This window comes from Pseudomonas sp. F007 (assembly GCF_057814275.1).
Map to the genome: position 1 here is coordinate 1 of NZ_JBVATA010000010.1, position 113,613 is coordinate 113,613.

A 113,613-nucleotide genomic window follows, 5' to 3' on the forward strand; every position below is an offset into this window, starting at 1 on the left:
AGATGATGTCCACCGATTTTTTCGCCTCGGCGACGGCCAGGTGCACGGCGCGAAAGGCTTCCTCGCCATTGATCAAGGGTTCATAGGTGGCCTCAAGCGGATGGTATTCGGTGTGTTTCACGTACCAGGGCAAGGTGCAGGTCGCGGTCTGGGTGTGCTGCAAGGCGATGGGCACGATGATGTCGGCTTGGTTCATGGGGGGGTTACCTTCCTGGCCGCTGAGTGGGTTCAGCACCACCTGACTTGGCAAGCGGTGATCCGTAGGTGATGAGGGTGAGGATTTTTCCCACCCTCGATAAAGCGCTGGAAAGCTTTCACGAAGTGGATAACGGATGGAATCAGAGGTTTCCGCACGTCACGTAGGAGGAATCTGTATATGGTTGTGGCAGCACTCAACCCCGCCCATGAGCTATACCCACTATTCCCCCGACAACCCTTCCTCCCCGGAGGTCGTCCATGAAAACCACCCACGCCATTGCAGCCCTGCTGATCGGCGCCAGCCTGCTTGGTTGCACCCGCTCCAGCGAACCCGGCACGTCGATCACGCTGCAGGCCACCCGGCATAACACCGGGCAGATCGGTAGCACCACCCTGTCCAGCTGGGATCACCAGACCGGCTTCAATTTCTTCATCAGCGGCGTGCCCACCGGCACCGTATTGCCCCTGCGCGTCTCTACCTTCATCTACAAGGGCAGTTGCGCGCAGCCAGGGGAGGTGGCGTTTGCCATGAACGATAGGGTCAACACCGAACGCGCGGCGATTGCCGGCTGGACTTTCTCGCGCAGCGCACCGATTGCCATGGCCGATCTGCTGGCGGGCGACTACTCGATCGTGGTGCGTTCGGCGGCCACCGACGGCAATCTCGATTTATTCTGCGGCGACATCAAGCCGGCCAAGGCGCAATAACCATGACTGATGACGATCCCGAAGCCGCCCTGCTCCACAGCTGGCAGCGCAACGCCCAGGCCTGGACCGAAGCCGTGCGCAGTGGCGCCATCGAGAGTCGGCGCCAGGTGACGGATCAGGCGATCCTGCTGGCGATCATCGCCCGTCAGCCCGAGCGCGTGCTGGATCTCGGTTGCGGCGAAGGCTGGCTGTTGCGCGCCCTCACCGAGCGCGGCATCGAGGCCATTGGCGTCGACGGCGACGGTTCTCTGGTGGAGGCCGCGCGTGCGGCGGGATCAACGTCGGTCTATCAGGCGAGCTATGCCGAACTGGCAGACGCCAAGGTCGAGGTTGGCCACGACTACCCGCTGATCTGCGCCAACTTCGCCCTGCTGCACCAGGACATCATTCCCCTGCTCGCGGCCATGCAGGCCCTGCTCGCCCCCGGTGGCGCGCTGTTGATCCAGACTCTGCACCCCTGGAGCGTGGCCGCCGGCGAGTATCAGGATGGCTGGCGCAGCGAGTCCTTTGCCGGTTTCGCGGGCCACTGGCAGCCCATGCCCTGGTACTACCGCACCCTGTCCAGCTGGCTGCGGGCGCTGGACATGGCCGGCTTGCGCCTGGTCGAACTGCAGGAACCGCAGCACCCACAAAGCCCGCAACCGCAGTCACTGCTGATGGTGGCCGAGCGGCAAAACCCGGCCTGATCCATCAGCTACACTCCCTCGCTGCGCCATTCCCGTCTGCCGACCCGGAGTTGACCCCATGACCGATAGTACCGAATTGACCACCTTCACCGGCTGGGCCGCCACCGCCGCCGGCGCGCCGCTGGAACGCTACAGCTACGACCCTGGGCCGCTGGGCGAGGAAGAAGTGGAAGTGGCCGTGGAATACTGCGGCGTCTGCCATTCCGACCAGTCGCTGATCGACAACGATTGGGGGATCAGCAACTACCCGTTCATCCCTGGCCATGAAGTGGTCGGCAAGATCGTGCGCGCTGGCAGCCGGGTGCGTGGCCTGCAGGTCGGGCAACGGGTGGGGATCGGCTGGTACAAAGGCAGTTGCATGCATTGCGCCTCGTGCATCGGCGGCGCGCACAACCTGTGCGGCACCGCCCAGCCGACCATCATCGGCAGCCACGGCGGGTTCGCCGATCGCCTGCGTTCGCACTGGGCATGGGCCCTGCCGATTCCCGGCGGCATCGACCCGGCCCTCGCCGGACCGCTGTTCTGCGCTGGCTCGACGGTGTTCAACCCGCTGCTGGAGTTTGGCGTCAAGCCCACCGACCGGGTCGGCGTGGTGGGCATCGGCGGCCTCGGCCACCTGGCGCTGCGCTTTCTCAATGCCTGGGGTTGCGAAGTCACCGCCTTTACCTCATCACTGAGCAAGGAGGACGAAGCCCGGCGTCTCGGCGCACACAACGTCGTCGCCTCCACCGACAGCGAGGCGCTCAAAGCGATCGCCGGAACCCTGGACTTCCTGCTGGTCACCGCCAACGCCAACCTCGACTGGTCGGCGATCCTCGCCACCCTGCGCAGCAAGGGTCGCCTGCACTTTGTCGGGATCGTCCCCGACGCGATTCCGGTGCACGTATTCGACCTGATCCCGCAGCAGAAAAGCCTCTCCGCCTCGCCCGTCGGCTCGCCAACCACCACCGCGCGCATGCTCGAATTCTGCGCTCGGCATCAAATTGTGCCGCAGGTCGAGCACTTCCCCATGAGCCGGGTCAACGAGGCCATCGAGCACCTGCGCAGCGGCAAGGCGCGTTATCGGGTGGTCCTCGACGCCAGCCAGTGAGTACGGGGGCGCCTCTAGTCTTCGAGGCGCCCTTCACCCTCGCGGTCGTGGACGTAGCGGTGGCCCACGGCAAACGCCGGCAACCAGGCTTCACGGCGCACCGTCCAACTTTCATAGGTGGGGATCAACTGATCGGGGGCGTCGAGGGAACCGAGGTTGATTTCGATCTCATCGGCGCTGCGGGCGAACACCGACGAACCGCACTGCCGACAGAAATGCCGTCCGCGATATTCGCCGGTTTCGCCACTGACCGTCACTGCCGTCTCGGCAAACACCGCGCAGGCATTGAACAGCGCGCCGTGAAACTTGCGACAGTCCTGGCAATGGCAGAGCCCGACCCGATACGGCTGCCCCAGCGCCTCGAAACGCACCTGGCCGCACAGGCAACCGCCGTTGAATCGTTGCATGGCGCACCTCCTTCAAGCGCTTGACGACCCACTGAAACTAGCAGCCCCGCAGCGATACCAACGCGGTGACTGACGACAGGTCGTCACCCGTGATTAGCTCTCAACGGTGGCATAATCGCCGCGGGTTCATATCAGGGGCGTATCAATGAGCGTTGACAGCTACGACCAACTGGCGATTTTTGCTGCCGTCGCCCAGGCGCGCAGCTTTACCCGGGCCGCCGCCAAGCTGGGCATGTCGCAACCCGCCCTGAGTCGGGCGATGCGTCAGCTGGAAGAACGCCTGGGCGTGCGCCTGCTTTCGCGCACCACCCGCAGCGTCAAGCCGACCGAGGCCGGCGAGCATCTGTTGCGGGTGATCGCCCCGCGCTTCGAGGAAATCGACAGCGAGCTGGCCTTGCTCAGCCAGTACCGCGACAAGCCCGCCGGCAAGCTGCGCATCACCGCTGGCGAGCACTCGGCGATCACCCTGCTGCAACCGGTGCTCGGCAAACTGTTGCCGGACAACCCCGACCTGCATATCGAAATCATTGTCGACTACGGCCTCACCGACATCGTCGCCGAAGGCTTCGACGCCGGCGTGCGCCTCGGCGAGCAGGTGGCCAAGGACATGATCGCCATGCGCATCGGCCCGGACATGTGCATGGCAGTGGTCGGCTCGCCGGCCTATTTCGCCCGCCACCCGCAGCCCAGCGAACCCTCCGAGCTGATGCAGCACAACTGCATCACCCTGCGCATGCCGACCTATGGCGGGCTGTTGCCCTGGGAGTTCGAAAAGAACGGCCAGACCTTGAATGTGCGCATCGAAGGGCAAATGGTCTTCAACAACATTTCAATGCGCCTCGAAGCGGTGCTCCAGGGCCTGGGCCTGGCGTGCATGCCCGAGGACCTGGTGCGCGAACATGTCGCCGCCGGCCGCTTGATCCGCGTGCTCGCCGACTGGTGCGAGCCGTTCTCCGGCTACCACCTCTATTACCCGAGCCGGCGCCAGAGCTCGCCGGCCTTTACCTTGCTGCGCGAAGCCCTGCGTTATCCGGGCTGAGAAATGCTCAGGAGCGCGCTGCCGCCAACTGCTGCTCCAGCGCATCGCCGGCACGCTGGGCGGCATCGCCTGCACCGTGCTCGGCCAGCAACTGCGCCAACTCGCGCAACTGTGCGGCGCTCAAGCCGACTCGCAGACTGGCAGCAATGTGCGAGCGCAATTGCGACTCGACGCCGGGTGTCGCCGCCAGTGCAGCGACCGTGGCCAGTTCGCGACTCTGCCAGTCGAGGTTGTCGCGCTCGAAGATGTCGCCGAACAAATGCGTCTGCAGGTACTGATTGATCACCGGCACAAAGTCGAACAGCGGGCCCTGCACCGGTCCACCGGCAATCTTCGATTGATTGGCTTTGCCCGCGGCCAGCAGTTCGTTGCCGATAGGGATGACACGACCGGGTTCAACGCCCGGAGTGTCCTGTATGCCCCGCTGCTGACGCTCCTGAGTGACTTTCATCAGTTCGCCCAGCGCGTTGAGGCTGCGTGGGAAACCGCTGTAGGCGTAAAGCTGCACGAGAATTTCCTTGGCCTCGCTGACGCTCAGCCCCGCGTCCAACCCCTGATTCAGCGCGGCATTCAACCTCGGCATATCACTCACCGCCATGGCTGCAGCAATCAACGGAATCGCCTGCTGTTTCGCCGATAACGTCTCGGAGGCGACAGCGGGCGCCGGCGCGGCAGGACGGTCGGCGTTGTATTGGGCATCCGTGACTTTCTCCAGCCACTCGACGTTTTTGCCGTCCACGCTGCCGGTCACCGCCAGATGGGTCATGGCGCTCGCCGGGGCCGCACCGTGCCAATGCTTGATCCCCGGCGGGCAGACGATCACATCGCCCGGGCGGATCTGCTGCACCGGCTTGCCCCACTCCTGGACCAGACCGATGCCCGAGGTCACCACCAGCCGCTGGCCTGCCGGGTGGGTGTGCCAGGCCGAGCGCGCACCGGCTTCGAAGCTGACGTAGGCAGCGGACGCGTTGAGTTCGTCGCTGGCGACAAACAACGGATCGACCCGTACCTGCCCGGTAAAATAATCCGCCGGCCCGGCCATCGAGGCCTGGCTGCCCGCGCGGTTGATCTGTTGTTCGCTGCGGGTCTCACCGGCAGCCTCGACAAAAGGTGCGGCGGCGCAGACGGCGAGGCCGATCAGGGTATTTTTCATGAGGAAGTGTCCGTTGAGTCCAGTGTCCTGACACGTTACCCCTGCGCAATTGATCGATAAACCGCACGAATTGGATTGCACTGATACCAAATTCACATAGATCCACCAGCATCTGACAACCGTTCATCGCTGGACTACGCTGCGATACGTAGCCTTTATCTAAAGCCGTTGGTGGAAGGAATCCCAGCATGCGCAGGACGTTGTCCGCTGTATTGATGGTGGTGCTGGGCATGTGGCTGGCGATGCCAACCTGGGCAGACGAGAGTGCAAAAGCCGAGGCACCGGCCAGCGCCGAATTGAAGATTGCCAATCGCAGCGTGGTGGTGTTTCGCAGCACCCTGCTGGGTGAAGCACCTGAGTCGCGGGTCAAGCGTGCACGTGCGGTGATTGCCGATGCGCTGGATGAAAACGACGAGCCACGGGTGTCAATCGACGCCGTGCAGGACAACTACCTGGTGCTGATCGGCGCCAAGCGCGCGTTTATCGTCGCGCCCGCGGATGTCGACAGCGTCGAGTTCGAATCGGTGCGCCAGGCCGCCGAAGCCGCCGCCGACAAGCTGCGCCAGGTGGTCGCGGAAACCCGCGAGGCGCGCAGCCTGCAACTGATGGGCCGAGCGCTGCTGGCGGTGGCTGTGGCGACCGCCATCTACCTCGCCCTGCTGTGGTGCATGGGTTACCTGCGCCGGCGCTTGTTGGGGAAATTGCCGGGGTTGATGCACCGGCACACCCAGGCGCTGAAGGTCGGGCGGGTCCAGCTGATCGATGCCAACTACCTGTACCCGCTGGTCAGCCGCTTGCTGGAAGGCTTGCGCTGGGTGGTGGTGTTACTGCTCACCTACGAATGGCTGGGCTTTGTCCTGTCGCGCTTCCCTTACACCCGGCCCTGGGGTGAAAGCCTCAATAATTACCTGATCGAACTCGCAAGCTATTTGCTGCAGGCCATTGTCGAGGCGATCCCCGGCATGGGCGTGGCCTTGGCAATTTTCTTCATTGCCCGTGGCGCCACGGCTTTCACCCGGCGCATCCTGCGGCGCATGGCAATTCCCGGAACCCTGAGTTGGCTCAATCAGGAAACCCTGCAACCGACCCAGCGCCTGACCTCGCTGGCGATCTGGCTGTTCGCCCTGGCCATGGCCTACCCCTATCTGCCGGGGGCCGGCACCGATGCATTCAAGGGCTTGTCGGTATTGATCGGCCTGATGATTTCCCTGGGGGCCAGCAGCGTGGTCGGCCAGGCCGCTGCCGGGTTGATCCTGACCTACACCCGCACCCTGCGCCCCGGCGAGTTCGTGCGCATCGGCGAATACGAAGGCACGGTCACCGAGCTGGGGATGTTCACCACCCGCATCCGCACCGGCCTGGGTGAGGTGCTGACCCTGCCCAATTCGCTGATCACCGGCACCGTCACCAAGAACTATTCGCGCACCGTCAAGGGCCCCGGTTATGTGGTGGATACGGTGGTGACCATCGGCTACGACACGCCGTGGCGCCAGGTCGAGGCGATGTTGCTGGAGGCGGCGCGGCGTACGCCGGGAATTCTCGAAGACCCGCCGGCGCAAGTGTTCCAGACTGCGCTGTCGGACTTCTATCCGGAATATCGCCTGGTGGCCCAGGCCATCCCCAGCCAGCCGCGTCCGCGAGCAGTGCTGTTGAGCATGCTGCACGCCAACATCCAGGACGTGTTCAACGAGTACGACGTGCAGATCATGTCGCCGCACTACCTGGGCGATCCCGAGCAGGAAAAACGCGTACCCAAAGACCAGTGGTACAGCGCGCCGGCGCAGGCACCCAGGGAAATCGACCCCCGGTAATGGGCCGCGTCCCTGCCCTGCTATGCTGCCCTGATGTCCCTGCGGGCCGACGCCTGCGAACGATTGCACGGGAGCGCACCGATGAGCCGACTCACCGCCAAAGACTTTGCCCCGCAACTGCTGGAGCTCTACGACTACTACGCCCATGGCCGGATCAACCGCCGTGAGTTTCTCGACCGCGCCGCACTGTTTACCTTCGGCGGCCTGACTGCCAACGCCCTGCTCGCCGCCCTGAGCCCCAACTACGCGCTGGCCGAACAGGTGTCCTTTACCGATCCGGATATTCTCGCCGAGTACGTCACTTACCCTTCGCCCGAGGGCCATGGCGAGGTGCGCGGTTACCTGGTGCGGCCGGCCAAGTCCAGCGGCAAGGTTCCGGCAGTGGTGGTGGTGCATGAGAATCGCGGGCTCAATCCCTATATCGAAGACGTCGCCCGGCGCCTGGGCAAGGCCGGCTTTATCGCCCTGGCGCCCGATGGGTTATCGTCGGTGGGCGGTTACCCGGGCAACGATGAACTGGGCAAGGAACTGCAGGCCAAAGTCGATCCGGGCAAGCTGATGAACGACTTCTTCGCCGCCATCGAATGGATGAAAAAACACTCGGATGCCACCGGCAAAGTCGGGATCACCGGTTTCTGTTATGGCGGCGGCGTGTCGAATGCCGCCGCCGTCGCCTACCCGGAACTGGCCGCCGCCGTGCCTTTCTATGGCCGCCAGCCGGACGCCAAGGACGTGCCTCGGATCAAGGCGCCGTTACTGCTGCACTACGGCGAACTGGACAAAGCCATCAACGAAGGCTGGCCGGCCTATGAGCAAGCGTTGAAAGCCAATGGCAAGACCTACGAGGCCTACATCTACCCCGGGGTCAATCACGGCTTCCACAACGATTCCACACCGCGTTATGACAAGGCGGCGGCAGAGCTGGCGTGGAGCCGGACGCTGGAGTGGTTCAGGCGGTATTTGGCGTGACACAAACGCCCTCTGTAGGAGCTGGCTTGCCAGCGAAAGCGGTGTATCAGGCACTGCGGACGTTGTATATGCCGGCCTTTTCGCTGGCAAGCCAGCTCCTACAGGTTTCGCGGTGATCGCAAGTCGGGTCATCAACACACCCCCCTGTAGGAGCTGGCTTGCCAGCGAAAGCGGTGTATCAGGCACTGCAGATGTTGTATGTGCCGGCCTTTTCGCTGGCAAGCCAGCTCCTACAGGTTTTTGTGTCGTAGGCGGATCTTGTGACCATGCCAACCAAGGATTTTCAGCACAAAAAAAACCCAGCACTTGGCTGGGTTTTTTTATGGGGCTTTGCTTACAACGCCATATCCGCAGCAGGATTGCTCGGAATCGGCTTGGCCGGGGCCGCCGGGGTTGCTGCTGGAGCCAGGGCCGGGTTAATGGCCGGTGGTGGGTCCAGTTGCAGCACCTTGCTGGTGTACGCCCATTCCTCGGCCACGCGGGCCGGGTCGTCGTTCAGCTTGGTGCCGTAGCTCGGCACGATCTGGTGCAGTTTTTCCTGCCAGGCCGGGCTGGCGACTTTGTCCTTGAAGACTTTTTCCAGCACGCTGAGCATGATCGGCGCCGCAGTCGATGCACCTGGCGATGCGCCCAGCAGGCCGGCAATGCTGCCGTCTTGCGAAGCGACGATCTCGGTACCCAGTTTCAGCACGCCGCCCTTCTCTTCGTCACGCTTGATGATCTGCACGCGCTGACCGGCTTGCCACAGGCGCCAGTCTTCATCCTTGGCGTTCGGGAAGTACTCTTTCAGGGCGTTCATGCGGTCCTTGTCCGACAGCATCAACTGGCCGGCCAGGTATTCCACCAGCGGGTACTGCTCGATGCCGACTTTGGTCATCGGCCACACGTTGTGAGTGGTGGTGCTGGTCAGCAGGTCGAAGTACGAGCCTTCTTTCAGGAACTTGGTCGAGAAGGTCGCGAACGGGCCAAACAGGATCACGCGCTTGCCATCCAGCACGCGGGTGTCCAGGTGCGGTACCGACATCGGCGGTGCGCCCACCGAAGCCTTGCCGTAGGCCTTGGCCAGGTGTTGCTGGGCCACGGTCGGGTTCTCGGTCACCAGGAACGAGCCACCCACCGGGAAACCGGCGTATTCGCGGGCTTCCGGGATCCCCGACTTCTGCAGCAAGTGCAGGGCACCGCCACCCGCGCCGATGAACACGAACTTGGCGTCGGTCTGGGTTTCGCTACCGTCTTTCAAGTTCTTGTAGGAAACACGCCAGGTGCCGTCTTCGTTGCGCGCGATGTCTTCGACTTCGCTCGACAGTTTCAGCGAGAAGTTCGGCTTGGTTTGCAGGTAACCGGCGAACTGGCGGGTGATCTCGCCGAAGTTCACGTCGGTGCCCAGCGGCGACCAGGTGGCAGCGATCTTCTGCTTCGGATCGCGGCCTTCCATCATCAATGGCACCCATTGCTTGATCTGCGCCGGGTCTTCGGAGTACTGCATGCCGGCGAACAGCGGGCTGGCCTGCAGGGCTTCGTAGCGTTTCTTCAGGAACTTGATGTTGTCATCGCCCCACACGAAGCTCATGTGCGGGGTGGAGTTGATGAACGAACGTGGGTCTTTCAGGACGCCGTTCTTGACCTGCCAGGCCCAGAACTGACGGGAGATCTGGAAGGCTTCATTGATTTCAATGGCCTTGGGAATCTCGACCTTGCCGTTCTTGTCTTCCGGGGTGTAGTTCAGCTCGGCCAGGGCGGAGTGGCCGGTACCGGCGTTGTTCCAGCCGTTGGAGCTTTCCAGGGCGACGCCGTCGAGACGTTCAACCATCTCCATCGACATGCCCGGTTCGAGTTCGTTGAGCCACACGCCCAGGGTCGAACTCATGATGCCGCCGCCGATCAACACGACGTCGACTTTCTTTGTCTCAGCTGCATGCACAGGCATAAAGACCATCGACATGGCCAGGCCGAGTAGCCCCTTGTTCATTTTTTTTAACATTCGGTATTACCTAGGATAGAACGCCATTCACCCGCACTGGTGATCCGAGGCGCCCTGGCTGACGGCACGCCGGCCGTCGAACCCCGCACTCAAGAAGACCGATGGGTGAACATATAAAGCCGACACACACTGTCGACCTCACGTTTAGGCCCCTCCCGCGCTGACTTTTTATTAGTCATTGGCTTCAGCTACTTGGGTGACGCTAATTCTCGTATACAACTTCGAACGCACAATTAGACAGATTAGACCCGCTAGTTGGAACACGCCCGTAAAACCGCTTCGCGGCGCTGTGCCGCGAGCTTCCGTGCTGCGGCATTCTACCTCAGGTGCCGCGCTCAACGAACTGCAACCTTATTGCGCAGTGCCATTACGCGGTTTATAGAACATGAACTTGCCGGTCTCGGCGGTCTTGATGTACTGCTTCGCCCAGGCCGGCCTGACGTTGCGGTCATGGAAATACAGGGCACCGTGGGTACGGTCCTTGAGTTGCTGGTTCAACGCCTTGCGCGCGATTTCCTTGGCCTCGGTGTACTCGCCCTCCTCCTGGACTTGATCGGAACGACCATCGCACCACCAGGAGAACTGACAGGCGCGGGTTTCGACCCCCTGCTTGACCACGCCGCACACGGTATCGGGAAAGCCGTCATGGCCCAGGCGATTCATCACCACACTGGCCACAGCCTCCATGTCGGCAGCGGTAATACCCTTGGCCTCCCAGTAAATGCTGCGCGACAGACAGGTAATGGGGTCGTCCAGCGGCGCCTTGCCTGCCGGATCGACTTTCTGCACTTCGCTCGGGGTGATGGTCTCGACCTTGGGCACGGGCGCAGCGCCCGCCTTGTCCGCGACCTTCTGCTCCAGCACCTCGGCCTTGTTCTCCACCGCCGCCGCTTTCGGCTCGGGGTCGGCGGCGCACGCCGGACCACCGAGCAACACCATCAAGACACCACCGACCACCAACAAAAGGCGCATGGTTGTACCCTGCTGCAACTGCCCTCGCGACGCTGCGACGGGCCCTGAGCAGTGGACACTGGTCGACGGAAAAAATTTCCGCGGTTCGGGCAGACTGCACGATAGCCTTTTGCATGCTTGGATAAACGTATAAAGCCTTGCACGACACCGGGGGATATCGCGCATCATGCGCACAGTCATTCCTGGGGAGAAATCCATGCGCGTCCTGTCATCCATCCTGCGTCTCGCCACCCTGACCGTGGCCATCGGCTGCGCCAACAACGCCCTGGCCAGTGAAGAAAGCCAACTGGTGGACGCCATCAATGCCTACCGCGGCCAGATCCAGCGGTGCGCCGACCAGGCTTCCGGCGAACTGCCACCGCTGGCGGCGGATCCACGCCTGGTGCTGGCGCCGGACCGCAATGTCGGCGACCTGCAGCAGGCGATGGCCCAAGCCAAATACCCGATGGTCAATGTGCAGGCGATCACCCTCAAGGGGCCGCTGAATGCCCAGGCGGCGATGAAAGCGGTGCAGGAAAGTTTCTGCCACGTGGTGCTCGACCCGCAGTTCGTCGATATCGGCGTCAGCCATGCCGGCCCGGCCTGGCGCATCGTCCTCGCGCGCCCACTGCTGACAGGCGGCTTGGGGGATTGGCAGGCTGAAGGCCAGAAACTCCTTGAGATGATCAATAGCGCCCGCAGCCAGGCACGCCAATGCGGCACCCAGGCGTTCAGCGCGACCGCACCGCTGACCTGGAACGCAACGCTGGCCAGCGCCGCCGAAGCCCACACCCGAAACATGGCCAACAACAACTTCTTCGATCACAAGGACCGCGACGGTCGCACCCCCGGCGACCGCGCGGAACTGGCCGGCTACAGCGGCCAAGGTGTCGGCGAGAACATCGCCGCCGGCCAGGACACCCCGCGTAAAGTACTCGACGGCTGGCTGGCCAGCCCCGGGCATTGCGCCAACCTGATGAACCCCTCGTTCACCGAACTGGGCAGCGCCTACGCGACCGATCCGAAAAGCGACGCCGGAATCTACTGGACAGCAATGTTCGGCACGCCTTGAGCCGACTGGCGGCGGTCGTCGGACAACGGGCTTGGCTCGTTGGCCGGCGGCACCTGCGGGTTGGCGCCGGGGGCATCCGGGTCCGTTGGACGCTCGACATCGCTGTGGTCACGACGACCGGGGTCACGCACATTCGGGTCAGTGACCGGGTCGTGCTGGCGAATGGAATCGGGCGGATCGCTGGGGCTCGGTTCATTCGGGCTATGCATGATGCACCTCAATCAGGTTTGGATTGATCGGAGAACCCCGCCCAATGCGGGGTCCGCACACCGGCATTCAATCATTGGGCAGCGGCATGTCCTTGTCGCCGGGAATACCATCACCCTCGCTGGGCTCATTCCACTTTTCCTCGTGTTTGCGCGGGATCACATCCGGGCGCGCCAGCGGGTCGTCACGCAGGGGGTTGTCCAGATCCACATCGGGATCGGGATCCGCCGCGCGGGGATCATCCTTGAGCGGTTCATCGGCAAAGCTTGAGTCAGTGGACATAGGCACCTCGCAGGTCGAGGTCCGGAAGATCCGGGCCGTACTCATTGGAAGGTGGCCATCGACGGCGGTGCGGGCGAGATGACCAACGGTGCTGTCTTTACACCAGGAAACTTCTGCCGGGTTTTTATACTCAATCGACTGATACCCAACACGCCTGTGCAGCTCAACCAGGGAGGTCATCCATGACCGAGCACATCGTGCATTTCCATTGCCAGATCGACCAGGGCACCACCGAGCGCTTCCGCGACTGCTGCCTGGAAGCCATCGACCAGGGCGCCAGTTCGCTGCTGCTGAACCTGTCGACCATCGGCGGCAGCACCAACTTCGGGTTCACCCTCTACACCTTTCTCAAGTCCCTGCCGGTACCGTTGTGCGCGATCAACGCGGGCAACATCGAGTCGATGGGCATCATCATGTTCCTCGCCGCCAACCACCGCATTACCGCCCCGCATTCAAGGTTCCTGATCCACCCGATGAACTGGTACTTCAGCCAGAATTCGGTGGACCACCAGCGCCTGCGCGAATACCTGTCGAGCCTGGACAACGACCTGGCGCGCTACGTGAAAATCTACGAGATCGAAACCGCCGAAGCCGATACTCAACTGGATATTTTCAAGTGCCTGTCGGCCGAGGAAAAAGTCATCGCCGCCCACGAATCGCTGGCCTACGGGATCGCCCACGAGGTGAAGCAGGTGGTGTTCGCCGAAGACATCAAGCACTGGAAGGTCAGCGGCGGTTAATGCCATTCGTCGCATCAAGCGCGAACTTTTTTCAACTTCCGCGACGCCGGGTTCTCTCAAGTAATGCTTGCAGCAGTTCGCAAGCACACCCACTGATCGAGAGGTAGAGAATCATGGCTAACACCGGAAATTCCAACCCAGGCAACATGTCCAAGGATCAAGGAAAAGCCACCGACGCCGGGAAAAAAGGCGGACACGCCTCCGGCGGCAATGATCGGCAGAAAACCAACGATGCCAACAAGGACAGCAGCAAGAAAGGTGGACAGCAACCCAGCGGCGGCGGTCGTCGCAGCTAGGCGTAACCCGACCGGCAAGGGCTTCGGCCCTTGCCCTCGGCAGCTCGACCCACACGCTGGCAAATCCCGACTAGGCTGTTTCAGGCGCGCTTATTCCTGAAACCCTCCAAGGAGATTGCCATGGCACTGCGTATCAACGACCTCGTCCCCGATTTCAGCGCCGAGACCGACCAGGGTCCGCTGCGCTTCCACGAATGGATCGGCTCGGGCTGGGCCATTCTCTTCTCCCACCCCAAGGATTTCACCCCAGTGTGCACCACCGAATTCGGCGCCGTGGCACAACTGGCGGATGAATGGGCCAGGCGCGGCACCAAAGTGATTGGCGTGTCAGTCGACAACGCCGACTCCCACACCCGCTGGAAGACCGACATTGAAAAAGTCTGCAGCGCCAAGGCCAACTTCCCGATCATTGCCGACGAAAGCCTGGCGGTGTCCAAGGCCTTCGACATGCTGCCCGCCGAGGCTTACCTGCCCGATGGCCGCACGGCTGCCGACACGGCCACGGTGCGCTCGGTGTTCATCATCGGCCCGGACAAGAAGCTCAAGCTGTCGATGACCTACCCGATGTCGGTGGGGCGCAATTTCGCCGAAGTGCTGCGCGCCCTCGATGCCCTGCAACTGACCTACAACGTGCCACTGGCGACCCCGGCCAACTGGACGGTGGGCCAGGATGTGATCGTCGCCCTCGCCCTCAACGACGACCAGGCCCGGGAGAAATACGGCAACCTGGACATCAAGCTGCCGTACCTGCGTACCACGCCGTCACCCAAGTAGATCGATGAGCGGAAAACGCCCGGTCTGGAGTTCCAGCCCGGGCGTTTTTCGTTAAACCAGACGCTCGATTTTCTGGTGCCGCCAGACAAACCTGTAGTACGCCGATTGCAGCGCCAGCATGCTCAGGTAGGCCACCGGAAAAGCCATCCACACCCCCGGCAGACCAAAGTGCGCGTCCAGCAGATAGGCCATCGGCAACTCGACACCGAGGATGCAGAACACCGAAATCGCCACCGGCATCAGCACCGTGCCGCTGGCGCGCATGATCCCGCCGATCACCGACTGGAAGCCGAACACCAGCATGCTCCAGAGCATGATGTGCAGCAGGTGTTCGGCCTGGGCCTGGGTCGCCGCCTCGGTGATGAACAGGCCCAGCAGCCAGTGCGACAGCAGATACCCCGTTAGCACCAGGCTGCCGGTCAGGCAGACGTTGATCAGCAAGCCGGTGCGCAGGATCGGCCCGATGCGTTCGATGCGTCCGGCACCAATCGCCTGGGCGCCAAGGATCGAGGCGGTGATGGCGATCGACAGCGCCGGGAACTGCACGTAATTGACAATCTGCGTGACCGCACCGTAGGCCGCCGTGGCCTGGGAGCCATGCTGGTTGACCAGCGCGAGGATCACCAGTTCGGACAGCGAGATCACCACCATCTGCAGCCCGGTCGGCAGGCCAATGCGCAGCACCTTGCCGAGGATCACCCGGTCCAGGCGCATGGCCGCCAGCAGCGCGCGATCCGGCGCCAGCACGTGGCCCTTGCGGATCAAGCGCCAGGCCAGCATCAACATCGCCAACAGGTTACCCAGCAGGCCGGCGAAGGCCGCACTCTGGATGCCCATCGGCGGCAAACCGAACCAGCCGCGGATCAACGCCGGGGTCAGCAGCAGGCCGATGCAGGTCGAGACGATCAACGCCAGCAGCGGTGACAGGGTGTCGCTGACGCCGCGCAGCAGTTGAGTGAACAGCACGAACACCAGCAGCAGCGGCATGGTCCACATCATCACCCGGGCGTAGGCCACCGCGTCTTCCAGCACATCCGCCGGCGTTCCCAGGCCTTGCAGGGCCTGATGGGCGAATACGCTGCCGAGCACCGCCGCCAGCAGGCCGATCAGTGCCCCCAGCAGCAAGGTGGTGCCGGCGATCGCCTTGACCGTCGCCGGCTCCCGCGCGCCCCACGCCTGGCCGATCAACACCCCGGCCCCGGCGCCCAGGCCGATCACCAGGGCAATGAAGAAGAACACGATGGGAAACATCCCCGACACCGCCGCCAACGCCTGGGTCCCGAGCATCTGGCCGATGTAGATGCTGTTGACGGTGCCGGACATTGACTGGAGAAAGTTCGACAGCACCATCGGCGCCAGGAACAGCAGGTAGGTTTTCCAGAGCGGACGCGGGGTGGCGGGGGTTTGCATGGAGGGTCCATTTTTCCGGGGGTATCGAGGGTATGCAGGATACCCTGTAGGAGCTGGCTTGCCAGCGAATGAAGCGCTGCGGTGTACCTGTTGGGCCGCTTTCGCTGGCAAGCCAGCTCCTACAGGTCACAGGCCGACCTACCCGGTTATCAACGCAAATCCAGGCAATAGGTGTAGTACCCGCTATCCCGTTTGTACCCCAACGACTCATACAACCGCTGAGCCGTCAGATTATCGATCGCGGTCTCAAGCACCATGCCCTTCGCTCCCGTCGACAAGGCAAAGTCGCGGGCGGCGTTCATCAGGAGTGTGCCAACACCTTGCCCACGGGCGGCGGAGTCGGTGAACAGGTCGCTGAGCAGCCAGGTGCGGTGGGCGTCGATCGAAGAGAAGGTCGGGTACAGCTGGACGAAGCCGAGGGCCTGGCCTTCGGCGTTCTGCACATAGAAGATCACCGATTCGTTGGCAGACAGGCGCTCGGCGAGGAACGCCCAGGATTGCGGCAGGTTCGAGGGTTGCTGGTAGAAGACGCGATAGGCATCGAACAGGTCGGCGATTTTATCGAGGCTGCCGAGGTCGGCGCGCAGGACGTGGTGGGTCATGGGATGTACTCGGGGATTAAGGAACCGATGTAGGAGCGAGCTTGCTCGCGAAAAACCTGAGAGCACCGCGTACATGCTGGATGCACGCGTTTTCGTTGACGTTTTTCGTCGGAACGCCGCCCGGAGCAGGCTCGCTCCTACAATGGATTGTTGTGAACCAAACAGTATTTGATTCAATCCAGCAGCCTAGCAATACATCAAGGTTTCAGCCTGCGCTCAAACCGGTAAATACCCCGCCACCCCATCCGGCCACGGACTCAGCACTTCAAACCCGTCCTCGGTCACCGCCACCATGTGTTCCCACTGCGCCGACAGCGAATGGTCGCGGGTCACCACGGTCCAGCGGTCGCTCAGGGTGCGGGTTTGCGGTTTGCCGGCGTTGAGCATCGGTTCAATGGTGAAGATCATCCCGGCCTTGAGCTTCATGCCCTGCCCCGGCTGACCGTAATGCAACACCTGCGGCTCATCGTGATAAACCTTGCCGATGCCATGTCCGCAGTACTCGCGCACCACGCTGAAGCCTTCGCGCTGGGCCACGCTCTGGATCGCGTGGCCGATATCGCCGAGGGTCGCGCCGGGGCGCACGCTGCGGATCCCGGCGCACATCGCTTCATAAGTGGTGTCGACCAGGCGCCGGGCTTCGGCGCTCGGCTCACCAACGAAGTACATGCGGCTGGTGTCGCCGTACCAACCATCCTTGACCACCGCGATGTCGATGTTGACGATATCGCCATCACGCAGCGTCTTGCCCGAGGGAATGCCGTGGCAGACCACCTCGTTGACTGAAGCGCAGATGGTTTTCGGGAAGCCGTGATAACCGACGTTACCGGGAATGGCTTGCTGCACATTGACGATGTAGTCGTGGCAGAGCTTATCCAGCTGATCGGTGGTGACCCCGGCCTTGACGTGCGGGACGATCATCGCCAGCACCTCGGCGGCGAGCATGCCGGCAGTGCGCGACTGGGCGATCTGCGCCAGGCTGTTCAACGGAACCTTCGCACTCATGCCCGCGCTCCCGTCGCCAGATCCGCGGCACACAGCCGGCTCAAGTCCAGCCCGCCCTCCTGCTCGGCACGGATCAGCAAGCGGCAGATGTCGCTGTGGTCGAGGTTGGGATGCAACTCGGTGAGCATGCCAATACGCATCCAGTGCTCGGCCTGGGCGTTGATGGAACGATTGAGGGCCGTGCTCGCGAGTCGCAGACTCTCATGCATGCCCTCGGAAATTTTCACGATACCCACTGCAATCACCCGCTATGAAATGTATATGTTTCGTATATTAGTCGATAAGCGGGTGATGCAGCAAACCGGGCGGTCAGACGCGCCGCCATCGCCGGCAGGCCGGCGCCCACAGGACCAGCGTCGTACATCAATCCAGCGGGCGCTGCAGATACTGTGGGAGCTGCCCGGGGAGCTGGCTTGTGTAGGAGCTGGCTTGTGTAGGAGCTGGCTTGCCAGCGAAGCTCTTAGCGTCTTCACGGACGCCTTCGCCGGCAAGCCGGCTCCTACAATCCGAACCTGCGCCACACCCCACTGCTTCTTTTGCCGTGCGCATGGTGTTAAATACAGCCCCCAGGGTGCGAGCCCGAACCCTGTCGGGTAATACAGTGCAACGAGAACCGATATGAAAAAGCATTTTGAGGTCACCGAGGTTTCCATCGCGCAACTGCGTGCGGCGCTCGAATCCGGGGCGACCACGGCGGTCGAGCTGGTGGAGGCGTATCTTGCGCGGATCAAGGCCTACGATGGCGCCGATACCCCTACCGCCTTGAATGCGCTGGTGGTGGCCAACCCCGAGGCGCTGGCCGAAGCGCAGGCCAGTGATGCCCGTCGCGCCAAGGGCCAGACCCTCGGACCGCTGGACGGGATTCCCTACACCGCCAAGGACAGCTACCTGGTCAAGGGCCTCACCGCCGCGTCCGGTAGCCCGGCCTTCGCCAAGCTGGTCGCCCAGCGCGATGCCTTCACTGTCGAGCGCCTGCGGGCCGGCGGGGCGATCTGCCTGGGCAAGACCAACATGCCGCCAATGGCCAACGGCGGCATGCAGCGTGGGGTCTACGGTCGCGCCGAGAGCCCGTATAACGCCGCCTACCTCACCGCGCCGTTCGCCTCCGGCTCTTCCAACGGTGCTGGCACCGCTACTGCCGCCAGCTTCGCCGCCTTCGGCCTGGCCGAGGAAACCTGGTCGAGTGGCCGTGGACCGGCTTCGAACAACGGCCTGTGCGCCTACACGCCCTCGCGCGGGATCATTTCGGTGCGCGGCAACTGGCCGCTGACCCCGACCATGGACGTGGTCGTGCCCTTCGCGCGGACCATGGCCGACCTGCTGGAAGTACTGGACGTCGTCGTCGCCCCGGACCCCGACAAACGCGGCGACCTGTGGCGCCTGCAACCCTGGGTGCCGATTCCGGATGTCGACGCGGTACGCCCGCCCTCCTACGCCGCGCTGGCGAATGGCACCGCCGCACTGGCGGGCAAGCGCTTCGGCGTGCCGCGCATGTACATCAATGCCGACCCTGACGCCGGCACCAGCGACGCCCCAGGCATCGGCGGCCCAACCGGGCAGCGCATCATCACCCGCGACTCGGTGATCGACTTGTGGAACGACGCGCGCCAGGCCCTCGAAGCCGCGGGCGCCGAAGTCATCGAAGTGGATTTCCCGCTGGTGTCCAACTGCGAAGGCGATCGCCCCGGCGCGCCGACCGTGTTCACCCGTGGCCTGGTGACCAAAGAGTTTCTGCATCATGAACTGTGGGACCTGACCGCCTGGGCCTTCGACGATTTCCTCCAGGCCAACAACGACCCGGCGTTGAACCGCCTGGTGGACGTCGACGGCGCACTGATCTTCCCCCACGACCCGGGCACCCTGCCCAACCGCGAAGGCGACCTGGTGGCCGGCATGGACGAATACGTGCGCATGGCCGAGCGCGGCATCACCCCGTGGGACCAGATCAGCAGCGTGCCGGACGGCTTGCGTGGCCTGGAACAGACACGACGTATCGACCTTGAGGACTGGATGGATCGGCTCGGTCTCGACGCCGTGCTGTTTCCCACCGTCGCCGACGTCGCACCGGCCAACGCCGATGTCGACCCGGCGGCGGCGGACATCGCCTGGAGCAATGGGGTCTGGGTGGCCAACGGCAACCTGGCGATCCGTCACCTCGGCGTGCCCACCGTCAGCGTGCCGATGGGCGTGATGGCTGACATCGGCATGCCGGTGGGCCTGACCTTCGCCGGTCGCGCCTATGACGACTCGGCACTGTTGCAGTTTGCCGCAGCCTTCGAGTCCACGGGCAGCAAACGGATGATCCCGCCGCGCACGCCGGCGTTGTCCGACGTCCAGTAAGCCGCACTGCAAGGGCGCTCAGCGGGCGCCCTTGCAACGCGAGCAGCCACCTACCAAAGCGCAATGTCGTACGTGAAATAGATCCGGTTGCTGTCACGCCCCCGGGCAAAGTCCGAGCGATACACGTAGTTGCGCACTTTCACCCCCAGGCCCTTGAAGGTGCCGTCCTGCACCACGTAGGCGATCTCGGCATCGCGCTCCCATTCCTTGACCGTGCTGTCGGACTTGCCATCGTTGCCGCTCAGGTAACGGGTGTTGAAGGTCAAGCCGGGCACGCCCAGGCGGGCAAAGTCGTAGCCATAGCCGAGCATCCAGGTCTTTTCGTCTTCCTCGATGAACTTGCCAATGCCGACGTTGCTGAAGGAATACACGGTCGCGCCACTGATGTACGGCAGGCCGGCATCGCCGCTGAGGGTCTGGTAGCCGCCACTGAGTGTGTGGCCCTGCACGGCATAGCTGAGCAGGCCGCTGAGCATCTGGTTATCGATCTTGCCGCCGTGGGCAGCGCCCGAATCAGCACTGTTGAAGTAGCGCAGGTCGCTGGTCAGGACGCCCGGCCCCAAGGGCAAGTCATGCTGGATACCGGCGAAGTTCTGTCGGTAGAAATTCTCCAGTTCGCCGTAGAAGTAGCTCAGCCGAATGTTCTTGCCCAGCTTGTAATCGGCGCCGGCGTAGCTGAAATCCCCTGACTGATCACCGCTGTAGCCATCGGGCACGATCGGCATGCTGTTGCTCGAATCGCGCAGCTTGAAGCGATCCAGGTAACCGCCGGTGAGCGTCAGGTTGGCGATGTCATTGCTGGTGAACTGCCCGCCCTCGTAGGTCTGCGGCAGCAATCGGGCATCGTTGTAGATCAGCACCGGGGTCTTGGGCAGCAAGGTACCGTACTTGACCGTGGTCTTGGCCAGGCGTGCCTTGGCGGTGGCGCCAGCGCTGGAGAACTCACTGGCGGCGCGACCATCGCTGTCGACCGGCAGCAGGCCGGTACCACTGCGCCCGCGCCCGGAGTCGAGACGCACGCCCAGCAGGCCCAGGGCATCCACGCCAAAACCGACAGTGCCCTGGGTGAAGCCGGACTGGTAGTCCAGCAGGAAGCCCTGGGCCCACTCGGTGCGTTCGCTCTTCGCGGTGCGCGCCGCGCGGGCGCTCATGCCGTGCTCGTCGCGAAAGTTTTCGTTGAAGTAGACATTGCGCAATTGCAGCTTGAGTTTGCTGTCGTCGATGAACCCTTCGGCACTGGCGCTGGCCAGGGGCAGCAAGCCCAGCAGGGAAAACACAGCGCCACGGGAAAGCAAATTGCTCATATCAAACCACTCATTGTTGTTATTGAGAGTGCAGGTCGGCGCACGCCCCGGTAACGAGGCGCGTGCGATGTCAGCAGCAGGTATCGGGCGAATCAGGAGAACAGGCTGATGGCCCCGGTCAGCAGGGCCAGCGCGGTCACCACCAGGGAGGTGAGCACCGCCCATTTGACGGTGGCTTTCTGGAAGTCACCGATGTCGCGGTCGACCATCCCCACCAACAGCAGGGTCGAGGCCACCAGCGGGCTCATCAGGTGCACCGGTTGGCCGAGGATCGAGGCGCGGGCGATTTCCACCGGGTCGATGCCGTAGGCGGCTGCGGCGTTGGCCAGGATCGGCACCACGCCAAAGTAGTAGGCATCGTTGGACAGCACGAAGGTCAACGGCATGCTGGTAATCGCCACCACCAGCGGGAACAGATGGCCCCAGGACGGCGGGATCCAGTCCACCAGAGTCTGGGCCAGCGCGTCGACCATTTTGGTGCCAGAGAAGATCCCGGCAAAGATACCGGCGGCGAACACCAGCAGCACCACGGTCATCGCATTGCCGGAGTGAGCGAGAATGCGCTCCTTCTGAATGTCGAGTTGCGGGTAGTTGATCATCAGCGCGATGACGAAACCGATCAGGAACAGGATCGCCGAGTGCGCCAGGCCCATCACCAGCGCCACCATCACGGCAATCACCAGCAGCAGGTTGATATAGGCCAGTTTTGGTCGTTTGTGCGGGGTGTCTTCGAGAATTGCCTTGATGTAGCAGTCACCGCCGCCGCTTTGCAGCTGGATATTGCCGATGCGCTTGCGCTCGGCCCGCCCCAGCAGGAACGCCGTGAACACCACCCAGGCCGCACCGCCGATCATGGTCGGCAGCAGGGGCACGAAGTAGTCCCCGGCATCCAGACCGAGTGCCGCGATCGCCCGGGTTGCCGGCCCGCCCCATGGGGTCATGCCGCTCATGATGCTCAGGGACAACATGGCAATGGTCGCGAGGATCATCGGGTTCATGCCGATGCGCTTGTACAGGGGCAACATCGCCGCACAGGTGATCATGTACGTCGTGGTGCCGTCGCCATCGAGGGCGACCACCAGCGACAGCAATGCGGTGCCGATGGCGATTTTCATCGGGTCGCCATTGACGCGCTTGAGGATCTTGCGGATCAACGGGTCAAACAACCCGGCATCGATCATCAGGCCGAAGAACAGAATCGCAAACAGCAGCAGTGCGGCAGATGGCGCGACCATTTTCAGGCCATCGAGCATCATTTTGCCGGTGGTTCCACCAAAACCGCCGATGACGGCAAAGACGATCGGCACCACCGTCAGGGCGACAATCGGTGACAGGCGCTTGGACATTATCAGGTAGGTGAAAACCACCACCATGGCCAGTCCGAGGAAAGCGAGCATAGATTTTCTCTCTTGTTGTTATCAGTAGAATGGCTGCCGTTCAGGCACACGCTCCCCGCTCCGCCAGGCGGCACCTTGCAGGGCGCCGGGCGGTGGGAGTAAGCGAGAACGGGGTGTTATGGGGTCAGCGGTTGTCGGCGAGAGGCGCCTGGTCGCGGGGCAGTTGATCCCAAGTCGAGCTGACGGGTGTTTCCAGCGGCGCATGCCCCTCCAGGGTGCGCAGCAGGACTTCACGGTCGCAGGCTTTTTCCGAGATGGAGATCACCACTGTCGCCACCGCGTTGCTCGCCAGGCTGGTCAGCGCGCGGGCTTCGGACATGAAGCGATCGATGCCGATCAACAGCGCCAGGCCGGCCAGGGGAATGTCGTGTATCACCGTCAGGGTCGAGGCCAGGGCCACGAAACCACTGCCGGTGACACCCGCCGCGCCCTTGGACGACAACAACATGATCGCCAGCATGGTCACGGTTTGCCCCAGCGTCAGGTCGATGTTGCAGGCCTGGGCAATGAAGATGGCCGCCAGCGACAGGTAGATCGCCGTGCCGTCGAGGTTGAACGAGTAGCCCGTCGGCAGCACCAGCCCGACCACGCCCTTCTTGCAGCCCAGCGCCTGGAGTTTTTCCAGCATGCGCGGCATCACCGGCTCGGTGGAGGAAGTCCCCAGCACCACCAGGAACTCTTCGCGCAGGTAGCGCAACAGCTTCCACAGGCTGAAGCCGTGGGCCCGGCAAATACTGCCCAGCACCACGAAGACGAAGAACGCGCAAGCGATGTACAGGGTCATGATCAGCTTGGCCAACGAGCCCAGCGAGGTGATCCCGTACTGCCCCACAGTGAATGCCAGCGCACCGAAGGCCCCGATCGGGGCGAAGCGCATCAGGTACGAGAAGATCTTGAAGACCATGTGCGAGGCCGCTTCCAGCACGTCCAGCACCGGCTTGCCGCGTTCGCCCAGGGACGACAGGGCGAAACCGCAGAGCACCGCGATAAACAGCACCGGCAACACTTCACCTTTATTGAAGGCGCCGATGAAGGTGTCAGGGATGATGTGCATGAAGAACTCGACCACCCCCAGCTTCGCCGCCGAGTCGGTGTATTGCGCCAGGCCCTGGGTGCTCAACTGCGAGGGGTCGATATTCATCCCGGCCCCCGGCTTGAACACGTACACCGCCACCAGGCCGATGATCAGGCTGATCACGGTCAGGCCGAGGAACAGCAACATGGTCTTGCTCAACAGGCGTCCCAGAGAGCGCTTGTCACTCATGCCGGCGATCCCGGTGACGATGGTGCAGAACACCACCGGGGCGATCATCATCTTGATCAGTTTGATGAAGGCATCACCCAGCGGCTTCAAGGCGATCGCCTGTTGCCCCCAGAAGTGGCCGACGACCACGCCCAGCACCACGGCGCAGATGATCTGGAAGTAGAGCGACTTTACAACTTTCATGGCATCACCCATTTTTGGAATTGTTCTGATGCAGCAACCAAGGCGACGGCTGGCTAGCCAGCACGTCGACGTGTGGACCGGGCGTAGACGAAACCGGAAAACAAGCGGCGGGCAGTGCGTACGACCGAGGCACGGATAGTGTCGCCGTTGTCGCCGGTGTAGGACAGGACTACATCAATCCCACCGCCAGGATGTTCAATTCGTACATGTTCCAGACGGGGTTCGCTGACACCGCCCAGCAACTGCGCCACCACACTGCCCTCGGTGACGCAGGCAGTCGCCAGGCCGATCGAACCGGTGATGGCCAGGGCGCGGTGGCAGTTGTGGGGCATGAAGTAACGCACCTCGATGGTCCCGCCATTGCGCGCCGGAGACACCAGCACCGGCTTGGGGATCACCTTGTCACGCACATCGCCCAGGCCCATGGCCAGGCCGGCCTTGAGGCGCAACGACTCCAGGCGACGGAGGAATTCGGTATCGGCATCCAGTTCGGCCGGGCTTTCGTCGCCGCGTTTACCCAACTGGCCCGCCTCGACAATCATCATCGGCATGGCCATGTCGATGCAGGTCACGGCAATGCCGTCGATCAGATTCTGTGGCTGGCCCGTCGGGAACAGCTTGCCGGTCTTGCTGCCCACCGCGTCGAGGAAGGTCAGTTGCACCGGTGCGGCAGTGCCAGGCACGCCATCGATGGCGGTGTCGCCGTCATAGCTGACCTTGCCCCGCGGGGTCTGCACTTCGGAGTGAATCAGGGTGCCGGTATTGAGGTTGCGAATGCGCACCTGGGTAGTGCCGACCTTGGCCTTGACCAGGCCTTGCTCGATGGCGAACGGGCCGACCGCGCAGAGCATGTTGCCGCAGTTCGGGGCGGTGTCGACCCGGCGCTGGGAAACCATGACCTGGACGAACAGGTAGTCGACGTCGGCGTCAGGGTGCAGCGACGGGCTGACAATCGCCACTTTGCTGGTCTGCGGGCTGCCACCGCCGATGCCGTCGATCTCCAGCTCGTGGCCGGAGCCCATCAGGTTGAGCAGCAACTCGTCACGTTCGGCAATGGCCACCGGCAGATCCCAAGCGAGAAACACCGGCCCCTTGGAGGTACCACCGCGCATCAACACACAAGGAATTTGTTGCATGAACTCTGACTCTTGTTGATCAATCGGGATAATTGATGTTCTGGACACAAGAGTGACAAAGTTTGAAAAGTGTTTCCAATGCAAAGATCAGAGCTATTATTGCGTTTGACGAATGAATAAAATCGACCCGCTTATCTGCGTCCTACAGGTATGACTGAACATGGATTACGAACTTCAAGATATCCGCTCCTTCGTAAAAATCGCCGAGCTGGGCAGTTTTCACGAGGCGGCTGACGCACTGCACCTGTCCCAGCCGGCCTTGAGCCGGCGCATGAAAAAGCTCGAAGAGGGCCTGGGCACCGCCCTGCTCGACCGCACCACACGCAAGGTCAGCCTGACCAGCGTGGGCCGGGATTTCCTGCCCAAGGCACGGCGCCTGCTGGATGATTTCGACGACTCGATCCTCAATATCCGCGAACTCGCCGAGCGTCAGATTGGCCGGGTGACGCTGGCCTGCATCCCCACGGCGGCGTTCTACTTTTTGCCGTCGGTGATTCGCCTGTACAACGAACGCTACCCGAAAATCCGCATCCGCCTGCTCGACCTCAGCGCCAACGAAGGCCTGGAAGCGGTGCTGCGGGGCGAAGCCGATTTCGGCATCAACATGATGAGCGGCCAGCACCCGGACATCGAGTTCGTGCCGCTGGTCAACGAGCCTTTCGTCCTCGCCTGCCGGCGCGATCACGAGTTGGCCGGGCGCAGTGCGGTGACCTGGTCGGAACTCAGCGATTACCGGTTGATCGGGGTCGGGCGCCTGAGCGGCAACCGCATGTTGCTCGACCACGCCCTGTCCGGCTTGAGCTGGCGTCCGCAGTGGTTCTACGAGGTGCAGCACTTGTCGACGTCGCTGGGTCTGGTGGAGGCTGGTCTCGGCGTTTCGGCGATGCCGAGCCTGGCGATGCCCACCGTGGATCACCCGACCCTGGTCAGCGTTCCGTTGATCGAACCGGTGGTCAATCGCTCACTGGGGCTGGTCTACCGCCGTGGTGCATCGCTGTCGCCGGCTGCCGAAAAATTCGTATCGATCCTGCTGGAACAATGGCCGCAGTAACGCCGTCACGTGCTGCCCAGCCCTCACTTGATCCGATAGTGAAAGGTGTTGCGCACCGCCGGCACCGCCACCGCCTGGCCGTCGATGATCCGCGGCTGGTAGCGGAAGGTGTTGGCCGCCGCCAGTGACGGGCGGATGAACAGCGGATGGCAGCCGTCCAGCACCTTGGGGTTTTCCACCTTGCCCTGGGGGTTGACGGTGTACTCCACCGAGCAGTCGCCCTCGAGGTTTTTGTCCAGGGCGCGCTGCGGATAGTCCGGCGCCTGCTTGCTCAATGGCAGGTATTGGCGACTGTCCGCCAACGCTTGCTGGCGTGAGCGCTCGGCTGCGGCACGGGCCTGCTCGGCGCGCTGGGCCTGCTGCAGGGCCAGTTGCTGTTGCTCGGCTTCGCGTTGGCGCTGGTCCTGAGCCTCACGCTGGCGTTGTTGCTCCAGCTGTTGCTCGCGTTTCTTCTCTTCGACCCGCTTGCGCGCCAGGGCCGCCTGTTCGAGTTTCTGCGCCTGGACCTGAGGATCGACGCGCGGTTTCACCGGTTCCGGCAGCGGCGCAACAACCGCAGGCACTGGCGCCGGCACCGGCTCGGCCAGTAGCGGCTCGGCCACCGGCGGTGCAGGTGCAGGTGTCGGCGCCCGCATCACCAGTTGGGTGTGCAACACCGCCGGTGCAGCAGGCGCTGGCGGGCTGACCGACCAGGTATGCATCAGCACCGCCAGCACCCCGCCGTGCAGCGCCAGCGCCGCGCCGGCCGCCAGGCTGTTACGGCGCAACTGCGCGGGCACGCGGGGCAGTAGATTCAGGCTCGGGGACGACAGAGTCATACTGGTCATTGTGGGGCCTCGGTCACCAGTCCGAGATTGCTCACCCCGCCCTGTTGCAATGCCGCCATGGCCGCCACCACGCTGCCGTAGCCGGCGTCCTGATCGGCGCGGATGTACACCTGGGTGTCGCTACGGGCGCTGACCACCTCGGCGATCTTGCCGCGCATTTCCTCCAGGGTCACCGCGCTGTCGGTCTGGTGTTGGGTGTCGAGTTCACCGCCGAGGTTCCAGTAGTAGCCGCCCTCGGCCTTGACCGACAAGGTGAGGATCTGTTGCCGGCTGTCCGTGGCCAGGGCTTCACTGGCGACCTTGGGCAACTCGATCTTCACGCCCTGGGTGAGCATCGGCGCGGTGACCATGAAGATCACCAGCAGCACCAGCATCACGTCGATGTAAGGCACCACGTTCATTTCGGCCTTCGGCCCGTGCTTGCGTTGCGGCCTGACTAACATCTGCATTCTCCTGCTCAGGCGGCCGTGGCCAGGTTCAAGGCGCTGCCGTGCAACTTGCGGTGCAGGCGCACCTGCAGCTCATTGGCAAAGGCGTAGTAACGGGTGAGCAAGGTCTGGCTGCGCGCCGAGAAGCGGTTGTAGGCAATCACCGCCGGAATCGCCGCGAACAGGCCGATGGCCGTGGCGATCAACGCTTCGGCGATCCCCGGGGCGACGGTGGACAGGGTTGCCTGTTGCACCTGGGACAGGCCGAGGAACGAATTCATGATCCCCCAGACGGTGCCGAACAGGCCGATATAAGGACTCACCGAACCCACCGTGGCGAGAAATTGCAGGCCTTTTTCCAGCTGGATTTCCTGCTCGCTGATGGCCACGTAAAGCGCCCGCTCCACCCCTTGCTGCACCGCCTCGGCATTGCCACCGGCGGCCTGGCGCAGGTGATTGAATTCCTGCAATCCGGCCTGGAAGATCGGCTCGATCCCGGCATCAGGATCGGTGTTTTGCGCGCTTTCGCGGTACAGCGGTGCGAGGTCGGCAGCGCCGCGAAAGTGCTGGAGGAAGCCATCGAGGCGACGTTCGCGGCGCTTCAATACGCTGCTGCGCACCAGGATCAGGTACCAACTGAGCAGCGACGCCAGCAGCAAGCTGAGCATGACGGCTTTGACCAGCAGACTGGCGTCGCTGATCAAGCCCCAGACGGTCATGTGTTCGAGTGTGGCCTGCATGATGAAACTCCTTGTTGGGCGTCCCTCGCACCGCTGCTGCGCAACGGCCGAGGGGCTATTCGATGAAATACAAATGACAGGATGATGACGCTCGCGATCAGGGCAGCTTCAGCGCCCGGGTGACCTCGGCCCAGGGCACGAACTTGAAGTTCTGGGTCTGCTCGGGCATGCGCTTGCGCCCGTCCTGAACCACCAGCATGCCTTGGCTCCAGGCCCCGCCGAGGTGGACCGAGGTGACTTCCAGGCCATCGGTTTCCGAGGCACCGTCGATCCCGGCGGCGGCATTCAGGCCGACCCGGAAGGCGCCGCGAGCAGCGAACGGCGGTTCGGCATCCAGCACCAGGTAGCTGTCGTTGCCCTGGCTGGAAATCACCAGGTAGTCCTGGCCGCTGCTCTGGTACAACGCCAGGCCCTCGACATCGGCATGCAACTGCGGCCCGACCTTGATCACGCTGCGCAACTGCGCCGGCTGATCGGCGCGGGCGTCCACCGCCCACACGCCGACATCCTCCTCGCCGATGAACAGGCGCTGGCGCTGATCGTCGGCGACGCAACCTTCCGGCTGGCTGTCGACCTTGAACTGGCGCACCAGCTCGCCCTGCACCGCACCGTTTGGTGCGCTCAAGCGGTACTGCAGGAAGCTGCCGTCCTTGCCGTTGGCGATCGCAAAGATCTCGCCGCTGGCCGGCTGAAACAGGCAGATGCCGTAGATTTCCTTGAGCGGCGTCGGAATCTCCCCGGCCTCGCGCAACTCGCCGCTGCTGCGGTCGATGCTGAACAGGCTGAGGCTGTTGTGGTCGCGATTGCTCGCCACCGCGAGGTCGACTGTCTGCGCGCCGAGCTTGAAGTTGGGCCGCACATCGACGTTATTCAGCCGACCTACCGGCAGTTCCTGAAGCAGCTTGCCTTGCAGGTCATAGGCCAGCAGCCCCTGTTTCTTGTTGGTGCCGAGCACCCGGCTCAAGGCCGGTTGCTGCGGATGAATCCAGATCGCCGGATCGTCCGCGGCATCGCCCTGGCGCCCCACCGGTTCGCTCTGCACCAGCGCCGCGACATTCGGCAGCACCGGCGCCAGGGGCGCCGGCTTGGGCTGCCAGTTGAGTTCGCCCTGATACAGGCGTCCGTCCTCATCGTCACGCACCAGCACCTGCAAGCCGCTGCCGGTGGCACGCACGGCGAGGTTTTCCGGCTCCTGCAAACCGCTGAGGGCGATGGCAGGCTGTGCTTTCCAGGCGTCGTCCTGTTGTTGATACAAGTGCAGTTGCCCGGCCTTGGGGTCGAGGCCCAGCACTCCACCGGGCAGCAGCGCCATGGCACCGGCTTGCTCGGCCAGGTCACCAAAAGGTTGGCGCAGCGCCACGGGCAGGCGCAGCACATCGGCTTCGGCCTGGGCCGGATAAGCCCACCAGCCCAGGTTTTCTTCATTGACCAGCAGTTGCCCGGCGCCGTCATCGACCTGGCAGAACTGCGCCGACGGCGGCAACGGCAGGCCACGCACCCGTTGTGCCTGCGGGTTCAGTTGCGCGCCATTGCCCAGCAGCCACTGCTCGCCCTTGCCCTCCTCGCCCACCAGGAACAGGAACAGATTGCTCGCCTCGTCGCGGTACAGGCACAGACCGTTGACCGGAAAATCCCGCTGCGGCAAGTACAGCGGCTGACCCCAACGGTGCGCTTGCGGATCGAGGCTGACCAGCATCGCTTGCTGGCGCTGGTTATCGAGGCTGGCCACCCACACCTGTTGGCCGGCGGCGCGACTGTCCAGGGCACTGAAGCTGCCGGGCAATGTCGCCAGCGCCTGGCCCTGGCCGTCGAGCAACAGCAAACCGTCGCGGGCACTGATCGCCAGGCGCTCCGCGCCGGCCAGGCCCGGCACAAAGCTCGCGGCCTCGAGCTTGAGGTTCGGCGCCCAGGGTTTCAGGCTCAGGCTCGGGGCGGCGGCCAGCGCCTGGCCGACACTGAGGCCGATCACTGCGGCGAGCAGGCCGCGCTTGGATAACAACGAAAGAGTCTTCAACGGGGCAAATCCTTTGTCGTGCAGGCATCGGGGCAGCGCGCGGCGGCCCATGGCTTAGAAGTGGGTAAAGGTCAGGCCGAGCTTGAAGGTCGGGCCGTATTCTTCGTACTGGGCGTTGTAGGGGCGGTGGCCGGTGTAGACGAAGTACGACTCGTCGGTAAGGTTCTGCGCCTCGAAATTCAGTTGCAGGTTCTTGCTCAGGGCGTAGTTGGCGCTGAAGTCGACGAAGGTCTGCGAGTCGACGTGCAGGTCGTGGGCGGCGTCGTTGATCGCCGCCAGCTCGTACAGGTAGTCGGACTTGTAGTTGGCGGACAGGCGCAGGCTGAGCTTGTCGTTCTCCCAGCCGAGCATCAGGTTGCCGACGGTGTCGGACTGGCTGGGCAAGTCGATGCTGCGCTTGAGATTTCGACCACTGGCCGCGTCGAAGCCTTCGATCTCGGCGTCGGAGCGGCTGAAGGTGGCGTTGGCTCCCAGCAGCAGGCCGTTCCAGGGTGCCGGCAGCCAGTCGAATTTCTGCGAGTAGGCCAGTTCCAGGCCGTACAACTTGGCGCTGTCGCCATTGGTGAAGGTGTGGGCCTCGGAGAAATCGACCCAGGCCCCGGTGCCGGCGAGGTCGGTGTTGTAGACGAAGTTCTGGATGTCCTTGTAGAACACGAACGCCGACACCGTGCCAGCACGGCCCATGTAGTGCTCGATTCCGAGGTCGAGGTTGCTCGACTCCAGCGGCTTCAGATTGGGGTTGCCGAAGGTCGCCTCGTCGTCCTCGATGACAAAGCCCGGCGCCAGCTGGCCGAAGGTCGGGCGCACCACCGACTTGGTCCACGCCGCACGCACCTGGGTGTTCTTGTCCAGCTGATAGCGCGCATGCAGCCCCGGCAACCAGTGGTGATAGTCACGTTGGGTGTCGGTGGCGCTGAACGCACCATCGTCGACCCCAGTGCCCTTGGCCTCGAACTCGGTGCCCTCGTAGCGCATGCCGACGATAAAGCGCCAGTCATCCAGATCGAGGGTGTTCATCAGGTAGCCGGCGTTGATGTCCTCGCTCATGGTGAAGTCGTTGACCCGCGATTCGGTCTCGTCGTAGAAGTCCGCGCGGTCGAGGCTGCCAATCAACTGCTTGATGCCACTGCCGCTGATGCCCGGGCCGAAATTGCCGAGGCGGTAGTCGACCTTGCCCTTCTGGAACTGGGTGAGGTTGAGCTGTTCATCGCTGAACCCCAGGTCGGCGAAATCTTCGTAGACCCAGGCGTCGAGGTCGTTGTCCTTGTCGCGGCGGCTGAGCTTGCCGCCGAACTTGAACTGCGAGGCATAGCCGTTGAAGTCGTATTCACGAGCCAGGTCCAGGCGCAGGTTTTTCTCGGTGTCGGTGGTCTTCTGTTTTTCCCAGTCGACCTTGTCCAGGCTGAAGTTGCTTGGGTCGTAGAAGCCCTGGCCAATGATCGGCCGGGGCTTGTCGCGGTCGTAGAAACCGCTGTCGGCGAAGTCGTCAGCAGCGTCGAAGGCGGCATTGGCGATGTGCCCCGGACTGTCTTCGCTGGAGCGGCTGTAGCCGGTCTGGCCGCTGAGGGTCCAGAGGCCGAGGGTGCGCTCGCCGCCAAACACGTAGGACTGGATCTCCTGGGTTTCCTCGCGCTGCTTGAGCTTGCGCTTGGTTTCGGCATCGCCCAGTTCACCGGCCGCCAGCGGGTCGGCGAACTCGATGCTGGTGGAGTTGCGCGTCTCGCTGTCTTTGTAGCGACTGTACAGGGTGCGCAGGTAGTAACTGCTCAGGTCGTCGGGCTTGTAGTCGAAGTTCAGGCCGCCACCGCTGCGTTCGCGGCGGATGTCGTAGTCGCGTTGCTCGAACTCTTGCAACCGTGGCCCCTCTTCGAAGTCCCAGGCGCCACCGGTCTCGACGTTATCCGAACCGAAGTCGCGCTTCTGCCAGCTCAATGCCGCAGCCACGCCAAAGTTGTCGATGCCGTCGCCCAAGCTGAAACGATCGCTGACCGCCCCGGAGAATTTCGGGCTGGTCTGGCGGGTGTTCTTGTCGTAGCTGGCCTCGCTGCTGCCGGTGTAGAACAGACCCTGATGGTCGAAGGCCGACAGGCTTTTCACATCGACGGTGCCGCCCAGAGAGTTGGCGTCCATGTCCGGGGTCAGGGTCTTGATCACCGACAGCGACTGCACCAGCTCCGAGGGCAACACATCGAGGGCCACCGCGCGGCGTTCGCTTTCCGGCGAGGGCACCAGGGTGCCGTTGATGGTCACGCTGTTGAGGTCCGGCCCCAGGCCACGCACGCTGACAAAACGGCCTTCGCCCTGATCGCGCTCGATGCTGATCCCCGGCAACCGCTGCGCCGCTTCGGCGACGTTCTCATCGGGCAACTGCGCCATGCCGTCGGCGTGCACCACGCTCTCGATGCTGTCGGAGGCGCGTTGTTCCTTGAGTGCCTGGCTGATGCTCGCGGCCTGCCCCACCACCTCGACGTGTTCGGTCTGGCCGGCGGCCTGCAGGCGCTCGCTGGCAATCGCCAGGGCCAGGGCGGTCAGGGTAAAGCTGACGAGCCCGGCGGTGCCGCGATGGCGGTGGCTGCTGCGCTGGTACATGGTGGTCCCCCCAAAGATCCGTTTACGCCAGGCAAGAGGCCCGGCAACTGGGAGGGCAAGCTAGGGGTGGCGAATGACGGTTCTGTGACAGGCTTGGCGGGAGAGTGCTGTAAACCGGGGTTTTGCCGGGGTTCGAGGGGCTGATTGAGCTGATTTGACCTGTGTTGAGGAACACCCGTGACCGGCGACGCTACGTCTGCATGTCCCAGGCGTGCCGATGAGCCACGTCTGCGGCGAAAAATGCCATTGCACGGTGAGCCGATTTGACCTCCCCGCCCTGTCATCCCACCGTCACATCGATCTGCTGTGCTGGCGCGCATCGTTTGTTCGCCCAAGGATCACGGCCATGTTTTCAGTGCTCAAACCCCACCGTTGGAAACTCACGCTGTTGCTGCTGGCGGCCAACCTGGGCCTGCTCCTGCACCTGGCCTGCGGCGAATTGAAAAGTGTCGAGGAATGGGTCTGGCTGGACATCGTCGGCGAAGGCGGCTCGGCGCTGCTGGCCCTGGTCTGGCTGGGGCTGGTGCTGAAAAGCCGGCCTGCGGGACGGGTCACCAATTACCTGGCGCTGGGCCTCGGTTGCATCTTCTTCTCCTGGTGGATCGACAGCCTCGACGAGTTCATTCGCCTGCCCGACAGCATTACCTGGGACCACTGGCTGGAGTCCGGGCCGATGCCGGTGGGCATGGTCCTGCTGACCCTGGGCATCTATCACTGGCACCGCGAACAACTGGCGATCAGCGCGCAGATGGAGAAACGCGAGCGGCTGTTTCGCGAGCACCGGCTGTTCGACAAGCTGACCCCGCTGGGCGGCGCCGACTACCTCAAGCGCCAGTTGAGCAGCAGCCTGGAAGAAAGCCTCGCGCAGCAGCAACCGCTGTCGCTGATGGTGCTGGACCTGGATCACTTCGCCGCGATCAACCAGGCCTACGGGCATGCCGAAGGCGATGCGGTGTTGCAGGCCCTGAGTCACTTGCTGCTGCTCAACCTGCGCCGCCAGGACCTGCTCTGCCGCCTCGCCGGTGACCGTTTCGTGGTGCTGCTGCCCAACACCGGCGAGAGCCAGGCACGCCTGCTGGCGCTGGAGTTGCAGCAAGCGGTCCAGGGCCTGGCGCACAAGACCCGACAACACGGCGAGCGCCTGCACCTGGCGGCGAGCACGGCGGTGGTGATGGCCATGGACGAGTCCCCGGAACAACTGCTCAAGCGCCTCAACCTGGCCCTGGCCCGGGCCAAGCAACCGCTGGCCAAGACTGCCTGAGGCCGCGCCATGACCGTGAAAACCCGTTGGTACGAAACCGACAGTCGCTTCATCCCCGGGCACTATCAACCGGCGACCCTGATCGACCTCGCGCTGTCGCGGGACATCGACAGCCATCGCCTGCTGCGCGGCACCGGGCTGTTCCACGAAGACATCCTCGCCGGGCAGACACGCCTGAGTCCCCAGCAATTTCTCGCGCTGATCGGCAACAGCCGGCGCCTGCTCGATGCCGACGACAGCAGCTTCCTGTTTGGCCAGCGCCTGCTGCCCGGGCATTACGGCCCTGCCAGTCATGCCTTGCGCCATGCGCAAAACCTGCATCAGGCACTCGACACGCTGGTCCAGCAACAGGCCCTGCTCAGTCCGCTGGCCGCCCCGCAGCTGTTGCTCGATGAACATCATGCCTACCTCTACTGGCAGGATACCTGCGGCGCCGCCGAGCAATGGCGCTTCCTGTTGGAGGCGAGCATGACCTCGCTGGTCGCCATGAGTCAGTGGCTGAGCGGCCAGCGCCTGCCCTGGGAATGCAGCCTGAGCTTTGCCGAGCCGCGCTATGTCGAGCAGTACTGGGTGCATCTGGGCGAGCACACGCAATTCCAGCGCCCGCTGGACATGATGCGCATCCCCCGCGAATACCTGGCGCAACCCTGGCCCGGCGCCTCGGCCACCGCCGGCCAGGTGGCGCGCCAGCAAGCCCAGGAGCAGATCGAACAACTGGGCTTTGCCTCAAGCTTTCTCGGCTGCCTCTACCGCTACCTGCAAACCCACGTCCGCCAGGCCCCCAGCCTCGAACAAGCGGCCCAGGCCTTTGCCATGAGCCCGGCAACCCTCAAGCGCAAATTGCACAAACACGACACGGGTTTCCAGCAGCAGGTGGACCTGGTGCGCAAGCATGTGGCGCTCTATCTGTACCAGGTCAAGGGCCTGAACAACGAGGAGGTGGCGGCCTACCTGAGCTTCAACGATGCGGCGAACTTTCGGCGTTCGTTCAAGCGCTGGACCGGCAGCACCCCGAATTTGATCCGCCAGTTGTTCAGTGGCGGTTGATACCTCTGCCTTCGTGGTGCCCTGGGTGCTGCTGGCATGTCCCTTGGCCGGACGGCTGCTGAGTGTCATGCTCTGCGCCGCATGTTCATCAGGAAACCTCGCACATGGACGAGTCACACCACGGCAGCTGCCTTTGCGGCGCCGTTCGCTATCGCATCAACGGCCCGCTGAAAGCCTTCACCCATTGCCACTGCCGCAAATGCCGGAAAGCCCACGGCGCGGCGTTTGCCACCTACGCCAGTGCGCCGGCCTCGAGCATGGAAATCGATGCAGAACCGGGCGTGTTGAAAGGCTTCGAGTCGTCTCCTGGCGTCACCCGGAAATTCTGCGGGCACTGTGGATCTTCGCTGTTCTGGTCGGATGCGCGTGGCACATTTGCCGACTGGATTTCGATTGCGGTGGGTACGCTGGATAGCCGGGTGCAGCCAGGTAAGCAACGGCATGGTTGTGTTGATGAGAAGGTTGGATGGTATTCGGTGTAGGGCGTCCACCAGGCGCTCCTGTTTGACCAAGCCATGACGTTCACACCGTCATGACTTTCGGCAACTGCCAGCCAAAATGCACCGAAAGCAGGCGCAACATCAAACACGCGCCCCCTGCCAACAGCGCCGCCGTCACCGGGGATAGGCCCAAGCGCCGACTGATGATCAACGTTGCGGCACCGACGAACGCCGAACTCGCATACAGGTCGGTCGCCAGCACCACGGGCACCCGTGCCAGCACAATGTCGCGCAGCACGCCGCCGCCTACGCCGGTGATGGTGCCCATCAGCATCGCCACAAACGGCGTGATGCCAAAGTTCAGGGCCTTCTGCGCCCCTGCCACGGCAAACAATGCCAGCCCCGCTGCATCGAGTACGATCAGCGTCGAACCGGACCAACCCAGTACGTGCTGATGAAAAATGAACGCCAAGGCCCCCATGGAAAACGCCAAAGCTGGGTAACGCCAATCCTTTATGGCGTTGGGTGGAGTAGCGCCAATCAATAAATCGCGGGTGACGCCACCGCCCAAGGCGACGAGAAAGGCGATCACCATCACTCCAAGCAGGTCGAGGCCGCTGCGCATCGCGGTGATCGCGCCCTCGATGGCAAACACCGCCGTACCGGCCAGGTCTGCGACCAGCACGATTTTTTCGACACGGGGCTTCAATTCACCGAGGCTCACTGCCCAATGCACACGGTTTTGCTTTTGGTGCGCGTGGTGCTTTTTCCGTCCACCGAGGGATCGCCCTGAACATCGACGCTTTCAGTGGTATGGCACTCCTGCGTGGCGGGCTTGGCGATTTGTTCTTGCCATTCCTTGTTTTCCTCCGCTTGCCAGTCAGCTTCGGCTTTCTTGCGACGTTGATCCGAGACCATCATGCAATTGGCGAACTCCGTAGAACCCTCGGTGAACCCATAACCGGCGCACGTCTGACGATCTTCGGCGGTTTGTTCGGCAGCGCTCATGCAGCCGCTGAGCGCAGCGGTGGCACAGAGCATCAACAGACATTTGCCCACACCTGTGGTGTAAGTCACATTCATTCCGAGTTGTCCTGGAGGTGAACGGGGAAAGTCCCAGCGCTGCACATCCAATTGCGCGGGCTCGGGGTGCCTGTGCAGGCACGATGTGGCAGGACAGGTCACGAAGATCTTTATAGTACAGGCGACATCAACGAACCCGCCGGCCTGGGGCTTTTACTGCTCCGCTTGACCCAAGCCGACCAACGGCATTTTTCACTGTCACCACCGGGGGGAGCGCGTAGCGCGCTGCGGCGGTCCGACGAGCCAACTCCTACAGTGGGATTTCTGCAGAAATGGATATGTACACTGTCAGGCAGCCCGACAAGCCAGCTTCCTGCAGGGGTTGGATCACGCGCAAAATCCGGGTGTACCTCAAACCTGTGGGAGCGAGCCCGCTCGCGAATAACGATGACGCGGACAGGCTGAATGGCGGCGTCCTCCGGCTTTTTCGCTGGCAAGCCAGCTCCTACAGAGGGTTGTGTACATCAGACGCGGCCCGCAAGCCTACCTATCCGCCAAATACCCAAACACCCCCCGCAACGCCTCCTCCGGCGCCCTCGGCGCAAAACCCAACTCATTCCGGGCCTTGTCAATCCGATACTCCTGCGCCACTCCATGAAACATCCGCACCTGACTGCGCACCATCTGCGCCGGCCGCCCACTCAAACGCGCCCACACCTCCTGCCCCCAGGCCACCGCCCACAACAACCAGCGGGGTGCCGGCGGCGGCAGGCGATAACCAGGGACCACCGAATTCGCCGCCTCGATAATCTGCGCCAGCGACGAACTGCGCTCATTGGCCAGAATATAACGCTGCCCGGATCGGCCTTTCTGCGCCGCGAGAATCATGCCCTGCGCCACATCGCGCACATCGACAAAATTGAAATGAAAGCCCGGATCCAGCGGCACCTGGCGCCGCCGGATCGACTCGATAAAACCCATGCTGTCGGTCAGGCGCGCGGCGTTCGGTCCAATCATCGCCGATGGCAACACCACCACCATCGACAAATCCAGGGCCCGAGCCATGTCCCAGGCGGCGCGTTCGGCGAGAATCTTCGAGCGGTAGTAGGCATTCTCCCGCTCGTCGTTCCAGTGCTGCTCATCGAGCGGCTGACCGTTGTGTCCCACCGCCGCCACGGAGCTGACATACACCACCCGCTTCACCCCGGCCCGCGCCGCCGCCCGCAGCACCCGCCGGGTGCCCTGGACATTCTGCTGGATGATCTCGGCCTGCGGATTTTTCGCCCAATGCCGGAACACCGCCGCCACCTGATACAACACCTCGACCCCACGCAGCGCCTCGAACATCACCGCTTCATCCAGCAGCTCGGCGTACACCCGCTCACAGTCCAGCCCATCCAGCGCCGGTGCATGGGCCACATCGCGAACGCCCGCCCGCACTCGATAGCCCTGGGCCAACAGCGCCCTGACCAGGGTACTCCCCAAGTGCCCATTGGCTCCCGTCACCAGACATAACCGACTCATGACACCTCGCAGCAACCGCTATCCATGTGAGTGCGCCGAGGTTAAACCCAGCCCCTTGGGGGAGAGTCAAGGTCGAGCGATGGAAAGTACGCTTTACATCGACACCAACATCGACGAACATGGAAAGGATCTTTTACACAAGGACGAAAGGAATGAAACGTTACTACCTGGAAATGGGCGCTTCGCTGGCCCTGTACATGCTGGTGTTGATCACCTCGGTGATCCTGTTGCGCGAGCCCGGGGACATGGGTCTGCTGCTGCGCACACTGATCTCAGTGGCGCCGGTGGTGCCAGCCGGGCTGATGTGCTGGGCCATTGTCCGGCAAATGCGCCGGCTCGATGAAATGCACCTGCGCATCCAGTTCGAAGCGCTGGGTTTTGCCTTCGCCGCGTCCGCCCTGCTGACTTTCAGCTACGGCTTCCTGGAAAATGTCGGCTTCCCCCACATTACCTGGCACTGGGTGTGGCCGGTCATGGGCCTGATGTGGATCCTCGGCCTGGCCATCGCCCGCCGGCGCTACCAATGAACAACCGGCTCAAGGAATTGCGGGCCGAACGCAAATGGTCACAGGCCGACCTCGCCGCGCTGTTGAATGTCTCGCGCCAGACCATCAATGCGATCGAGAACGGCCGCTACGACCCCAGCCTGCCCCTGGCCTTCCAGATCGCACGGACGTTCGAGATGCCCATCGAAAGCATTTTTGACGACCGCTCATAGCGCGGTGGGCGGCGCCGGTGAGATCAGCGCCCCCCCGCCACCCCGGCCTCGATCTTCGCCACCACCTGACGCATTGCCCCCAGGTAACGCCGTGCCGCCTCCTCGACCGGCATGGCCTTGGCGATGTACACCAGGTTCAGGCAGCCCATGACCCGCTCCTGATGAATCACCGGGACGGCAATTGCCGCAATCTTGCGTTCCAGCCCCCAGTGCGAATTGTTTTCGCCATAGCCCCTGCTGCGGGTGTGCTCCACCAGCCGCTCGATAAAACGACGATCGGCGGCCAGCGCCGATTGTTCGTCGTCGCGACTGATCATCAGTTCAATCAGCTCTTCGCGCTCGGCCTGCGGACAAAACGCAAAGTAGGCCCGTCCCGTGGCGGTCATCAACAGCGGCAAGCGCCTGCCGACCATGGAGCGGTGGAAAGACAGTCGGCTGAAGCGGTGCGTGGTCTCGCGAATGACCATGCAATCACCGTCCAGGGTGCACAGGTCGGTCGGCCAGACCACCTCCTGCAACAGCTCACCGAGCAAGGGCGCGGCGATTGATGAAATCCACTGCTCGTCACGAAACCCTTCGCTGAGTTCACGAACCTTCAGGGTCAGGCGATAGCTGTCGTCCGACGCGCTACGCCGCACATAACCCTCGGCCTGCAGGGTCTCGAGCAAGCGCCTGACAGTGGTCCGATGCAGCCCGCTGTGTTCGGCCAGTTGCGCAGTACTGGCGCCGCCATCGAAGCGGTTCAAGACATTGATCAACGCCAGGCCACGCATCAGTCCGCGCACCGCCTTGTACTCGGTTTCGCTCATCACCGGCTCCATTATTGTTGTAAATCAACGATGTGCACCTAGTGCACACTAGCAAGAGTTGTCGTTGTCCACCAGCATCGCGATTTCCATACTGCGCCCGACAAAAAATCCAAAAGCGCTGTACGGAGAGACCCATGAGTTCTGCATCCACGCCTTCACCATTGGACTTGACCACCGACGTCGCCATAGTCGGCGCCGGCCCGGTCGGTTTGATGATTGCCAATTACCTGGGCCAGTGTGGCGTGCGTGTCACCCTGGTGGAAAAACTCGACAGCCTGATCGACTACCCCCGCGCCATCGGCCTGGACGACGAAAGCCTGAGGACATTCCAGGCGGTTGGCCTGGCCGAAGACGTCCTGCCGCACACCACGCCCTGGCACGCCATGCGTTTCCTGACCCCCAAGGGCCGCTGCTTTGCCGACATCCAGCCAAAGACCGACGAGTTCGGCTGGCCGCGGCGCAATGCCTTTATCCAGCCATTGGCCGACCGGGTGCTGTTCGACGGCTTGCAGCGTTTTGACAACGTCAAGGTGTTGTTTGGCCGTGAGCTCGAAAATTTCGAGCAGAACGAGCAAGGCGTTCTGCTCAACCTCAAAGACCAGCAGGGCCGCAGCGAACGCCTCAAGGCGCGTTACCTGATCGGTTGCGATGGCGGCAACAGCCTGGTGCGCCGCAGCCTGGACATCAGTTTCGAAGGCAAGACTGCACCCAACCAATGGATAGTCGTCGATATCGCCAACGACCCGCTGAGCACACCCCATGTCTATCTGTGCTGCGACCCGGTGCGTCCGTACGTGTCCGCGGCGCTGCCCCATGCCGTGCGGCGTTTCGAGTTCATGGTGATGCCCGGCGAGACCGAAGCCGAGTTGAGCAGGCCGGAGAACCTGCGCAAGCTGCTCGCCAAAGTCTTGCCCAACCCCGACCGCATCGAGTTGATCCGCAGCCGGGTCTACACCCACAACGCGCGCCTGGCCGGTCAGTTCCGTCAGGGCCGGGTCCTGCTGGCAGGCGACGCCGCCCACATCATGCCCGTCTGGCAAGGCCAGGGTTACAACAGCGGCATGCGTGATGCCTCCAACCTGGCCTGGAAACTGGCGCTGGTGATCAATGGCCTGGCAGCCGACGGCCTGCTCGACAGCTATGAACAGGAACGCCGCGACCATGCCAAGGCCATGATCGACCTCTCGGTGCTGGCCGGTCACGTCCTTGCGCCACCCAAGCGCTGGCAAGGCGCCCTGCGCGATGGCGTGTCCTGGTTGCTGAACTATCTGCCCCCGGTCAAGCGCTATTTCCTCGAAATGCGCTTCAAGCCGATGCCCCAATACACCCGTGGCGCACTGATTGCACCACAGGAAAAAAACTCGCCGGTGGGCAAGCTGTTCATTCAGCCCCGCGTGCTGACCGAGGCAGGCGCCAGCGTGCTACTCGACGACGTGATCGGTGCACGCTTCGCAATCATCGCCTGGGGTTGCGACCCGACCTGGGGCTTGAGCGCCGAGCAAATCGCCCAATGGCAAGCCCTCGGAACATGCTTTATCCAGGTCCTGCCCGATGTCCAATTGAAAGCGCCCAGCGACGTCAGCGCGCCAGTGATTCGGGTGGGTGACAGCAGCGGCCGTCTGCGGGAGTGGTTTGCCCAGGGTTCGGCGTCCATTGCCCTGGTACGCCCGGACCGGTTCGTCGCCGCCCTGGCGATTCCGCAAACCGTCGGCCAGGCCTGCGATGAGCTGACCGTGGCCCTCAAGGCGCTGCCACGACCGGCCGTTGCGCCGGTCGCCAGCAAGGTGGCGTGAGATGAACGCCTACCTGCATTGCATGTCCCACACGCCACTGGTGGGCCATGTCGACCCTACGCCCCAGGTGTTGGCCGAAGTCGATTCGATGATCGCCCAGGCCCGCGAACGTATCACCCGCTTCGACCCGGAGCTGATCGTGCTGTTCGGCCCGGACCACTACAACGGCTTCTTCTACGACGTGATGCCGCCGTTCTGCATCGGCATGGCGGCCCAGGCCATCGGCGATTTCGGCACTGCCGCCGGCCCGCTGGATGTGCCCAAGGTCCTCGCCGAAGCCTGTGCCCAGGCGGTGATGGACGCCGGTGTCGATTGCGCCGTGTCCTATTGCATGCAAGTCGACCACGCCTTCGCTCAACCCCTGGAGTTGCTGCTCGACGGCCTGCAGGGCTGCCCGGTGATCCCGGTGTTCATCAACTCGGTGGCAGTCCCCCTGCCCGGCTTCCAGCGCGCCCGCCTGCTCGGCGAGGCCATCGGCCATTGGGCTCGCTCGCTGAACAAGCGGGTGCTGTTTCTCGCCTCCGGCGGCTTGTCCCATCAGCCGCCAGTGCCGGAATTGGCCAAGGTCGATGCGCGCATGGCCGACCGCCTGATGGGCAGCGGCCGCCAGCTTCCCGCTGACGAACGCGAAGCCCGGCAACAGCGGGTCATCCAGGCCGCTCGCACCTTCGTCGAGGACCAGAACAGCCTGCACCCGCTCAATCCGACGTGGGACCAGGGGTTTCTCGACACCCTTGAACAGGCTCGGCTGGCCGACCTCGATGCCCTGGGCAATGACGCCTTGTCGGCGTTGGCCGGCAAGTCCACCCACGAGGTGAAAACCTGGGTCGCCGCGTTCGCCGCGCTGACTGCCTTCGGCCCCTATCAGAGCGAAGGCCGCTACTACCGCCCGATTCCCGAATGGATCGCCGGCTTTGGCGCCCTCAGCGCCAAGCCGCGCAACAACAACCACTGAATCCAAGGATCATCGCCATGACTGCCTCTGTGCCTGCATTCACCGAAACATCCACCAGCCGCTTCGCCGACATTCATGAAGGCGAACTCAAACTGCGCCTGCATTACAACGATGTCGGCGAAGGCCGCGAAACCGTGGTCATGCTTCACGGTTCCGGCCCCGGCGCCAGCGGCTGGGCCAACTTCCACCGCAACATCGAACCGCTGGTCAATGCCGGCTACCGAGTGATCCTGATGGACTGCCCGGGCTGGAGCAAAAGCGACCCGATCGTCTGTGACGGCTCGCGCTCGAACCTCAACGCCAATGCGCTCAAGGGCTTGCTCGACAGCCTGGACCTGGACCGCGTGCACATCGTTGGCAACTCGATGGGCGCCCACAGCACCGTGGCCTTTGCCCTGGAGAACCCCGAGCGGGTGGCCAGGCTGATCCTGATGGGCGGCGGCACCGGTGGCCCGAGCGCCTTTGTCCCGCAACCCACCGAGGGCATCAAGTTGATCGGCGCGCTGTACCGCGAGCCGACCATTGAAAACCTGAAGAAGATGATGAATGTCTTCGTGTTCGACGCCAGCAGCATGACCGACGAGCTGTTCCAGACCCGCCTGGACAACATCCTCGCGCGTCGCGAGCACCTGGAGAACTTCGTTACCAGCAGCCACCTCAACCCCAAACAGTTTCCCGATTTCAGCCACCGCCTGCATGAAATCAAGGCCCGCACCCTGATCGTCTGGGGTCGTGAAGATCGCTTCGTGCCGATGGATACAGGCTTGCGCCTGCTGGCCGGGCTGCCCGACGCGCAATTGCACGTGTTCAACCGCTGCGGCCACTGGGCGCAGTGGGAGCACGCCGAGACGTTCAACCGCATGGTCCTGGATTTCCTGACCCACTGATGGCCGAGGCCGACATGAACCCTACCCAAGAAACCCTCCAGCAAATCGCCGCCGACCTGCGCCAGGCCGAAGCCGGCGGGACCGCCATCGCCCCCCTGCGCGAACGCCTGGGTGAAGACAACGCCGAAGCCGCTTACCTCGTCCAGCGCCTGAATGTGGCCCATGCCGTGGCGGCGGGACGGCGCGTGGTCGGCCGCAAGATCGGCCTGACCAATCCCAAGGTCCAGCGACAACTGGGCGTGGACCGACCGGACTTCGGCACGCTGTACGCCGACATGTGCTACGGCGACAACCAATGCGTACCCATCACCCGTGTTCTGCAGCCGAAGATCGAGGCGGAAATCGCCTTGATTCTCGAGCGCGACCTGCCCCGCACCGACACCACGTTCGCCGAGGTGCTGAGCGCCAGCGGCTGGGCAGTGCCAGCACTGGAAATCGTCGGCAGCCGGGTCCAGGACTGGAACATCCGTTTCGTCGACACCGTGGCCGACAACGCTTCCAGCGGCTGTTTCGTGCTCGGCGGTCCGGCACGCCGCCTCGACGGCCTGGACCTGTGCCAGGCGACCATGCAGATGCAGCGCAACGGAGAAACGGTCTCCAGTGGCAGCGGCGCCGAGTGCCTCGGGCACCCGTTCAACGCCGCCGTCTGGCTGGCCCGGACCATGGCGCGCCTGGGCGATCCGCTGCGCGCCGGCGACATCATTCTCACCGGTGCCCTGGGGCCGATGGTGGCCGTCGCCGCCGGTGACCGCTTCGAAGCCGAGATCGCCGGCATCGGTCGGGTCGCCGTGGAATTCAGCGCCGAGTGATCGGTGCCTTGCGTGTCAACGAGGTCAACACAATGAACAAACTCAAAGTCGCCATCATCGGTTCCGGCAACATCGGCACCGATCTGATGATCAAGATTCTGCGCAACGCCCAACACCTGGAAATGGCGGCCATGGTCGGCATCGATCCAGCCTCCGACGGCCTTGCACGCGCCCAGCGCATGGGCGTGGCGACCACCCACGAAGGCGTCGAGGGCCTGAGCCGCATGGACGTGTTCAAGGACATCGACTTCGTCTTCGATGCCACCTCGGCCGGGGCCCATGTGCGCAACGATGCGTTCCTGCGCGAAATCAAACCCGGCATTCGCCTGATCGACCTGACGCCCGCAGCCATCGGCCCGTATTGCGTGCCGGTGGTCAATCTGGAGCACAACCTCGGCCAGCTCAACGTCAATATGGTCACCTGCGGTGGCCAGGCAACCATCCCGATGGTCGCGGCGGTGTCACGGGTGGCCAAGGTCCACTACGCCGAAATCGTCGCCTCGATCGCCAGCAAATCCGCCGGCCCCGGCACCCGGGCCAATATCGACGAATTCACCGAAACCACCTCGAAAGCCATCGAAGTCATCGGGGGTGCGACCAAAGGCAAGGCAATCATCGTGATGAACCCGGCCGAGCCGCCGTTGATGATGCGCGATACCGTGTTCGTCCTTTCCGAGGCGGCCGACCAGGCGCGGGTCGAGGCCTCGATTGTCGAAATGGCTGCCGCCGTGCAGGCCTATGTGCCGGGCTATCGACTCAAGCAACAGGTGCAGTTCGAGGTGATTGCCGAAGATGCACCGTTGAACATTCCCGGCCTCGGTCAATTCACCGGCCTGAAGACCTCGGTGTTTCTCGAAGTCGAAGGCGCCGCCCATTACCTGCCGGCCTACGCCGGCAATCTCGACATCATGACCTCCGCCGCCTTGGCCACCGCCGAGCGCATGGCGCAGTCGATGCTGAACGCCTGAGGAGGCTTTGATGAACGGTAAAAAACTCTACATTTCCGACGTCACCTTGCGCGATGGCAGCCACGCGGTGCGTCACCAGTACTCGATCCAGAATGTGCAGGACATCGCCCGCGCCCTGGACCAGGCCAGGGTCGATTCAATCGAAGTCGCCCATGGCGACGGCCTGCAAGGCTCGAGTTTCAACTACGGCTTTGGCAAGCACACGGACCTTGAGTACATCGAGGCGGTGGCCGACGTGATCAGCCACGCGAAAATCACCACCCTGCTGCTGCCCGGCATCGGCACGGTGCATGACCTCAAGGCCGCCTACGACGCCGGCGCCCGCGTGGTGCGCATCGCCACCCATTGCACCGAAGCCGACGTGTCCAGGCAGCACATCGAATACGCCCGCGAACTGGGCATGGACACCGTCGGGTTCCTGATGATGAGCCACATGATCCCGGCCGAGCAATTGGCGGCCCAGGCGAAACTGATGGAGAGCTACGGCGCCACGTGCGTGTACATGGCCGACTCCGGAGGCGCGATGAACATGCAGGATGTACGCGATCGCTTCCGCGCCTTCAAGGCCGTGCTCAAGCCGCAGACTGAAACCGGCATGCATGCCCACCACAACCTGTCGCTGGGGGTGGCCAACTCGATCGCTGCGGTCGAGGAAGGCTGCGACCGCATCGACGCCAGCCTCGCCGGCATGGGCGCCGGCGCCGGTAACGCGCCATTGGAAGTGTTCATCGCCGCCGCCGAACGCCTGGGCTGGAACCACGGCACCGACCTGTACCGGCTGATGGACGCCGCCGATGACATCGTTCGTCCGCTGCAGGATCGGCCGGTGCGCGTCGACCGGGAGACCCTGGCCCTGGGTTACGCCGGGGTCTATTCGAGCTTTCTGCGCCATGCGGAAATCGCCGCGGACCGGTACGGCCTGAAAACCCTGGACATTCTTGTCGAACTGGGCAAACGGCGCATGGTCGGCGGCCAGGAGGACATGATCGTCGACGTTGCGCTGGACCTGCTCAAGCGCTGAACCCTGCACCACCCCGACTGGCCGCCCACGCAGCGGCCGGTCGGACCTGCCGATCCATGACAACAATAAAACGGGTACTGCCCATGACTACATTGACCCTTGCTACACCTGCACAACTGACTCGCACCATTGCCCTGTGTTTTCTCGTCGCCCTGATGGAGGGCCTCGACCTGCAGGCCGCCGGCATCGCCGCCCAAGGGATGGCGCTGGCGTTCGACCTCGACAAACTGCACATGGGCTGGGTGTTCAGCGCCGGGATTTTTGGCCTGCTGCCCGGTGCCTTCCTCGGCGGCCTGCTGGCTGACCGCATCGGCCGCAAGCGCGTGCTGATGGCTTCGGTGACGCTGTTCGGCCTGTTTTCCCTGGTGACTGCACTGGCCTGGGACTTTAATAGCCTGTTGCTGGCCCGCTGCCTGACCGGAATCGGCCTCGGGGCGGCATTGCCCAACCTGATCGCCCTGACCAGCGAGGTAGCCGGGCCGCGCCTGCGTGGCACGGCGGTCAGCCTGATGTACTGCGGCGTGCCCCTGGGCGCGGCGCTGGCCGCCATGATCGGCATCGCCGAACTGGGCAGCCACTGGCAGACCGTGTTCTACGTCGGCGGCCTGGTGCCGCTGCTGATCGTGCCTCTGCTCGGCCTGTACCTGCCGGAATCCAGAGCCTTTCGCGACAGCCACGACAGCGCTCGCCCGGGCCTGGTCACCGGCCTGTTTCGCCAGGGCGCCGCCTTGCCGACGGCGCTGATCTGGGTCAGCTACTTTTTCACCCTGATGGTGGTCTACATCCTGATCAACTGGCTGCCCAGCCTGCTGATCGGCCAAGGCTTCAGCGCGCGCCAGGCCAGTTGGGTGATGCTTGCCCTGCAGATTGGCGCGGCAAGCGGCACCTTGCTGCTGGGCTGGGTCATGGATCGCTTGCCGGCCTGGGCGCTGGCGGCCTTGATTTACCTGGGCATCCTCGGTTCCCTGTGTGCGTTGGGCCTGGCCAGTCAGTTGCCGAGCATGCTCGCCGCCGGCTTTGTCGCCGGTTTTTTCGCCACCGGCGGCCAAGGGGTGCTGTATGCCCTGGCACCGCATTTCTATGCACCGGCGGTGCGCGCCACAGGCGTCGGCAGCGCAGTGGCCATCGGCAGGCTCGGCGCCATGAGCGGTCCGCTGGTCGCCGGCAAGATGCTTGCCCTCGGCACCGGCACCGCTGGCGTGATGCTGGCCTCGGCCCCCGGCATCGTGATCGCCGCGGTGGCGATGTTTTACCTCTCGGTACGCCGCAACGCCAGCGCGGCTGACTGAACTACGATCATCCCGCGCCGCAAAGGCGCGGGTTCATGCCTACAACAATAAAAGTGACCTTTGCATGCTCAAGATGACTCTTCGGGCGCTCAGCGCCTGCACCTGCGTTTTACTCACGGCTCAGGCGCAAGCCGGCGGTTTTGTCGACGACAGCCATGCCGATCTGCAGCTGCGCAATTACTATTTTGATCGCAACTACCTCAATGCCACGCCCCAGGCCGCCGCGCGCGAATGGGCCCAGGGCTTCATCCTCAACCTGCGTTCCGGCTACAGCGATGGCCCGGTGGGATTTGGCCTGGATGCCCAGGGCATGCTCGGAGTACGCCTGGATTCCTCGCCTGACCGCACTGGCACCGGCTTGCTACCCTACGATCCGGTGACCCGCGATCCGGCCAGCGAGTATTCCGAGCTGGGCCTGACGGCCAAGGCGCGGATGGCCAAAAGCGAGCTGCAGCTGGGCACCATCAGTACCTTTCTGCCGATTGCCTTCGCCAGCCCTACGCGCCTGTTGCCACAAACCTTTCGGGGCGCCTACCTGAAGTCTGCGGACATCGACGACCTGACCCTGCATCTGGGCTGGCTGGACCGGATCAATCTGCGGGACTCCACCGACTACCAGAAAATGTCAGTGGCGGCCCCCAATGGTCGGTTCAACGGTGCCGCCCAATCCGACCGTTTCACTTTCCTCGGTGGCGACTACGGCTGGTCGCCACAGTTGACCCTCAAGTACTACCACGCCGAACTCGCTGACCTGTACCGCAAGGACTTTCTGGGTCTGGTGGACAATCGCCGGGTCGGCCCCGGCAACCTGAAAAGCGATTTTCGTCTGTTCATCACCGGCGAAGACGGCGCGGCCAAAGCCGGTCCGGTGGACAATCGCAACGCCGCGCTGATGCTCACCTACAGCCTAGGTGCGCACAAGATCGGCGCCGGCTACATGCAACTGACCGGCAAGACTGCCATGCCGTACCTGTTTGGCACCGAACCCTTGGTCATCACCGAGGGCACCCTGAGCTCCGAATTTCTCAACCCCAGGGAACGCAGTTGGCAGGTGCGCTACGACTACAACTTCGCCGGCCTCGGCTTGCCGGGACTCAATGGCATGCTGCGCTACGTCAGCGGCGATAACATCGAACTGGCCAGGTTGGGTGGCTCCAACCTGAAGGAGAGCGAAAAGGATATCGAACTCGCTTACGTGCTTCAGGGCACGCCGCTCAAAGGGCTGGCGCTGCGCGTGCGCAACGCCTGGTACCGCAACGACTTCACCCCCCAGGCCAGCCATCGCGATGACAACGAGCTACGGGTCAACCTCGACTACAGCTGGAAGCTGTGGTGACACCCTGCGTGTTGGCACGCCTCAGTCGTGATGCACCCGCGCACGCTTGAGCAACTTCTTGCAGCGCTCTGAAAGGTGCAGCACCCGCAAGTGCTTGCCGGCCTTGCTGTAGCGCTCGCGCAGGGTATCGAGGGCGGCGATGGCCGAGTAGTCGACGAAGCTCAGGTGACGGCAGTCGAGGGTCACCTGGGCCGGGTCGCCGGCGGTGTCGAACTGGTTGAGAAAGGCCGTGGTCGAGGCGAAGAACAGCGTGCCGTGGGCGCGGTACAGTTTGCTGCCGTCGGCTTCCATATACCCATCGGCATACAGCTGGCGGGCCTGCTGCCAGGCGAAATTGAGCGCGGCGATGATCACCCCGCAGAGCACCGCGACGGCCAGGTCGGTGAACACCGTGACCACGGTCACTGCGAAAATCACCAGCACATCGTTCAGCGGCACCTTGTTCAGCACCCGCAGCGAAGCCCAGGCGAAGGTCTGCTGCGACACCACGAACATCACCCCGACCAGCGCCGCCAGCGGAATGCGCTCGATCAGCGGCGACAGGAACAGCACGAACAGCAGGACCATCACCCCAGCGACCACGCCGCTGAGCCGACCACGGCCACCGGAGCTGAGGTTGATCACGGTCTGGCCGATCATCGCGCAACCGCCCATGCCGCCGAACGCGCCACTGACGATATTCGCCGCCCCCAGCGCCACGCACTCACGGTCGGGGAAGCCACGGCTCTCGGTGATTTCGTCGGTCAGGTTGAGGGTCAGCAGGGTTTCCAGCAGGCCCACCATCGCCATCACCAAGGCGTAAGGCGCGATGATCTGCAGGGTTTCCAGGGTCCAAGGCAAGTCGGGCCAGGCCAGGCTCGGCAAGCCGCCGGCAATGTGCGCCATGTCGCCCAGGGTGCGGGTCGGCAGGCCCAGCAGGTAGACGCCCAGGCCAACGCCGAGGATCGCCACCAGCGCTGGCGGCACGGCCCGGGTCAGGCGCGGCAGGACATAAACAATCGCCATGGTCAGCGCCACCAGGCCGATCATCATGTACAGCGGTTTGCCGCTGAGCCAGGCCTCGCCGTCCTTGAAATGCTCCAGTTGCGCCAGGGCGATGACGATCGCCAGGCCATTGACGAAGCCAAGCATCACCGGATGCGGCACCATGCGCACCAGTTTGCCCAGGCGCAGCAGGCCGAAGATCATCATGATCAGCCCGCCCAGCAGCACTGTGGCCAGCAGGTACTGCACGCCGTGCTGCACCACCAGCGCGACGATCACCACCGCCATCGAACCGGCGGCGCCGGAGACCATGCCCGGCCGGCCGCCGAACAGCGCGGTCAGGGTGCAGATGATAAAGGCGCCGTAGAGCCCCATCAGCGGATTGAGGTGGGCCACCAGGGCGAAGGCGATGCACTCCGGCATCAGGGCGAAAGACGTGGTGAGTCCGGCCAGGACATCGGCGCGCAGACGATTGAGTTTCATGGCTTACCTGGAATGAAGGACCGACGAATGCGGTCACGGGCGATGAGGCAAAAATAGCCGGTGGATGTTACGCAATTGGCGGCCGCCGGGCCAGTCGTACCGCGCGCACGGAAGCGTCGCCACGGCACGGCGCCCCGGACAGAATGGCCTATCAGCGGCCTCTCCCCGGCGCTTATATCATTCCGGATGATAGTTACCTTTGCCCCATTCGATTCGTGAGATAGAGCCTCGCGACGCATTATCCGCCCATCTCAATACAGTGGCGGAGTTATCCATGGAACAGTCTCTCAAACATTTGCGCTTGCCCTTGGCCGCCCTTGCCGTGCTGGTCATGAGTGCCTGCGGCAAAGCCCCGGAAACAGCCGGTTCAATGCCAGCGGCCAAGGTCAGTGTGGCCAAGGTGCTGGAGCAGCCGGTCAACGAGTGGGACGAGTTCACCGGGCGCCTCGAAGCGCCGGAAACCGTGGAGATCCGTCCACGGGTCTCCGGGCAGATTGATGAAGTGGCCTTCAGCGAAGGTGCCCTGGTGAAAAAGGGCGATTTGCTGTTCCAGATCGACCCACGGCCGTTCCAGGCTGAAGTGCGCCGCCTAGAAGCGCTGGTGGCCCAGGGTCGCGCCAATGCCACCCGCAGTGAAAACGAAGCCCAGCGTGGCGAGCGCCTGCGTACCAGCAATGCGATTTCCGCCGAACTGGCCGACTCGCGCACCAGCGCCGCCCAGGAAGCCCGGGCTGCAGTCGGCGCGATTCAGGCACAACTGGACCTGGCGAAGCTCAACCTGAGCTTTACCCGGGTCACCGCGCCCATCAGTGGCCGCGTCAGCCGTGCGGAAATCACCGCCGGCAACCTGGTCACCGCCGATGTCACCGCGCTGACCAGCGTGGTCTCCACCGACAAGGTCTATGCCTACTTCGATGCCGATGAGCGGGTGTTCCTCAAGTACAGCCAGCTCGCCCGCCAGGGCCAGCGCGGCCAGACCACCCCGGTGTACCTCGGTCTGTCCAACGAAGACGGCAACCCGCACCTGGGCCAGATGAACTTCCTCGACAACCAGGTCAATCCCAAGACCGGCACCATTCGCGGTCGCGCGGTGTTCGACAACAGCAAGGGCGAATACACCCCGGGCCTTTATGCACGCCTGAAACTGGTGGGCAGTGGCACTTATTCGGCGGTGTTGATCACCGACGAAGCGGTGGGCACCGACTTGGGCAAGAAGTTCGTGCTGGTGCTCGACGGCAACAACAACTCCGCCTACCGCTCGGTGGAACTGGGGCCGAAGATCGAAGGCCTGCGCATCGTGCGCAGCGGCCTGAACAAGGACGACACGATCATCGTCAAGGGCTTGCAACGGGTGCGTCCAGGCTCGCCAGTGACCCCTGAAGTGGTGCAGATGGCCAGCCAGGAAACCCTCGCTGCCCTCGCCCAACAACGCCAGGCGCTCGAAGCCAGCAACCTGCCCCAGATCGCGCCTGCCAAGGTTGCGCCGGGTGCGGCCGTCAAGCTCGCCGCTGCGACTCCACGCGGTTAAGGGATACAGACTCCAATGAATTTTTCCCAGTTCTTCATTTCCCGGCCGATCTTCGCCGCGGTGCTGTCGCTGCTGATCCTGATCGCCGGGGCGATCTCGCTGTTCCAGCTGCCGATCAGCGAATACCCGGAAGTGGTGCCGCCGACCGTGGTGGTGCGTGCCAACTTCCCCGGTGCCAACCCCAAGGTCATCGGCGAAACCGTCGCCGCGCCGCTTGAACAGGCGATCACCGGGGTCGAGAACATGCTGTACATGTCCTCGCAGTCCACCGCCGACGGCAAGATCACCCTGACCATCACCTTCGCCCTCGGCACCGACCTGGACAACGCCCAGGTGCAGGTGCAGAACCGCGTGACCCGCACCGAGCCGAAGCTTCCCGAGGAAGTGACGCGCATCGGTATCACCGTCGACAAGGCCTCGCCCGACCTGACCATGGTCGTGCATTTGACCTCGCCGGACAAACGCTACGACATGCTCTACCTGTCCAACTACGCGATCCTCAATATCAAGGATGAGCTGGCGCGCCTCGGCGGTGTCGGTGACGTGCAGTTGTTCGGCATGGGCGACTACTCGCTGCGGGTCTGGCTGGACCCGAACAAGACCGCCTCGCGCAACCTGACCGCCACTGATGTGGTCAACGCAATCCGCGAACAGAACCGCCAGGTCGCCGCCGGTGCCCTCGGTGCGCCACCGGCGCCCAATGCCCAGAGCTTCCAATTGTCGGTCAACACCCAGGGCCGCCTGGTCAGTGAAGAAGAGTTCGAGAACATCATTATTCGCTCCGGCGATAACGGTGAAATAACGCGCCTGAAAGACATTGCCCGGGTCGAACTGGGCTCCAGCCAGTATGCCCTGCGTTCGTTGCTGAACAACCAGCCGGCAGTGGCGATCCCGATCTTCCAGCGCCCAGGCTCCAACGCCATCGAGATTTCCAACGAAGTCCGGGCGAAGATGGCCGAACTGAAGCAGAACTTCCCCGAAGGCATGGACTTCAGCATCGTCTATGACCCGACGATCTTCGTTCGCGGCTCCATTGAAGCGGTGGTCCACACCCTGTTCGAAGCCTTGATCCTGGTAGTGCTGGTGGTGATCCTGTTCCTGCAGACCTGGCGCGCCTCGATCATTCCGTTGGTGGCGGTGCCGGTATCCTTGATCGGTACGTTTGCGGTGATGCACCTGTTCGGCTTCTCGCTCAACGCGCTGTCGCTGTTCGGCCTGGTACTGGCGATCGGTATCGTGGTGGACGACGCCATCGTGGTGGTGGAGAACGTCGAACGGAACATCGAGCTGGGGCTCAATCCCTTCGATGCGACCAAAAAGGCCATGGGCGAAGTGACCGGCCCGATCATTGCCACGGCGCTGGTGCTCTGTGCGGTGTTCATCCCGGCAGCCTTCATCTCCGGCCTCACCGGGCAGTTCTACAAGCAGTTCGCCCTGACCATCGCCATTTCGACCGTGATCTCGGCCTTCAACTCGCTGACCCTGTCGCCGGCCCTGGCCGCGGTATTGCTCAAACCCCATGACGCGCCCAAGGACCGTTTCTCGCGGATCCTCGACAAGCTGTTCGGCGGCTGGTTGTTCCGTCCGTTCAACCGCTTCTTCGACCGCGCCAGCCATGGTTATGTCAGCACCGTGGCCCGGGTGATCCGCAGCAGCGGCATCGCTCTGGTGCTGTACGCGGGCCTGATGGTGCTGACCTTCTTCGGCTTCTCCAGCACCCCGACCGGCTTCGTTCCCGGCCAGGACAAGCAATACCTGGTGGCCTTCGCCCAACTGCCGGACGCCGCCAGCCTGGACCGCACCGAAGACGTGATCAAGCGCATGTCCGACCTGGCGCTGAAACAGCCGGGCGTGGAAAGCGCGGTGGCCTTCCCAGGCCTGTCGATCAACGGTTTCACCAACAGCCCCAACGCCGGGATCGTCTTCGTCACCCTCAAGCCGTTCGATGAGCGCAAGGATCCGAGCATGTCCGCCGGCGCCATTGCCGGTGCCTTGAACGGCCAGTTCGCCGATATCCAGGAAGCCTACATGGCGATCTTCCCACCGCCGCCGGTACAGGGCCTGGGCACCATTGGCGGGTTCCGCCTGCAGATCGAGGACCGGGGCAACCTGGGCTACGACGAGCTGTACAAAGAAACCATGAACATCATCAACAAGAGCCATAACGTGCCGGAACTGGCCGGGCTGTTCACCAGCTACACGGTGAACGTGCCGCAGGTCGATGCCGCCATCGACCGCGAAAAAGCCAAGACCCACGGCGTGGCCGTCAGTGACATCTTCGACACCCTGCAGATCTACCTGGGTTCGCTGTATGCCAACGACTTCAACCGCTTCGGCCGCACCTATCAGGTCAACGTCCAGGCCGAGCAGCAGTTCCGTCTTGAACCGGAACAGATCGGCCAGCTGAAAGTGCGCAACAACAAGGGCGAGATGATCCCGCTGGCGACCTTCATCAAGGTCAGCAACAGCTCGGGGCCGGACCGCGTGATGCACTACAACGGCTTCATCACCGCTGAAATCAACGGTGCCGCCGCCCCTGGCTACAGCTCGGGCCAAGCGGAAAAAGCCATCGAGAAGCTGCTCAAGGAAGAATTGCCCAACGGCATGACCTACGAATGGACCGACCTGACCTACCAGCAGATTCTGTCCGGCAACACCGCGCTGCTGGTGTTCCCGCTCTGCGTATTGCTGGCGTTCCTGGTGCTCGCGGCGCAGTACGAAAGCTGGAGCCTGCCATTGGCGGTGATCCTGATCGTGCCGATGACCCTGCTGTCGGCGATCACCGGGGTGATTCTGTCCGGTGGTGACAACAACATCTTTACCCAGATCGGCTTGATCGTACTGGTGGGGTTGGCGTGCAAGAACGCGATCCTGATCGTCGAGTTCGCCAAGGACAAGCAGCAGGAAGGCATGGACGCGCTGAGCGCGGTGCTGGAAGCCTGCCGCCTGCGTCTGCGGCCGATCCTGATGACCTCGTTCGCGTTCATCATGGGCGTGGTGCCCCTGGTGTTCTCCAGCGGTGCCGGTGCCGAAATGCGCCACGCCATGGGTGTTGCGGTGTTCTCCGGGATGCTCGGGGTGACCTTCTTCGGCCTGCTGCTGACGCCGGTGTTCTACCTGTTGATCCGTCGTTATGTGGAGCGCGGTGAAGCGCGCAAAGCCAACAAGGCCCTGCAACTGGAGGCGCAACAATGAGCTTGAAAGCGTTCCTGCCGAGCCTTCTGGCGCTGGCCCTGAGTGCCTGTGCCGTCGGCCCGGACTACCAGACGCCCGCCACCGAGGCAGCCAATATCACCGCCGCGACTGACGGTGCCAACGGCCAGAAAAACTTCGACCGCTCGCGCTTCGAAGGTATCTGGTGGCAGCAGTTCGACGACCCGATCCTCAACCAGTTGGTCAGCACTTCGTTGCAGGGCAACCGTGAGTTACGCGTGGCCTTTGACCGGCTGCGGGCAGCACGGGCGTTCCGCGACGACGTCAGCAACGACGCCATGCCGGTGATCACCAGCCGGGTCAGCAGTGACCTGGCCAAGGGGCAGATTCCCGGCCAGACCACCGACCGGGTCAACAGCGAACGCTATGACCTAGGCCTGGACATGGCCTGGGAGGTCGACCTCTTCGGACGCATCCAACGCAACCTGGAGGCGGCCGACGCCGATACCCAGGTGGCGGCGGCCGATCTCTATCAGTTGCAGGTGACGATGATTGCCGAACTGGTGGACGCCTACGGGCAACTGCGTGGCGCGCAACTGCGGGAGAAAATCGCCCTGGCCAACCTGCAGAACCAGCAGGAGTCGAGCAAGATCACTGTCAGCCTGCGCGATGCCGGGGTCGGCGATCAGCTCGACGTGGTCCGCGCCGACGCCCGCCTGGCTTCCGTGGAAGCCAGCGTGCCGCAATTGCAGGAAGTGCAGATCCGCCAGCGCAACCGTATCGCCACCCTGCTCGGCGAGCGCCCGGACAAACTCAGCGTTGACCTGAGTCCGGCCAGCCTGCCGGCCATCGCCAAGGCCCTGCCAATTGGTGATCCGGGGCAACTGCTGCAACGTCGTCCGGATATCCAGAGCGCCGAGCGCAAACTGGCCGCCGCCACCGCGCGCATCGGCGTGGCCAAGGCCGACCTGTTCCCGCGGGTCAGCCTCAGCGGCTTCCTCGGTTTCACTGCCGGACGTGGTTCGCAGATCGGCTCGTCGGCTGCCAATGCCTGGGCGCTAGGCCCGAGCATCACCTGGGCAGCGTTTGATTTGGGTAGCGTGCGGGCTCGCTTGCGCGCCGCCGATGCGAATGCCGACGGCGCCCTGGCGACCTATGAACAGCAGGTGCTGCTGGCGCTGGAGGAATCGGAAAACGCGTTCTCCGACTACAGCAAACGGCAGCAACGGCTGATCTCGCTGATCCGCCAGAGCGAATCGAGCCGCGCCGCTGCCGACCTTGCCGAAATTCGCTACCGCGAAGGCACGGTGGACTTCCTGGTGCTGCTCGACGCCCAGCGCGAACGCCTTGCCGCAGAAGACTCCCAGGCGCAGGCCGAGGTCGATCTGTACCGTGGCATCGTCGCCATCTACAAAGCCCTAGGCGGCGGTTGGCAACCCGAAACCGTGGCCAGCAACTAGACTTAAAAGTGCTCCTTTGGTTGGCCGCAACCAACCAATTTTTGGCCCCGCGTCTCATTCGGTCGCGGGGCTTTTTTTGCGTATTTCTCTGGCGTTTCACCCCCTTGTAGGAGCCAGCCTGCTGGCGATGAGGCCGGCACATTCAACATTTTAGGTGGCTGACACACCGCCTTCGCTGCGATGCGGCGTCCCGACAAGCCAGCTCCTACAGGGTCCGGGATTGTATTCATAGACCCCATCAATCACCCCGTCAGCCAGAACGATTGGACACCCCGCCCATGGCCTTCTAGCCTTCCATCACGGCGCAAACGCCCGTTTATGAGCTGAAGACCCCACCCCATGATCGTCCGCCCCAAACCGCATCTGCTGGCCATCCTGTTTTCCCTCAAGGGCTCGATTGCCAAGCGGATTGCCCTGCGCAGTCTGTTGGTGACCTTGCTGGCGTCGGTCATCGTGCTGATTGAAACCCTGCACCCGGCGTACTTTTCCAAGGTCAACGCCACGCCCTTTACGCTGCTGGGCTTATCCCTGTCGATCTTCATGAGCTTTCGCAATAACGCCTGCTACGACCGCTGGTGGGAGGGGCGCAAGCAGTTGGGGCAGATGATCATCGAAGTGCGCTCGCTGATCCGCGAAACCCAGATACTCAAGGACGCGAATGAACGCGAGGGGTTGCTGCGCGAGCTGTGTGGCTTTGCCCATGGCCTGATCGCCCGCCTGCGCCTCGAAGACGAAGCGCGGGCCATTGCGGCCTGGACCGACGTCAGCCACGACCTGCAGCACCCCAACCTCAGCGACCGCCTGTTGCAACGCATCGGCGCCCGCTGCTCGCGCCTGGCCGAGGATGGCCAGATCAGCGAATGGCGCTACACCCAACTGGAAACCCGGCTGGTCAGCCTGAGCCAGGTGCAGGCCTCCTGCGAACGAATCAAGAGCACGCCGTTGCCCTTCCCCTATACCTTGTTGCTGCACCGCACCATTTACCTGTTCTGCATCCTCCTGCCCTTCGCCATGGCCGAACCCCTGGGCTGGCTGACACCGGTGTTCACCGCCATTGTCAGCTACACCTTCTTCGGCCTCGATGAAATCGGCGGCGACCTGGAAGACCCGTTCGGTTTTGATGAAAACGATTTGCCGTGCAACGCCATCCTGCGCACCGTCGAACGCGAGGTGCTGGCGGCGTTGGGGGATGAAGAGCTGCCGCCGGCGTTGGTGCCTGTTGAGTATGTGCTGGATTGATTGGGTGTGTTGCTAGCGATGGCTGCTTAACCGCGTACATATCCATTCCTGCGGTAACGGCCACCTATGGTTTCGCCCGTACACTGCCCCAACATCCGGCCCCCTCGCCTAGGCTCGGCGTACCGGCCGGCCTATACAGTAGGTGCGCGCATTCCACGGTAGGAGCTGGCTTGCCAGCGATGGACGTGAACGATAACGCGTGCTGTCTGGATGTACACGGCGGTCTCAGGTTTTTCGCTGGCAAGCCAGCTCCTACAGTGAGGCGAGCGTTTCTGCAGGAAGATATAGGTACCCCATTAACCCCCCTTACCGAAATTTGACTCAAACCCCACACTGACCGAAGCTGGCAACCCTGTCTGGCCCGCCCGTTTCCGGATCCGTCGAATGTCCAAGCCGCGCCGCTACCTGCTTATCAGCCTGCTCACCGTGCTGGCCATCGCCATTGCCTGGTACTCCCTGCGCAGTTCCACGCCGCAGATTCCCGAGGCAATCAAGCGCGGCTACAGCGAGGCGCTGGAACAGGCGCGCAACGGCAAGCCCGGCGCGGCGCGGGTGCTTTACCAGCAGTTGGCGCGCCCGGACATCTCCGACAAGCGCCGCCTGTGGCTGCACGCCGAACTGCCCAACTACCCGAGCCCGCAGGCGCTGAAACTGGCGGACGCCGACCTGCATCACCCCTCGGTCGCGGTGCGCCAGGCCGCTATCCACAGCATCGTCGGCCTGGTCCCCAGCGGCCAGCGCAGCCTGCTGCTCGGCCCGTTGCTTGAGGACGACGAGCAAGCCGTGCGCTTCAGCGCTGCCGAGGCCCTGCTCGGCCTGTCGCCGGACGACCTGGGCCTGTACTTCGGCCCGCTGGAACAGGTCATCGACGAGTACGAAAAAACCCTGCAGGCCCAGCCCGCCACGGCCCACAGCCAGTACCAACTGGCGCGCCTGTACCTGCACAACGCCCAACTCAAGGAGGCCCAGGCGGCGCTCGATGCCACCCTGCAACTGGATCCGGGCAACCTGCCGGCGCTGGTGATGCAGATCGAGGTGCTGGACAAACTCGGGCAAAGCGACGCCGCCCAGCAGTTGCTCGCCAAGCAACTGCAAGAGCAACCGAATTCCGCCTACCTGCAACACGCCCTCGGTCTCTGGCTGCTGCATCACGACCAGGAAGAATTCGCCCTGCTCGGCCTGTCCAAAGCGGTAGAGCTCGAGCCGGACAACCGGGTTTACCGCTACGACCTGGCGACCACCCTGCACGACGCCGAAGAACTGGAGGCGGCGCAAAAGCAGTTGCAGGAGATCGTCCAGCGCCATCCCGCCGACCGCAAGGCGCGGGTGCTGCTGATCAACTACTGGAAAGAGAGCGGGCAACTGCAGAACGTCCAGGTGCTGCTGGCTCAGTTGGAACAGATGAACCCCGACGACCCGGCGCTGCAGCAGGGTCTATGATCATCAGGCCCGATCGCGTGGCGCGTTGCCATTCGGGTTGAACTGTTTGCCACGCCCCGGGGTCCAGTGAAATGGCAGCCTATTTGTCAGGCTGTAGCACTTCCCTAGTCATGAGAGGGCGTTTTTTGTCTACATCCAACGAGTTGCTGAGTGTCAAAGCCGAAACCGGTATCGAGGGCCTGGACGATATCCTCGCCGGCGGCCTGTCCCGTGGGCATATGTTCCTGCTCGAAGGCGAACCCGGTACCGGTAAAACCACGGTGGCCCTGCAGTTCCTGATGGCCGGTGCCCGCGCCGGTGAACGTACGCTGTACATCACCCTGTCGGAAACCGCGAACGAGTTGCGCCAGGGCGCCAGATCCCACGGCTGGGAGCTGGATCAGAACATCCATGTGTTCGAGCTGACGCCGCCGGAAAACCTGCTCGACACCGAACAGCATCAATCACTGCTGCACTCCTCCGACCTGGAGCTGGGTGAATCGACCAAGCAGATTTTCGAAGAGGTGGAACGGGTCAAGCCGACCCGCGTGGTGCTCGACAGCCTCTCGGAAATCCGCCTGCTGGCCCAGAGTTCCCTGCGTTATCGCCGGCAGATCCTGGCAATCAAGCACTACTTCGTGCGCTACGACGCCACCGTGCTGCTGCTGGATGACCTGACCACCGAATCGAACGACAAGACCGTGCATAGCGTTGCCCACGGCGTCATTCGTCTGGAGGAACTGACCCCCAGCTACGGCGCCGAACGCCGGCGGGTACGGGTGGTGAAGTACCGCGGTCAAAAATACCGGGGTGGCTTCCATGACTTCACCATTGTCGAAGGCGGGGTCAAGGTGTTCCCGCGCCTGGTGGCCGCCGAACATCGCGGCACCTACACCCGCCGGCAGTTGAGCAGCGGTATCGCGCAAATGGACGCGTTGCTCGGTGGCGGTATCGAGACCGGTTCCAGCAGCCTGATCCTGGGTCCCGCCGGCACCGGTAAATCGCTGATTTCGATGATCTTCGCCAGTGCCGCGGTGGCCCGGGGCGAAAAGGCCGCACTGTTCATTTTCGATGAAGAACTGGGCCTGCTGTACGAGCGCATGCGCCACCTGGGCATCGACCTACAGGCGTTGCAGGACACCGGCAACCTGCTGATCGAACAGGTCGATGCCGCCGAACTGACTCCCGGCGAGTTCTCCCACCGGGTCCGGCGCTGCGTCGACGAGCACGGAATCAAGACCGTGGTCATCGACAGCCTCAATGGCTATCAGGCGGCAATGCCCGAGGAAAATGCCCTGGTGCTGCACATGCATGAATTGTTGCTGTATCTCAACCGCAAGGGCGCAGCGACCTACATGACCGTCGCCCAACACGGCCTGGTCGGCGACATGCAGGCCCCGGTGGACATCACTTACCTGGCCGACACAGTGATCCTGTTGCGCTACTTCGAAGCCCTGGGCAAGGTACGCCGGGCGATCTCGATCATCAAGAAACGCACCGGCGCCCATGAGTCGACCATTCGTGAGTACCGCATCAGCCGCAGCGGGATGACCATCGGCGAGCCGCTGGATGCGTTCCAGGGCGTGCTGCGTGGCGTGCCGACCTACCTTGGCGCCAACGCCCCGCTATTGATGGATATCGATCATTGAGTACGTCCAAGGTGCTGGCCGAGCGTGCCCTGATCCTCGCCCCACTGGGGCGGGACAGCCAGATTGCCCTGCGCCTGCTCACTCAGGCCGGCTATGACGGCTTGATCACGCCGGGCCTGGGCGTGCTGTGCGATGAGCTGGAAAAAGGCGCCGGCCTGTTGCTGATCGCCTCCGAGGCTCTGCTCAATGTCGATATCACGCCCCTGCTCGACCTGATTGACCAGCAACCGACCTGGTCCGACCTGCCGATCGTGCTGCTGACCCACCATGGCGGTAGCGAGCACAACCCGGCCTCACGCTTCGGCCCGCAACTGGGCAACGTGACCTTCCTCGAACGGCCGTTTCATCCGGTGACCCTGATCAGCCTGGTGACCACCGCCTTGCGCGGCCGGCGCCGGCAATACGAGGCGCGCGACCGGCTGATCGACCTGTACCAGAGTGAACTGCGCCTCAAGGACACCCTCGATACCCTCGAACAGCAGGTCGAGGAGCGCACCGCGCAACTGCGGCACAATGAAGAAGCCCTGCGCCAGTCGCAGAAGATGGAAGCGGTCGGCCAACTCACCGGCGGTATCGCCCACGACTTCAACAACATGCTCACCGGTATCATCGGCAGCCTGGAGCTGCTGCGCCGACGCGTGGCTCGCGGGCGTACCGAGGATCTCGACGGGCTGATCGACCTTGGCGTGACCTCCGCCAACCGTGCCGCCGCCCTCACCCATCGCCTGCTGGCGTTCTCCCGACGCCAGTCACTGGACTCCAGGCCCGTGGTCATCAACAGTCTGGTGCAGTCGATGGCCGAATTGCTGACGCGCAGCATCGATGAGCGCATCCGCCTGGACATGCAACTGAGCGAGGCGCTATGGGTGGCCGAGGCCGATGCCAATCAACTGGAAAGCGCACTGCTCAACCTGGTGCTCAATGCCCGTGACGCCATGCCCGACGGCGGTACCTTGACCGTGCGAACACTCAATCGACACCTGGACAACGCCTTCAGCGAAGCCCACGGCAATCTGCAACCGGGTGACTACGTGGTCCTGAGCGTGGTCGACGATGGCTGCGGCATGCCGCCGGGCACCATCAGCCGCGCCTTCGACCCGTTCTTCACCACCAAGCCGATTGGCCAGGGCACCGGCCTGGGACTCTCAATGATCTACGGCTTCAGCAAGCAGTCCGGCGGCCATGTGACCATCGACAGCGAGGTCGGCGTCGGCACCACCGTCAACCTGTACCTGCCGCGATACAGCGGCGATCTGGACCAGGCGCCGCAGCCCCCGGCCCTGCACGCGCCGAGCGCCGAAGCGGGCGAAACCGTATTGATTGTCGAAGATGATCCGGCGGTGCGGGTGCTGGTCAGTGCGGTCTTGAGCGAATTGGGTTATGCCTTCGTCGAGGCCGGCGATGCCGACAGCGCGCTGCCGATCCTCGACTCCGAACAACGCATCGACCTGCTGATCAGCGATGTCGGCTTGCCCGGCATGAACGGCCGGCAACTGGCGGAAATTGGTCGCCAGTACCGGCCTGATCTGAAAGTCCTGTTTATCACCGGCTATGCCGAACACGCCGCAGTGCGCGGCGGGTTTCTCGATCCGGGGATGCAATTGATCACCAAGCCGTTCACCTTCGACCTGCTGACGGCCAAGGTGCGCGAGATGATCAGCGCGTGAGATTCAGGAGAGCATGTCCTGCATCAGATCCTGCAGTTCGTCGAGGTCGAACGGCTTGTCGAGAATCGGCGCCTTGCGGGTGATCGGGCTGTCGGTCTCGCGCACTTCCTGGGCATAGCCGCTGATGAAGATCACCTTCAGTTCCGGGCGCAACTTCACTGCCGGCTCGGCAATCTGCACGCCGTTGATTCCACCGGGCAGGCGGAAGTCGGTGATCATCATGTCCAGGTTTGGTTTGGTGGCGAGAATCGCAAACGCCTGCTCGGCGTTCTCCGCCTCCAGGACGCGGTAACCCTCGCCGTTCAAATAGGCGCTGAGGACCATCAGGATCGATGGATCATCCTCGACGATCAATACAACATCTCGTGCATCATCACTCATGGGAAGCCTTTGTTCGGTCAATAGCTGATATTACGACCATGCGGTCATGCAGAGGTTGCGTTTAATTTTGCGTACCGTCCTGCAACGGCAGGCGCACGCGGAATAATGCGCCCTGGTGGATTGCACTTTCGACGCTGATTGAGCCTCCATGGGCGGCGACAATCTGCTCGGAAATGAACAACCCCAGGCCAAGGCCGGCGACCACGGTCTTGGCGCTGACGCGCTCGAACTGCTGGAAAATGCGCTGCTGGTTCTCCTCGCTGATGCCGATGCCACGGTCCTGGACCTCGATAACGGCTTGGCCGTCCCGCGCATAGACCCGCACCTCGATCAAACTCTTGCCGCCGTAGCGCAGCGCGTTGGTCAACAGGTTGGACACCACCTGCTCGATGCGGAACTCGTCCCAGTCGCCCTCCACCGGCTGCTCAGCCGTGAAACTCACGGACGCCTCGGCCGCTTCGACCTGAGCGGCGAAGTTGTGCAACAGATCGCCCACCAGCTTCACCAGGTCGAAATGGCTGGTGCGGATCGACAGCTTGCCGGTGCGGATCCGCGACACGTCGAGCATGTCTTCGATCAGGCGGATCAGGCTCTTGATCTGCCGTTCATCGCGATCGACCATCGCGTGCATCTTGTCCAGGGTGAAGGCCGCGGCATTGTCCCGGGCCAGGTGCATCTTGCGCAGCTGGGTTTCCAGGATCAATCCGTTCAAGGGCGTACGCAGCTCGTGGGCGACGATCGACATGAAGTCATCGCGCATGCGCACCGCCTGCTCCAGCTCGCCCTGGGTCACCTGCAACTGTTCAAGCAAGGCTGCCTGCTCACGACGGCTGTGCTCCAGGGCTTCGACCTGCAGCTTGATCGCCGTGCGTTGCCGGTAGAGGTCGACGAACACGTTGACCTTGCTCTTGACCGCATGGATGTCCAGGGGTTTGTGCAGGAAGTCCACGGCGCCGCTTTCGTAGCCCTTGAAGGCGTAGTTCATCTCGCGACCGGCGGCGCTGACAAAGACGATGGGAATGTTCTTGGTCTTTTCCGTGCCACGCATCAGTTCGGCCAGTTCGAAACCGTTCATGCCCGGCATCTGCACGTCGAGAATCGCCAGGGCGAACTCGTGCTGCAGCAGCAGCGACAGCGCTTCGTCGGCGGACAACGCCTTGTACACCTCGCGATCCTCGCGCTTGATCAGCGCTTCGAGGGCCAGCAGGTTTTCCGGCAGATCGTCGACGATCAGCAGTTTGGCCAGGACAGTACTTAGCATGAGGTTCGTTCCAGCAGGGCAAGCAGACGGCCAATGCCGCGCAAAGGGAGAATATGATCGGGATGATGCAAGGCCAGCGCCGCGTCAGGCATGGTCGCGACCTGGGCTTCCTGCGGATCCTGCACCACCGTGATGCCGCCCAGGCGCTTGACCTCGGCCAGCCCGCGAGCGCCGTCCTGATTCGCCCCGGTCAGCAGGATCGCCAGCAGCCCGGTACCGTAGGCGTCGGCCGCCGACTCGAAGAGGTAATCGATCGCCGGCCGCGAATAGTGCAGGCGCTCTTCCAGGCTCAACGACAGGCTGCGGTCGTGCTCCACCGACAGGTGATAGCCGGGGGTGGCCAGATACAGCGTGCCATTGGCAATCGGCATCTTGTCGCCGGCCTCGACCACCGGCATCGGCACGCGCCGGGCCATGACCTCCACCAATTGACTGTTGCGCTGCTCCGGCAAGTGCAGGACGACGATGATCGGCAGGCGAAAACCCGACCGCAGGGCACTGAAAATACTCAGCAAGGCTTCCACGCCCCCGGCGGAGGCGCCGATCACAATGGCCTCGATGCGCGGGCCTGGCAGCGGTGTCGTCATGATTTGCGGTAGATCCGTTCGTGTTTGACCAAGGGCTCGAACTGCTTGCCGTAGGCCGAGAAGTCCGGGGTTTCCTTGCTGCCCAGCACCAGGAAGCCACGGTGGCAGAGCGACTCATGAAACAGTCCAAAGGCCCGATCCTGCAATTTTTTATTGAAGTAAATCAACACATTACGACATGAAATTAATTGAGTTTCGGAGAATACGCTATCCGTCGCCAGGCTGTGATCGGCGAAGGTCACGTTGTCGCGCAGGCTCTTGTCGAAGATCGCGTAATCGTAGGCTGCCGTGTAGTAGTCGGCGAATGAACACTGGCCACCGGCCTGCTGGTAGTTGCGGGTATAGGCGCGGATGTTCTCCAGGGAAAAGATCCCCTGCTTGGCCTTTTCCAGCGAATGCGGGTTGATGTCGGTGGCGTAGATGATGGTGCGGTCGAGCAGGCCTTCCTCGCGCAATAGAATCGCCATCGAATACACCTCCTCGCCCGTGCTGCAACCAGCGATCCAGATCTTGATCGAGGGCCAGGTCCTGAGCAGCGGCACCACTTCCTGGCGAATCGCCAGGAAGTGCGAGGGGTCGCGAAACATCTCGCTGACCGGGATCGTCAGCAACTGCAGCAACTGCATGAACGCCCTGGGGTCGTGCAGGACCCGCTCCTGCAGCGCGGAAATGGTCTTGCACTCGAACTGATTCAAGGCGTGATTGACCCGGCGCTTGATCGAAGCGCCGGAGTAATCGCGAAAGTCGTAGCTGTACTTGAGGTAGATCGCCTCGATCAACAGCCGCAGTTCAATGTCGGTATCGCGTTCCACTAAATTCTTTCCATCTTCGGCAGCCATACACGAATCAGCGAAAACAACCGGTCGAGGTCGATCGGCTTGGCCAGGTAATCGTTGGCGCCCGCCTGCAGGCAGCGCTCCTGATCATCCTTCATGGCCTTGGCAGTCACCGCGATGATCGGCAACTTGCGCCAGCGCGGGTCCTTGCGGATCTGCACCGTGGCTTCAAAACCGTCCATCTCCGGCATCATCACGTCCATCAGCACGAGGTCGATGTCGTCGACCTCATTGAGTCTGTCGATCGCCTCATGGCCGTTACGCCCGATGACGACGATCGCCCCCTTGTGTTCCAGGGCGCTGGTGAGGGCAAAGATGTTGCGCACATCGTCGTCCACCAGCAGCACCTTGCGTCCTTCAAAGACCTTGTCGCGGCTGCGGGCGGTCTTGAGCATGCGTTGGCGCTCATGGGACAACCGCGATTCGACTTTGTGCAGAAATAATGTCACTTCATCGAGCAGACGCTCCGGCGAGCGCGCGCCCTTGATGATGATCGAGCGCGAATACTTGCGCAGTTCCGCCTCTTCGTCGCGGGTCAGGTTGCGCCCGGTGTAGACGATCACCGGCGGGAACGAGCAGATGTCTTCGCTGGACATGCGCTTGAGCAGGTCGTTGCCGAGCATGTCCGGCAGCTTGAGGTCGATGATCATGCAGTCGTAGAGGTTCTCGCGCAGCAGCTCCAGGGCCTCCTGGGCCAGGCCGACGGCGGTGATTTCGATGTCGTCGTCGCCAATCAGCCGGGCGATGCTGTCGCGTTGCAGGTCGTCGTCTTCCACCAGCAGCACACGCTTGACCTTCTGCGTCAGCTTGGCCTCCAGGCGCGAGAACACGTCCTTGAGCTCCTCGCGGGTGGTTGGCTTGACCGCATAACCGATGGCCCCCATGTGCATCGCGGCTTCGACACGGTCCTCGACCGAGATCACGTGCACCGGGATGTGCCGGGTCTCCGGATGCTCCTTGAGGCGTTGCAACACGGTCAGCCCGGAGTGATCCGGCAGGCGCATGTCCAGCAGGATGGCGTCGGGCAGGAACTGGCTGGCCAGGTCATAGCCCTCGTCGGCGCCATGGGCCACCAGGCACTGGTAACCCAGTTCATGGGCCAGGTCGTAGAGGATGTGCGCGAAGTTGGCTTCGTCCTCCACCACCAGGATGCAGCGGCTCTTGAACGGCGCCAGGTCGCGGTCATCGGCAAAGCGCGCAATCTTCACGTCAGCCCGCGCAGGCGGTCGTGCCACGGGTAGCAGCGGCGGTGGCTCGTGGATCAACGGTGCCACCGGCGCCTCGGCGTTTTCCGCGAACTCTTCAGGCAGCACCAGGGTGAACAGACTGCCCTGCCCCGGCTCGCTGCTGACCGTAATGGTGCCGCCGAGCAAGGTCGCCAGGTCACGGGAAATCGACAGCCCCAGGCCGGTGCCGCCGAAGCGGCGGTTGGTGGTGCCATCGGCCTGGCGGAAGGCTTCGAAGATGCTTTCGTGCTGATCACGGGCAATCCCGATCCCCGAATCACGCACGGCGAAGGCAATGCCGCCGCCAGGCTGGGCGCTGACCGCGAGGCTGACGGTGCCCTGGTCGGTGAACTTGATGGCGTTGGACAGCAGGTTTTTCAGGACCTGCTCCAGGCGCTGGCGATCGGTGAACAGCAGCGACGGCGCGTCGGCCTGCACCTGCACGGTAAATGCCAGGTGTTTGTCGGCGGCCAGTGGCTCGAACATCCCGCGCAGGCCGTCCACCAGGCGTGCGACGCTGGTGTTTTCCGGACGCACTTCCAGCTTGCCGGCCTCGACCTTGGAGATATCGAGAATGTCGTTGATCAGGTTGAGCAAGTCGTTGCCGGCCGAGTAGATCGATTCGGCGAACTTCACTTGTTCGGCGGTCAGGTTGTCGTGGGGATTCTCCGCCAGCAATTTGGCGAGGATCAGCGAACTGTTGAGCGGCGTGCGCAGTTCGTGGGACATGTTGGCGAGGAATTCGGACTTGTACTTGCTTGAGCGCTGCAGTTCCTGGGCACGCTCTTCGAGCTGGACCTGGGCCTGGTTCAACTCGGTGTTCTTCAGGTCCATGGCATCGCGCTGTTGGGCCAGGGTTTCGGCCTGCTCGGCGAGTTGTTCGTTGGTCTGCTCCAGCTCCACCTGCTGGGTTTCCAGGTGGGCCTGGGACTCCTTGAGAATCCGCGACTGCTCCTCCAGCTCTTCGTTGGCGGTCTTGAGCTCTTCCTGCTGCACCTGCAACTCTTCGTTGAGCTGCTGGGTTTCGGCCAGCACTTCCTGCAGGCGCTGGCGATAGCGGGCGGCCTCGATGGACGTACCAATATTGCCGGCAATCAACTCCACCAACTCGATGTCACGTTCGTCCAGGGTGCGCAGGAAGCCCAGTTCGATCACCCCGTTGACCCGGCCATCGTCCAGGGTCGGCACCACCAGCACGCTGCGGGGCAAGCCGTCGCCGAGCCCGGAGCTGACCTTGAAGTAGTCCTGCGGCACCTCGTCCAGACGGATGATCCGCGCCTGCTGTACGGCCTGTCCGACCAGCCCTTCGCCGCCGTAGATCGCCTGTTCGCTGGCCTCCTGCTCCCGCGACAAGCCATAGGACGCCACGCGTTTGAGGCCGCCGTGGTCTTCACGCACGTATACCGCGGCAACCGCAGTGCCCATGTACTGCGCGCAGAACTGCAGGATATTGCGCCCCAACAGGTTCAACGATAATTGGCCGAGCACCTGCTCGGCCAGTTGGGTCTGGCCGCTGCGCAACCAGGCTTGCTGCTCCAGGCGCCGTGCGCTCTTTTGCTGGGCCGCCAGGTTGGCGCTGTAGTTGGCGGACAGGCTCAGCAGATCGCGACGGCCGATGTAGGCCAGCAAGCCGCTGATGGCGATGATGAACAGCACGTACAGGGAAATGCTCCAGAGCGTGGTGCGCCGCACCTCTTCATTGCGCGCGGTGCGCAACTGCTGCTCCATGTCGATGACATCTTCGTACTGCTTGCGGATCTCGTCGGTCAGGCGCTTGCCCCGGCCATTGCGCACTTCGGAGCGGAAATCGCCACTGCTGCGCTGCAACTCGATCATCTCCTGGGCGTAGCTGTTCCACTGCTCCTGCATGGCTTCGAGCCGGCGCAGGCGGTCGACCTGCACCGGGTTATCGGCGGTCAGCTCCTGCAGGGTCTTGAGCGCGACGATGATGCGCGGCCGGGCCATTTCATAGGGGTCGAGAAAATGCTCGTCGCCGGTCAGCAGGTAGCCGCGCATGCCGGTTTCCAGGTCCACCGTCAGTTTCACTGCTTCGTTGGCGTTATTGATCACCCGATCCGTGTGCTCGACCCATTTGATGGTCGACATCAGATAGGTGATCAGCGACACGAAAAACACCACGCTGAGCGCGCCCACCGCCAGGGGCAAGCCAATGTTGCGACTCAGGAGTTTGCGAAAGCTTTGCTCATCGACGGATGCTGAAGGGTTCATTTGCAGACCTTGGTGGACGGGCATAAATGAAGGAGTCTGCCGCAAAATTGCACTCGACATGCAATTTTCTGACAGCTTAGCCAGCATTTTCCTACATTGCCCTCCATTCCTGTAGCGCTACGGGTATCCTGTCGGGCACTGCGTCAAAGGTCTTTTTTTACCGCCTGGGGAACTTGTCGGGACCTGCAACTTACTGATGAAAAGGATTGTGTTTTTCAATGCTGCTCCTGCTCCTGTGGGAGCGAGCCTGCTCGCGAAAAACTAGAGAGCGCCGCGTTCATTCTGAATGCCAGCGTTATCGTTGACGCTTTTCGCGAGCCGGCTCGCTCCTACAGGGAATGGACAGCGTTACGGTCAATTAATGCCTGCCTGCGCTCATTCACTTCGAGAATCGCCACTATGCCCAGCAATGCCCTCACCCTCCTTGTAGTCGAAGACGATGACATCGTGCGCATGCTGATCGTCGATGTGCTGGAAGAACTTGATTACCAGGCACTGGAAGCCGACGACGGTGAAGCGGCATTGGCAATTCTGCGCGACCCCGCCAACACGATCGACTTGATGATGACCGATGTCGGCCTGCCGGACATCGATGGCAAAGAGCTCGCGATTCAGGCTCGTGCATTGCGCCCTGACCTGCCAATTCTGTTCGCCAGTGGTTATGCCGAAAGTATCGATGTGCCTGCAGGCATGCACGTGATCGGCAAGCCGTTCTCCATCGATCAACTGCGCGACAAGGTCCAGAGCCTCCTGGCAACGCCTTGATCGAGCGGCCGCGGCCTGTGCTTTAATACCGCGCTTCGCCCGCCGCCCCCTGCCGCTTCAAGGAAATACCGCTCATGAGTCAGTCTCGCGCAACCAGGGTCCTGGTTATTGGTTACGTCTGGCCCGAACCCCGCTCGTCCGCCGCCAGCGGGCATGTGATGCAGATTCTCGAGACCTTCCTCAAGGCCGGTTGGGACATCACCTTCAGCAGCCCCGCCGGCCCTGGCGAGCACAAGGCCGACCTGCAGGCGATGGGCATTCGCGAATGCGCCATCGAGCTCAACAACAGCTCTTTCGATCTCTTCGTCAGCGAACTGGCGCCGGATATCGTGTTGTTCGACCAGTTCATGATGGAGGAGCAGTTCGGTTGGCGCGTAGAGAAACACTGCCCCGACGCCCTGCGCGTACTGGAAACCTCGGACCTGCAGAGCCTGCGACACGCGCGCCACCAGCGCTTGAAAGACCGGCTCAAGGCCAGCGATGACCAGGACGATTTCAGCGAGTTGTTTGCCCGGAACCTGACGCAAGAATTTGCCTTGATGGCCGACACCGACCTGGCCCGTCGGGAAATCGCCGCATTGTTTCGCTGCGACCTCAACCTGATGGTCTCCGAGGTGGAAATCCAGCTACTGGTCGAGCACTTCAGCCTGCCGCGCAGTGCCCTGCACTGGTGCCCGTTGATGCTCGAGCCGCCTTGCGCGGACTTCGTGCCGTTCGAGGACCGTGCGCACTTCTTGAGTATCGGCAACTTCCGCCATGCGCCCAACTGGGACGCGGTGCTGTGGATGAAGAACGCCGTGTGGCCGCTGATCCGCCAGCAACTGCCGGGCGCGCAACTGCACATCTATGGCGCCTACACCCCGCCCAAGGCCACGGCCCTGCATAACGCGGCCCAGGGGTTCCACATCATGAACTGGGCCGAGGATGCCTTGCAGGTAATGTCGGCGGCGCGCATCTGCCTGGCACCGTTGCGCTTCGGGGCGGGGATCAAGGGCAAGATTGTCGACGCCATGCTCTGCGGCACGCCGAATGTCACCACGCCCGTTGGGGCCGAGGCCATGGCCGGTGACCTGCCGTGGCCCGGCGCGATCGCCGAGAGCGCGCAACACCTGGCCGATGCCGCGGTGCGCCTGTACCAGGATAAAAACCTCTGGCTGCAGGCGCAGCGCGCGGGTGTGGAGGTATTGAATGGACGTTATCGCCAGGACCAGCACGGTCCGGCGCTGATCGAGCGCTTGCAGCACTGTCGTGAGCATTTGACCGAGCAACGCCGGGCGAACTTTATCGGCGGCATGCTGCGTCATCATCAGCACAAGAGCACGCAATACATGTCGCAGTGGATTGAAGAGAAAAACCGCAATAACGGCTGAGGCCCGGAGTGGCTCGGGAAACTCTATCTGGGCACTGCGTTGATCTTGGCCAGGGCCTTGTTCACATTGGCCTCCCGGCAGTACATGACCAGCTTGGACTCTTCGAAGAAATCGGCATTGATAATGCTGCACTTCGATGCCCAGTCGCTGAGTGCTGGATCAAACCACTCGTTCAACTTCTCCTTGATATCAACGGGCCCGCCGAAATAGGTGTAGCTGGTGGCCGACAATGACCACGGCAGCTCCCCCGAGGGAGGCGACTGCAGCACCTCGCTGATGAAACCGCGCAGTGTGCCGGTGGTCGTTTCATCGGTTCCCGACCATTCATGCCAGAGTCTGGGATTCAAGTATTCCCGGTTGATACGGATTTCAGTACAGACCATCAGCCGCTGCACAGCGCTGGCGCTTTTCAGTTGCGCGATTGTCAGGTGATTGTTCCAGGTGGGGATCATCCGCTCCCCCAGTTCAGCCGTCATTATCCGGACAAATTCTTCCTTATCGAGGTCCGAGGTCACCGACCGCATCTCGCGGAAATCCAGGACAATAAATTCATCCGGGTTGTTGTTCAAGAACGATTTCACGGCATTTATCAAAGCCGTCAATGTCCGCAATGAAGCGACCTTGTTATGTTGAAACAAGTAACTTCCTCTTGAAAGCTGAAGAATCCTCAGATCCAGCGCACGAGCACCATTATTCAACTGATCAAGAAAGGAGTTATTCTGACAGGCCACCCAGTGCGCAACTACTTGTGGAACATACCAGGATTGTTTGTCGACACCCGAGTTATGCGCACCTGGAAGCGTCAACTCGCCCAAGGTCAACACCCCAATTTCTGGAGTCGATGTCATCCAGTCCTGGGTTGAATAGGGAGATGTGTGTTCACTCATGATTACGTCCTTTATTCATCTATAACCGCCAGGCTCCTGCCGGCGATGTACGCAAGCTCTTCTCGAACAGGGCCGGCTTGTTACTTTGGAAGGGTATCTGTTGTGGTCGCCGCTTTGAGCCTGGCCCGGGCCTTGGCGATGTTTGCCCTGCGGCAATGCATGACCAACTCGGATTCCTCGAAGAAATCGGCATTGATGATGCTGCACTTCGATACCCAGTCGGAGAGCACCGGATCGAACCACTGGTTCAGCTGTTCCTTGATATCGGTGGGCCCCCAATGAATGGAGTAGCTGGTGGCCGACAGTGACCACGGCAGTTCACCCCACGGTGGGGACTGCATGACTTTCGCGATGAAGCGCTGCAACTGGTCGGTATCGGTCAAATTGCTGCCCGACCATTCATGCCAAATCCTTGAATTGAAGTAGTCGGGGTTGGTTGCCACTTCCGTCGCGACCATGACCCGCTGCACGGCGCTGGCTTTTTTCAACTGGCCGAGGGTGAGTTGGCTGTTGGCGGTGGGTATGATCCGCGCTCCCAGATGCGTCATCATCATCCGGGTAAATTCCCCTTGATTGAACGGCGCCTCACTCGATCTCATCTCGTGAAAGTCGAGGACGATGAATTCGTCCGGGTTGGCGATCAGGAACCGATCCACCGCCATGATCAGTTCTTCCAACGTCCGCGATGAGCGAAAGTTGTTGTGCTGGAACCAGAAATTACTGCGCTCGTCCTGCTCGATCCGCAGATCCAGTGCCCGTGCGCCATTGTTCAGCTGGGCCAGAAATGAATTGTTCTGGCAGGCCGCCCAATGGGCGATTTCATTGATGAAGTAAGTGGCTTTTTTATCGGCGCCCGAGTTATGCGCACCCGGCAGAATCAACTCTCCCAGGGTCAATGCCTCAATGACCGCAATAGTACTCATCCAATCGTGGGTGGTGTGCTGATAATCTGGACCGCCATCAAACTCCGGATAATCCTGATACTCACTCATGTATTATTCCTTTCTCGTCAAAACCGTCAGGCTCCTGCCAACGGCGTGCACTTCTTATTGATAGCCGCTATTTTTTCGAATCGCGACAATGAACAACAAGATGAACACAACGACTTAATCCAGACAACTTCCAGAACTCTTTCGCCTGTTCCAATTCATTACATGGGCAAGCGCAAATAGCCTGCAACTTGAAACTTTAACTCAGAAAAAAGTTAAAGAAACATCAACAGATTGAACGGTACGCAGATGGCAGACCTGATGCGATCAATGTAGGAGCGGGCTTGCCCGCGATAGTGTCGGCATATTGACCGCTTAAGCGCATGACACACCGCATCAACTTCATCGCCAGCAGGCTGGCTCCTACCGTTTTCGCGGCGTGCGCAGGATGGGCGTCCATCACAGATCCTGTAGGAGCGAGCCTGCTCGCGAAGGGGCCATCAGCCACACTGCATTCAATGGGTCGCCAACAGGCCGGCCCCCACACCCGCCAGCGCGCTACAACAAGGAAAAGTTATAACTGAGGATCAAGCGCGTCTCATCCACGTCCCGCGCCACCTGCGCGTAGTTGGTCCGGTAGGTGGCGCTGCGCAGGCGCAGGCTCAGGTCCTTGAAGGTGCCGCTCTGCACCACGTATTTCAGCTCGCTGTCGCGCTCCCATTCCTTGCCCTCCTGCTCGCTGCCCGCGACCTTGATCCGGTCACCGCTGACATAACGGGTGAGGAAGCTCAGGCCGTTGAGGCCGAGGGCCTTGAAGTCGTAGTCGTAGCGCAGTTGCCAGGACCGCTCCTGGGCCGCGGCGAAGTCGTTGACCTGCACGTAGTTGACCAGGAATGGATTGCTGCCATCCAGGTAGGGCATCGAGTTGTCGCCGATCATCCGCTGCCAGCCAGCACTGAAGGTGTGGCCGCTGATGGCGTAGCCGAGCATGCCGCTCAACGCACGGTTGTCGATCGAGCCGGCCCGGGCGGCGCCGCTGTCACTGCTGCTGAGCAGGCGCAGGTCCGCCTTCAGCCGCCCGGCGCCCAGTGGCTGATTGCCGAGCAGGCCGATAAAGTGCTGGCGGTAGATATCTTCCAGCTCCGCATACTGGTACTGGGCGCTCAGACGCTCGTTGAGGCGGTAGTCGACGCCATACAGATCAAAGTGATCGGCCGTGATATTGCAGGCGTAGCGCTTGTTCTTGCAGTGCACACGGATGTCCTGGCGGTCGGTGGAATCCCGGGCGGTATAACCGTCCAGCCGCGCCGCAGTGAAGGTCAGGTCCTTGAGCTCGTTGGAGGTCAGCAAGGCGCCGTTGAACTGGGTCGGCAGCAGACGGCCATCGTTGTACTTGAGCAACGGCATGTCCGGGAGCAAGGCGCCGTACTTGAGCACACTGTGGGAGACCCGGGCCTTGGCGGTCAGGCCGAGTTTGGCGTACTGATCCTCGGACCCGCGTGGATTGGAACCCGAGGACGGCAACAGGCCGCTATTGCTGCGATCGGCACTGGAATCGAGCTTGAGCCCGAGCATGCCCAGGGCATCGACGCCAAAGCCGACGGTGCCTTCGGTGTAGCCCGACTGCAGATTGAGAATGAAGCCCTGGGCCGACTCTTCGCGCTTGGACGCGCCTTGCGGGTTGGCGCTGTGACCATCACGAAAATCGCGGTTGAAATACACCGTGCGCGCTTCCAGTTGCGCATTGCTGTCTTCGATGAACCCGGCGGCATGGGTGACTGCGGTAAAACCGCCGCACAGGGCGACAGCGCCCAGGCCCAGAAGCGGGCGTGGGGTGATGTGGGGAAACGGGGGACGCATGCAAAGCTCCAGCAGACAATCAAACAACACACAGCGCTCACCCGGCGTAGTACCGAGCGCCGCAGTGAGAGGGGAAATGACCGGTAATGATCGCAGGGGTCCCGGGGACACGGCAGACGACTTTAGTCGGAAAAATCCGCGTAACGATCAGTTAATTCTATAGTCCAAGAGTAACTGGACCGCGTTCGCGCCTACCCTGATGACGCCCAGCGCGGCAGCGCCGACCCTATGCAGGGTCGTGCCCACTCAAGCCCGCACTGGAGAAACTCCATGAACCTGCGCCCCCTGTTGCTCGCCTCCGCCCTCGCCTGCACCGGCCTGTCCGGCATGGCCCTGGCCGATAGCGGCTCGCCTCAACCCGTGCCCTATCACTACGGCATGCCGCTGCACGTGGAAAAGGTTATTTCAATGACCGAACCCTCGACCTGGGACTGCAAAGTCATCACCGCGCAAATGACCTTTATCGATAACGTCGGCAAACAGGAAGCCATCACCTATCAAAAGCTGTCGGACGCTTGCAGTTATCAAAACTGAGCAATCAGAACTGAGCAATCAGAACTCAAGCCTATAAGGCCCTGACCCTGGGCTGCTGATTGCCGGACCTGTGCGCCAGTTCATGGCGCAGCCCGGCAATCAGCTCGTTGATTTCTCGACAGCCCGTGAGGGTGCTGGCATTTATGCCGCTGACCACCAGTTCGGTCTGATCGGTCTGATGCTCGCTGAACACCTTGATGGTCATCGATAATTCTGGCGACAGGGTGCATTGGCAGCGTTTGGGCAGAAAACTGCATTCGATGATGTTGCGTAATTCCAGGGCAGATAAAAACATGAGTGACCGCTCCTTCTTCTTGATCGATCCGATTATTTATTGGGCATCAAGAGAAGGACCGCATAAAACGTGCCGAACCCTGCTTGAGACGAACTGTCGAAGGATCAGCGACTTGCCCAGGTTGCTGGCCTTTCGCCTCATGCAAAACGCGTGAATCGAGATAATTCCTACCGCAATTTGCCCGGTTGCGATTTGCATTGATTCGCCGCCACAGTAAAAATGCTCGCGCTCAATCCATCCGTTTCCCACGCAAGGAGGCACTATGCGTTTCACCCACTTTGGCGCCCTCGCCCTGCTGCTGGCCGGTCTGTCGACCCAGGCCCTGGCGGCCAAGCTCGAAGACGTCGCACCCTTCCCGAAAGCCGAGAAAGGCTTCACCCGCCAAGTCATCCAACTGGCGCCGAAACACACCGAAGAGGATTACCAGGTCGAGATCATCGCCGGCAAAACCCTGCCCGTGGACTGCAACAAGCCACGCCTGGGCGGGATCCTCGAAGAAAAGAACCTGGAAGGCTGGGGCTACCCCTACTACCGGATCGACAAGGTCATCGGCCCGATGAGCACGCTGATGGCCTGCCCCGAGGGCACCAAGACGCAGGGCTTTGTGCCGGTGGTGGGTGACGGCTTCATGCTGCGTTACAACAGCAAGCTGCCGATCGTCCTCTACGTGCCCAAGGATCTGGAAGTGCGCTACCGCATCTGGTCGGCCGAGGCCACCGTCAGTAAAGCCGTGGCCGAGTAACCGGCTACAGGCCGACCTTGTACAACGCCCCGTCGCTCTCGTCGGTCAGCACGTACAGGTAGCCATCCGGCCCAAGGCGCACATCGCGGATGCGCGCCTTGAGCGCCCCCAGCAAACGCTCTTCATGCACCACCTTGTCGCCCTCCAGTTGCAGGCGGATCAGCTCGCCGCTGGCCAGCGCACCGATGAACAGGTTGTGCTGCCAGACCTTGAAACGCTCGCCATCGTAGAACGCCATGCCACTGACACCCGGTGACTGCTCCCAGACATGCAGCGGACCGACCGTGCCTTCGGCCGTCTTGCCCTTGGCCTCCGGAATCGGTTGCCCGGAGTAGTTGATGCCATGGGTGGCGTAGGGCCAGCCGTAATTCTTGCCCCGCTCGATGATGTTGACTTCATCGCCGCCCCTGGGTCCGTGTTCGTTTTCCCACAGCTCACCGCTCCAGGGATTGAGCGCCGCCCCTTGCGGATTGCGTTGGCCGTAGGACCAGATTTCTTCACGCACGCCGGCCTGGCCGACAAAGGGATTGTCCTTGGGAATCTGCCCATCGGGACGGATCCGTACGACCTTGCCCTGCAACTTGTCGAGATCCTGGGCGGTCTCGCGGACGTTGTTCTCGCCCAGGGTGATGAACAGATAACCGTCGCGATCGAACACCAGGCGCGAACCGAAATGGTTGCTGGTGGAGAGCTTGGGTTCCTGACGGAAAATCACCTGGAAATTCTCCAGCGCCGTACGGTCTGCCGACAGCCGGCCCCGACCGACTGCGGTGCCGGCCTTGTCGCCGGCGCCACCACCCTCGGCGTAGGACAGGTACACCAGGCGATCGCTCTTGAACTCCGGTGACAGCACCACGTCGAGCAAACCGCCCTGGCCCTTGGCCCAGACCTTGGGCACGCCGCTCAAGGGTGCCGAGCGCTGGCCGTCGGCGCTGACGATGCGCAGGTTGCCCGGCCGTTCGGTGACCAGCATGCCCTGTTGATCGGGCAGGAATGCCAGGGCCCAGGGGTGCTCGAGGCCGCGGGTCACCTCGGTGACCACCAGGGTGCCCTGTTCGCTCGGCAACTGTTGGGGCGACGCGGCAGTCGCCGCCAAGGTGGTCATCAGTCCAGCGCTGCAGAGCCCGGCCAGAAGAGTTTTACGCCACATGCACAGATCCTTTTTCAGTCGTGAATTCGATCAGCGATTGCTGGTGTCCGGGTCCCGGGGCGGCGGCGCCGGCGACACATAGGGCTTGACCGGCGCCGGGGTCGAACCGGGGCGCGGATAGCCATTGCCGATGCCGCCGTTATCCAGGGTCGGCGGGCGCGGCACGGGCACGGTATTGGGGCCGCGAATCGGCGTCGTCGCCGGCTGCGAGCCCTGCATGCTGTTGGGATTGGCCCGGCGGATCGGGCTGTTGTAGGGGTTGTTGTTGCCGGGCAGGTTCTGCGCCAGAGTCAGGTCGGGAGCGTCCAGCGCGGCAATGCGCTCCGGATCGTCGAGCGCCTGGGCCGGCCCGGCGAGCACGGCCGACGCCAGCAGCGAAACAGCCAGCAGGTATCTGTTCATGGTGGGGATCCTCCATAGCGTCAGCGTCATGGCCTTCGATACCACGCTACGCCCAGGGTTCGACGCTGTGAAGGAAATACTCCCTGACAAAGTGTTACAGGCTGTCATCCTTTACCCCTTGGCAATCCGTGGAAACTTTCCTTCAACCGTGCCGGTCACCTGAACATCACGGCGGGAGGCAGCGGCGATGGCACGCTCAATCTGGAAAGGCGCAATCAGTTTCGGGCTGGTCCACATCCCGGTGTCGCTGGTGTCGGCGACGTCCTCCGAGGGCGTCGACTTCGACTGGCTGGACCAGCGCAGCATGGACCCGGTGGGCTACAAGCGGGTCAACAAAGTCACCGGCAAGGAGGTGACCAAGGAACACATCGTCAAGGGCGTGCAATACGAAAAAGGCCGTTACGTGGTGTTGAGCGAAGAGGAAATTCGCTCCGCGCATCCGGCTTCGACCCAGACCATCGACATCTTTGCCTTCGTCGACAGTGAACAGATCCCCCTGCAGAACATCGACACCCCCTACTTCCTGGCGCCGGACAAACGCGGCGGCAAGGTCTACGCGCTGCTGCGCGAAACCCTGGCAAAAACCAAAAAGGTCGCCCTCACCCACGTGGTCCTGCACACCCGCCAGCACCTGGCGGCACTGATGCCGCTGGAGTCGGCGCTGGTGCTGGTACTGCTGCGCTGGCCCGCCGAGGTGCGCAGCCTTGACGAGCTGGCGCTCGGGCGCGATGTCACCGACACCACACTGACCAAGGGCGAGCTGGACATGGCCAAACGCCTGGTCGAAGACATGAGCGGCGACTGGCAGCCCGACGACTACCGCGACAGTTTCCAGGACAAGATCATGGCCCTGGTGGAGAAAAAGGCCCATGCCGGCAAGATCGAGAAGGTCGAGCGGGTCAGCGACGAGGAGCCGCGCAAGTCCGCCGACGTCATCGACCTCACCGAGTTGCTCAAGCGCAGCCTTGGCGCCAAGGCCGGAAAAAAACCGGGGAAGACGCCGAGCAAACCCGCGCCGACGAAAAAACCGCGCAAAGCAGCCGGCGATTGATCGCCAGGGACGCAAACCATGAGCAAGGCCATCAGCGAGTACAGGCGCAAACGCAACTTTGCTATCACGTCAGAGCCGGCCGAGGCGCCTGCGGGCAAAGGCGCGAAAAAATCGCCGGCGGCCCTGCGTTTCGTGATCCAGAAGCACGATGCGCGCAACCTGCATTACGATTTTCGCCTGGAGCTGGACGGCACCCTGAAAAGCTGGGCGGTGCCCAAGGGCCCGAGCCTGGACCCGAGCCAGAAACGCCTGGCGGTGCATGTCGAGGACCATCCGCTGGGCTATGCCGACTTCGAAGGCAGCATCCCCGCCGGACAGTATGGCGCCGGTGATGTGATCGTCTGGGATCAGGGCATCTGGCAACCCCACGATGAACCCAGGGCCGCCTACAAGGCCGGCAAACTCAAGTTCACCCTGGTCGGCGAAAAGCTCGGCGGCGACTGGACCCTGGTCAAGACCCGCCTCAAGGGCAGCGGCGACAAGGAACAATGGCTGCTGATCAAGGAACAGGACGCCCAGGCCCGGCCCATCGATGACTACGACCTGGTTAAGGAGCTGCCGGACAGCGTCCTCAGCGATGCCAGCATTGCCGAGCGCAAACCGGCAAAAAAAGCCCGTGGCAAACCCGCCAAAGTGAGTACCGCACTTCCCGAACAGCTCGCCCCGCAACTGGCGACCCTGATGGAGCAGGCGCCCGAGGGCGAATGGAACTACGAGATCAAGTTCGACGGCTACCGCATCCTCGCCCGTATCGACGACGGCCAGGTGCGCCTGCTGACCCGCAACGGCCATGACTGGAGCGCACGCCTGCCGCGCCAGGCCAAAGCTCTCGAAAGCCTGAAACTCGACGGCAGCTGGCTGGATGGCGAACTGGTGGTGCTCAACGCACAGGGCCTGCCGGATTTCCAGGCGCTGCAGAACGCCTTCGACATCGGCCGCACCCTGGAGATGGTCTATTTCCTGTTCGACGCGCCCTTTCTGCAAGGGGTGGATCAACGCCAACTGCCGGTCGAGGAACGCCGCGCCGCCCTGAAAAAGGCCCTGGGGCGGCGTCCGAACAAACTGCTGCGGTTTTCCGAAGCCTTTACCGCCCATCATCAGGACATCCTCGAAAGCGCCTGCACCCTGCAACTGGAAGGGGTGATCGGCAAACGCGCCGGCAGCCCTTATGTGAGCCAGCGCAGCAGTGACTGGATCAAGCTCAAGTGCCGGCAGCGTCAGGAATTCGTGATTGTTGGCTACACCGCGCCCAAGGGTTCGCGCAGCGGTTTTGGCGCCTTGCTGCTGGCGGTCAATGGTGATGAGGGCCTGGTCTACGCCGGGCGAGTCGGCACCGGCTTCAATCAGAAGTCGCTGAAACAGCTGCATGAACAACTGCAAGCAGTCGAAAGCGCCACCTCGCCGCTGGGCAAACCACTGACCAGCGCCCAGAAGCGCGGCGTGCGGTGGGTCAAGCCGCAGCTGGTCGGTGAAGTCGAGTTTGCCGAGTGGACCCGCGACGGGCTGATCCGCCACGCCACCTTTATCGCCCTGCGCAGCGACAAACCGGCCAGGGAAATTGTCCACGAACAGGCCCCATCTGCCAGCCCGTCCGAGGTCGCCGGCGTACGCATTACCCATCCGGAGCGGGTGATCGACGCCAAGAGCGGCACGCAGAAAGGGCAAGTGGCGAAGTTCTACGCCGACATCGGCGAGTGGATCCTGCCCCATCTGCGCCATCGCCCGGTGTCGCTGCTGCGGGCGCCGGAAGGTGTCGGCGGCGAGCAGTTTTTCCAGAAACACGCCGAGCGCCTGGCCATCCCCAATATCACCCACCTGCCCGCCGAGCTTGACCCCGGCCACGCACGACTGATGGCGATCGACAGCCTCCAGGCCCTGGTGGGCGCGGTGCAAATGGGCACCCTCGAATTGCACACCTGGGGCGCGACCCAGGACGCCATCGAAACCCCCGACCTGTTCGTGCTCGACCTCGACCCAGACCCGGCGCTGCCGTGGAAAAGCATGCTCGAAGCCACCCACCTGCTGCTTTCGGTGCTCGATGAACTGGAGTTGGATACGTATCTCAAGACCAGTGGCGGCAAGGGCATGCACCTGATCGTGCCGCTGGCGCGCAAGGAGGGTTGGGACACGGTCAAGGCGTTCGCCAAGGCCATCGCCCAGTTCATGGCGAACCAGTTGCCGGAACGGTTCAGCGCGACCATGGGGCCAAAGCATCGCATCGGCAAAATTTTCATCGACTACCTGCGTAACGCCCGTGGCGCGAGCACGGTGGCACCCTACTCGGTGCGCGCCCGCGAAGGCTTGCCGGTATCCGTACCCATCACTCGGGATGAATTGGACGGGCTGCGCAATGCCCAACAATGGACCGTAAAGAATCTGCGGGAGCGGCTACAGGGGCTCAAGGCCGACCCGTGGGACGGCCTGGTGCATCGCCAGCGCATCAGCGCGAAAATGTGGAAACGCCTGGGGGTGAAGAAACCCTAGAGCCAGACGAACACGGCCAGCAGGCCGCCGAAAATCAGCCACTTTTCCAGGTAGTAGCGCGCGCGGTTGCGCTTTTTCAGCGCCTTGCCCCGCAGGCGGATCTTGTACAGGCGGGCGAACGCGCGGTTGATCCCGCCGGTCTTGTCACCAGCATCGTTCGGTGCGCCGGCGGCGGCCATCACGTTGCGGCTGAACCAGCCATTGAACGCCGCGGCCCAGCGATACTTCAGCGGGCGCTCGACGTCGCAGAACAGGATGATGCGGTTCTGCTGCGTGGTGTTTTCCGCGTAGTGGATATAGGTCTCGTCGAACATCACCGGCTCGCCGTCGCGCCAGTGATAGCGCTCGCCATCGACCTCGATGTAGCAGCCCGGGTCGTTCGGCGTGTCGAGTCCCAGGTGATAGCGGTACGAGCCGGCGTAGGGATCGCGGTGGCGCACCAGTTTCGAGCCCGGTGGCAGTTCGGCAAACATCGCCGCCTTGATCGAGCCGATGCTCTGCACCAGTTCCGTGGTGCGCGGGCACAGTTTGGTCGCCGACGGATGGCTGTCGCCGTACCACTTCAGGTAGAAGCGCTTCCAGCCGGTCTTGAAGAACGAGTTGAAGCCGACGTCGTTGTAGTCATCCGAGCGTTTGATTTCCCCGGCCTGGAGCAGGTTCTGTCCCTCTTCGCGGATGATCTCCCAGTTGGCCTGCAACGGGCTCAGGTCAGGAAAGTCCCTGGGGTCGAGGAACGGCCGGTTGGGCAATTTGGAGAACAGGTAGAGGAAGCTGTTGATCGGCGCGAGAAAGGTCGAATGATCGCTCAACTGCCGCCCCAACTTGTGCCGGACCCGGCCACGCAGGTGCACATAGGCGATGGATAGAACGTACAGGGAAGCGATGATCAGTTTCACGAACAAGGGCCACACGTCAGGACAATACAGGCTGCTGGACGCAACATCAGGTGGCATTTTAGTCACATTTGGTAATCCAAGGACAACCGACCTTAGTGGACAACCGCGATTTTCCGGCTATTAGCGCGCAAACGCACCCATTAATGACAATTTTTGATTCGCCAACGCCCGCCACCTTCCCTCCAATACCGCCCCCGCCCCTCCAGATAACGACACCTGCAGGTTTCTCCCACACTGCTGGATGAGCGTCTATGCTGGATTTACCTATTTCATGCCGTGGCCAATCGCTACCGGAGGCAATCCGTGATCCCCTCTACCCTCTTGGACCGAAGCTTTTCCCGGGAAATGCTCGATGTACTGATTCGCGCGGGGATCCTCGCGGTCATGGTGCTGTTCTGCTTCGAGATTTTCCGCCCGTTCCTCGACCTGATGTTGTGGGCGGTGATCCTGGCCATCACCCTTTATCCCCTGCATGGACGGCTCGCACGCAAACTGGGCACCAGCAGCGGCCACACTGCGACCCTGATGATCCTGATCGCGGTGGCCATTCTGATGGTCCCGGTCTACCTGTTGGGCACCTCGCTGGTGGGCTCGGTGGAAAGCGCCATGGCCATTGTCAAATCCGACAGTGTGCATATCCCGCCGCCGCCTGAAGCACTGGCCAACTGGCCGCTGATCGGCAAATCCCTGAACAGCCTGTGGACCCAGGCCGCCGACAACCTGCCGGACCTGGTGCAGAAGTACATTCCCGAGATCAAGCAGTTCAGCCTCACGGTGCTGAGCAAGCTGGCCGGCGCTGGCATGGGTTTCCTGGTGTTCATCTTTGCCTTGATCATCGCCGGGATCGTCATGGCCTGGGGTGAAAGCGGCAGCCGCAGCGCGGTGCAGATCGTCTCGCGGATCAGCGGTCCGGCTCGCGGCCCGTCCATCACCGAGCTGTGCACCGCAACCATTCGGGCGGTGGCGCTGGGGGTGATCGGTATTGCCTTCATCCAGATGTTGCTGGTGGGTGCCGGGTTCGTGCTGATGGGCGTTCCGGCTGCCGGGCTGCTGGCGCTGGCGGTCCTGCTGCTGGGGATCATGCAGTTGCCGGTGACCCTGATCACCCTACCGGTGATCATCTTCGTGTTCTTCAAGGAAGGTGCGAGCACCGCGACCGTCATCTTCGCCATCTACGTATTCATCGCCGGGCTGGTGGACAACGTGCTCAAGCCGCTGCTGCTCGGGCGCGGGGTCAACGTGCCAATGCCGGTGGTGCTGATCGGCGCCCTGGGTGGCATGGTCACCAACGGCATCATCGGCCTGTTCATCGGCCCGGTGATCCTGGCCGTGGCGTACCAGGTGTTCTGGCAGTGGGTCAAGGATCAACCGCCCGTCCCTGCGCTGGACGAGCAGCGACCGCTCTGACGCGCCTGCCATGGTGACATTCAGACAGGCGCAACACCTGCTGTTGCTGGGTATCCTCGGGCTGGGCGGCTGCGTGCGCCTGGGCCCGGACTTCCAGCCGCCCGCCGAACCCTGGACCCGGCAGTGGGACAGCGCCGCCCTCGAGCACGCCAGCCAGCGCGGCGACAACCCAGACCTGCGCCAGTGGTGGCGGATCTTCGACGACCCGCTGCTGGACCGTCTTATCGCCCAGGCCGACGCCTATAACTCGAGCCTGAAAATCGCCGGCCTGCGGGTCATGGAAGCCCGCGCCCAACTGGGCATCGCGCAGAGCGGGCGCTACCCGCAACTGCAACAGGCCAGCGCCGACACCCTGTACGTCAACCGCGACCAGGCCGGCGGGCGCAACCCGCAGAGCAGCGGTTTCTGGCAATACAGCGCCGGCTTCGACATCGGCTGGGAAATGGATTTCTGGGGCCGTTTCAGTCGCGCCATCGAATCCTCGGACGCCAGCTACTTCGCCGCCCAGGCCAACTACGAAGACGTGCTGGTGCTGCTGCGCTCGCAAGTCGCCGACACCTATTACGCCCTGCGCACCACCGAGGCGCGCCTGCGAGTGGCCCGGGAAAACGCCGTGCAACAACAGCGCAGCTTCGAAATCACCGAAAAACTGTTCAACAGCGGGCAGACCGCCGAACTCGACGTGCAGCAGGCAAAAACCCAGTACCTGGGCACCCTGAGCAACATCCCCAGCCTCGAAGACCAGGCGGCGCGGACCCGCAACGCGTTGGCGATTCTGATCGGTCAGGCCCCCGGACCGATGCCGCTGCTGCAGGAAAACACCGGCCTGATCCCGCTGGTCGACCGTGCGGTGCTGCAGGACGTACCGGCCGAGCTGCTGCTGCGCCGCCCGGATGTGCGCGCCGCCGAGCTGAACGTCGCCGCGCAGTCGGCGCTGATCGGGGTTGCCGAGGCCGACTTCTACCCATCCCTGAGCTTGCTCGGCAGCATCGTCTGGTCGGCCAATTCGGTGGGCGGTACGTCCAACAGCCTGGATGTGGTGGGCGGCCCGAGTTTGCGCTGGAACATCTTTGACCACGGGCGAATCAGCAACAACGTGCGGGTCCAGGACGCGCGCCTGCAGCAACTGATCGAAGCCTATCGCGACAAGGTGCGCCAGGCCGCGCGCGAAGCCGACGATGCCGCCACCGGACTGACCAAGGCTTTGGAGCGCGAGCGCATCCTGCGTGATGCCGCGTTTGCCGCCCAGCGCTCGCTGGTCCTGGCCAACGCCCAGTACCGCGAGGGTTATTCCGATTTCCAGCGGGTGCTCGACGCGCAAAGCGCATTGCTCGCCCAGCAGGACAACTACCTGCTCAGCCGCAGCAGCGCCGTGAGCAACCTGATCGCCCTGTACCGCGCCCTCGGTGGCGGTTGGTACAGCGCCCAGGCGCGGGTCGATCCGGCGACCCGACAATTGATGGAGCAACGCACCGACTGGGGCGACTTGCTGCAAGAACCTGATGCCGACCTACCGGCGCCGTCCGCCGAATCCAGGGTAAATAACCATGAGTGAAGTCCCGCCAGCCGCAGCGCCGGTGAACAAAAGCATCAAATGGGTGCTGTTGGTGATTGTCCTGAGCCTGGCCTGGTACCTGCTGGCGGACCGTTTCACCCCCTATACCCAGCAGGCGCGGGTCGGCGCCTTTGTGATTCCGGTGGCGTCCGAGGTGGCGGGCCGGGTAATCAAGGTCAACGTGCGCAACAACCAGGACGTCAAGGCCGGCGACGTGTTGTTCGAGGTCGACCCGCAGCCCTATCAGATCGCCGTCGACCGCGCCCGCGCCGACCTCGAATCGACCCGCCGGCAGATCGGCGCCAGCACCGCCGGGATCGCCTCGGCCCAGGCCAATCTGCGCGCGGCCCAGGCCAATGAGCTGAAGACCCGCCAGGACAACCAGCGCCTGGAGGGCCTGTACCGTGAAGACCGCGGGACCATCTCCGTGCGCCTGTTGGAAGTCTCCCGGGCCAATCATCAACAAGCCCTGAGCCAGGTGGCGGCGGCACAAGCCGAGGTGCAACGCGCCCGTGAGCAGGAAGGCGGTAGCGAGGAAGACAACGCGCTATTGCGCAGCGCCGCCAGCGCCTTGTCGAAAGCCGAGCTGGACCTGGCCAATACCCGGGTCCATGCGCGCTCGGCGGGGCTGATCACCGACCTGCGCACCGACACCGGGCAATTTGCCGGCGCGGGCTCGCCGGTGATGACCCTGATCGCCATCCACGACGTGTGGATCAGCGCCGACATGACCGAAAACAACCTCGGTCTGGTCAAGCCCGGCACGCCGATTTCGATTGTCCTCGACGCCCTGCCCGGCCAGGTCTTCGCCGGCCGTGTGCGCAGCGTCGGCTATGGCGTCAGCGTCGGCCAGCCGACTTCCCCCGGCACCTTGCCGACGGTGCAGAACAGCCGCGACTGGCTGCGCCCGGCGCAACGCTTTCCGGTGATCATCGAATTCGACCAGGCGGCCCTGGCCGAGCTGCGTGACAACGGCGGCATCCGTGCCGGCGGCCAGGCCGAGGTGATGGCCTTTCCCTCTGAGGGCAATCCGCTCAATCCCCTCGGCCGGGTGTTCCTGCGCCTGATGAGTTGGTTGTCCTATGCCTACTGAGCGCTCGCCGCAAGCCCAGCGCGCCTTGCGCCTGGCCTGCGGCACCGCGCTGTGCCTGGCGGCGAGCTTCGGCCTGGCGCTGCCGATTCCGTTCCTCGCCCCGGTGCTGGCGGTACTGCTGCTGACCGCACTCAACCAGCCGCTGAAGCTCAAGGCCGGGATCGGCCTGGCGCTGATCGCCATGCTCACCACCGGCATCGGCCTGCTGTTGATTCCGCTGCTGCGCTACTACGCCGTCAGCGCCGTACTGCTGGTGGGGGTCGGGCTGTTCGTGGTGTTTCGCATGGGCCTGCGCGGCGCCAACAACCTGATCGTGACCTTCCTGATCATTGGCCTGACGATGATTTCCGCCGCCGGCGTCGCCGATTTCGGCCTGGCGGTGATGGTGATCAATGCGCTGGTGCGCGGGCTGTTTCTCGCCGTGCTGATGGTCAGCGTCAGCCACTGGCTGTTTCCCGAACCCGGCAACGCCCCGGCCCCGGCGGCTGCGGCGCTGCTGTCGGCGAGCGAGGTGACGCGGATCGCCCTGCGTGCCACGCTGATCGTGCTGCCGGCCTTCCTCCTGGCGCTGCTGGATCCGGCCAGCTACCTGCCGATCATCCTCAAGGCGGTCAGCCTCGGCCAGCAAAGCTCGACCACCGGCACCCGCCACGCCGGGCGCGAACTGCTCGGTTCAACCCTGCTCGGCGGCCTGCTTGCCGTGCTGTTCTGGGGTGCCTTGAGCCTGTTCGTGCACCTGTGGATGTTCTTTCTCTGGATGCTGCTGTTCGGCCTGTGGGTCGCACGCAAGCTCTATCGCCTGAGCCCGACCCGGCTGAGCCCGGGGTTCTGGCTGAACACCCTGGTGACCATGATCATCCTGCTCGGTCAGTCGGTGCAGGACAGTGCCGCCGGCAAGGACGTACAGACCGCCTTCGCGGTGCGCATGGGGCTGTTTATCCTGGTGACCCTGTACGCCTGCCTGATGGTGCAGGTGCTGGATCAGCGCAGCAGCCGGCGGGCGATGGCCTGACGAGGTGGGTCAGCCGAGCAGTTCGGTGATCCAGCGTACCTGCTGCTGCAGCTCCGCGAGCTTTTCCGCGGGCACCGCCTGCCGCGCCCGGGCGAACTGCTCGAGGGTCTTGTGCCGCTCACGCAGCAGGCGTTGCCACTTGGCCAGGAAGACCGGGCTGCGGGCCTGCAGTTGCAGCGGGCCGAAGTACAGTTGCTCGGGGCTGTACTGCACCGGGCCGCTGCGCTCGGCGACGATGATCTCGTAGTAGAAGCGGTTTTCCCGCAGCACTTCCTCGAAGAGGATGCGGTAGCCGGTATCCATCAGCCATTGGCGCAGGGGCTGCTCGCCGCCGTTGGGCTGCAGGATCAGCCGCTCTGCGCCGCTCAAGCGATCCTTGCCGGCATCGAGAATGTCGCGGATGGTTTCGCCGCCCATGCCGCACAGACTGATGGCGTCGATTCGATCCTGCGCCTCGATCGCCGCCAGGCCGCTGGCCAGGCGCACGCTGATCGCGTGCTGCAAAGCGTTTTCACACACGCAACGTTCGGCAGCGCGAAACGGCGTCAACGCCACCTCCCCTGCCACCGCCGCCGCGATCAGGCCACGGCGCAGCAAGGCCACCGGCAGATAACCGTGGTCCGAGCCGATATCGGCCAGCCGCGCTCCCACCGGCACCTGCGCCGCGACGCGCTCCAGGCGCTGGGACAATGTCTGTTCGTTCAATGGCAAGGCCTTCTGTGCATCAACCCCGGCACCCACGGCCGGTTCGGGGGCGCGATTGTGTCGGCCTGCGCCAATATCCGCAATCACTGTAGGAGCTGGCTTGCCAGCGAACCAGACACCTCGGTACATCAGACACACCGCCTTCGCCGGCAAGCCGGCTCCTACAGGGTCATGCGTCGCACATCTATCCAGCGTCCGCCACAGAATTTGTAGGAGCTGGCTTGCCAGCGAAGGCCCCCGGGCGCCGCGTGCATTCAGAAAGCACGCGTTATCGTTGACGTGTTCGCTGCGATGCGGCGTCCCGACAAGCCAGCTCCTACACACTGCCCCCATCGTCCGCCCCGCTAAAACCAAGCCCTGCAACAACCGCTCTGCTATAAGTATTTCCATTTGTTTGCACAACTATTCCAGACGGTAAATGTCACTGTCTCTACGCCGCTCGTTTTCAACCGGGCCGCCCCCCATTCGTTACGGAGCAAAACGCACATGGCAGCACTGCAGAGCAGCACCCTCGAGGCAATGACGCACAACCAGGCACAGCTGCTGAGCGCATGGAGAAACGGCCTGGAAGCCAGCGGGGCGACCCGTAACGTGAAAGACCAGGACGTCCAGCAACAAACCAACGATTTCCTGCAACTGCTCGTCACTGGCCTGCAGAACAACAACGGCACCCACGTCGCCGCGGCGGGCTGGGACGAGACCCGTCTGTTCCTCGAAAAACTCTCCCAGAGCCGCGCCCTCCTCGGCCAGGATTCGCAGCAGACCGCCAGCTTCATCTTTTCCCTCAAGGGCCCGCTGTTCGCCCTGTTGCAGGTTCACTACAAGGACCAGCCGGCGCAACTCGCCGAACAGCTCTGGGAAATCTCCGAGCTGCTCGATGCGTTCGCCATGCACACCATCCGCACCTTCCAGAAGTCCCGCGAGGCGGTGATCAAGCGTCAGCAGGAAGAACTGCTGGAGCTGTCGACTCCGGTGGTGAAGCTATGGGACGGCGTGCTGGCGCTGCCAATGATCGGCACCCTCGACTCACAACGCACCCAGGTGGTGATGGAGTCGCTGCTGCAACGCATCGTCGATACCGGTTCGGAAATCGCCATCATCGACATCACCGGCGTGCCGACCGTCGACACCCTGGTGGCGCAACACCTGCTGAAAACCGTCACGGCGATCCGCCTGATGGGCGCCGATTGCATCATCAGCGGTGTGCGTCCGCAGATCGCCCAGACCATCGTCCATCTTGGCCTCGACCTGCAGGGCGTGGTGACCAAGGCCAATCTGGCCGACGCCCTGAAACTGGCGCTGACCCGCCTGGGCGTCAACCTCGTGAAGAACGCCTGAACCATGGAACGTATCCCGATTCTGCAAATGGGCGATTTCCTCTTGGTGACCATCCAGGTCGACATGCACGATCAGCTCGCGCTGACCTTGCAGGACGACCTGTCCGAGCGCATCAGCCGAACCTCTGCGCGGGGGGTGTTGATCGACATCTCGGCGCTGGACATGGTCGATTCATTCATCGGCCGGATGATCGGCACGATTTCCGGCCTGTCGAAAATCATGGACGCCGAGACGGTGCTGGTCGGCATGCAACCGGCGGTGGCGATCACCCTGGTCGAGCTGGGCATGACCCTGCCAGGCGTCAGCACCGCGCTCAATGTCGAGCGTGGCATGAAGCTGCTCCAGGACCGAGTGAACCGGCGATGACCGTACGCAGCAGCGGCACCCAAGGGATTCACATCGAGCAGGACGTGGTACTCGCCCGCCAGACCGCGCGCAAGTTGGCCACCGAATGCGGCATGCGCCTGATCGACCTGACCAAGCTGGTGACCGCCGTCAGCGAGCTGGCGCGCAACACCATGGTCTATGGCGGTGGCGGCGACATGGATTGGCAGATTCTCGACGAGAACCTCAAGGTCGGCCTGCGCCTGACCTTCCGCGACGAAGGCCCGGGCATCCCCGACATCAAGCTGGCGATGACCGACGGCTGGACCTCCGGCAGCGGCCTGGGCCTGGGCCTGACCGGCGCCAAGCGCCTGGTGGACGAGTTCGAACTGGACACCGCGCCCGGCCAGGGCACTCGCATAACGATCACCCGATGGACATGAATATTGGCGCAAGCCTGACGCAAGTGCTGCCCATCGAAGACAGCAGCCAGGTCGGCCATGCCCGGCGCACCGCCCAGCAGCTGGCCGAACGCCTCGGCTTCGATGAGCGCGATGCCGGGCGCGTGGCGCTGGTGACCACCGAGCTGGCGAGCAACGTGCTCAAGCACGCCAGCCACGGTGAACTGCACCTGCGGGTGTTGCCGCGTTCCAGTGGCTTTGGCATCGAGATCCAGACTATCGACCGTGCCAACGGCTTCGATCTGCACGCGTGCCTGGCCGACGGCTTTTCCAGCGCCGGCACCCACGGCATCGGCCTTGGCGCCATCACCCGGCAGGCCGAGGTATTCGACGCCTACGCCGACGACCGCGGTGCGGTGTTGCTGGCGCGCCTGTACCCACGCAGCGACCGCGAACCGGACATCCGTTACGGCGTCAGCCAGCATTCACTGCACGACGATCCGGCCTGTGGCGACACCTGGCACCTGGCGTACGAGGCGGGGCGCATCAGTGCGCTGGTGATCGACGGCCTGGGGCATGGCGAAGAAGCCGAGCACGCCAGCCGTGCCGGCGCACAAGCCTTCGCCCGAACGCCATTCGCCGACCCGCTGGCGTTAATGGACGACCTGCACCGCGACATGATCGGCAGCCGGGGCGGCGCCGTGGCCTTCAGCCAATTCGATGGCCGCAGCGCCAGCCTGACCTTTGCCGGCATTGGCAACATCGGTGCCTGCGTGGTCGGTGCCGAAAAATCTCGCGGCCTGGTGTCCCATCCCGGCATCGTTGGGGTGCAGTATCGAAAAGCCAAGCCCTTTGACTATGCGCAAGTGAACGAGCATCTATTGATCATGTACAGCGACGGCCTGCAGTCCCGTTGGAACCTGCACGACTACCCCGGCCTGGTCCATCGCCATCCGGCGGTGGTCGCCAGCGTCCTGCACCGCGACTTCTGTCGCGGGCGCGACGATGTCACGGTACTGGTCGTCGCCCTGGAGGTGAGCCATGGCTGAGCCGCCCATCCTCAGCCATGCCGAACAGGCTGCGCTGATCGCGCAACTGCAGGGCGAAACCGCCGCGCTGCGCGAAGAACTCGATGAAACCAATCAGGGTGTATTGGCCCTGTACGCCGAACTCGACATGCAGGCGCAAGCCCTGCGCCAGGCGTCGGACCTGAAAAGTCGCTTTCTGTCGTACATGAGCCACGAGTTCCGCACGCCGTTGGGCTCGATCCTCAGCATCAACAGCCTGCTGGCCGACGAACTGGACGGCCCGCTGAGTCCCGAGCAACACAAACAGGTGGCCTTCGTCAGCACCGCGGCGCGCGAACTCAGCGATATGGTCGACGACTTGCTGGACCTGGCCAAGATCGAGGCCGGGCGCATCACCATTTCGCCGGCCTGGTTCGACATGTTCGACCTGTTTTCCGCGCTGCGCGGGATGTTCCGGCCGATTGTCGATGCCAGCGCCGTGGACCTGATTTTCGAAGAACCGGTCGGTCTGCCGCGCCTGTACACCGACGATAAAAAACTGGCGCAGATCCTGCGCAACTTCATCGCCAACGCGCTGAAGTTCACCACCCGTGGTGAAGTGCGGGTCTCGGCGCGCCTTGAAGGAGCGGACAACGTGCGGTTTGCCGTCAGCGACACCGGCATCGGCATCGCCGCAGACCTGCACGGCTCACTGTTCGAGGACTTTGCCCAGGTCGACTCGCCCTTGCAGAAGCGCCTGCGCGGTACCGGGCTCGGTTTGTCGCTGTGCAAACGTTTCGCCAGCCTGCTGGGCGGCGAGGTCGGATTCCAGAGTGCACCGGGCGTTGGCTCGACCTTCTACGTGATCATCCCGTTGGCCATCGCTCAGGAGAACGTCGATGAAACGTGACATGCGCGTGTTGATTGTCGACGACAACGTTGCCACTCGCTACGCCTTGCGCCGGCGCCTGGAGCGACATGGCTATGAGGTGCTGGAGGCCGGGACCGGCAGGGACGGGCTGGCGCTGATTGCCCGGGAGGTGCTCGATGCACTGATCCTCGACGTCAATCTGCCGGACATGAGCGGCTTCGACATCGCCCGTGCCCTGCGGGCCGACAAGCGCACTGCCCTGCTGCCGGTGATCCACGTGTCGGCCGCGTCGATCCAGACCGACGACATCATCACCGGCCTCGATGCCGGCGCCGACGCCTACCTGATCCACCCCGTCGACCCGGACGTGCTGCTGGCGACCCTGCGCACCTTGCTGCGGGTGCGCGACACGGAAAATGCATTGCGCGAAAGCGAGGCGCGCTTTCGCGAAATCTTCGTCAATGTCTCCGCGCCCATCGCAGTGCTGGATGCCGACCTAAAGGTGCACGAGTGCAATCACGCCTTCACCCAGCTGATTCTCGACAACCGCGATCCCCAGGCACTGAGTGAATGTTTCGCCGAGGAGCAATGCGCCGTCCTCGACGAACTGCGCCTGCGCCTGGCCGACGGTGAGCGCTGGCAAGGCACCCTGAACATGCAGGTGCGCGGTGAGATTCGCGAGACCCAGTGGCAGATTTCCCCCTACCGCACGGCCGACCTGAGCCTGGCGTTCGTCGAGGACGTCACCGAACACCGCCTGCGCGAGCGTTCGCACCTGGCGCGCCTGGAAGACACCACCACCCAACTGGCCAAGGAAGTCGCCGAGCGGGTGCGCGCCGAGTCGCAATTGCTGCAGGTGCAGAAAATGGACGCCCTGGGCAAGCTCACCGGCGGCATCGCCCACGACTTCAACAACCTGCTGACCGGGATCATCACCAGCATGGAGTTGATCCAGAAGCGCGTGGCTGATAATCGTCCGGAGAAAATCAGGTTCTACGCCGAATCGGCCCTGAACTCGGCCATGAGCGCCGCCGCCCTGACCCACCGCTTGCTGGCCTTCGCCCGGCAGCAGCCGCTGGATACCCGCCCGGTGGATATCAACGAGCAGGTGCGCTCGCTGCAAGAGTTGCTGACCCGCACCATCGGTGAACGCATCACCCTCAGGCTCGAGCTGACCAACAAGCCGGCGATTGCCCTGGTCGATCCGAGCCAGCTGGAAAGTGCCCTGCTCAACCTGGTGATCAACGCCCGCGATGCCCTGCCCCAGGGCGGCAACATCTGGGTCAACACCTACGCGGCCTATTCCCATGGCGATCCCAATCTGGCCGATGGTGCCTACGTGGCGCTGGCCGTGCGCGATGACGGCACCGGCATCGAACACCACGTGATCGACAAGGTCTTCGACCCCTTTTTCACTACCAAACCCCTGGGCCAGGGCACCGGCCTGGGGCTGTCGACGATCTACGGATTTGCCCGCCAGTCCGGCGGCGATGCGCACATCCGCAGCGTCGCGACCCGAGGCACCGAGGTCACCATCATGTTGCCGGCCACCAGCGAACCGACCGTCAGCGACAACAAGGCCGAGCCTGCGCCAATCCCCTGCAGCGGCGAACATGTGCTGCTGGTGGAGGACATGGCATCGGTCAGGATGTTCGTCAGCGAAGTCCTGGAAGATGCCGGTTACCGCTGTACCCAGGCGCCCGACATTGAAACCGCCCTGGAGCGACTGCAGGGTGACCCGTCAATCAACCTGCTGCTGACCGACGTCGGTTTGCCGCGCATGAGCGGGCGGGAATTGGCGGATGTCGCCAGGGGCTGCCGATCCTGTTCATGACCGGCTACGCGGAGAACGCCCTCAACCGCCAGAGCTTCCTCGACGATGGCATGCAGATGCTGGTCAAGCCGTTCCAGATCAGCGAACTGCTGGTCAAGGTCCGCGACGCCCTCGCTGATGCCCGCAGTGACGCTGCTGATCGAGCTGAAGGCTGACTCCCGGCGTAACCGCTCGGTTCAGTAGCGGTTACGCTCAAGCAGCATCCGGTTCAAGGTGTTGTCACGCACCCAATAGTGATGAAACAGGCCCGCCGCCGCATGCAGGCCGATCAACCAGTAACCGCTGCTGCCCAGCAGTTCATGCCAGTACTTGAGGCGCTTGGCCAGGTCGGGATCAACCGCCACCGGCGCTGGCAGGTGGAAGCCGAAGTAGGGAAAGCCTTTGTCGCCAGCGGCCAGCATCAGCCATGCAAGGATCGGCGTGGCGATCATCAGTACGTACAGCGCCAGGTGCATAAGATGGGAGAGACCGGTCTGCCAGGCGGGCGGCTTCGGGATGATCGGCGGGCGCGGGGTCAGGCGGCCGAGCAGACGCAGCCACACCAGGGCAAAGATGCTCAGGCCGAACAGGCCATGAAAGCCCATCAGCAAACTCCGTGCGCTGCTGCCTCTGGGCAGCATGCCTTTGAGCTCGACGCTGGCATAGACGCCAACGAACAGCGCGAGCATCAGCCAGTGCAGGATGATCGACAGGTTGGCGTAACGGGTGACGGCGACGTTGCGGGTCATAAGCGCCTCGTGATGGGGTGAGCGACGGCCTCGTGATTCGGCCGTCTCGAATCGGTTGCAGGACAAACCGACGGCGTCACCCTGCCCTGTTTGCCTTAAGCCAATCTGAAGACGGTCAAATCATTAACCTTTTTTCACCTTCAGACTTCGTTAAGAAAGGCACCGGATACTCCGCTCAAACCTATTGAGGGAGGCGTCCTGCCCATGCCCGATCCTGACTGGAACATTGCCCTGCCCCTGCACTTCGGCCAGGCCGAAACGCCGCAGATGAGCCTGTCCGGCGCGGTGGCCGGCGACCCGCAGCGAGCGCTGTTCGAGGCCTTCATCCAGCAGCGCTTTCGCCAGGCGCACGGTGCCGATATCCGCCAGTTCATGCCTGAATTGTTCGGCGTACAGAACAGCAGCGGCCAACTGTGCGCGGTGGCCGGCGTACGTCGGGCGCATCTTGAAGCGCTGTTTCTCGAACGCTACCTGGACGATCCCATCGAACCGCTGATCAGTGCCGCCGCCGAACGTCCCGTGCCACGACGGGACATCGTCGAAGTCGGCAACCTCGCCGCCAGCGACACCGGCAGCGCACGCCTGAGCATCATCGCCATCACCTACCTGCTGGCCATGGGGGGGCTGGAGTGGGTGACGTTCACCGGCAATATCGGCCTGGTCAACAGCTTCCATCGCCTGGGCCTGAAGCCGGTCACGCTGTGCGCCGCCGACCCGGAACGCCTCGGTGAAGATCGCCACCACTGGGGCAGTTATTACGAGAGCAAGCCCTGGGTGCACGTCGGCAACATCCGCGCCGGCTTCATCCATTTGCGCAACATTGGACTGTTCACCCGGCTGGGATTGCCGACTTCACTTGAAGGGGCCTTCCATGTCGCTTGAACTGCAACGCTTTCAGGAAACCCTGCGCGACCACGCCGGGCGCAACGACGGCCGTGTCGCCCTTTGGGGCGACACCCTGAAAATCGACTACACCACGCTCTACGCCGAATTGCTCTATCGCCAGGAGCGTTTGCGCGATGAACAGGTGCAGGTCATCGCCCTCGCGCTGGACAACGGCGTCGAAGCGATGCTCTGGGACCTGGCGATCCTGTTCGAAGGCCTGACCTGCGTCAGCCTGCCGCCGTTTTTCAGTGCGGCGCAGCGGGTCCATTGCCTTGAGCAGAGCCAGGCCGAACGGGTGATCGCCGAGCCGCACCTGCACGCCGAATTGCTGGCCGCCGGCTACGAAGCTCGCGGCGAGTTCTGGTGTCGCACCTTCACCGCTGCCAGCCCCCTGCCCGCCGGCACCGCCAAACTGACCTTCACCTCCGGCACCACCGGCACGCCCAAAGGCGTCTGCCTGAGCGCCGACAGCCTGCTACGGGTCGCGCGGGAGCTGGAGCAAGCCAGTCATGCCAAGGCGCCACAGCACCATGTGGCGCTGCTGCCACTGGCGATTCTGCTGGAGAATCTTGGCTGTTACGCAGCGCTGTACGCTGCGGCGACACTGAGCCTGCCGAGCCAGAAAACCCTTGGCCTGCAGGGCGCCAGTGGCGTCGATGCGCCGCGCTTGCTCGGTTATCTGGCCAGCCGTCAGCCGGAAAGCCTGATTCTGGTGCCGCAGTTGCTGTTACTGCTGGTCAGTGCCGCCGAACAACGCGCCTTCAATCCGCGCACCCTGCGTTTTGCCGCCGTGGGTGGCGCGCGGGTGGCCGAGGACTTGCTGCGTCGCGCGCAACGGGTCGGCCTTGCGGTTTATGAAGGCTATGGCTTGTCCGAGTGCGCGTCGGTGGTCTGCCTCAACCGCCCCGGCGCCGAACGGGCGGGCAGCGTTGGCCGACCGCTGCCCCATGTCGAGGTGCGCCTGGCCGAGGACGGCGAAGTGCTGATCAAGGGCTCGCTGCTGCTCGGTTATCTGGGTGAGCCGCTGGCCGTCGACGAATGGTGGCCGAGCGGCGATCTGGGTGAGTTCGATGCCGACGGCTTTCTCTATCTCAAGGGCCGCAAGAAACACCAGTTCGTCACCAGTTACGGGCGCAACGTCAACCCGGAATGGGTCGAGTCGGAGTTGACCCAGCGCAGCCACATCGCCCAGGCGTTCGTCTACGGCGAAGCCCTGCCGCACAACCATGCACTGCTTTGGCCGCATCGCGAGACGTGCAGCGATACCGAACTGGCCACCGCCGTGGCCGAGGCCAATGCCGCCTTGCCCGATTACGCCCAGGTCCATCACTGGACCCGCCTGACCCAACCCTTCAGCGCCGCCAACGGTTTGCTGACCGCCAACGGACGCCCGCGTCGCGACGCCATTCTCGCGTTGTACCGCGAGCACCTGACCGAACCCGCCCTTTATGAGGAGTCACCATCATGAATTTTTTCGACACCCTGCAAGAAGCCACGCAGCAGGAACGCCATGAGTTGTTCAACCTGCCGGTCATCCGCGATGCGCTGCAAGGCGAGGTCAGCCTGGAGAGCTATCGGGCGTTTCTCGCTCAGGCCTACTACCACGTGCGCCACACCGTGCCGCTGATGATGGCCTGTGGCGCGCGCCTGCCGACTCGCCTGGAGTGGCTGCGCAAGGCGGTGTGCGAGTACATCGAGGACGAATATGGCCATGAACAGTGGGTACTCGATGACATCGCCGCCTGTGGCGGTGATCGCGACGCCGTTCGGGACGGCCAGCCGTCGCTGCCGATCGAACTGATGGTCAGTTTTCTATACGACCAGATTGCCCGCGGTAACCCGGTGGCACTGTTTGGCATGGTCAACGTGCTCGAGGGCACCAGCATCGCCCTGGCCACCCACGCGGCGGGCAGCATTCGTGAACGCCTGGCGCTGCCGGAAAGCGCCTTCAGCTACCTCAGCTCCCACGGTTCGCTGGACATCGAACACATGCAGACCTACCGCCGCCTGATGAACACCCTGCAGGATCCGGACGACCAGGCAGCGGTGATCCACGCCTCGAAAGTCGTCTATCGCCTCTACAGCGATATGTTCCGCGGCCTGCCACGCGACCTGGAGACTCAGCATGCAGCTGCATGACGCCCGCGTGGTCTTGACCGGCGCCAGTGGCGGCATCGGCCTGGCCATTGTCCAGGCCCTGTGCGCGGCCGGTGCGCAGGTATTGGCTGTCGCGCGACATCAGGAAGCACTTCTGCCGATGCTCAAGCGCTACCCGCAGCAGCTGCGCTGGGTCGCCGCCGACCTGACCGTCGAAGGTGACCGGCGCAAGGTGTTGGCCGCCGCGCAGGCTGTCGGCGGCATCAACCTGCTGATCAACGCCGCCGGGGTCAATCACTTCGCCATGCTCGAACAGCTCGATGACAGCGAGATCAACGCCATGCTGGCGGTGAACATCAGCGCGCCGATCTGCCTGACCCGGCTGCTGCTGCCACTGCTCAAGCAGGCCGACAGCGCGATGGTGGTCAATGTCGGCTCCACCTATGGCTCGATCGGCTACCCCGGTTATGCCGGCTACTGCGCCAGCAAATTTGCCTTGCGCGGGTTCTCCGAAGCCTTGCGCCGGGAGCTGGCGGATACCCGCGTCAGCGTGCTGTACGTGGCACCGCGCGCGACGCGCACCTCGATGAACAGCGCCGCCGCACAGGCGCTCAACGATGCACTCAAGGCCAACGTCGACGATCCGCAAGCCGTGGCGTCAGCGGTGGTGCATGCCATTGCCGGCGATCGTCGCGAGCTTTACCTGGGCTGGCCGGAGCGATTTTTCGTGCGCCTCAACAGCCTGCTACCCAACCTGGTGGATCGCGGCCTGCGCAAGCAATTGCCATTGATCCGTCGCCTGAGTGAAAAACCCGAGAACGAGCCACCAAAATCATGAAGAAAATCCTCGCATGCCTGCTGCTGGGTGCCCTCAGCCAAAGTGTCTGGGCCCTGGACGCCGCTGATCAACAACGCCTGGGCAACATCCAGCAGAGCTGGGCGCACATCCAGTATGAAACCCCGGAAAAACAGCGCGCCGCCGCCTTCGAGCAACTGGCGAGCCAGGCCGCGACCTTCACCACCGAGCGTCCGGCCGTGGCCGAGGCCTGGATCTGGAAGGGCATCGTCACCAGCAGCTGGGCCGGCGCCGAAGGCGGTCTCGGCGCACTGGCCAAGGCCAAGCAGGCCAAGGCCGATCTGGAAAAATCCCTGAACCTCGACCCCAAGGCGCTGCAAGGCTCGGCCTACACCAGCCTCGCCGCACTGTATGATCGGGTGCCGGGCTGGCCGATCGGCTTCGGCGACAGCGACAAGGCCGAGCAATTGCTGAAACAGGCGCTGCTGCTCAATCCCGACGGCATCGACAGCCTGTACTTCTGGGGCGATCACCTGTTTCGTCAGAAACGCTACGCTGAAGCCAAGGCCGCGCTGACCAAAGCCCTGCATGCGGCGCCCAGACCGGGCCGGGAAAGTGCCGACGCCGGACGCCGCAAAGACATCGCCACGCTGCTGGTGGACGTGAACAAGAAACTCGAATGACAGGAGTCCCCGTGCGTTTACTACTGATTGAGGATGATGTTGCGCTGGGTGAAGGCATTCACCAGGCGCTGGGCCGCGAGGGTTATACCGTCGACTGGCTGAAGGACGGCAGCAGCGCGTTGCATGCATTGCTCAGCGAAACCTTCGACCTGGCGGTGCTGGACCTGGGCCTGCCACGCATGGACGGCCTTGAAGTCCTGCGCCACCTGCGTGACAGCGGCGCGACCCTGCCGGTGCTGATCCTCACCGCCCGCGATGCCACCGAGGACCGCATCGCCGGGCTCGATGCCGGAGCGGACGATTACCTGGTCAAACCCTTTGATCTGGCGGAGCTCAAGGCGCGCTTGCGGGCGCTGCTACGGCGCAGTGCCGGGCGCGCGCAAAGCGTCATCGAGCACGCCGGCATCTGTCTGAACCCCGGCACTCAGCAAGTCAGCTATCGCGGCCAGCCCGTGGCGCTGACCCCCAAGGAATATCAGCTGCTGCACGAACTGCTGTCGCCACCGGGGCGGGTAATGACGCGCGATCAGCTGATGCAATTGCTCTACGGCTGGAGCGAAGAAGCCGAAAGCAACACGTTGGAAGTGCATATCCATCACCTGCGCAAGAAGTTCTCCACCGATCTGATCCGCACCATTCGCGGTGTGGGTTATCTGGTGGAGGAACGTCAATGACCTCGATCCGCCGGCGTACGCTGACCCTGATCATCGGCCTGTTGCTGGCCGGGCTGGCGGTGCTCAGTGTGTTCAACGTCCACGACAGCAATCACGAGATTGCCGAAGTGTACGATGCCCAACTGGCGCAGAACGCCCGGCTGCTGCAAGGGGTGATGCGCATGCCGTTGGCGGGGCAACAACACGCCGACCTGTACCGGGCCTTCAACGCGGCCCTGGGGGAGGCGGTGCCGCACGGCGACGGCCATCCTTACGAACGCAAGATTGCCTTTCAGGTGTGGGATCCGGCGGGCAACGTATTGGTGCATACCGCCAGCGCGCCGTCCTTCGCGACACCGCCGGGCACCCCGGGGTTCAGCGACGTGGTGGACCTGAATAACCGGCATTGGCGCGCCTTCATGCTCCACGACCAGGACAATGGCTTGCGCATCTGGGTCGGCGAGCGCGATGACGTGCGAGCCGATCTGGTGGACCGCATCATCCGCCACACCCTGTGGCCCAACGTGATCGGCAGTCTACTGCTGGCGGCCCTGGTCTGGTTCGCCATCGGCTGGGGCCTCAAGCCGTTGGCTGACATGGCCGCGACCCTGCGCGCCCGCCACAGTGGCTCGCTCGAGCCGTTGCAACTGACCCCGCTGCCCAGCGAGCTGGAACCGATGCAGGCTGCCCTCAACCGAATGCTCGCGCAGATCCAGGAGGTGCTCGGACGCGAGCACCGCTTCATCGCCGATGCCGCCCATGAAATGCGCACGCCGCTGGCGGTGCTGCGGGTCCACGCACAAAACCTGCAGGAGGCCGGCACCGAAGAGGAGCGCCGTGAGTCACTGGCGTTTCTGATTGCCGGTGTGGACCGCACCAGTCGCCTGGTCAATCAATTGCTGACCATGGCCCGCCTCGAGCCCAAGCCCGGCGCTCGCGCCATGCCCAGCATCGACCTCGGCGAAACCGTGCGCAACAGCCTGGTGCAACTGGCGCCGTGGCTATTGAGTAAAAATCTGGAACTGGCCTTCGAGGAAACCGAGCACTCGATTCAGGTGTCAGCCAGCAGTAGCGCCATCGAGATCGCCCTGGGCAACCTGATCACCAATGCCGCCAACTTCTCCCCGGACAACGGCGTCATCACCGTGAAGCTGGAACAGGCCGAGGGCTTCTGCCATCTGAGTGTCGAAGACCAGGGGCCAGGCATTGACGAAGCGGATCGCGAGCGATTGTTCGAGCGTTTCTACAGCCGTGGCAACGTCCAGGGGGCAGGACTGGGGCTGACCATCGTCAACACCATCGCGACGCAGTTGGGTGGACGTATCAGCCTGGTCAATCGTGCCGAAGGTGGCTTGCGGGCGACGTTATCGATGCCAAGCCAATCTTGAACCACTGATCATCACGCACTGCGGCCACGCCCCCCTACTGCAGCGGCGGCCCCTGCCCGGGCCGCCCTGTTCGGTGGCCGGGTTCAGTTGCCGACCGGCAACGGCAGGTTGACCCCTTCTTTTTGCAGCACTTCGCGTACCCATTGGAATTTCTGGTACTGCGACAGTTCGATCGGCCCGTCATACCCCATGCTCTGCAGTTTGCGCGGCGGGTACTTGAGGTAGGTCTGCATCAGTTTGCCGATGGCCTGGCTGATCGGCACCATGGTCCAGGTGCGCTCGGTGAAGTTGTTCATGAACAGGTCATAGCGCTCTTGCGGGTCCTGCCACAGGTCGAAGACTTGCGGCACGGTGGCGACGTATTTCGCCGCGCCTTTCCAGCCGAGGTTCGAATCCACCGCCAGGCCACCGGTTTGCGCGCCGTCGTCACCGCGCAGGTTGAACACCGCCTTGTAGTTGCCCACACGTGCCGCCCCTGGCGTCAACTCGTTCTCGGTGAAGTAGAACCACTCCTTGCGCGGCGACGGACCGCTGCCCGTCAGCACGGGCGTCATGTCGTAGCTGTCGAAGATGATCGGCTGTCCCTCGCGATCTTTCTCCGGCAGTTTCACCCCGGCCACCGAGGCGAAGGTTGCCATCAGGTCCAGGCCACCGAGGAGCTCGTGGTTTTTCGTGTCCGGCTTGATCTTGTCCGGCCACACGGCAATCGCCGGCACCCGGTTGCCGCCCTCGCGCACCGTGCCCTTGGTGCCGCGGAACGGGGTGTAGCCGGCGTCCGGGTAAACGTCCTGCCAGGCGCCGTTGTCGGTGGTGTAGACCACCAGGGTGTTTTTATCCAGCCCGAGTGCCTTGAGCTTGGCCATGATCCGGCCGATGTGGGTATCCAGTTCCACCACCGAGTCGGCGTATTTGGATTTGGACATCGACTTATGGACGAACTCCGGAGCGGGCATGTTCGGTTGGTGGACTTTCATGAAGTTGACGTTGATGAAGAACGGCTTGTCTGACTTGGCCGCCGTGTCGAGAAACTCCAATGCGGCTTTTTCGACATAGTTGTCAAAGAACGGAATCCCCACCACCCCGGGTTTGCCGTCGACCACTGGCGTGTCGACGTACTGTCCGTTGACCTTGAACTCTTCCACCGCCTTCTCCCCTGCTTTGCCGGACAACGCGCCCTGGGTCACGCGCTGGAACATCGCCCGGGTCTCCGGGTCCATGTCGGGGAACCAGGTCGGGTCGGCATAGGTGTAGGCATTGAGGTGGTACAGGCCGACGTACTTCATCACGTCGTAGCCCTGGGCATTGGGCAACGCGTAGTCGGCTTCACCCAGGTGCCACTTGCCGGTGAAATAGGTGTCGTAGCCGCCGGTCTTGAGCACCGAAGCCAGGGTCCACTCGGCGGCCGGCAAACCACCGCCCTGGCCCTGGAAGGCCACGGTGGTCATGCCGCTGCGATTGGGTATCCGCCCGGTTTGCATGGCTGCCCGGCCGGGGGTACAGCTGGGCTGGGCGTAGAACGAAAAGAAGGTCACCCCTTCTGCCGCCAGTTCGTCGATGCTCGGGGTTGGCATACCGCGCCCCACCCCACCCCCATAAGGGCCAAGATCACCATAGCCGGTGTCGTCGGAGACAATAAACAGGATATTCGGTTTGGCGGTTTGTGCCCCCTGGGCCAATCCGCCGAGTGCCATCAGTGCCGCGAATACAACAGACAACCTGAAACGATCCGATAGCTGTTCCATACCAGGATTCCTCAGTGTTTCATGGTGTTGGCAACCGGGTGATGAGTGCACAACTGCACAACCCTTGATGCAATGACCACCGAGTCGATCGCCCAAGTACTGCGTACAGATAAGACCCTGTACTGGTCAGGCGCAGAAAGGAGTCTAGTGCCGAGCTGAAAATTGAAGGCTGCTCGCGATGACTGGTCGAAGTTCCTCAGTACAAACGTGTGATCAGCCCATCGCCGGACACTTCATCGCGTGGCCTGTGCCACATCGCCGCAGAAAATATCCAGGTTGCCGTCTTCAGGGGCCGTACGCACCACCATCGAGTACTTGCCGGAGATCAACTCAGACAATGCAATGGGCGCACTGCGATAAAAGGTCCAACCCTTGGTGCCAGCCGCACTTTCGGTATTGACCTTATCGTTCATGGCAAAGGCGGTTGCTCCGGATTGCTGGCAGCCGCCTTTATTGATGAAGGTATAAATGCGCGGGGGCAACAGCGTGCCCTCGGGTACGCCGGTGATGTAGAAGTCGAAGTTGGTTTGATTGCCGACGCCGGTCAAGGTGGTATTGGCGATATGTCCGGGATTGTTGTGGGTGGCTGCCAGCGGCAGGCTCATGGATTGTTTCGATGAACTACTGCAGCCAACCAGAGTTGCCGCAATCAACAGTGTTGCGAGAGGGATACAGGGTTTCATTGCCGACCTCCAATAAAGGAAGAAGTGCGTTTGGGGGAACTTGGGTATAGCTCATCCGTGGAGTTTTGCGACTGGGTGTATGGAACGGGCTAATAAAAAAGCCCGCACTGGGCGGGCATCGGCGACGATCTACAGCGAATCACGCAGCCGATCCAGGGTCACTCGCAGGCATGTCCCGGGTCTCATCATCTTGCGTTCATCTGCGGATCGGTGTCCGGGTGCTCACTGACAACCGGTCCACGCTTTCAATTGAGAAACGGCGAGTCCTCGTACTGCCTTCAGTCCTCGCGGTAGCGCAGCAGTGTCACCGGCACTCCATTGAGTACCGCATTCCCCGACAACTCATCGATCAGTCGCTCATCAGTGAGGTCATTCATGCTGATGCCGGGGTTGGCTTGCGCGGTACTGATGCGCATGCCCGGACGATGATGGCCCCAGCCATGGGGCAGGCTGACCACGCCGGGCATGATGTCTTCAGTGAGTTTCACGGTCACGATCAGCTCGCCCCTGGCCGATATCAGCCGCGCCTGTTCACGATTGCCCAGGCCGTGGGCGGCGGCATCCTGCGGGTGCAGGAACAGCGCGCAGCGTTCCTTGCCCTTCACCAAGCGGTAGCTGTTGTGCATCCAGGAGTTGTTGGTGCGCAGGTCCCGTCGGCCGATCAGCAGCAGGCCCGGCCTGGCCGGCTCGCCGAAGCGTTGGCACAGGCGGTCAAGGTCCTGTACCAGCAGCGCCGGCGCCAGATCGATTTTCTTGTCCGTCGTGAACAACCGTCCCGGCAGGGAGGGCTTGAGCGGCCCCAGGTCGATACCGTGGGGATGCTGCTTCAGCCTGGCCAGGGTCAGGCCCTTGGGCACGAACGGGTTGATCCGGGCCAGCCAGCCACCGACATTGCCGTAGGGGCCCTGGCGCAGGCCTCGATCAAGGATGCGCTGGGGCGTGTAATAGCTGCCCAGACCTGCCTTGAGCCGGTACTTGAGACGTTGTGACAGCGGCTTGCGAGCGATTTTGTGGCGCTCCATGCGCTGGCACAGGTCGGTGAAGATATCCCAGTCGGAACGGGTTCCCGGCGGATGGGGGAACAGCGCTTCGGCGTACTTGGCGACGTTGTGCACCGAGAACAGGTTGAACACCAGATCGTACTGCTCGTGCTCGAACGGTCCCGTGGGCGGCAGGATGATGTGGGCGTGGCGCGTGGTTTCGTTGAGGTAGAAGTCCACCGAAACCATGAATTCCAGTTGCTCCAGCGCCTGTTCCAGTTGTCGGCCGTTGGGCGAGGACAGCACCGGGTTACCCGCGACACTGACGAAGGCGCGCACCTGGCCCGGGCCTGGCACCAGCATCTCCTCGGCCATGGCCACGGTCGGCAGTTCGCGACTGAACTCGGGCAGGCCCCGCACCCGGCTGCGGTAGCGGTCAAAGCCGCCGCGCCCGCTGGTCTTCAGCAGGTCGACCGCCGGCGTGCTGAACATCATGCCGCCGGCGCGGTCGAGGTTTCCGGTGAGGATGTTCAGCAGGTTGATCAGCCAGTGGTTGAGGGCGCCGAATTCCTGGGTAGAGATGCCCATGCGGCCGTAGCACACCGCCTGGTCGGCGCTGGCGAATTCGACGGCGATGCGCTCGATATCCGCCACGGCAATACCGGTGTGCTCGGCAATCCGCGCCAGCGGCACGCGCTCGAGCAGCGCGCTCAGCGTCTCCCAGCCCTTGGCCAGCTCCAGCAGGCGACCGGGCTTGCTCAGTCGACGCTGGAGGATCACCTGCAGCAGGCCGAGCAGGAACAGGGCATCGGTGCCGGGCTGGATAAACTGGTGCTCGCTGGCGTACAGCGCGGTTTCCGTACGCCGCGGGTCGATCAGCACGATCTTGCCGCCGCGGGCGGTGATGCCCTGAAGACGCGCGAGCACGTCACCGGCAGACATCAGGCTGCCGTTGGAGGCCGCCGGGTTGGCGCCGAGCATCAGCATGTAGTCAGTGCGGTCGATGTCCGGGATGGTGAACAGCTGGCTGTGCCCGTACATCAGGTAGGAGACCAACTGGTGCGGCATCTGGTCGAGGGTGGAGGCGGAGAACAGGTTGCGCGTGCCCAGCGCCTGGCGAAAACGTCCCATGCTCAGCAGGATGCCCAGGTTATGGGCAATCGGGTTGCCCCAGTAGGCCGCCAGCGCATCCTTGCCATGACGGGCCTGGATGTCGAGCAGGCGGCTGGCCACTTCTTCCAGGGCGTCGTCCCAGGAAATCGGCAGCCACTGATCGCCCATGCGCTTGAGCGGTGTGCGCAGGCGTTCGGGGTCGTTGTGCAGATCCTGCAGGGCGTAACCCTTGGGGCAAATATGGCCCCGGCTGTGGGGATCGTCGGGGTCGCCGGCGATGGCGATGATCGTGTCGCCCTGGTAGTCGACTCGGATGCCGCACATGGATTCGCACAAAGTACAGGTGCGAAAATGGGTTCTGGTTTCCACGCCGGGCAGGTCAGTGATGCCAGCCGCGGTTTGCTTGACGACGTCGACCACGGCCTCGGGCCGTGACCGCTGGCTGCGGATGATTTTCAGCATGCGCTCGACCTCCACCACCTTGCGCCGCGGACGGCCATGGGGTTCGCCCTGCTCGCGCTCATGCTGGTCCAGCAGGGTCCAGTCGGCGTACGACACGAAGTCGATCTGCCGCTGCTCGAGCAGAGCTTGGATATCGCGCGCTGTACCCGAGTCTCGTTCGCTCAGGTCGGCCACCAGGCGATTCACCGAGTCCACCGCGCACTGCTTGTTGCTGCCGATCACCCCGCTGGCGCCGCGCCGGATCCAGCCCGCGACGTACTCCTTGCCAGAGGTTGCGCCATGGGCGGCGAGCACCCGGCCGTTGTCATTGGCTATCACTGCGCGCCGCTCGTCGAAATCGATCCCGGCAATGGCCTGGCCACGGTAGCCGGTGGCGTTGATCACCAGGCTCGCGGCGAGGTGCAGGTGATCTGCCATGGCGACGGCGACGAGCGCGCCTTGGCCGTCGTCCTGCAGGCTGTTACGGACGTTGTCGAGAGCGCTGACGCGCCCCTCCTCACCGGTGAAAGCCAGGGGCGAAACCTTGAACAGCAGGCGGATGGTTTTGCCGTCCCTGACAGGCCGGGCCTGGGCTTCCTGCAGCAGACTCAGGTTATGCCGGGCCTCGGTGTTCAGCGGCTCGGCCAGTTCGCCAACACTGGCCGCGTCCAGCAGCAGATCTTCAGCCTCCACACGGACATTGACGCCTTCAGTGTCGAGCAACTGGCGCAGTTCCTTGGGGGTGAAGGCGGCCTGCACCGGCCCGCGCCGAGCCACCAGGCAGACCTCGCGAATCCTGCTCTGGCGCAGGGCCTCAAGGGCATAGTCGGCGATATCGGTGCGTTCCAGTTCCGCCACCGGCATCGTCAGGATGCGCGCGATATCCAGCGCCACGTTGCCCATGCCGATCACCACGGCACTGTCGCCGGACAGATCGACCGCAAGATTCCGGCAATCCGGGTGACCGTTGTACCAGCCGACAAAGGTGGAGGCGCCGTGGATATTGGCCAGGTCGGCGCCGGGCAGGTCAAGGGGGCGACTGGCAGAACCGCCGGTGGCGTAGAGCACCGCATCGTAGTGGTCCAGCAACTCGTCGCGACTCACATCCTTGCCCAGTTCGACATTGCCGAAGAAGCGCACCCTGGGCGAGCGGGCGATCCTGTCGAAACTGGCACAGACCGATTTGATCTTGGGATGGTCCGGAGCGACGCCATAACGCACCAGGCCGAAGGGCGTGGGCAGGCGTTCGAAGAGGTCTACATGGGCTTGCGGCAATTGCCGCAGCATTTCGTCGGTGGCATAGAAGCCCGAGGGACCGGCGCCGACTACAGCCAGGCGGCAGGTTGGGCCATCGGCGCAGGTGGACCTGGGCGTCGCGCCGTCTTCAGCGTCGCGGCTCTCGGTGATCGGCGGACAGTGTGCGGCCATGCGCGCGTTGAGCTCGACGTAGTGCTGCAACTGCTCCGGCACCGCGGATTGCGGGTAGATGGCACGCACCGGGCACTCGGTCAGGCAGGCATTGCACTCGATGCAGGCCAGCGGGTCGATGTAGAGCATGTCCGGCCCCTCGCGGAACGCATCCACCGGACAGACGTCCACGCACCGGGTGAACTTGTCACCCTGACAGGCTTCGGTTACCACATAGGCCATCACTGCTCTCCTGGGTTGTGGCACCGCAACGGGGTACCGGCCAGGCGCAATTTAAGGGCGCAGTGGTGGGACGTCTTGACACCACCCGCGCGATTTTGACATTTTGTGCCAGCCCCGCGGCAATCGGACCCCAGCATGGCGAAAGACGTTTATATCTCCTGCGCACTGGCTGAAACCCTGCGCGATTACATCGACAAGAACCAGTTGCGCGCACCTGACGTGCTGGAGGCGCTGGCCCCTTATTCGAGCAGTCAGCGCATGCCCATTCTGTTGTTCTGGCGCCAGTTGGAGCGCCTGCAGGAGATGCATCCGATGCCAGCGCTGGGCCTGCGCATCGGCCTCTGCGCCAAGCCGCAGCATTTCGGCGTGGTCGGCTACCTGGCTGCCTCCTGCAGCGTCGTCGGCCAGGCGCTGATCCGTTATCGGCGCTTCCAGCGGCTGCTGGTGAGCAACCTCGATGTGCGGGTGGAGCAACGCGGCGACGTCATCCGCTACAGCTGGGGCGACGGCGAACATCACACCACGCCGTTGGCCAGCGAGTTCGGCGTGGCGGCGTTCGTCAATCTTTACCAGGCGCTGATCGGCCAGGTCATTGCACCGAGCGCCATCGAGATTCCCTATGGGCGACCGGCGCAGCCATCGATCTACGAGGCGCTAATGGGCTGCCCGGTGCGCTTCGATGCGCCCTGCCATGCCCTGGAGGTGCCGGTCAGCCTGCTGGCCATGCGCGTCACCAGCAGCGACCCTTTTCTGCGCGACCTGTTCGAGCGCCAGGCCCAGGCCCTGCTGGCGCAGCAGCCCAGGCCGGACGCCTTTCTCGAGCAACTGGAACAACTGATGGTCGCGGCCTTGCAGGAGGGCGAGCCCAGCGCGACGATCCTCGCCGAACGGATGAATTGCTCCCTGCGCAGCTTCTATCGCAAATTGGCCGAACACGGTCTGCGCTACCGCGCTCTGCTCGGTGATGTACGGTTCAAACTGGCGCGTCTGTACCTCGCCGACTCGCGGTTGTCATTGGTCGAGGTGGCCTTATTGCTCGGTTACTCGGAGCAGAGCGCCTTCACCCGGGCATTTCGTGCCTGGAGCGGCAGCACCCCGCAGGGGTATCGGCGGCGCAAGGATTAGAGATCCGTCGTCAGCTGCCATACAACTGTTGTCACACCTATGCGACAATAGCCCTTATGTCCGGCATCAACCCCGCATTCATTTCCCAGCTTCACGGCCCAGGCGTGCCGATGTGGCTGTCGTCTCATGCGCGCTGGAACGACCCGAGCCCGGTTCCGGCTCCAGCCAAGCGCACTCCAAGCTATTGATAGGTAAAGTCATTGATCTCCACAGCAAATATCACCATGCAGTTCGGCGCCAAGCCGTTGTTCGAGAACGTTTCGGTCAAATTTGGCGCAGGTAACCGCTACGGCCTGATCGGCGCCAACGGTTGCGGCAAGTCGACCTTCATGAAAATCCTCGGCGGCGACCTCGATCCGTCGGGCGGCCAGGTGATGCTCGAGCCGAACGTGCGTCTGGGTAAATTGCGCCAGGACCAGTTCGCCTACGAAGAATTCAGCGTGATCGACACCGTGATCATGGGTCACGAAGAGCTGTGGAAGGTCAAGGCCGAGCGCGACCGCATCTACTCGCTGCCGGAAATGACCGAAGAAGACGGCATGGCCGTGGCCGAGCTGGAGACCGAGTTCGCTGAAATGGACGGCTACACCGCCGAATCCCGCGCCGGTGAGCTGTTGCTGGGTCTGGGTATCGGCATCGAGCAACACTTCGGCCCGATGAGCGAAGTTTCGCCAGGCTGGAAACTGCGGGTGCTGCTGGCCCAGGCGCTGTTCTCCGATCCGGAAGTGCTGCTGCTCGACGAACCGACCAACCACCTGGACATCAACACCATTCGCTGGCTGGAAAACATCCTGACCCAGCGTAACAGCCTGATGATCATCATCTCTCACGACCGTCACTTCCTGAACAGTGTGTGCACGCACATGGCTGACCTGGACTACGGCGAGCTGCGCCTGTTCCCGGGCAACTACGACGAGTATATGACCGTGGCGACCCAGTCCCGCGAGCAACTGCTGTCGGACAACGCCAAGAAGAAGGCGCAGATTTCCGAACTGCAATCGTTCGTCAGCCGCTTCTCGGCCAACGCCTCGAAAGCCAAGCAGGCCACTTCGCGTGCCAAGGCGATCGACAAGATCCAGCTGGCCGAGGTCAAGCCTTCGAGCCGCGTCAGCCCGTTCATCCGCTTCGATCAGAACAAAAAGCTGCACCGTCAGGCTGTCATGGTTGAAAAGATGGCCAAGGGTTTCGACGGCAAGCCGTTGTTCAAAGACTTCAGCTTCCAGGTTGAAGCCGGCGAGCGCGTGGCGATCATCGGCCCGAACGGCATCGGCAAGACCACGCTGCTGCGCACCCTGGTCAATGAACTGACCCCGGATGCCGGTAGCGTCAAGTGGACCGACGCCGCCGAACTGGGCTACTACGCTCAGGATCACGCGCACGACTTCGAAGACGACGTCACCCTGTTCGACTGGATGGGTCAGTGGACCCAAGGCGAGCAGATGATTCGCGGCACTTTGGGCCGCATGCTGTTCTCCAACGACGAGATCCTCAAGTCGGTCAAGGTGATCTCCGGTGGTGAGCAAGGTCGCATGCTGTTCGGCAAGCTGATCCTGCAAAAGCCGAACGTGCTGGTGATGGACGAACCGACCAACCACCTGGACATGGAATCCATCGAAGCGCTGAACCTGGCGCTGGAAAACTACCCGGGCACGCTGATCTTCGTCAGCCACGACCGCGAGTTCGTATCGTCCCTGGCCACTCGCATCATCGAGTTGACCCCAAGCGGCGTGACCGACTTCAGCGGCACCTATGATGATTACCTGCGTAGCCAGGGTGTGGTGTTCTAAAAGCCGGACGCCGTTCCCCCTTGTAGGAGCGAGCTTGCTCGCGAAAAACGTCAACGATAACGCGGCATCCTGAATGTCCGCAGCGTCCTCGAGTTCTTCGCGAGCAAGCTCGCTCCTACACAGGGTTTGCCCTGATTCCAAGGAAGATTTCTGTCATGACGACGCCCGCCACCCCACTCCACACTTTCGACCTGCGCCCGCTGCTGATCGCCAACATGGCCTGCACCATGGCGATGATGGCGTTTGTCTCGATGATCGGCCCGATCTCCCGGATCCTCGGCATGCCGACCTGGCAGGCCGGGGCGGCGGTGACGGTGTCCGGGGTGTTGTGGATGCTCCTCGCCCGGCCCTGGGGCCAGGCCAGTGATAGACGAGGACGCCGGCACATCCTGCTGCTCGGCACCGGCGGCTTCACCCTCGCTTATTGGGCGCTCTGCGTGTTCATCGACGTTGCACTGCAGGTGCTGCCGTCGGCGTTGCTGGGGTTTATCGGGATCATGCTCGGGCGCGGGATAATCGGCGTGTTCTACGCCGCGATTCCGGTGGGCTGCAATGCGCTGATCGCCGACAACCTCGAACCGCAGCGGCGCGCCTCCGCCATGGCGGCGCTGGGTGCAGCCAACGCCTGCGGGCTGGTGATCGGTCCGGCCATCGCCGCCCTGCTCTCCCGTTACAGCCTGAGCCTGCCGTTCTATGCCATGGCGATTTTGCCGTTGCTGGCCTTCCTGGTGCTGCGCTTCAAACTCAAGGGACAGGAGCTGCATCTCAGGCAGGCACCGCGCAGCGTACGGCTGAGCGATCCGCGCCTGCATCGGCCGATGGCGGTGGCGTTCGTTGCCATGCTTTGTGTGTCGATTGCGCAGATCACCGTCGGCTTCTACGCCATCGACCGCCTGGGCATGGCCCCGGCAGAAGCGGCGCAGACCGCTGGCATTGCCTTGACCATGGTCGGGGTGGCGCTGATCTGCGCGCAATTGCTGGTGCGCCGACTGGACTGGACGCCGCAGCGGCTGATCCGCATCGGCGCATTGGTCGCCGCCTGCGGCTATGCCGGCAGCATGCTGGCCGACACCGCCTGGGGTTTGTGGTTGTGCTTCTTCGTCTCGGCAGCGGGCATGGGCTGGATCTTCCCGTCTTTCGCCGCCCTCGCGGCGAATGCCGTGGAGGCCTCCGAGCAAGGCGCCACCGCCGGCAGCATCGGCGCCGCCCAGGGTTTTGGCGTGGTCATCGGGCCGTTGGCCGGGACCCTGGTCTACGCCATCGAGCCGCGCCTGCCCTACCTGTGCGCGGCCGTCCTGCTGGTGCTGGTGGCGCTGTGGCCAAGTCGCACAGCGCGCTGAGCCCTAGAGAATGCGATAGAGCAGGCGCTCGATCCGTACCCGGCTGACCCGACGCAGAAACTTGCCCACGGCCGACGGGTAGTCCACCAGGGTTTCCAGTTCCTGATAACGCTCGATGCGGCGGGTGTTGCGGAAAATCTCGGTCAGTTCGACGCTGCGTGGCTCCAGCAGTTCACCTTTGGGATCGTCGATCAACAGCGCGTTTTCCAGGTCCAGGCGGAACGCTCGCGGGTTGAGGTTGTTGCCCGTCAACAGGGTATAGCGCGCATCGACCCACATACCCTTGAGGTGATAGGTGTTGTCGCCGTCGCGCCACAGGTGCAGGTTCAGCAGGCCGCTGTCGATCACCTTCTGATGCCGTTTGGCGAAGCGCCGCAGGCTGATCTCGTAAAGGTACGGCAATGCGGCGATGACCCGGAACGGCTCGCTCGGCGGAATGTAGAAGTCGTTGGCAGTCTTGTCGCCGACCACGATATCGACCTTCACCCCACGGGCCAGCGCGCGGTTGATTTCGCGGGTGATCGGCAATGGCAGGTTGAAGTACGGGGTGCAGATCGTCAGTTGCTTCTGGGCGCTGGCGATCAATTCGCAGATCACCCGGTTCAACGGGTTGTTCTTGCCAACGCCCAGCAGCGGGCTGACCGACAGTCCAGTCTTGTCGACCCGGCCCTGGCTGGTGTCGTAGGCCGCGTACTTCAGGCGGCTGCGCAAATCGCCAATGTCATTGCGCAGGCTGCGGGTAGTTGGCAGGTTCGGCAGGTCGAGGCGATGCACCGCCTTGGAAGCAATCAGGCCGTGCTGCACCAGATGCTGCATGGAGTCGGCCAGCGCCTCGTTGTGCAGCAGGTGATAACGGTCGAAGCGGTACTTGTCGAACTTGTGCAGGTACACGTTGTTCAGGCTGGCGCCACTGTAGAGCACGCTGTCATCGATCACGAAGCCCTTGAGGTGCAGCACGCCGAACAGTTCGCGGGTCTGCACCGGTACGCCGTAGATCGGCACCTCGCTGGCGTGGTCGCGGGTCATCTGCTGATACCAGGCCGAGTTGCCCGGCTGCTTGCCAGCGCCGATCAGGCCGCGCTGGGCGCGCAACCAGTCGACCACCACCACTATGTCCAACTCGGGACGGGCAGCCTTGGCGGCGTGCAGGGCATCGAGGATTTCCTGGCCGGCTTCGTCCTGCTGCAGGTACAGCGCGACGATATAGATACGCCGGGTCGCCTGGGCGATCTTCTGCAGCAGGCAGCTGCGGAACTCGGCGGCGCCGGACAGAATGCTCACGGCATCGGCGGACAGCGGAAAACTGCGCAGTTTCGGCAGCAGGGAACGTTTGAAAAGCAACGGCATAGGGCTCGCAAATGGGTCGAATCCGAAGAGCCCCGGAGCTTACACCATGTCTGCGCAAATGGACATTTCAAATCCACGCTTGACCAAGGAGAACGATCGTTCTACTGTAGAAAACATGAATCAGATAACCAGCACCGACACACGCGACATTATTCTGGATGTCACCGAGAAGTTGATCTACAAAAGTGGCATCGCCGCCACGGGCATGGATCTTCTGGTGAAAACCGCCGGCGTCTCCCGGAAAAGCATCTACCGCTACTTCGCCAACAAGGAGGAGTTGATCGTCGCCGCCCTGCAACGCCGCGACCTGCGCTGGATGCACTGGTTTACCACGCAGGTGGAGCTGGCGCCGAGCTCGGGCGAGCGTCTGCTCGGCCTGTTCGACGTACTCAAGGACTGGTTTGCCAGCGACGGTTTTCGCGGCTGCGCCTTTATCAACACCAGCGGCGAGACCGGCGATCCCGAGGATCCCGTACGCCAGGTGGCCAGGCAACATAAACAGAAACTGCTCGATTTCGTGCTCAGGCTGTGCACCGAACATGGCGTACAGGACCCGCAGGCTCTGGCCCGTCAGCTGCTGATCCTGATCGACGGCGCGATTACCGTGGCCCTGATAACGGGTAACCC

Annotated in this window: 100 protein-coding genes and 3 pseudogenes (1 of these 103 only partly in view); 59 read left to right on the forward strand and 44 right to left on the reverse strand. The window is 63.0% G+C overall.

Annotated features, from left to right (window positions below):
• Positions 1-196 (reverse strand): annotated as a pseudogene (locus ACZYR5_RS24005) (phospholipase); the annotation flags it as partial.
• Between the two features lie 260 nt (positions 197-456).
• Between ACZYR5_RS24005 and ACZYR5_RS24010 the strand changes: the two are divergent.
• Genes ACZYR5_RS24010 through ahr form a run of 3 tightly spaced genes read left to right on the forward strand, consistent with a single transcriptional unit; the run spans position 457 to position 2,682 of the window.
• Entirely contained in the window at positions 457-906 is a 450-nt protein-coding gene (locus ACZYR5_RS24010; protein ID WP_489091899.1) for a hypothetical protein, read from the forward strand.
• Positions 907-908: 2 nt separating this feature from the next.
• Complete coding sequence (locus tag ACZYR5_RS24015; protein WP_489091900.1) at positions 909-1,592, forward strand: class I SAM-dependent methyltransferase; 684 nt, start codon at positions 909-911, stop codon at positions 1,590-1,592.
• A 58-nt stretch (positions 1,593-1,650) separates the two neighbouring features.
• Entirely contained in the window at positions 1,651-2,682 is a 1,032-nt protein-coding gene (gene ahr, locus ACZYR5_RS24020; RefSeq protein WP_489091901.1) for an NADPH-dependent aldehyde reductase Ahr, read from the forward strand.
• A 14-nt stretch (positions 2,683-2,696) separates the two neighbouring features.
• Here ahr and ACZYR5_RS24025 read toward each other — a convergent pair whose 3' ends face one another.
• Positions 2,697-3,089, reverse strand: coding sequence for a GFA family protein (locus tag ACZYR5_RS24025; protein ID WP_489091902.1), 393 nt, complete (start codon positions 3,087-3,089; stop codon positions 2,697-2,699).
• Positions 3,090-3,234: 145 nt separating this feature from the next.
• On the opposite strand from ACZYR5_RS24025, the gene ACZYR5_RS24030 reads away from it, so the two are divergent.
• Positions 3,235-4,128 carry a LysR family transcriptional regulator gene (locus ACZYR5_RS24030; RefSeq protein ID WP_489091903.1) on the forward strand — a complete coding sequence of 298 codons (894 nt, stop codon included), beginning with the start codon at positions 3,235-3,237 and terminating at the stop codon, positions 4,126-4,128.
• A 7-nt stretch (positions 4,129-4,135) separates the two neighbouring features.
• Here ACZYR5_RS24030 and ACZYR5_RS24035 read toward each other — a convergent pair whose 3' ends face one another.
• Positions 4,136-5,281 (reverse strand): (R)-mandelonitrile lyase, encoded by a 1,146-nt coding sequence (locus tag ACZYR5_RS24035; RefSeq protein WP_489091904.1) that lies wholly within the window; start codon positions 5,279-5,281, stop codon positions 4,136-4,138.
• A gap of 188 nt (positions 5,282-5,469) precedes the next feature.
• Between ACZYR5_RS24035 and ACZYR5_RS24040 the strand changes: the two genes are divergently transcribed.
• Together ACZYR5_RS24040 and yghX are read left to right on the forward strand one after the other, a co-directional pair.
• On the forward strand, positions 5,470-7,092 hold the full coding sequence (locus ACZYR5_RS24040; protein WP_489091905.1) for a mechanosensitive ion channel family protein: 1,623 nt from the start codon (positions 5,470-5,472) through the stop codon (positions 7,090-7,092).
• A gap of 81 nt (positions 7,093-7,173) precedes the next feature.
• The gene (yghX, locus tag ACZYR5_RS24045; RefSeq protein WP_489091906.1) at positions 7,174-8,061 is read left to right on the forward strand and encodes a YghX family hydrolase; all 888 of its coding nucleotides are present in this window, start codon (positions 7,174-7,176) and stop codon (positions 8,059-8,061) included.
• 334 nt (positions 8,062-8,395) lie between these two features.
• Here yghX and mqo read toward each other — a convergent pair whose 3' ends face one another.
• Together mqo and ACZYR5_RS24055 are read right to left on the reverse strand one after the other, a co-directional pair.
• On the reverse strand, positions 8,396-10,042 hold the full coding sequence (gene mqo / locus ACZYR5_RS24050) for a malate dehydrogenase (quinone) (protein ID WP_489091907.1): 1,647 nt from the start codon (positions 10,040-10,042) through the stop codon (positions 8,396-8,398).
• A gap of 351 nt (positions 10,043-10,393) precedes the next feature.
• Positions 10,394-11,014 (reverse strand): cell wall hydrolase, encoded by a 621-nt coding sequence (locus tag ACZYR5_RS24055; protein ID WP_489091908.1) that lies wholly within the window; start codon positions 11,012-11,014, stop codon positions 10,394-10,396.
• Positions 11,015-11,210: 196 nt separating this feature from the next.
• Here ACZYR5_RS24055 and ACZYR5_RS24060 point away from each other — a divergent pair, with 196 nt between their 5' ends.
• Positions 11,211-12,065, forward strand: a complete 855-nt coding sequence (locus ACZYR5_RS24060) for a CAP domain-containing protein (protein ID WP_489091909.1) — start codon at positions 11,211-11,213, stop codon at positions 12,063-12,065.
• On the opposite strand, the gene ACZYR5_RS24065 is transcribed toward ACZYR5_RS24060, so the two are convergent.
• Together ACZYR5_RS24065 and ACZYR5_RS24070 are read right to left on the reverse strand one after the other, a co-directional pair.
• Positions 12,035-12,274 (reverse strand): hypothetical protein, encoded by a 240-nt coding sequence (locus tag ACZYR5_RS24065; protein WP_489091910.1) that lies wholly within the window; start codon positions 12,272-12,274, stop codon positions 12,035-12,037. The two genes, ACZYR5_RS24060 and ACZYR5_RS24065, sit on opposite strands and share 31 nt — an antisense overlap.
• A gap of 67 nt (positions 12,275-12,341) precedes the next feature.
• Positions 12,342-12,554 (reverse strand): hypothetical protein, encoded by a 213-nt coding sequence (locus tag ACZYR5_RS24070; protein ID WP_489091911.1) that lies wholly within the window; start codon positions 12,552-12,554, stop codon positions 12,342-12,344.
• Between the two features lie 182 nt (positions 12,555-12,736).
• Here ACZYR5_RS24070 and ACZYR5_RS24075 point away from each other — a divergent pair, with 182 nt between their 5' ends.
• The 3 genes from ACZYR5_RS24075 (at position 12,737) to ACZYR5_RS24085 (ending at position 14,364) form a co-directional block, all read left to right on the forward strand.
• On the forward strand, positions 12,737-13,294 hold the full coding sequence (locus ACZYR5_RS24075; protein ID WP_027618981.1) for an ATP-dependent Clp protease proteolytic subunit: 558 nt from the start codon (positions 12,737-12,739) through the stop codon (positions 13,292-13,294).
• Between the two features lie 113 nt (positions 13,295-13,407).
• Entirely contained in the window at positions 13,408-13,590 is a 183-nt protein-coding gene (locus ACZYR5_RS24080) for a general stress protein (RefSeq protein ID WP_489091912.1), read from the forward strand.
• Positions 13,591-13,710: 120 nt separating this feature from the next.
• Positions 13,711-14,364 (forward strand): peroxiredoxin, encoded by a 654-nt coding sequence (locus ACZYR5_RS24085; RefSeq protein ID WP_489091913.1) that lies wholly within the window; start codon positions 13,711-13,713, stop codon positions 14,362-14,364.
• Between the two features lie 51 nt (positions 14,365-14,415).
• Here ACZYR5_RS24085 and ACZYR5_RS24090 read toward each other — a convergent pair whose 3' ends face one another.
• From ACZYR5_RS24090 to ACZYR5_RS24105, 4 genes are all read right to left on the reverse strand, one after another.
• Entirely contained in the window at positions 14,416-15,774 is a 1,359-nt protein-coding gene (locus ACZYR5_RS24090; RefSeq protein ID WP_489091914.1) for an MATE family efflux transporter, read from the reverse strand.
• Positions 15,775-15,923: 149 nt separating this feature from the next.
• Entirely contained in the window at positions 15,924-16,376 is a 453-nt protein-coding gene (locus ACZYR5_RS24095) for a GNAT family N-acetyltransferase (protein ID WP_489091915.1), read from the reverse strand.
• A gap of 216 nt (positions 16,377-16,592) precedes the next feature.
• A complete protein-coding gene (gene map / locus ACZYR5_RS24100; RefSeq protein ID WP_489091916.1) occupies positions 16,593-17,381 on the reverse strand; it encodes a type I methionyl aminopeptidase in 789 nt (262 codons plus the stop codon).
• Positions 17,378-17,617, reverse strand: a complete 240-nt coding sequence (locus tag ACZYR5_RS24105) for a ParD-like family protein (protein ID WP_489091917.1) — start codon at positions 17,615-17,617, stop codon at positions 17,378-17,380. The genes map and ACZYR5_RS24105 overlap by 4 nt, the downstream gene beginning before the upstream one ends.
• 382 nt (positions 17,618-17,999) lie before the next feature.
• Between ACZYR5_RS24105 and ACZYR5_RS24110 the strand changes: the two genes are divergently transcribed.
• Entirely contained in the window at positions 18,000-19,721 is a 1,722-nt protein-coding gene (locus tag ACZYR5_RS24110; protein WP_489091918.1) for an amidase, read from the forward strand.
• Positions 19,722-19,771: 50 nt separating this feature from the next.
• On the opposite strand, the gene ACZYR5_RS24115 is transcribed toward ACZYR5_RS24110, so the two are convergent.
• From ACZYR5_RS24115 to ACZYR5_RS24130, 4 genes are all read right to left on the reverse strand, one after another.
• Positions 19,772-21,025, reverse strand: a complete 1,254-nt coding sequence (locus tag ACZYR5_RS24115) for an OprD family porin (RefSeq protein WP_489091919.1) — start codon at positions 21,023-21,025, stop codon at positions 19,772-19,774.
• A 92-nt stretch (positions 21,026-21,117) separates the two neighbouring features.
• Positions 21,118-22,422 (reverse strand): CitMHS family transporter, encoded by a 1,305-nt coding sequence (locus ACZYR5_RS24120; RefSeq protein ID WP_489091920.1) that lies wholly within the window; start codon positions 22,420-22,422, stop codon positions 21,118-21,120.
• Between the two features lie 124 nt (positions 22,423-22,546).
• A complete protein-coding gene (locus ACZYR5_RS24125) occupies positions 22,547-23,881 on the reverse strand; it encodes a dicarboxylate/amino acid:cation symporter (RefSeq protein ID WP_489091921.1) in 1,335 nt (444 codons plus the stop codon).
• Positions 23,882-23,922: 41 nt separating this feature from the next.
• The gene (locus tag ACZYR5_RS24130; RefSeq protein ID WP_489091922.1) at positions 23,923-25,005 is read right to left on the reverse strand and encodes a 4-oxalomesaconate tautomerase; all 1,083 of its coding nucleotides are present in this window, start codon (positions 25,003-25,005) and stop codon (positions 23,923-23,925) included.
• Positions 25,006-25,165: 160 nt separating this feature from the next.
• Between ACZYR5_RS24130 and ACZYR5_RS24135 the strand changes: the two genes are divergently transcribed.
• Positions 25,166-26,056 (forward strand): LysR family transcriptional regulator, encoded by an 891-nt coding sequence (locus ACZYR5_RS24135; RefSeq protein ID WP_489091923.1) that lies wholly within the window; start codon positions 25,166-25,168, stop codon positions 26,054-26,056.
• A 23-nt stretch (positions 26,057-26,079) separates the two neighbouring features.
• Here ACZYR5_RS24135 and ACZYR5_RS24140 read toward each other — a convergent pair whose 3' ends face one another.
• The 5 genes from ACZYR5_RS24140 to ACZYR5_RS24160 all read right to left on the reverse strand — a co-directional run bounded on the left by ACZYR5_RS24140 (position 26,080) and on the right by ACZYR5_RS24160 (position 32,654).
• Positions 26,080-26,883 carry an energy transducer TonB gene (locus tag ACZYR5_RS24140; RefSeq protein WP_489091924.1) on the reverse strand — a complete coding sequence of 268 codons (804 nt, stop codon included), beginning with the start codon at positions 26,881-26,883 and terminating at the stop codon, positions 26,080-26,082.
• Positions 26,880-27,326, reverse strand: coding sequence for a protein TolR (gene tolR, locus ACZYR5_RS24145; protein WP_489091925.1), 447 nt, complete (start codon positions 27,324-27,326; stop codon positions 26,880-26,882). Before tolR ends, ACZYR5_RS24140 begins: the two co-directional genes overlap by 4 nt.
• Before the next feature lie 14 nt (positions 27,327-27,340).
• Positions 27,341-28,051: a protein TolQ gene (tolQ, locus tag ACZYR5_RS24150; protein ID WP_489091926.1), complete on the reverse strand. Its 711-nt coding sequence runs from the start codon at positions 28,049-28,051 to the stop codon at positions 27,341-27,343.
• Between the two features lie 97 nt (positions 28,052-28,148).
• The gene (locus ACZYR5_RS24155) at positions 28,149-30,065 is read right to left on the reverse strand and encodes a phytase (RefSeq protein WP_489091927.1); all 1,917 of its coding nucleotides are present in this window, start codon (positions 30,063-30,065) and stop codon (positions 28,149-28,151) included.
• A 54-nt stretch (positions 30,066-30,119) separates the two neighbouring features.
• Positions 30,120-32,654 (reverse strand): TonB-dependent receptor, encoded by a 2,535-nt coding sequence (locus ACZYR5_RS24160; RefSeq protein ID WP_489091928.1) that lies wholly within the window; start codon positions 32,652-32,654, stop codon positions 30,120-30,122.
• A 346-nt stretch (positions 32,655-33,000) separates the two neighbouring features.
• On the opposite strand from ACZYR5_RS24160, the gene ACZYR5_RS24165 reads away from it, so the two are divergent.
• The 3 genes from ACZYR5_RS24165 to ACZYR5_RS24175 all read left to right on the forward strand — a co-directional run bounded on the left by ACZYR5_RS24165 (position 33,001) and on the right by ACZYR5_RS24175 (position 35,444).
• A complete protein-coding gene (locus tag ACZYR5_RS24165; protein WP_489091929.1) occupies positions 33,001-33,915 on the forward strand; it encodes a GGDEF domain-containing protein in 915 nt (304 codons plus the stop codon).
• A gap of 9 nt (positions 33,916-33,924) precedes the next feature.
• Positions 33,925-34,962 (forward strand): AraC family transcriptional regulator, encoded by a 1,038-nt coding sequence (locus ACZYR5_RS24170; protein WP_489091930.1) that lies wholly within the window; start codon positions 33,925-33,927, stop codon positions 34,960-34,962.
• A gap of 104 nt (positions 34,963-35,066) precedes the next feature.
• On the forward strand, positions 35,067-35,444 hold the full coding sequence (locus tag ACZYR5_RS24175; RefSeq protein WP_489091931.1) for a GFA family protein: 378 nt from the start codon (positions 35,067-35,069) through the stop codon (positions 35,442-35,444).
• A 40-nt stretch (positions 35,445-35,484) separates the two neighbouring features.
• Here the strand turns inward: ACZYR5_RS24175 and ACZYR5_RS24180 are convergent, their stop codons facing one another.
• The 3 genes from ACZYR5_RS24180 to ACZYR5_RS24190 all read right to left on the reverse strand — a co-directional run bounded on the left by ACZYR5_RS24180 (position 35,485) and on the right by ACZYR5_RS24190 (position 37,949).
• Positions 35,485-36,087: a trimeric intracellular cation channel family protein gene (locus ACZYR5_RS24180; protein WP_489105782.1), complete on the reverse strand. Its 603-nt coding sequence runs from the start codon at positions 36,085-36,087 to the stop codon at positions 35,485-35,487.
• A gap of 35 nt (positions 36,088-36,122) precedes the next feature.
• On the reverse strand, positions 36,123-36,485 hold the full coding sequence (locus ACZYR5_RS24185; RefSeq protein ID WP_489091933.1) for a hypothetical protein: 363 nt from the start codon (positions 36,483-36,485) through the stop codon (positions 36,123-36,125).
• A 483-nt stretch (positions 36,486-36,968) separates the two neighbouring features.
• Positions 36,969-37,949 (reverse strand): NAD-dependent epimerase/dehydratase family protein, encoded by a 981-nt coding sequence (locus ACZYR5_RS24190; RefSeq protein ID WP_489091934.1) that lies wholly within the window; start codon positions 37,947-37,949, stop codon positions 36,969-36,971.
• Positions 37,950-38,101: 152 nt separating this feature from the next.
• On the opposite strand from ACZYR5_RS24190, the gene ACZYR5_RS24195 reads away from it, so the two are divergent.
• Both ACZYR5_RS24195 and ACZYR5_RS24200 read left to right on the forward strand, forming a co-directional pair.
• The gene (locus ACZYR5_RS24195; RefSeq protein ID WP_489091935.1) at positions 38,102-38,476 is read left to right on the forward strand and encodes a hypothetical protein; all 375 of its coding nucleotides are present in this window, start codon (positions 38,102-38,104) and stop codon (positions 38,474-38,476) included.
• Positions 38,473-38,667, forward strand: coding sequence for a helix-turn-helix transcriptional regulator (locus ACZYR5_RS24200; protein WP_489091936.1), 195 nt, complete (start codon positions 38,473-38,475; stop codon positions 38,665-38,667). The genes ACZYR5_RS24195 and ACZYR5_RS24200 overlap by 4 nt, the downstream gene beginning before the upstream one ends.
• Positions 38,668-38,690: 23 nt before the next feature.
• Here the strand turns inward: ACZYR5_RS24200 and ACZYR5_RS24205 are convergent, their stop codons facing one another.
• Complete coding sequence (locus ACZYR5_RS24205) at positions 38,691-39,476, reverse strand: DNA-binding transcriptional regulator (protein WP_489091937.1); 786 nt, start codon at positions 39,474-39,476, stop codon at positions 38,691-38,693.
• Positions 39,477-39,610: 134 nt separating this feature from the next.
• On the opposite strand from ACZYR5_RS24205, the gene ACZYR5_RS24210 reads away from it, so the two are divergent.
• From ACZYR5_RS24210 to ACZYR5_RS24245, 8 genes are all read left to right on the forward strand, one after another.
• Complete coding sequence (locus ACZYR5_RS24210) at positions 39,611-41,269, forward strand: bifunctional 3-(3-hydroxy-phenyl)propionate/3-hydroxycinnamic acid hydroxylase (RefSeq protein WP_489091938.1); 1,659 nt, start codon at positions 39,611-39,613, stop codon at positions 41,267-41,269.
• Between the two features lies 1 nt (position 41,270).
• Entirely contained in the window at positions 41,271-42,224 is a 954-nt protein-coding gene (gene mhpB, locus ACZYR5_RS24215) for a 3-carboxyethylcatechol 2,3-dioxygenase (RefSeq protein ID WP_489091939.1), read from the forward strand.
• Between the two features lie 17 nt (positions 42,225-42,241).
• Positions 42,242-43,111 carry an alpha/beta fold hydrolase gene (locus ACZYR5_RS24220; RefSeq protein ID WP_489091940.1) on the forward strand — a complete coding sequence of 290 codons (870 nt, stop codon included), beginning with the start codon at positions 42,242-42,244 and terminating at the stop codon, positions 43,109-43,111.
• A gap of 14 nt (positions 43,112-43,125) precedes the next feature.
• Positions 43,126-43,920 (forward strand): 2-keto-4-pentenoate hydratase, encoded by a 795-nt coding sequence (mhpD, locus tag ACZYR5_RS24225; RefSeq protein ID WP_489091941.1) that lies wholly within the window; start codon positions 43,126-43,128, stop codon positions 43,918-43,920.
• 32 nt (positions 43,921-43,952) lie between these two features.
• Positions 43,953-44,888 (forward strand): acetaldehyde dehydrogenase (acetylating), encoded by a 936-nt coding sequence (locus ACZYR5_RS24230; RefSeq protein WP_489091942.1) that lies wholly within the window; start codon positions 43,953-43,955, stop codon positions 44,886-44,888.
• Positions 44,889-44,898: 10 nt separating this feature from the next.
• Positions 44,899-45,909 carry a 4-hydroxy-2-oxovalerate aldolase gene (dmpG, locus tag ACZYR5_RS24235; RefSeq protein WP_489091943.1) on the forward strand — a complete coding sequence of 337 codons (1,011 nt, stop codon included), beginning with the start codon at positions 44,899-44,901 and terminating at the stop codon, positions 45,907-45,909.
• Between the two features lie 83 nt (positions 45,910-45,992).
• The gene (mhpT, locus tag ACZYR5_RS24240) at positions 45,993-47,198 is read left to right on the forward strand and encodes a 3-(3-hydroxy-phenyl)propionate transporter MhpT (RefSeq protein ID WP_489091944.1); all 1,206 of its coding nucleotides are present in this window, start codon (positions 45,993-45,995) and stop codon (positions 47,196-47,198) included.
• Positions 47,199-47,262: 64 nt separating this feature from the next.
• Positions 47,263-48,534 carry an OprD family porin gene (locus tag ACZYR5_RS24245; RefSeq protein WP_489091945.1) on the forward strand — a complete coding sequence of 424 codons (1,272 nt, stop codon included), beginning with the start codon at positions 47,263-47,265 and terminating at the stop codon, positions 48,532-48,534.
• Between the two features lie 21 nt (positions 48,535-48,555).
• Here ACZYR5_RS24245 and ACZYR5_RS24250 read toward each other — a convergent pair whose 3' ends face one another.
• Positions 48,556-50,001: a SulP family inorganic anion transporter gene (locus ACZYR5_RS24250; protein ID WP_489091946.1), complete on the reverse strand. Its 1,446-nt coding sequence runs from the start codon at positions 49,999-50,001 to the stop codon at positions 48,556-48,558.
• A 274-nt stretch (positions 50,002-50,275) separates the two neighbouring features.
• Here ACZYR5_RS24250 and mexE point away from each other — a divergent pair, with 274 nt between their 5' ends.
• The 7 genes from mexE to ACZYR5_RS24285 all read left to right on the forward strand — a co-directional run bounded on the left by mexE (position 50,276) and on the right by ACZYR5_RS24285 (position 62,116).
• Entirely contained in the window at positions 50,276-51,529 is a 1,254-nt protein-coding gene (mexE, locus tag ACZYR5_RS24255; RefSeq protein ID WP_489091947.1) for a multidrug efflux RND transporter periplasmic adaptor subunit MexE, read from the forward strand.
• A gap of 15 nt (positions 51,530-51,544) precedes the next feature.
• Positions 51,545-54,724, forward strand: coding sequence for an efflux RND transporter permease subunit (locus ACZYR5_RS24260; protein WP_489091948.1), 3,180 nt, complete (start codon positions 51,545-51,547; stop codon positions 54,722-54,724).
• Positions 54,721-56,142: an efflux transporter outer membrane subunit gene (locus ACZYR5_RS24265; RefSeq protein ID WP_489091949.1), complete on the forward strand. Its 1,422-nt coding sequence runs from the start codon at positions 54,721-54,723 to the stop codon at positions 56,140-56,142. Before ACZYR5_RS24260 ends, ACZYR5_RS24265 begins: the two co-directional genes overlap by 4 nt.
• A gap of 339 nt (positions 56,143-56,481) precedes the next feature.
• The gene (locus ACZYR5_RS24270; protein WP_489091950.1) at positions 56,482-57,381 is read left to right on the forward strand and encodes a bestrophin family protein; all 900 of its coding nucleotides are present in this window, start codon (positions 56,482-56,484) and stop codon (positions 57,379-57,381) included.
• A 384-nt stretch (positions 57,382-57,765) separates the two neighbouring features.
• Complete coding sequence (locus ACZYR5_RS24275) at positions 57,766-58,821, forward strand: tetratricopeptide repeat protein (RefSeq protein WP_489091951.1); 1,056 nt, start codon at positions 57,766-57,768, stop codon at positions 58,819-58,821.
• Between the two features lie 125 nt (positions 58,822-58,946).
• Positions 58,947-60,449, forward strand: a complete 1,503-nt coding sequence (locus ACZYR5_RS24280; protein WP_489091952.1) for an ATPase domain-containing protein — start codon at positions 58,947-58,949, stop codon at positions 60,447-60,449.
• A complete protein-coding gene (locus tag ACZYR5_RS24285; protein ID WP_489091953.1) occupies positions 60,446-62,116 on the forward strand; it encodes an ATP-binding protein in 1,671 nt (556 codons plus the stop codon). Before ACZYR5_RS24280 ends, ACZYR5_RS24285 begins: the two co-directional genes overlap by 4 nt.
• A gap of 3 nt (positions 62,117-62,119) precedes the next feature.
• Here the strand turns inward: ACZYR5_RS24285 and ACZYR5_RS24290 are convergent, their stop codons facing one another.
• From ACZYR5_RS24290 to ACZYR5_RS24310, 5 genes are all read right to left on the reverse strand, one after another.
• Positions 62,120-62,497: a response regulator gene (locus tag ACZYR5_RS24290; RefSeq protein ID WP_489091954.1), complete on the reverse strand. Its 378-nt coding sequence runs from the start codon at positions 62,495-62,497 to the stop codon at positions 62,120-62,122.
• A gap of 61 nt (positions 62,498-62,558) precedes the next feature.
• Positions 62,559-63,758, reverse strand: a complete 1,200-nt coding sequence (locus ACZYR5_RS24295; protein ID WP_489091955.1) for a hybrid sensor histidine kinase/response regulator — start codon at positions 63,756-63,758, stop codon at positions 62,559-62,561.
• Positions 63,752-64,345 carry a chemotaxis protein CheB gene (locus ACZYR5_RS24300; protein ID WP_489091956.1) on the reverse strand — a complete coding sequence of 198 codons (594 nt, stop codon included), beginning with the start codon at positions 64,343-64,345 and terminating at the stop codon, positions 63,752-63,754. The genes ACZYR5_RS24295 and ACZYR5_RS24300 overlap by 7 nt, the downstream gene beginning before the upstream one ends.
• Positions 64,342-65,157, reverse strand: a complete 816-nt coding sequence (locus ACZYR5_RS24305; RefSeq protein WP_489091957.1) for a CheR family methyltransferase — start codon at positions 65,155-65,157, stop codon at positions 64,342-64,344. The genes ACZYR5_RS24300 and ACZYR5_RS24305 overlap by 4 nt, the downstream gene beginning before the upstream one ends.
• Complete coding sequence (locus tag ACZYR5_RS24310) at positions 65,157-68,636, reverse strand: response regulator (protein WP_489091958.1); 3,480 nt, start codon at positions 68,634-68,636, stop codon at positions 65,157-65,159. The genes ACZYR5_RS24305 and ACZYR5_RS24310 overlap by 1 nt, the downstream gene beginning before the upstream one ends.
• Positions 68,637-69,035: 399 nt before the next feature.
• Between ACZYR5_RS24310 and ACZYR5_RS24315 the strand changes: the two genes are divergently transcribed.
• Positions 69,036-69,401, forward strand: coding sequence for a response regulator (locus ACZYR5_RS24315; protein WP_489091959.1), 366 nt, complete (start codon positions 69,036-69,038; stop codon positions 69,399-69,401).
• Between the two features lie 74 nt (positions 69,402-69,475).
• A complete protein-coding gene (locus ACZYR5_RS24320; RefSeq protein ID WP_489091960.1) occupies positions 69,476-70,771 on the forward strand; it encodes a glycosyltransferase in 1,296 nt (431 codons plus the stop codon).
• Between the two features lie 23 nt (positions 70,772-70,794).
• Here the strand turns inward: ACZYR5_RS24320 and ACZYR5_RS24325 are convergent, their stop codons facing one another.
• The 3 genes from ACZYR5_RS24325 to ACZYR5_RS24335 all read right to left on the reverse strand — a co-directional run bounded on the left by ACZYR5_RS24325 (position 70,795) and on the right by ACZYR5_RS24335 (position 74,447).
• Positions 70,795-71,658: a phosphatidylinositol-specific phospholipase C domain-containing protein gene (locus tag ACZYR5_RS24325; protein ID WP_489091961.1), complete on the reverse strand. Its 864-nt coding sequence runs from the start codon at positions 71,656-71,658 to the stop codon at positions 70,795-70,797.
• A gap of 80 nt (positions 71,659-71,738) precedes the next feature.
• Positions 71,739-72,650, reverse strand: coding sequence for a phosphatidylinositol-specific phospholipase C domain-containing protein (locus tag ACZYR5_RS24330; protein ID WP_489091962.1), 912 nt, complete (start codon positions 72,648-72,650; stop codon positions 71,739-71,741).
• 495 nt (positions 72,651-73,145) lie between these two features.
• On the reverse strand, positions 73,146-74,447 hold the full coding sequence (locus ACZYR5_RS24335) for an OprD family porin (RefSeq protein WP_489091963.1): 1,302 nt from the start codon (positions 74,445-74,447) through the stop codon (positions 73,146-73,148).
• A gap of 270 nt (positions 74,448-74,717) precedes the next feature.
• On the opposite strand from ACZYR5_RS24335, the gene ACZYR5_RS24340 reads away from it, so the two are divergent.
• A complete protein-coding gene (locus ACZYR5_RS24340) occupies positions 74,718-74,981 on the forward strand; it encodes a DUF2790 domain-containing protein (RefSeq protein ID WP_489091964.1) in 264 nt (87 codons plus the stop codon).
• A 31-nt stretch (positions 74,982-75,012) separates the two neighbouring features.
• On the opposite strand, the gene ACZYR5_RS24345 is transcribed toward ACZYR5_RS24340, so the two are convergent.
• Positions 75,013-75,276, reverse strand: coding sequence for a DUF1652 domain-containing protein (locus tag ACZYR5_RS24345; RefSeq protein ID WP_489091965.1), 264 nt, complete (start codon positions 75,274-75,276; stop codon positions 75,013-75,015).
• Positions 75,277-75,538: 262 nt separating this feature from the next.
• Here ACZYR5_RS24345 and eco point away from each other — a divergent pair, with 262 nt between their 5' ends.
• The gene (eco, locus tag ACZYR5_RS24350; RefSeq protein WP_489091966.1) at positions 75,539-76,018 is read left to right on the forward strand and encodes a serine protease inhibitor ecotin; all 480 of its coding nucleotides are present in this window, start codon (positions 75,539-75,541) and stop codon (positions 76,016-76,018) included.
• Positions 76,019-76,022: 4 nt separating this feature from the next.
• On the opposite strand, the gene ACZYR5_RS24355 is transcribed toward eco, so the two are convergent.
• Positions 76,023-77,168, reverse strand: coding sequence for a PQQ-dependent sugar dehydrogenase (locus tag ACZYR5_RS24355; protein ID WP_489091967.1), 1,146 nt, complete (start codon positions 77,166-77,168; stop codon positions 76,023-76,025).
• A gap of 30 nt (positions 77,169-77,198) precedes the next feature.
• On the reverse strand, positions 77,199-77,570 hold the full coding sequence (locus ACZYR5_RS24360) for a hypothetical protein (RefSeq protein WP_489091968.1): 372 nt from the start codon (positions 77,568-77,570) through the stop codon (positions 77,199-77,201).
• A gap of 187 nt (positions 77,571-77,757) precedes the next feature.
• Between ACZYR5_RS24360 and ku the strand changes: the two genes are divergently transcribed.
• Both ku and ligD read left to right on the forward strand, forming a co-directional pair.
• Complete coding sequence (ku, locus tag ACZYR5_RS24365; RefSeq protein ID WP_489091969.1) at positions 77,758-78,621, forward strand: non-homologous end joining protein Ku; 864 nt, start codon at positions 77,758-77,760, stop codon at positions 78,619-78,621.
• A gap of 18 nt (positions 78,622-78,639) precedes the next feature.
• Entirely contained in the window at positions 78,640-81,105 is a 2,466-nt protein-coding gene (gene ligD, locus ACZYR5_RS24370; protein ID WP_489091970.1) for a DNA ligase D, read from the forward strand.
• Here ligD and lpxO read toward each other — a convergent pair.
• The gene (gene lpxO, locus ACZYR5_RS24375) at positions 81,102-82,001 is read right to left on the reverse strand and encodes a lipid A hydroxylase LpxO (protein WP_489092180.1); all 900 of its coding nucleotides are present in this window, start codon (positions 81,999-82,001) and stop codon (positions 81,102-81,104) included. The genes ligD and lpxO overlap by 4 nt on opposite strands.
• Before the next feature lie 303 nt (positions 82,002-82,304).
• On the opposite strand from lpxO, the gene ACZYR5_RS24380 reads away from it, so the two are divergent.
• From ACZYR5_RS24380 to ACZYR5_RS24395, 4 genes are read left to right on the forward strand one after another with little or no spacing between them, the layout of a single operon-like run.
• Positions 82,305-83,408, forward strand: a complete 1,104-nt coding sequence (locus ACZYR5_RS24380; protein WP_489091971.1) for an AI-2E family transporter — start codon at positions 82,305-82,307, stop codon at positions 83,406-83,408.
• A gap of 10 nt (positions 83,409-83,418) precedes the next feature.
• Positions 83,419-84,963: an efflux transporter outer membrane subunit gene (locus ACZYR5_RS24385; protein WP_489091972.1), complete on the forward strand. Its 1,545-nt coding sequence runs from the start codon at positions 83,419-83,421 to the stop codon at positions 84,961-84,963.
• Positions 84,956-86,056: an HlyD family secretion protein gene (locus tag ACZYR5_RS24390; protein WP_489091973.1), complete on the forward strand. Its 1,101-nt coding sequence runs from the start codon at positions 84,956-84,958 to the stop codon at positions 86,054-86,056. Before ACZYR5_RS24385 ends, ACZYR5_RS24390 begins: the two co-directional genes overlap by 8 nt.
• Positions 86,046-87,068: a DUF2955 domain-containing protein gene (locus tag ACZYR5_RS24395; RefSeq protein ID WP_489091974.1), complete on the forward strand. Its 1,023-nt coding sequence runs from the start codon at positions 86,046-86,048 to the stop codon at positions 87,066-87,068. The genes ACZYR5_RS24390 and ACZYR5_RS24395 overlap by 11 nt, the downstream gene beginning before the upstream one ends.
• Before the next feature lie 9 nt (positions 87,069-87,077).
• On the opposite strand, the gene ACZYR5_RS24400 is transcribed toward ACZYR5_RS24395, so the two are convergent.
• Complete coding sequence (locus tag ACZYR5_RS24400; RefSeq protein WP_489092181.1) at positions 87,078-87,773, reverse strand: tRNA (adenine(22)-N(1))-methyltransferase; 696 nt, start codon at positions 87,771-87,773, stop codon at positions 87,078-87,080.
• Between the two features lie 486 nt (positions 87,774-88,259).
• On the opposite strand from ACZYR5_RS24400, the gene ACZYR5_RS24405 reads away from it, so the two are divergent.
• From ACZYR5_RS24405 to ACZYR5_RS24430, 6 genes and pseudogenes are all read left to right on the forward strand, one after another.
• Positions 88,260-89,111, forward strand: a complete 852-nt coding sequence (locus ACZYR5_RS24405) for an STAS domain-containing protein (protein WP_489091975.1) — start codon at positions 88,260-88,262, stop codon at positions 89,109-89,111.
• A gap of 3 nt (positions 89,112-89,114) precedes the next feature.
• Positions 89,115-89,477 carry an STAS domain-containing protein gene (locus ACZYR5_RS24410; RefSeq protein WP_489091976.1) on the forward strand — a complete coding sequence of 121 codons (363 nt, stop codon included), beginning with the start codon at positions 89,115-89,117 and terminating at the stop codon, positions 89,475-89,477.
• The gene (locus tag ACZYR5_RS24415; RefSeq protein ID WP_489091977.1) at positions 89,474-89,878 is read left to right on the forward strand and encodes an anti-sigma regulatory factor; all 405 of its coding nucleotides are present in this window, start codon (positions 89,474-89,476) and stop codon (positions 89,876-89,878) included. Before ACZYR5_RS24410 ends, ACZYR5_RS24415 begins: the two co-directional genes overlap by 4 nt.
• Positions 89,875-90,885, forward strand: a complete 1,011-nt coding sequence (locus ACZYR5_RS24420; RefSeq protein ID WP_489092182.1) for an ATP-binding protein — start codon at positions 89,875-89,877, stop codon at positions 90,883-90,885. The genes ACZYR5_RS24415 and ACZYR5_RS24420 overlap by 4 nt, the downstream gene beginning before the upstream one ends.
• Positions 90,878-91,753, forward strand: a complete 876-nt coding sequence (locus ACZYR5_RS24425; protein WP_489091978.1) for a sensor histidine kinase — start codon at positions 90,878-90,880, stop codon at positions 91,751-91,753. Before ACZYR5_RS24420 ends, ACZYR5_RS24425 begins: the two co-directional genes overlap by 8 nt.
• Positions 91,743-93,703, forward strand: a pseudogene (locus ACZYR5_RS24430) (response regulator). Before ACZYR5_RS24425 ends, ACZYR5_RS24430 begins: the two are co-directional and overlap by 11 nt.
• A gap of 21 nt (positions 93,704-93,724) precedes the next feature.
• Here ACZYR5_RS24430 and ACZYR5_RS24435 read toward each other — a convergent pair.
• Positions 93,725-94,276, reverse strand: a complete 552-nt coding sequence (locus ACZYR5_RS24435; protein WP_489091979.1) for a cytochrome b — start codon at positions 94,274-94,276, stop codon at positions 93,725-93,727.
• 204 nt (positions 94,277-94,480) lie between these two features.
• Here ACZYR5_RS24435 and ACZYR5_RS24440 point away from each other — a divergent pair, with 204 nt between their 5' ends.
• From ACZYR5_RS24440 to ACZYR5_RS24470, 7 genes are read left to right on the forward strand one after another with little or no spacing between them, the layout of a single operon-like run.
• Entirely contained in the window at positions 94,481-95,158 is a 678-nt protein-coding gene (locus ACZYR5_RS24440; RefSeq protein ID WP_489091980.1) for a thermostable hemolysin, read from the forward strand.
• The gene (locus tag ACZYR5_RS24445; RefSeq protein WP_489091981.1) at positions 95,148-96,629 is read left to right on the forward strand and encodes an AMP-binding protein; all 1,482 of its coding nucleotides are present in this window, start codon (positions 95,148-95,150) and stop codon (positions 96,627-96,629) included. Before ACZYR5_RS24440 ends, ACZYR5_RS24445 begins: the two co-directional genes overlap by 11 nt.
• The gene (locus tag ACZYR5_RS24450; RefSeq protein ID WP_489091982.1) at positions 96,626-97,300 is read left to right on the forward strand and encodes an iron-containing redox enzyme family protein; all 675 of its coding nucleotides are present in this window, start codon (positions 96,626-96,628) and stop codon (positions 97,298-97,300) included. The genes ACZYR5_RS24445 and ACZYR5_RS24450 overlap by 4 nt, the downstream gene beginning before the upstream one ends.
• A complete protein-coding gene (locus tag ACZYR5_RS24455) occupies positions 97,287-98,096 on the forward strand; it encodes an SDR family oxidoreductase (protein WP_489091983.1) in 810 nt (269 codons plus the stop codon). Before ACZYR5_RS24450 ends, ACZYR5_RS24455 begins: the two co-directional genes overlap by 14 nt.
• Positions 98,093-98,737, forward strand: coding sequence for a tetratricopeptide repeat protein (locus ACZYR5_RS24460; RefSeq protein ID WP_489091984.1), 645 nt, complete (start codon positions 98,093-98,095; stop codon positions 98,735-98,737). The genes ACZYR5_RS24455 and ACZYR5_RS24460 overlap by 4 nt, the downstream gene beginning before the upstream one ends.
• A gap of 11 nt (positions 98,738-98,748) precedes the next feature.
• A complete protein-coding gene (locus ACZYR5_RS24465; RefSeq protein WP_489091985.1) occupies positions 98,749-99,411 on the forward strand; it encodes a response regulator in 663 nt (220 codons plus the stop codon).
• Positions 99,408-100,778 carry a sensor histidine kinase gene (locus ACZYR5_RS24470; RefSeq protein WP_489091986.1) on the forward strand — a complete coding sequence of 457 codons (1,371 nt, stop codon included), beginning with the start codon at positions 99,408-99,410 and terminating at the stop codon, positions 100,776-100,778. The genes ACZYR5_RS24465 and ACZYR5_RS24470 overlap by 4 nt, the downstream gene beginning before the upstream one ends.
• A gap of 83 nt (positions 100,779-100,861) precedes the next feature.
• On the opposite strand, the gene ACZYR5_RS24475 is transcribed toward ACZYR5_RS24470, so the two are convergent.
• The 4 genes and pseudogenes from ACZYR5_RS24475 to ACZYR5_RS24490 all read right to left on the reverse strand — a co-directional run.
• Entirely contained in the window at positions 100,862-102,520 is a 1,659-nt protein-coding gene (locus ACZYR5_RS24475) for an arylsulfatase (RefSeq protein WP_489091987.1), read from the reverse strand.
• Between the two features lie 233 nt (positions 102,521-102,753).
• On the reverse strand, positions 102,754-103,203 hold the full coding sequence (locus ACZYR5_RS24480) for a hypothetical protein (RefSeq protein ID WP_489091988.1): 450 nt from the start codon (positions 103,201-103,203) through the stop codon (positions 102,754-102,756).
• Between the two features lie 278 nt (positions 103,204-103,481).
• Positions 103,482-105,665 (reverse strand): molybdopterin oxidoreductase family protein, encoded by a 2,184-nt coding sequence (locus tag ACZYR5_RS24485; protein ID WP_489092183.1) that lies wholly within the window; start codon positions 105,663-105,665, stop codon positions 103,482-103,484.
• A 768-nt stretch (positions 105,666-106,433) separates the two neighbouring features.
• Positions 106,434-107,387, reverse strand: a pseudogene (locus tag ACZYR5_RS24490) (FAD-dependent oxidoreductase); the annotation flags it as partial.
• 135 nt (positions 107,388-107,522) lie between these two features.
• On the opposite strand from ACZYR5_RS24490, the gene ACZYR5_RS24495 reads away from it, so the two are divergent.
• The 3 genes from ACZYR5_RS24495 (at position 107,523) to ACZYR5_RS24505 (ending at position 111,639) form a co-directional block, all read left to right on the forward strand.
• Positions 107,523-108,512: an AraC family transcriptional regulator gene (locus ACZYR5_RS24495; RefSeq protein WP_489091989.1), complete on the forward strand. Its 990-nt coding sequence runs from the start codon at positions 107,523-107,525 to the stop codon at positions 108,510-108,512.
• Positions 108,513-108,712: 200 nt separating this feature from the next.
• Entirely contained in the window at positions 108,713-110,299 is a 1,587-nt protein-coding gene (locus tag ACZYR5_RS24500; RefSeq protein ID WP_489091990.1) for an ABC-F family ATPase, read from the forward strand.
• A gap of 155 nt (positions 110,300-110,454) precedes the next feature.
• Complete coding sequence (locus ACZYR5_RS24505) at positions 110,455-111,639, forward strand: MFS transporter (protein ID WP_489091991.1); 1,185 nt, start codon at positions 110,455-110,457, stop codon at positions 111,637-111,639.
• Between the two features lie 3 nt (positions 111,640-111,642).
• Here the strand turns inward: ACZYR5_RS24505 and pssA are convergent, their stop codons facing one another.
• Positions 111,643-112,986 (reverse strand): CDP-diacylglycerol--serine O-phosphatidyltransferase, encoded by a 1,344-nt coding sequence (gene pssA / locus ACZYR5_RS24510; RefSeq protein ID WP_489091992.1) that lies wholly within the window; start codon positions 112,984-112,986, stop codon positions 111,643-111,645.
• Between the two features lie 115 nt (positions 112,987-113,101).
• Between pssA and ACZYR5_RS24515 the strand changes: the two genes are divergently transcribed.
• Positions 113,102-113,613, forward strand: the 5' portion of a protein-coding gene (locus ACZYR5_RS24515) for a TetR/AcrR family transcriptional regulator (RefSeq protein WP_489091993.1). 52 nt of this gene lie beyond the right edge of the window; the window shows 512 of its 564 coding nt (coding positions 1-512); it begins with the start codon at positions 113,102-113,104; the stop codon falls past the right edge of the window.

What these genes read in the sequence shown, in the direction of transcription:
- ACZYR5_RS24010 (WP_489091899.1), top strand. Translation starts at nt 457, where the DNA reads ATGAAAACCACCCACGCCATTGCAGCCCTGCTGATCGGCGCCAGCCTG.
- ACZYR5_RS24015 (WP_489091900.1), top strand. Translation starts at nt 909, where the DNA reads ATGACTGATGACGATCCCGAAGCCGCCCTGCTCCACAGCTGGCAGCGC.
- ahr (WP_489091901.1), top strand. Translation starts at nt 1,651, where the DNA reads ATGACCGATAGTACCGAATTGACCACCTTCACCGGCTGGGCCGCCACC.
- ACZYR5_RS24025 (WP_489091902.1), bottom strand. Translation starts at nt 3,089, where the DNA reads ATGCAACGATTCAACGGCGGTTGCCTGTGCGGCCAGGTGCGTTTCGAG.
- ACZYR5_RS24030 (WP_489091903.1), top strand. Translation starts at nt 3,235, where the DNA reads ATGAGCGTTGACAGCTACGACCAACTGGCGATTTTTGCTGCCGTCGCC.
- ACZYR5_RS24035 (WP_489091904.1), bottom strand. Translation starts at nt 5,281, where the DNA reads ATGAAAAATACCCTGATCGGCCTCGCCGTCTGCGCCGCCGCACCTTTT.
- ACZYR5_RS24040 (WP_489091905.1), top strand. Translation starts at nt 5,470, where the DNA reads ATGCGCAGGACGTTGTCCGCTGTATTGATGGTGGTGCTGGGCATGTGG.
- yghX (WP_489091906.1), top strand. Translation starts at nt 7,174, where the DNA reads ATGAGCCGACTCACCGCCAAAGACTTTGCCCCGCAACTGCTGGAGCTC.
- mqo (WP_489091907.1), bottom strand. Translation starts at nt 10,042, where the DNA reads ATGTTAAAAAAAATGAACAAGGGGCTACTCGGCCTGGCCATGTCGATG.
- ACZYR5_RS24055 (WP_489091908.1), bottom strand. Translation starts at nt 11,014, where the DNA reads ATGCGCCTTTTGTTGGTGGTCGGTGGTGTCTTGATGGTGTTGCTCGGT.
- ACZYR5_RS24060 (WP_489091909.1), top strand. Translation starts at nt 11,211, where the DNA reads ATGCGCGTCCTGTCATCCATCCTGCGTCTCGCCACCCTGACCGTGGCC.
- ACZYR5_RS24065 (WP_489091910.1), bottom strand. Translation starts at nt 12,274, where the DNA reads ATGCATAGCCCGAATGAACCGAGCCCCAGCGATCCGCCCGATTCCATT.
- ACZYR5_RS24070 (WP_489091911.1), bottom strand. Translation starts at nt 12,554, where the DNA reads ATGTCCACTGACTCAAGCTTTGCCGATGAACCGCTCAAGGATGATCCC.
- ACZYR5_RS24075 (WP_027618981.1), top strand. Translation starts at nt 12,737, where the DNA reads ATGACCGAGCACATCGTGCATTTCCATTGCCAGATCGACCAGGGCACC.
- ACZYR5_RS24080 (WP_489091912.1), top strand. Translation starts at nt 13,408, where the DNA reads ATGGCTAACACCGGAAATTCCAACCCAGGCAACATGTCCAAGGATCAA.
- ACZYR5_RS24085 (WP_489091913.1), top strand. Translation starts at nt 13,711, where the DNA reads ATGGCACTGCGTATCAACGACCTCGTCCCCGATTTCAGCGCCGAGACC.
- ACZYR5_RS24090 (WP_489091914.1), bottom strand. Translation starts at nt 15,774, where the DNA reads ATGCAAACCCCCGCCACCCCGCGTCCGCTCTGGAAAACCTACCTGCTG.
- ACZYR5_RS24095 (WP_489091915.1), bottom strand. Translation starts at nt 16,376, where the DNA reads ATGACCCACCACGTCCTGCGCGCCGACCTCGGCAGCCTCGATAAAATC.
- map (WP_489091916.1), bottom strand. Translation starts at nt 17,381, where the DNA reads ATGAGTGCGAAGGTTCCGTTGAACAGCCTGGCGCAGATCGCCCAGTCG.
- ACZYR5_RS24110 (WP_489091918.1), top strand. Translation starts at nt 18,000, where the DNA reads ATGAAAAAGCATTTTGAGGTCACCGAGGTTTCCATCGCGCAACTGCGT.
- ACZYR5_RS24115 (WP_489091919.1), bottom strand. Translation starts at nt 21,025, where the DNA reads ATGAGCAATTTGCTTTCCCGTGGCGCTGTGTTTTCCCTGCTGGGCTTG.
- ACZYR5_RS24120 (WP_489091920.1), bottom strand. Translation starts at nt 22,422, where the DNA reads ATGCTCGCTTTCCTCGGACTGGCCATGGTGGTGGTTTTCACCTACCTG.
- ACZYR5_RS24125 (WP_489091921.1), bottom strand. Translation starts at nt 23,881, where the DNA reads ATGGGTGATGCCATGAAAGTTGTAAAGTCGCTCTACTTCCAGATCATC.
- ACZYR5_RS24130 (WP_489091922.1), bottom strand. Translation starts at nt 25,005, where the DNA reads ATGCAACAAATTCCTTGTGTGTTGATGCGCGGTGGTACCTCCAAGGGG.
- ACZYR5_RS24135 (WP_489091923.1), top strand. Translation starts at nt 25,166, where the DNA reads ATGGATTACGAACTTCAAGATATCCGCTCCTTCGTAAAAATCGCCGAG.
- ACZYR5_RS24140 (WP_489091924.1), bottom strand. Translation starts at nt 26,883, where the DNA reads ATGACCAGTATGACTCTGTCGTCCCCGAGCCTGAATCTACTGCCCCGC.
- tolR (WP_489091925.1), bottom strand. Translation starts at nt 27,326, where the DNA reads ATGTTAGTCAGGCCGCAACGCAAGCACGGGCCGAAGGCCGAAATGAAC.
- tolQ (WP_489091926.1), bottom strand. Translation starts at nt 28,051, where the DNA reads ATGCAGGCCACACTCGAACACATGACCGTCTGGGGCTTGATCAGCGAC.
- ACZYR5_RS24160 (WP_489091928.1), bottom strand. Translation starts at nt 32,654, where the DNA reads ATGTACCAGCGCAGCAGCCACCGCCATCGCGGCACCGCCGGGCTCGTC.
- ACZYR5_RS24165 (WP_489091929.1), top strand. Translation starts at nt 33,001, where the DNA reads ATGTTTTCAGTGCTCAAACCCCACCGTTGGAAACTCACGCTGTTGCTG.
- ACZYR5_RS24170 (WP_489091930.1), top strand. Translation starts at nt 33,925, where the DNA reads ATGACCGTGAAAACCCGTTGGTACGAAACCGACAGTCGCTTCATCCCC.
- ACZYR5_RS24175 (WP_489091931.1), top strand. Translation starts at nt 35,067, where the DNA reads ATGGACGAGTCACACCACGGCAGCTGCCTTTGCGGCGCCGTTCGCTAT.
- ACZYR5_RS24185 (WP_489091933.1), bottom strand. Translation starts at nt 36,485, where the DNA reads ATGAATGTGACTTACACCACAGGTGTGGGCAAATGTCTGTTGATGCTC.
- ACZYR5_RS24190 (WP_489091934.1), bottom strand. Translation starts at nt 37,949, where the DNA reads ATGAGTCGGTTATGTCTGGTGACGGGAGCCAATGGGCACTTGGGGAGT.
- ACZYR5_RS24195 (WP_489091935.1), top strand. Translation starts at nt 38,102, where the DNA reads ATGAAACGTTACTACCTGGAAATGGGCGCTTCGCTGGCCCTGTACATG.
- ACZYR5_RS24200 (WP_489091936.1), top strand. Translation starts at nt 38,473, where the DNA reads ATGAACAACCGGCTCAAGGAATTGCGGGCCGAACGCAAATGGTCACAG.
- ACZYR5_RS24205 (WP_489091937.1), bottom strand. Translation starts at nt 39,476, where the DNA reads ATGAGCGAAACCGAGTACAAGGCGGTGCGCGGACTGATGCGTGGCCTG.
- ACZYR5_RS24210 (WP_489091938.1), top strand. Translation starts at nt 39,611, where the DNA reads ATGAGTTCTGCATCCACGCCTTCACCATTGGACTTGACCACCGACGTC.
- mhpB (WP_489091939.1), top strand. Translation starts at nt 41,271, where the DNA reads ATGAACGCCTACCTGCATTGCATGTCCCACACGCCACTGGTGGGCCAT.
- ACZYR5_RS24220 (WP_489091940.1), top strand. Translation starts at nt 42,242, where the DNA reads ATGACTGCCTCTGTGCCTGCATTCACCGAAACATCCACCAGCCGCTTC.
- mhpD (WP_489091941.1), top strand. Translation starts at nt 43,126, where the DNA reads ATGAACCCTACCCAAGAAACCCTCCAGCAAATCGCCGCCGACCTGCGC.
- ACZYR5_RS24230 (WP_489091942.1), top strand. Translation starts at nt 43,953, where the DNA reads ATGAACAAACTCAAAGTCGCCATCATCGGTTCCGGCAACATCGGCACC.
- dmpG (WP_489091943.1), top strand. Translation starts at nt 44,899, where the DNA reads ATGAACGGTAAAAAACTCTACATTTCCGACGTCACCTTGCGCGATGGC.
- mhpT (WP_489091944.1), top strand. Translation starts at nt 45,993, where the DNA reads ATGACTACATTGACCCTTGCTACACCTGCACAACTGACTCGCACCATT.
- ACZYR5_RS24245 (WP_489091945.1), top strand. Translation starts at nt 47,263, where the DNA reads ATGCTCAAGATGACTCTTCGGGCGCTCAGCGCCTGCACCTGCGTTTTA.
- ACZYR5_RS24250 (WP_489091946.1), bottom strand. Translation starts at nt 50,001, where the DNA reads ATGAAACTCAATCGTCTGCGCGCCGATGTCCTGGCCGGACTCACCACG.
- mexE (WP_489091947.1), top strand. Translation starts at nt 50,276, where the DNA reads ATGGAACAGTCTCTCAAACATTTGCGCTTGCCCTTGGCCGCCCTTGCC.
- ACZYR5_RS24260 (WP_489091948.1), top strand. Translation starts at nt 51,545, where the DNA reads ATGAATTTTTCCCAGTTCTTCATTTCCCGGCCGATCTTCGCCGCGGTG.
- ACZYR5_RS24265 (WP_489091949.1), top strand. Translation starts at nt 54,721, where the DNA reads ATGAGCTTGAAAGCGTTCCTGCCGAGCCTTCTGGCGCTGGCCCTGAGT.
- ACZYR5_RS24270 (WP_489091950.1), top strand. Translation starts at nt 56,482, where the DNA reads ATGATCGTCCGCCCCAAACCGCATCTGCTGGCCATCCTGTTTTCCCTC.
- ACZYR5_RS24275 (WP_489091951.1), top strand. Translation starts at nt 57,766, where the DNA reads ATGTCCAAGCCGCGCCGCTACCTGCTTATCAGCCTGCTCACCGTGCTG.
- ACZYR5_RS24290 (WP_489091954.1), bottom strand. Translation starts at nt 62,497, where the DNA reads ATGAGTGATGATGCACGAGATGTTGTATTGATCGTCGAGGATGATCCA.
- ACZYR5_RS24295 (WP_489091955.1), bottom strand. Translation starts at nt 63,758, where the DNA reads ATGCTAAGTACTGTCCTGGCCAAACTGCTGATCGTCGACGATCTGCCG.
- ACZYR5_RS24300 (WP_489091956.1), bottom strand. Translation starts at nt 64,345, where the DNA reads ATGACGACACCGCTGCCAGGCCCGCGCATCGAGGCCATTGTGATCGGC.
- ACZYR5_RS24310 (WP_489091958.1), bottom strand. Translation starts at nt 68,636, where the DNA reads ATGAACCCTTCAGCATCCGTCGATGAGCAAAGCTTTCGCAAACTCCTG.
- ACZYR5_RS24315 (WP_489091959.1), top strand. Translation starts at nt 69,036, where the DNA reads ATGCCCAGCAATGCCCTCACCCTCCTTGTAGTCGAAGACGATGACATC.
- ACZYR5_RS24320 (WP_489091960.1), top strand. Translation starts at nt 69,476, where the DNA reads ATGAGTCAGTCTCGCGCAACCAGGGTCCTGGTTATTGGTTACGTCTGG.
- ACZYR5_RS24325 (WP_489091961.1), bottom strand. Translation starts at nt 71,658, where the DNA reads ATGAGTGAACACACATCTCCCTATTCAACCCAGGACTGGATGACATCG.
- ACZYR5_RS24330 (WP_489091962.1), bottom strand. Translation starts at nt 72,650, where the DNA reads ATGAGTGAGTATCAGGATTATCCGGAGTTTGATGGCGGTCCAGATTAT.
- ACZYR5_RS24335 (WP_489091963.1), bottom strand. Translation starts at nt 74,447, where the DNA reads ATGCGTCCCCCGTTTCCCCACATCACCCCACGCCCGCTTCTGGGCCTG.
- ACZYR5_RS24340 (WP_489091964.1), top strand. Translation starts at nt 74,718, where the DNA reads ATGAACCTGCGCCCCCTGTTGCTCGCCTCCGCCCTCGCCTGCACCGGC.
- ACZYR5_RS24345 (WP_489091965.1), bottom strand. Translation starts at nt 75,276, where the DNA reads ATGTTTTTATCTGCCCTGGAATTACGCAACATCATCGAATGCAGTTTT.
- eco (WP_489091966.1), top strand. Translation starts at nt 75,539, where the DNA reads ATGCGTTTCACCCACTTTGGCGCCCTCGCCCTGCTGCTGGCCGGTCTG.
- ACZYR5_RS24355 (WP_489091967.1), bottom strand. Translation starts at nt 77,168, where the DNA reads ATGTGGCGTAAAACTCTTCTGGCCGGGCTCTGCAGCGCTGGACTGATG.
- ACZYR5_RS24360 (WP_489091968.1), bottom strand. Translation starts at nt 77,570, where the DNA reads ATGAACAGATACCTGCTGGCTGTTTCGCTGCTGGCGTCGGCCGTGCTC.
- ku (WP_489091969.1), top strand. Translation starts at nt 77,758, where the DNA reads ATGGCACGCTCAATCTGGAAAGGCGCAATCAGTTTCGGGCTGGTCCAC.
- ligD (WP_489091970.1), top strand. Translation starts at nt 78,640, where the DNA reads ATGAGCAAGGCCATCAGCGAGTACAGGCGCAAACGCAACTTTGCTATC.
- ACZYR5_RS24385 (WP_489091972.1), top strand. Translation starts at nt 83,419, where the DNA reads ATGGTGACATTCAGACAGGCGCAACACCTGCTGTTGCTGGGTATCCTC.
- ACZYR5_RS24390 (WP_489091973.1), top strand. Translation starts at nt 84,956, where the DNA reads ATGAGTGAAGTCCCGCCAGCCGCAGCGCCGGTGAACAAAAGCATCAAA.
- ACZYR5_RS24395 (WP_489091974.1), top strand. Translation starts at nt 86,046, where the DNA reads ATGCCTACTGAGCGCTCGCCGCAAGCCCAGCGCGCCTTGCGCCTGGCC.
- ACZYR5_RS24405 (WP_489091975.1), top strand. Translation starts at nt 88,260, where the DNA reads ATGGCAGCACTGCAGAGCAGCACCCTCGAGGCAATGACGCACAACCAG.
- ACZYR5_RS24410 (WP_489091976.1), top strand. Translation starts at nt 89,115, where the DNA reads ATGGAACGTATCCCGATTCTGCAAATGGGCGATTTCCTCTTGGTGACC.
- ACZYR5_RS24415 (WP_489091977.1), top strand. Translation starts at nt 89,474, where the DNA reads ATGACCGTACGCAGCAGCGGCACCCAAGGGATTCACATCGAGCAGGAC.
- ACZYR5_RS24420 (WP_489092182.1), top strand. Translation starts at nt 89,875, where the DNA reads ATGAATATTGGCGCAAGCCTGACGCAAGTGCTGCCCATCGAAGACAGC.
- ACZYR5_RS24425 (WP_489091978.1), top strand. Translation starts at nt 90,878, where the DNA reads ATGGCTGAGCCGCCCATCCTCAGCCATGCCGAACAGGCTGCGCTGATC.
- ACZYR5_RS24435 (WP_489091979.1), bottom strand. Translation starts at nt 94,276, where the DNA reads ATGACCCGCAACGTCGCCGTCACCCGTTACGCCAACCTGTCGATCATC.
- ACZYR5_RS24440 (WP_489091980.1), top strand. Translation starts at nt 94,481, where the DNA reads ATGCCCGATCCTGACTGGAACATTGCCCTGCCCCTGCACTTCGGCCAG.
- ACZYR5_RS24445 (WP_489091981.1), top strand. Translation starts at nt 95,148, where the DNA reads ATGTCGCTTGAACTGCAACGCTTTCAGGAAACCCTGCGCGACCACGCC.
- ACZYR5_RS24450 (WP_489091982.1), top strand. Translation starts at nt 96,626, where the DNA reads ATGAATTTTTTCGACACCCTGCAAGAAGCCACGCAGCAGGAACGCCAT.
- ACZYR5_RS24455 (WP_489091983.1), top strand. Translation starts at nt 97,287, where the DNA reads ATGCAGCTGCATGACGCCCGCGTGGTCTTGACCGGCGCCAGTGGCGGC.
- ACZYR5_RS24460 (WP_489091984.1), top strand. Translation starts at nt 98,093, where the DNA reads ATGAAGAAAATCCTCGCATGCCTGCTGCTGGGTGCCCTCAGCCAAAGT.
- ACZYR5_RS24470 (WP_489091986.1), top strand. Translation starts at nt 99,408, where the DNA reads ATGACCTCGATCCGCCGGCGTACGCTGACCCTGATCATCGGCCTGTTG.
- ACZYR5_RS24475 (WP_489091987.1), bottom strand. Translation starts at nt 102,520, where the DNA reads ATGGAACAGCTATCGGATCGTTTCAGGTTGTCTGTTGTATTCGCGGCA.
- ACZYR5_RS24480 (WP_489091988.1), bottom strand. Translation starts at nt 103,203, where the DNA reads ATGAAACCCTGTATCCCTCTCGCAACACTGTTGATTGCGGCAACTCTG.
- ACZYR5_RS24495 (WP_489091989.1), top strand. Translation starts at nt 107,523, where the DNA reads ATGGCGAAAGACGTTTATATCTCCTGCGCACTGGCTGAAACCCTGCGC.
- ACZYR5_RS24505 (WP_489091991.1), top strand. Translation starts at nt 110,455, where the DNA reads ATGACGACGCCCGCCACCCCACTCCACACTTTCGACCTGCGCCCGCTG.
- pssA (WP_489091992.1), bottom strand. Translation starts at nt 112,986, where the DNA reads ATGCCGTTGCTTTTCAAACGTTCCCTGCTGCCGAAACTGCGCAGTTTT.